98 protein-coding genes (1 of these 98 only partly in view) are annotated in these 112,454 nt (G+C 65.7%); 48 read left to right on the top strand and 50 right to left on the bottom strand.

Annotated features, from left to right (window positions below; translation table 11 throughout):
* The first annotated feature begins 38 nt into the window (after nucleotides 1-38).
* Nucleotides 39-695 carry a TetR/AcrR family transcriptional regulator gene (locus L1F06_RS22675; protein WP_129482493.1) on the top strand — a complete coding sequence of 219 codons (657 nt, stop codon included), beginning with the start codon at nucleotides 39-41 and terminating at the stop codon, nucleotides 693-695.
* A gap of 140 nt (nucleotides 696-835) precedes the next feature.
* On the opposite strand, the gene L1F06_RS22670 is transcribed toward L1F06_RS22675, so the two are convergent.
* From L1F06_RS22670 to L1F06_RS22655, 4 genes are read right to left on the bottom strand one after another with little or no spacing between them, the layout of a single operon-like run.
* Nucleotides 836-1,312, bottom strand: coding sequence for a response regulator (locus L1F06_RS22670; RefSeq protein ID WP_129482494.1), 477 nt, complete (start codon nucleotides 1,310-1,312; stop codon nucleotides 836-838).
* 2 nt (nucleotides 1,313-1,314) lie between these two features.
* Nucleotides 1,315-3,666: an ATP-binding protein gene (locus L1F06_RS22665; RefSeq protein ID WP_129482495.1), complete on the bottom strand. Its 2,352-nt coding sequence runs from the start codon at nucleotides 3,664-3,666 to the stop codon at nucleotides 1,315-1,317.
* A complete protein-coding gene (locus L1F06_RS22660) occupies nucleotides 3,663-4,325 on the bottom strand; it encodes a response regulator (protein WP_129482496.1) in 663 nt (220 codons plus the stop codon). Before L1F06_RS22660 ends, L1F06_RS22665 begins: the two co-directional genes overlap by 4 nt.
* The gene (locus L1F06_RS22655) at nucleotides 4,322-5,491 is read right to left on the bottom strand and encodes a sensor histidine kinase (RefSeq protein ID WP_129482497.1); all 1,170 of its coding nucleotides are present in this window, start codon (nucleotides 5,489-5,491) and stop codon (nucleotides 4,322-4,324) included. Before L1F06_RS22655 ends, L1F06_RS22660 begins: the two co-directional genes overlap by 4 nt.
* Nucleotides 5,492-5,654: 163 nt before the next feature.
* Between L1F06_RS22655 and L1F06_RS22650 the strand changes: the two genes are divergently transcribed.
* Entirely contained in the window at nucleotides 5,655-6,161 is a 507-nt protein-coding gene (locus L1F06_RS22650) for an SgcJ/EcaC family oxidoreductase (protein ID WP_129482498.1), read from the top strand.
* Between the two features lies 1 nt (nucleotide 6,162).
* On the opposite strand, the gene L1F06_RS22645 is transcribed toward L1F06_RS22650, so the two are convergent.
* From L1F06_RS22645 to L1F06_RS22625, 5 genes are all read right to left on the bottom strand, one after another.
* On the bottom strand, nucleotides 6,163-7,146 hold the full coding sequence (locus tag L1F06_RS22645) for a hydrolase (RefSeq protein ID WP_129482499.1): 984 nt from the start codon (nucleotides 7,144-7,146) through the stop codon (nucleotides 6,163-6,165).
* An 85-nt stretch (nucleotides 7,147-7,231) separates the two neighbouring features.
* Complete coding sequence (locus L1F06_RS22640) at nucleotides 7,232-7,450, bottom strand: hypothetical protein (protein WP_004373840.1); 219 nt, start codon at nucleotides 7,448-7,450, stop codon at nucleotides 7,232-7,234.
* Entirely contained in the window at nucleotides 7,447-8,049 is a 603-nt protein-coding gene (gene rsmD / locus L1F06_RS22635; protein WP_129482500.1) for a 16S rRNA (guanine(966)-N(2))-methyltransferase RsmD, read from the bottom strand. Before rsmD ends, L1F06_RS22640 begins: the two co-directional genes overlap by 4 nt.
* Nucleotides 8,049-9,509, bottom strand: coding sequence for a M16 family metallopeptidase (locus L1F06_RS22630; protein ID WP_129482501.1), 1,461 nt, complete (start codon nucleotides 9,507-9,509; stop codon nucleotides 8,049-8,051). The genes rsmD and L1F06_RS22630 overlap by 1 nt, the downstream gene beginning before the upstream one ends.
* Nucleotides 9,506-10,873, bottom strand: a complete 1,368-nt coding sequence (locus tag L1F06_RS22625) for a M16 family metallopeptidase (protein WP_129482502.1) — start codon at nucleotides 10,871-10,873, stop codon at nucleotides 9,506-9,508. Before L1F06_RS22625 ends, L1F06_RS22630 begins: the two co-directional genes overlap by 4 nt.
* Nucleotides 10,874-11,015: 142 nt before the next feature.
* On the opposite strand from L1F06_RS22625, the gene ftsY reads away from it, so the two are divergent.
* The 5 genes from ftsY to L1F06_RS22600 all read left to right on the top strand — a co-directional run bounded on the left by ftsY (nucleotide 11,016) and on the right by L1F06_RS22600 (nucleotide 15,765).
* Nucleotides 11,016-12,443 carry a signal recognition particle-docking protein FtsY gene (gene ftsY / locus L1F06_RS22620; RefSeq protein WP_129482503.1) on the top strand — a complete coding sequence of 476 codons (1,428 nt, stop codon included), beginning with the start codon at nucleotides 11,016-11,018 and terminating at the stop codon, nucleotides 12,441-12,443.
* A complete protein-coding gene (ftsE, locus tag L1F06_RS22615) occupies nucleotides 12,440-13,108 on the top strand; it encodes a cell division ATP-binding protein FtsE (RefSeq protein WP_004373830.1) in 669 nt (222 codons plus the stop codon). The genes ftsY and ftsE overlap by 4 nt, the downstream gene beginning before the upstream one ends.
* Nucleotides 13,108-14,124 (top strand): permease-like cell division protein FtsX, encoded by a 1,017-nt coding sequence (gene ftsX / locus L1F06_RS22610; RefSeq protein WP_129482504.1) that lies wholly within the window; start codon nucleotides 13,108-13,110, stop codon nucleotides 14,122-14,124. Before ftsE ends, ftsX begins: the two co-directional genes overlap by 1 nt.
* Nucleotides 14,125-14,236: 112 nt before the next feature.
* On the top strand, nucleotides 14,237-15,091 hold the full coding sequence (gene rpoH, locus L1F06_RS22605) for an RNA polymerase sigma factor RpoH (protein ID WP_004373819.1): 855 nt from the start codon (nucleotides 14,237-14,239) through the stop codon (nucleotides 15,089-15,091).
* A gap of 62 nt (nucleotides 15,092-15,153) precedes the next feature.
* A complete protein-coding gene (locus tag L1F06_RS22600; protein WP_129482505.1) occupies nucleotides 15,154-15,765 on the top strand; it encodes a hypothetical protein in 612 nt (203 codons plus the stop codon).
* Between the two features lie 117 nt (nucleotides 15,766-15,882).
* Here L1F06_RS22600 and mtgA read toward each other — a convergent pair whose 3' ends face one another.
* On the bottom strand, nucleotides 15,883-16,611 hold the full coding sequence (gene mtgA / locus L1F06_RS22595) for a monofunctional biosynthetic peptidoglycan transglycosylase (RefSeq protein ID WP_004373817.1): 729 nt from the start codon (nucleotides 16,609-16,611) through the stop codon (nucleotides 15,883-15,885).
* 175 nt (nucleotides 16,612-16,786) lie between these two features.
* Between mtgA and L1F06_RS22590 the strand changes: the two genes are divergently transcribed.
* The 5 genes from L1F06_RS22590 to L1F06_RS22570 all read left to right on the top strand — a co-directional run bounded on the left by L1F06_RS22590 (nucleotide 16,787) and on the right by L1F06_RS22570 (nucleotide 20,652).
* Nucleotides 16,787-17,158: a DUF423 domain-containing protein gene (locus L1F06_RS22590; protein WP_129482506.1), complete on the top strand. Its 372-nt coding sequence runs from the start codon at nucleotides 16,787-16,789 to the stop codon at nucleotides 17,156-17,158.
* A 169-nt stretch (nucleotides 17,159-17,327) separates the two neighbouring features.
* The gene (thiS, locus tag L1F06_RS22585; RefSeq protein ID WP_004373815.1) at nucleotides 17,328-17,528 is read left to right on the top strand and encodes a sulfur carrier protein ThiS; all 201 of its coding nucleotides are present in this window, start codon (nucleotides 17,328-17,330) and stop codon (nucleotides 17,526-17,528) included.
* Between the two features lie 19 nt (nucleotides 17,529-17,547).
* Nucleotides 17,548-18,342 carry a thiazole synthase gene (locus tag L1F06_RS22580; protein WP_012019979.1) on the top strand — a complete coding sequence of 265 codons (795 nt, stop codon included), beginning with the start codon at nucleotides 17,548-17,550 and terminating at the stop codon, nucleotides 18,340-18,342.
* Between the two features lie 68 nt (nucleotides 18,343-18,410).
* Nucleotides 18,411-19,127 carry a tRNA (guanosine(46)-N7)-methyltransferase TrmB gene (gene trmB / locus L1F06_RS22575; protein WP_012019978.1) on the top strand — a complete coding sequence of 239 codons (717 nt, stop codon included), beginning with the start codon at nucleotides 18,411-18,413 and terminating at the stop codon, nucleotides 19,125-19,127.
* A 181-nt stretch (nucleotides 19,128-19,308) separates the two neighbouring features.
* Nucleotides 19,309-20,652, top strand: a complete 1,344-nt coding sequence (locus L1F06_RS22570; RefSeq protein WP_012019977.1) for a DUF1329 domain-containing protein — start codon at nucleotides 19,309-19,311, stop codon at nucleotides 20,650-20,652.
* 160 nt (nucleotides 20,653-20,812) lie between these two features.
* On the opposite strand, the gene L1F06_RS22565 is transcribed toward L1F06_RS22570, so the two are convergent.
* From L1F06_RS22565 to L1F06_RS22495, 15 genes are all read right to left on the bottom strand, one after another.
* Nucleotides 20,813-21,136: a DUF3392 domain-containing protein gene (locus tag L1F06_RS22565; RefSeq protein ID WP_004373808.1), complete on the bottom strand. Its 324-nt coding sequence runs from the start codon at nucleotides 21,134-21,136 to the stop codon at nucleotides 20,813-20,815.
* A gap of 253 nt (nucleotides 21,137-21,389) precedes the next feature.
* Complete coding sequence (locus L1F06_RS22560; RefSeq protein ID WP_012019976.1) at nucleotides 21,390-21,923, bottom strand: type II secretion system protein N; 534 nt, start codon at nucleotides 21,921-21,923, stop codon at nucleotides 21,390-21,392.
* 52 nt (nucleotides 21,924-21,975) lie between these two features.
* A complete protein-coding gene (gene mep72 / locus L1F06_RS22555) occupies nucleotides 21,976-23,766 on the bottom strand; it encodes a biofilm-associated metzincin protease Mep72 (RefSeq protein ID WP_012019975.1) in 1,791 nt (596 codons plus the stop codon).
* A gap of 37 nt (nucleotides 23,767-23,803) precedes the next feature.
* Nucleotides 23,804-24,472, bottom strand: coding sequence for a biofilm-associated metzincin protease inhibitor BamI (gene bamI / locus L1F06_RS22550; RefSeq protein ID WP_129482507.1), 669 nt, complete (start codon nucleotides 24,470-24,472; stop codon nucleotides 23,804-23,806).
* Nucleotides 24,473-24,715: 243 nt separating this feature from the next.
* Entirely contained in the window at nucleotides 24,716-26,956 is a 2,241-nt protein-coding gene (gene gspD / locus L1F06_RS22545) for a type II secretion system secretin GspD (RefSeq protein WP_177491115.1), read from the bottom strand.
* 262 nt (nucleotides 26,957-27,218) lie between these two features.
* Complete coding sequence (gene hemW / locus L1F06_RS22540; protein WP_129482508.1) at nucleotides 27,219-28,379, bottom strand: radical SAM family heme chaperone HemW; 1,161 nt, start codon at nucleotides 28,377-28,379, stop codon at nucleotides 27,219-27,221.
* Nucleotides 28,376-28,972 (bottom strand): RdgB/HAM1 family non-canonical purine NTP pyrophosphatase, encoded by a 597-nt coding sequence (gene rdgB, locus L1F06_RS22535; protein ID WP_129482509.1) that lies wholly within the window; start codon nucleotides 28,970-28,972, stop codon nucleotides 28,376-28,378. The genes hemW and rdgB overlap by 4 nt, the downstream gene beginning before the upstream one ends.
* A complete protein-coding gene (locus L1F06_RS22530; RefSeq protein ID WP_004373780.1) occupies nucleotides 28,965-29,381 on the bottom strand; it encodes a DUF4426 domain-containing protein in 417 nt (138 codons plus the stop codon). Before L1F06_RS22530 ends, rdgB begins: the two co-directional genes overlap by 8 nt.
* 21 nt (nucleotides 29,382-29,402) lie before the next feature.
* Nucleotides 29,403-30,023: a methionine biosynthesis protein MetW gene (gene metW, locus L1F06_RS22525; protein WP_012019970.1), complete on the bottom strand. Its 621-nt coding sequence runs from the start codon at nucleotides 30,021-30,023 to the stop codon at nucleotides 29,403-29,405.
* Between the two features lie 2 nt (nucleotides 30,024-30,025).
* The gene (gene metX / locus L1F06_RS22520; RefSeq protein ID WP_004373776.1) at nucleotides 30,026-31,165 is read right to left on the bottom strand and encodes a homoserine O-succinyltransferase MetX; all 1,140 of its coding nucleotides are present in this window, start codon (nucleotides 31,163-31,165) and stop codon (nucleotides 30,026-30,028) included.
* Between the two features lie 131 nt (nucleotides 31,166-31,296).
* Nucleotides 31,297-33,279, bottom strand: a complete 1,983-nt coding sequence (locus L1F06_RS22515) for a dynamin family protein (RefSeq protein ID WP_004373774.1) — start codon at nucleotides 33,277-33,279, stop codon at nucleotides 31,297-31,299.
* A gap of 236 nt (nucleotides 33,280-33,515) precedes the next feature.
* The gene (locus L1F06_RS22510; RefSeq protein ID WP_129482510.1) at nucleotides 33,516-33,812 is read right to left on the bottom strand and encodes a DUF167 domain-containing protein; all 297 of its coding nucleotides are present in this window, start codon (nucleotides 33,810-33,812) and stop codon (nucleotides 33,516-33,518) included.
* A 4-nt stretch (nucleotides 33,813-33,816) separates the two neighbouring features.
* Nucleotides 33,817-34,410: a YggT family protein gene (locus L1F06_RS22505; RefSeq protein WP_129482511.1), complete on the bottom strand. Its 594-nt coding sequence runs from the start codon at nucleotides 34,408-34,410 to the stop codon at nucleotides 33,817-33,819.
* A gap of 9 nt (nucleotides 34,411-34,419) precedes the next feature.
* Nucleotides 34,420-35,241, bottom strand: coding sequence for a pyrroline-5-carboxylate reductase (proC, locus tag L1F06_RS22500; protein WP_129482512.1), 822 nt, complete (start codon nucleotides 35,239-35,241; stop codon nucleotides 34,420-34,422).
* Between the two features lie 17 nt (nucleotides 35,242-35,258).
* Complete coding sequence (locus L1F06_RS22495; RefSeq protein WP_129482513.1) at nucleotides 35,259-35,951, bottom strand: YggS family pyridoxal phosphate-dependent enzyme; 693 nt, start codon at nucleotides 35,949-35,951, stop codon at nucleotides 35,259-35,261.
* Nucleotides 35,952-36,026: 75 nt separating this feature from the next.
* Here L1F06_RS22495 and L1F06_RS22490 point away from each other — a divergent pair, with 75 nt between their 5' ends.
* Nucleotides 36,027-37,061, top strand: coding sequence for a type IV pilus twitching motility protein PilT (locus L1F06_RS22490; protein WP_004373763.1), 1,035 nt, complete (start codon nucleotides 36,027-36,029; stop codon nucleotides 37,059-37,061).
* Nucleotides 37,062-37,148: 87 nt separating this feature from the next.
* Nucleotides 37,149-38,294: a PilT/PilU family type 4a pilus ATPase gene (locus tag L1F06_RS22485; protein WP_012019966.1), complete on the top strand. Its 1,146-nt coding sequence runs from the start codon at nucleotides 37,149-37,151 to the stop codon at nucleotides 38,292-38,294.
* On the opposite strand, the gene L1F06_RS22480 is transcribed toward L1F06_RS22485, so the two are convergent.
* Together L1F06_RS22480 and L1F06_RS22475 are read right to left on the bottom strand one after the other, a co-directional pair.
* Complete coding sequence (locus tag L1F06_RS22480) at nucleotides 38,260-39,147, bottom strand: TIGR03915 family putative DNA repair protein (RefSeq protein ID WP_129482514.1); 888 nt, start codon at nucleotides 39,145-39,147, stop codon at nucleotides 38,260-38,262. The genes L1F06_RS22485 and L1F06_RS22480 overlap by 35 nt on opposite strands.
* Nucleotides 39,147-40,358, bottom strand: a complete 1,212-nt coding sequence (locus tag L1F06_RS22475; RefSeq protein WP_004373756.1) for a putative DNA modification/repair radical SAM protein — start codon at nucleotides 40,356-40,358, stop codon at nucleotides 39,147-39,149. The genes L1F06_RS22480 and L1F06_RS22475 overlap by 1 nt, the downstream gene beginning before the upstream one ends.
* A 147-nt stretch (nucleotides 40,359-40,505) precedes the next feature.
* Here L1F06_RS22475 and L1F06_RS22470 point away from each other — a divergent pair, with 147 nt between their 5' ends.
* Nucleotides 40,506-40,904: an NINE protein gene (locus L1F06_RS22470; protein WP_012019964.1), complete on the top strand. Its 399-nt coding sequence runs from the start codon at nucleotides 40,506-40,508 to the stop codon at nucleotides 40,902-40,904.
* A 124-nt stretch (nucleotides 40,905-41,028) separates the two neighbouring features.
* Here L1F06_RS22470 and ntrC read toward each other — a convergent pair whose 3' ends face one another.
* The 6 genes from ntrC to L1F06_RS22440 form a co-directional block, all read right to left on the bottom strand.
* A complete protein-coding gene (gene ntrC / locus L1F06_RS22465; RefSeq protein WP_004373752.1) occupies nucleotides 41,029-42,462 on the bottom strand; it encodes a nitrogen regulation protein NR(I) in 1,434 nt (477 codons plus the stop codon).
* A complete protein-coding gene (gene glnL, locus L1F06_RS22460) occupies nucleotides 42,459-43,547 on the bottom strand; it encodes a nitrogen regulation protein NR(II) (RefSeq protein WP_129482515.1) in 1,089 nt (362 codons plus the stop codon). The genes ntrC and glnL overlap by 4 nt, the downstream gene beginning before the upstream one ends.
* Nucleotides 43,548-43,810: 263 nt before the next feature.
* Nucleotides 43,811-44,431 carry a DUF4124 domain-containing protein gene (locus tag L1F06_RS22455; RefSeq protein ID WP_129482516.1) on the bottom strand — a complete coding sequence of 207 codons (621 nt, stop codon included), beginning with the start codon at nucleotides 44,429-44,431 and terminating at the stop codon, nucleotides 43,811-43,813.
* A 2-nt stretch (nucleotides 44,432-44,433) separates the two neighbouring features.
* Nucleotides 44,434-45,000, bottom strand: coding sequence for a DUF4124 domain-containing protein (locus tag L1F06_RS22450; RefSeq protein ID WP_096825403.1), 567 nt, complete (start codon nucleotides 44,998-45,000; stop codon nucleotides 44,434-44,436).
* Between the two features lie 265 nt (nucleotides 45,001-45,265).
* Nucleotides 45,266-46,672 carry a glutamate--ammonia ligase gene (glnA, locus tag L1F06_RS22445; protein WP_004373746.1) on the bottom strand — a complete coding sequence of 469 codons (1,407 nt, stop codon included), beginning with the start codon at nucleotides 46,670-46,672 and terminating at the stop codon, nucleotides 45,266-45,268.
* A gap of 143 nt (nucleotides 46,673-46,815) precedes the next feature.
* Entirely contained in the window at nucleotides 46,816-47,004 is a 189-nt protein-coding gene (locus L1F06_RS22440) for a hypothetical protein (protein WP_129482517.1), read from the bottom strand.
* Between L1F06_RS22440 and thiI the strand changes: the two genes are divergently transcribed.
* The 3 genes from thiI to L1F06_RS22425 all read left to right on the top strand — a co-directional run bounded on the left by thiI (nucleotide 47,003) and on the right by L1F06_RS22425 (nucleotide 51,367).
* On the top strand, nucleotides 47,003-48,457 hold the full coding sequence (gene thiI / locus L1F06_RS22435; RefSeq protein WP_129482518.1) for a tRNA uracil 4-sulfurtransferase ThiI: 1,455 nt from the start codon (nucleotides 47,003-47,005) through the stop codon (nucleotides 48,455-48,457). The two genes, L1F06_RS22440 and thiI, sit on opposite strands and share 2 nt — an antisense overlap.
* Nucleotides 48,458-48,607: 150 nt before the next feature.
* Entirely contained in the window at nucleotides 48,608-50,428 is a 1,821-nt protein-coding gene (typA, locus tag L1F06_RS22430) for a translational GTPase TypA (RefSeq protein WP_004373743.1), read from the top strand.
* A gap of 177 nt (nucleotides 50,429-50,605) precedes the next feature.
* Nucleotides 50,606-51,367, top strand: a complete 762-nt coding sequence (locus L1F06_RS22425; protein WP_129482519.1) for a hypothetical protein — start codon at nucleotides 50,606-50,608, stop codon at nucleotides 51,365-51,367.
* A gap of 209 nt (nucleotides 51,368-51,576) precedes the next feature.
* On the opposite strand, the gene gbca is transcribed toward L1F06_RS22425, so the two are convergent.
* Nucleotides 51,577-52,869, bottom strand: coding sequence for a glycine betaine monooxygenase oxygenase subunit (gene gbca, locus L1F06_RS22420; protein ID WP_129482520.1), 1,293 nt, complete (start codon nucleotides 52,867-52,869; stop codon nucleotides 51,577-51,579).
* A 336-nt stretch (nucleotides 52,870-53,205) separates the two neighbouring features.
* Between gbca and gbcB the strand changes: the two genes are divergently transcribed.
* Together gbcB and L1F06_RS22410 are read left to right on the top strand one after the other, a co-directional pair.
* Entirely contained in the window at nucleotides 53,206-54,309 is a 1,104-nt protein-coding gene (gene gbcB / locus L1F06_RS22415) for a glycine betaine monooxygenase reductase subunit (RefSeq protein WP_004373736.1), read from the top strand.
* A gap of 299 nt (nucleotides 54,310-54,608) precedes the next feature.
* Nucleotides 54,609-57,239, top strand: a complete 2,631-nt coding sequence (locus L1F06_RS22410) for an autotransporter family protein (protein WP_177491118.1) — start codon at nucleotides 54,609-54,611, stop codon at nucleotides 57,237-57,239.
* A 29-nt stretch (nucleotides 57,240-57,268) separates the two neighbouring features.
* Here the strand turns inward: L1F06_RS22410 and L1F06_RS22405 are convergent, their stop codons facing one another.
* Nucleotides 57,269-58,309: a threonine aldolase family protein gene (locus L1F06_RS22405; RefSeq protein ID WP_004373730.1), complete on the bottom strand. Its 1,041-nt coding sequence runs from the start codon at nucleotides 58,307-58,309 to the stop codon at nucleotides 57,269-57,271.
* Nucleotides 58,310-58,544: 235 nt separating this feature from the next.
* Here L1F06_RS22405 and L1F06_RS22400 point away from each other — a divergent pair, with 235 nt between their 5' ends.
* The 8 genes from L1F06_RS22400 (at nucleotide 58,545) to fdhA (ending at nucleotide 68,713) form a co-directional block, all read left to right on the top strand.
* Complete coding sequence (locus L1F06_RS22400; RefSeq protein ID WP_004373726.1) at nucleotides 58,545-58,844, top strand: hypothetical protein; 300 nt, start codon at nucleotides 58,545-58,547, stop codon at nucleotides 58,842-58,844.
* Between the two features lie 670 nt (nucleotides 58,845-59,514).
* Nucleotides 59,515-60,768, top strand: coding sequence for a serine hydroxymethyltransferase (gene glyA, locus L1F06_RS22395; RefSeq protein WP_004373724.1), 1,254 nt, complete (start codon nucleotides 59,515-59,517; stop codon nucleotides 60,766-60,768).
* 66 nt (nucleotides 60,769-60,834) lie between these two features.
* A complete protein-coding gene (locus tag L1F06_RS22390) occupies nucleotides 60,835-62,085 on the top strand; it encodes a sarcosine oxidase subunit beta family protein (RefSeq protein WP_004373722.1) in 1,251 nt (416 codons plus the stop codon).
* Nucleotides 62,086-62,276: 191 nt separating this feature from the next.
* The gene (locus tag L1F06_RS22385) at nucleotides 62,277-62,603 is read left to right on the top strand and encodes a sarcosine oxidase subunit delta (RefSeq protein ID WP_012019958.1); all 327 of its coding nucleotides are present in this window, start codon (nucleotides 62,277-62,279) and stop codon (nucleotides 62,601-62,603) included.
* The gene (locus L1F06_RS22380; protein WP_129482522.1) at nucleotides 62,600-65,617 is read left to right on the top strand and encodes a sarcosine oxidase subunit alpha; all 3,018 of its coding nucleotides are present in this window, start codon (nucleotides 62,600-62,602) and stop codon (nucleotides 65,615-65,617) included. Before L1F06_RS22385 ends, L1F06_RS22380 begins: the two co-directional genes overlap by 4 nt.
* Entirely contained in the window at nucleotides 65,610-66,239 is a 630-nt protein-coding gene (locus L1F06_RS22375) for a sarcosine oxidase subunit gamma (protein ID WP_004373715.1), read from the top strand. Before L1F06_RS22380 ends, L1F06_RS22375 begins: the two co-directional genes overlap by 8 nt.
* A 139-nt stretch (nucleotides 66,240-66,378) precedes the next feature.
* Complete coding sequence (gene purU / locus L1F06_RS22370; protein ID WP_004373713.1) at nucleotides 66,379-67,242, top strand: formyltetrahydrofolate deformylase; 864 nt, start codon at nucleotides 66,379-66,381, stop codon at nucleotides 67,240-67,242.
* Nucleotides 67,243-67,513: 271 nt separating this feature from the next.
* The gene (gene fdhA, locus L1F06_RS22365; protein ID WP_129482523.1) at nucleotides 67,514-68,713 is read left to right on the top strand and encodes a formaldehyde dehydrogenase, glutathione-independent; all 1,200 of its coding nucleotides are present in this window, start codon (nucleotides 67,514-67,516) and stop codon (nucleotides 68,711-68,713) included.
* A 130-nt stretch (nucleotides 68,714-68,843) separates the two neighbouring features.
* Here fdhA and yihG read toward each other — a convergent pair whose 3' ends face one another.
* The gene (gene yihG / locus L1F06_RS22360; protein WP_129482524.1) at nucleotides 68,844-69,734 is read right to left on the bottom strand and encodes a 1-acylglycerol-3-phosphate O-acyltransferase, YihG family; all 891 of its coding nucleotides are present in this window, start codon (nucleotides 69,732-69,734) and stop codon (nucleotides 68,844-68,846) included.
* A gap of 177 nt (nucleotides 69,735-69,911) precedes the next feature.
* Here yihG and L1F06_RS22355 point away from each other — a divergent pair, with 177 nt between their 5' ends.
* The 7 genes from L1F06_RS22355 (at nucleotide 69,912) to L1F06_RS22325 (ending at nucleotide 77,527) form a co-directional block, all read left to right on the top strand.
* Nucleotides 69,912-71,150 (top strand): HD-GYP domain-containing protein, encoded by a 1,239-nt coding sequence (locus L1F06_RS22355; protein WP_129482525.1) that lies wholly within the window; start codon nucleotides 69,912-69,914, stop codon nucleotides 71,148-71,150.
* Nucleotides 71,151-71,232: 82 nt separating this feature from the next.
* Nucleotides 71,233-71,745, top strand: a complete 513-nt coding sequence (gene rloA2 / locus L1F06_RS22350) for a retropepsin-like aspartic peptidase RloA2 (protein WP_129482526.1) — start codon at nucleotides 71,233-71,235, stop codon at nucleotides 71,743-71,745.
* A 160-nt stretch (nucleotides 71,746-71,905) separates the two neighbouring features.
* Complete coding sequence (locus tag L1F06_RS22345; protein ID WP_012019953.1) at nucleotides 71,906-73,936, top strand: methyl-accepting chemotaxis protein; 2,031 nt, start codon at nucleotides 71,906-71,908, stop codon at nucleotides 73,934-73,936.
* 57 nt (nucleotides 73,937-73,993) lie between these two features.
* Entirely contained in the window at nucleotides 73,994-74,434 is a 441-nt protein-coding gene (locus L1F06_RS22340; protein WP_004373701.1) for a CBS domain-containing protein, read from the top strand.
* Nucleotides 74,435-74,576: 142 nt separating this feature from the next.
* Nucleotides 74,577-75,257, top strand: coding sequence for a two-component system response regulator CreB (creB, locus tag L1F06_RS22335; RefSeq protein ID WP_129482527.1), 681 nt, complete (start codon nucleotides 74,577-74,579; stop codon nucleotides 75,255-75,257).
* Between the two features lie 144 nt (nucleotides 75,258-75,401).
* Nucleotides 75,402-76,823: a two-component system sensor histidine kinase CreC gene (gene creC, locus L1F06_RS22330; RefSeq protein ID WP_129482528.1), complete on the top strand. Its 1,422-nt coding sequence runs from the start codon at nucleotides 75,402-75,404 to the stop codon at nucleotides 76,821-76,823.
* 323 nt (nucleotides 76,824-77,146) lie between these two features.
* Nucleotides 77,147-77,527 (top strand): phage infection protein, encoded by a 381-nt coding sequence (locus L1F06_RS22325; RefSeq protein WP_252576697.1) that lies wholly within the window; start codon nucleotides 77,147-77,149, stop codon nucleotides 77,525-77,527.
* Nucleotides 77,528-77,538: 11 nt separating this feature from the next.
* Here L1F06_RS22325 and L1F06_RS22320 read toward each other — a convergent pair whose 3' ends face one another.
* From L1F06_RS22320 to gbpA, 4 genes are all read right to left on the bottom strand, one after another.
* Nucleotides 77,539-79,848 (bottom strand): ATP-dependent DNA helicase, encoded by a 2,310-nt coding sequence (locus L1F06_RS22320; RefSeq protein ID WP_129482530.1) that lies wholly within the window; start codon nucleotides 79,846-79,848, stop codon nucleotides 77,539-77,541.
* On the bottom strand, nucleotides 79,845-81,476 hold the full coding sequence (locus L1F06_RS22315; protein WP_129482531.1) for a VRR-NUC domain-containing protein: 1,632 nt from the start codon (nucleotides 81,474-81,476) through the stop codon (nucleotides 79,845-79,847). The genes L1F06_RS22320 and L1F06_RS22315 overlap by 4 nt, the downstream gene beginning before the upstream one ends.
* Before the next feature lie 167 nt (nucleotides 81,477-81,643).
* The gene (locus L1F06_RS22310) at nucleotides 81,644-83,206 is read right to left on the bottom strand and encodes a S8 family serine peptidase (protein WP_129482532.1); all 1,563 of its coding nucleotides are present in this window, start codon (nucleotides 83,204-83,206) and stop codon (nucleotides 81,644-81,646) included.
* A 392-nt stretch (nucleotides 83,207-83,598) separates the two neighbouring features.
* Nucleotides 83,599-85,020, bottom strand: coding sequence for an N-acetylglucosamine-binding protein GbpA (gene gbpA, locus L1F06_RS22305; protein WP_129482533.1), 1,422 nt, complete (start codon nucleotides 85,018-85,020; stop codon nucleotides 83,599-83,601).
* A gap of 273 nt (nucleotides 85,021-85,293) precedes the next feature.
* Between gbpA and creD the strand changes: the two genes are divergently transcribed.
* Complete coding sequence (creD, locus tag L1F06_RS22300) at nucleotides 85,294-86,637, top strand: cell envelope integrity protein CreD (protein ID WP_129482534.1); 1,344 nt, start codon at nucleotides 85,294-85,296, stop codon at nucleotides 86,635-86,637.
* 48 nt (nucleotides 86,638-86,685) lie between these two features.
* Entirely contained in the window at nucleotides 86,686-86,988 is a 303-nt protein-coding gene (locus tag L1F06_RS22295) for a hypothetical protein (protein ID WP_012019939.1), read from the top strand.
* Between the two features lie 370 nt (nucleotides 86,989-87,358).
* On the opposite strand, the gene pulA is transcribed toward L1F06_RS22295, so the two are convergent.
* A complete protein-coding gene (pulA, locus tag L1F06_RS22290; protein WP_129482535.1) occupies nucleotides 87,359-90,466 on the bottom strand; it encodes a pullulanase-type alpha-1,6-glucosidase in 3,108 nt (1,035 codons plus the stop codon).
* 211 nt (nucleotides 90,467-90,677) lie between these two features.
* Here pulA and L1F06_RS22285 point away from each other — a divergent pair, with 211 nt between their 5' ends.
* Nucleotides 90,678-91,352, top strand: a complete 675-nt coding sequence (locus L1F06_RS22285; RefSeq protein WP_252576696.1) for a PA3715 family protein — start codon at nucleotides 90,678-90,680, stop codon at nucleotides 91,350-91,352.
* Nucleotides 91,353-91,578: 226 nt separating this feature from the next.
* Here L1F06_RS22285 and L1F06_RS22280 read toward each other — a convergent pair whose 3' ends face one another.
* On the bottom strand, nucleotides 91,579-93,711 hold the full coding sequence (locus tag L1F06_RS22280) for a TonB-dependent siderophore receptor (protein WP_129482536.1): 2,133 nt from the start codon (nucleotides 93,709-93,711) through the stop codon (nucleotides 91,579-91,581).
* Between the two features lie 245 nt (nucleotides 93,712-93,956).
* On the opposite strand from L1F06_RS22280, the gene L1F06_RS22275 reads away from it, so the two are divergent.
* The 4 genes from L1F06_RS22275 (at nucleotide 93,957) to trhP (ending at nucleotide 98,101) form a co-directional block, all read left to right on the top strand.
* Nucleotides 93,957-94,217 (top strand): DUF4212 domain-containing protein, encoded by a 261-nt coding sequence (locus L1F06_RS22275; RefSeq protein ID WP_004373678.1) that lies wholly within the window; start codon nucleotides 93,957-93,959, stop codon nucleotides 94,215-94,217.
* A 6-nt stretch (nucleotides 94,218-94,223) separates the two neighbouring features.
* Nucleotides 94,224-95,993, top strand: a complete 1,770-nt coding sequence (locus L1F06_RS22270) for a sodium:solute symporter family protein (protein WP_004373676.1) — start codon at nucleotides 94,224-94,226, stop codon at nucleotides 95,991-95,993.
* A 91-nt stretch (nucleotides 95,994-96,084) separates the two neighbouring features.
* Nucleotides 96,085-96,591: a hypothetical protein gene (locus L1F06_RS22265; RefSeq protein WP_096825416.1), complete on the top strand. Its 507-nt coding sequence runs from the start codon at nucleotides 96,085-96,087 to the stop codon at nucleotides 96,589-96,591.
* 202 nt (nucleotides 96,592-96,793) lie between these two features.
* A complete protein-coding gene (gene trhP, locus L1F06_RS22260; RefSeq protein ID WP_129482537.1) occupies nucleotides 96,794-98,101 on the top strand; it encodes a prephenate-dependent tRNA uridine(34) hydroxylase TrhP in 1,308 nt (435 codons plus the stop codon).
* Between the two features lie 131 nt (nucleotides 98,102-98,232).
* On the opposite strand, the gene L1F06_RS22255 is transcribed toward trhP, so the two are convergent.
* From L1F06_RS22255 to L1F06_RS22245, 3 genes are all read right to left on the bottom strand, one after another.
* The gene (locus L1F06_RS22255) at nucleotides 98,233-98,934 is read right to left on the bottom strand and encodes a 3'-5' exonuclease (protein WP_129482538.1); all 702 of its coding nucleotides are present in this window, start codon (nucleotides 98,932-98,934) and stop codon (nucleotides 98,233-98,235) included.
* Nucleotides 98,931-100,862, bottom strand: a complete 1,932-nt coding sequence (locus L1F06_RS22250) for a putative nucleotidyltransferase substrate binding domain-containing protein (RefSeq protein ID WP_012019933.1) — start codon at nucleotides 100,860-100,862, stop codon at nucleotides 98,931-98,933. The genes L1F06_RS22255 and L1F06_RS22250 overlap by 4 nt, the downstream gene beginning before the upstream one ends.
* Before the next feature lie 139 nt (nucleotides 100,863-101,001).
* On the bottom strand, nucleotides 101,002-103,179 hold the full coding sequence (locus L1F06_RS22245) for a malate synthase G (RefSeq protein ID WP_129482539.1): 2,178 nt from the start codon (nucleotides 103,177-103,179) through the stop codon (nucleotides 101,002-101,004).
* A 356-nt stretch (nucleotides 103,180-103,535) separates the two neighbouring features.
* On the opposite strand from L1F06_RS22245, the gene L1F06_RS22240 reads away from it, so the two are divergent.
* Both L1F06_RS22240 and L1F06_RS22235 read left to right on the top strand, forming a co-directional pair.
* Nucleotides 103,536-103,985: a GNAT family N-acetyltransferase gene (locus tag L1F06_RS22240; protein ID WP_004373663.1), complete on the top strand. Its 450-nt coding sequence runs from the start codon at nucleotides 103,536-103,538 to the stop codon at nucleotides 103,983-103,985.
* 34 nt (nucleotides 103,986-104,019) lie between these two features.
* Nucleotides 104,020-104,538: a glycine cleavage system transcriptional repressor gene (locus L1F06_RS22235; RefSeq protein WP_004373661.1), complete on the top strand. Its 519-nt coding sequence runs from the start codon at nucleotides 104,020-104,022 to the stop codon at nucleotides 104,536-104,538.
* A gap of 293 nt (nucleotides 104,539-104,831) precedes the next feature.
* On the opposite strand, the gene rarD is transcribed toward L1F06_RS22235, so the two are convergent.
* The 5 genes from rarD to L1F06_RS22210 form a co-directional block, all read right to left on the bottom strand.
* Complete coding sequence (gene rarD, locus L1F06_RS22230) at nucleotides 104,832-105,725, bottom strand: EamA family transporter RarD (RefSeq protein ID WP_004373659.1); 894 nt, start codon at nucleotides 105,723-105,725, stop codon at nucleotides 104,832-104,834.
* 347 nt (nucleotides 105,726-106,072) lie between these two features.
* Entirely contained in the window at nucleotides 106,073-107,047 is a 975-nt protein-coding gene (locus tag L1F06_RS22225) for a serine/threonine protein kinase (RefSeq protein WP_129482540.1), read from the bottom strand.
* Nucleotides 107,048-107,124: 77 nt separating this feature from the next.
* A complete protein-coding gene (locus L1F06_RS22220; protein ID WP_129482541.1) occupies nucleotides 107,125-107,889 on the bottom strand; it encodes a TOBE domain-containing protein in 765 nt (254 codons plus the stop codon).
* A gap of 60 nt (nucleotides 107,890-107,949) precedes the next feature.
* Complete coding sequence (locus L1F06_RS22215; RefSeq protein WP_129482542.1) at nucleotides 107,950-108,690, bottom strand: ComFC family protein; 741 nt, start codon at nucleotides 108,688-108,690, stop codon at nucleotides 107,950-107,952.
* 42 nt (nucleotides 108,691-108,732) lie between these two features.
* Nucleotides 108,733-109,026, bottom strand: coding sequence for a hypothetical protein (locus L1F06_RS22210; RefSeq protein WP_004373651.1), 294 nt, complete (start codon nucleotides 109,024-109,026; stop codon nucleotides 108,733-108,735).
* A gap of 194 nt (nucleotides 109,027-109,220) precedes the next feature.
* On the opposite strand from L1F06_RS22210, the gene bioB reads away from it, so the two are divergent.
* The 4 genes from bioB to bioC all read left to right on the top strand — a co-directional run.
* Nucleotides 109,221-110,279 carry a biotin synthase BioB gene (gene bioB / locus L1F06_RS22205; protein ID WP_012019927.1) on the top strand — a complete coding sequence of 353 codons (1,059 nt, stop codon included), beginning with the start codon at nucleotides 109,221-109,223 and terminating at the stop codon, nucleotides 110,277-110,279.
* 48 nt (nucleotides 110,280-110,327) lie between these two features.
* Nucleotides 110,328-111,497 carry an 8-amino-7-oxononanoate synthase gene (gene bioF / locus L1F06_RS22200; RefSeq protein ID WP_012019926.1) on the top strand — a complete coding sequence of 390 codons (1,170 nt, stop codon included), beginning with the start codon at nucleotides 110,328-110,330 and terminating at the stop codon, nucleotides 111,495-111,497.
* Nucleotides 111,490-112,215 carry an alpha/beta fold hydrolase gene (locus L1F06_RS22195; RefSeq protein ID WP_012019925.1) on the top strand — a complete coding sequence of 242 codons (726 nt, stop codon included), beginning with the start codon at nucleotides 111,490-111,492 and terminating at the stop codon, nucleotides 112,213-112,215. The genes bioF and L1F06_RS22195 overlap by 8 nt, the downstream gene beginning before the upstream one ends.
* 162 nt (nucleotides 112,216-112,377) lie before the next feature.
* A protein-coding gene (gene bioC, locus L1F06_RS22190; RefSeq protein ID WP_129482543.1) for a malonyl-ACP O-methyltransferase BioC crosses the window boundary here: on the top strand, nucleotides 112,378-112,454 show its 5' portion. The gene runs 727 nt beyond the window's last position; only the first 77 of its 804 coding nucleotides appear in the window; it begins with the start codon at nucleotides 112,378-112,380; its stop codon lies beyond the right edge, outside the window.

Below are 112,454 nucleotides of genomic sequence, written 5' to 3'. Positions count from 1 at the left end.
TACCTTTGCCACTTCTGAAGTCGAGATCGAGCTGCGTCATGGCGCCACCCAAGACCCGCGACCGCATCGTTGCCGAGAGCCTGGCCCTGTTCAACGGCCAGGGCGAGCGCAACGTCACCACCAACCACATCGCCGCGCACCTGGGCATTTCGCCGGGCAATCTGTATTACCACTTCCGCAACAAGCAGATGATCATCGCCGAGCTGTTCGCCCAGTACGAAGCGCAGGTCGACAGCTTTCTGCGCCTGCCCGAAGGCCGCGCGCTGACGGTGGAGGACAAGACCTTCTATCTGGAGGCGCTGCTGGCGGCGATGTGGCACTACCGCTTCCTGCACCGCGACCTGGAGCACCTGCTGGAATCCGACGCCGAGCTGGCCGCGCGTTACCGCGCCTTTGCCCAGCGCTGCCTGGTGGGGGCGCAGTCGATCTACCAGGGCTTCGTCGAGGCCGGCATCCTGTTGATGACGCCGGCGCAGATCGAGGCGCTGACGCTCAACGCCTGGATCATCATGACCTCCTGGGTGCGCTTTCTCTGCACGGCGGGCGCCAGCCCGGACAACCTCAGCCAGGACATGCTGCGCCGCGGCATCTACCAGGTGCTGGCGCTGGAGGGCGGCTATATCGCGCCTTCGGCGCGCGCGGCGGTCGAGGCGCTGTACGATCGCCTGCACGTGCCGCTGGAGCAGGTGCTCTGAGGCGCGCTTTTACAGGCTGTTTAAAAACGTAGGCGAGGCAGCCAGTGCAAGGCGAAAACAGGCGAAAAAGCGGAGTTTACGTGCTGTAAATGAGCATTTTGAGCCTGTTTTTAACGCAGCAATGGCAACGCAGGTAGTTTTTAACTGTTGCCCAGCGCCATGGGTCTGGCCCGCAAGGGCTGCTGATCGGGTTGCAGGCGCCGTAACTGGCGGTACAGCGCGCGGGTTTCCAGCAGGTTCCACACCCGCAGCAGGGTCTCGATGGCATCCAGCGGCTTGCTGATGAAGTCGCGCGCGCCCAGCGCCAGGGCGCGCAGCCGGGCCTCGCGCGTGGCATCGGCGGTGAGCACCAGAATCGGCAGGTAATCGTCGGCGGGAATGCGCCGCTGCAGCTGTTCGAGCACGGCGAAGCCGTCCAGGCCGGGCATGTGCAGATCGAGAATCAGCAGGTCCGGCTCGAAGCTGCTGAACAGGGCCAGCGCCTGGGCCGGGTCGGTGCAGCTGAGCACGTTGTGCAGGCCCTCGCGGGCCAGCAGTTGTTCCACCAGTTCGAGGTTGGCGGGCTGATCGTCGATCACCAGGATACGAAAATCGTCGGCGGGCGCTGGGTGGTTCATGGTCAGGCTCCGAGAGGCGGGGTGGGCGTGGCGGCATCCAGATGCTGGCGCAGGGCGGCGAGAAAGGTCGGCACGTGCAGGGGTTTGCTCAGCACCGCGGTGGCGCCGGCCTGCTGCAGGTCGCGCCGGGTGCCGGCGCTGACGTCGGCGGTGATCAGCAGCACGGGTGTAGCGCTGCTGCTGGGGTTCAGGCGCAGGCGCTTGAGCACTTCCTGGCCCGAGAGGTCGGGCAGGTCGAGATCCAGCAGAATCACCTCGGGGCGGTGCTGCCAGGCCAGGTCGAGACCGAGCTGGCCCTGCATGGCCGAAATCACCTGCACCTGCGGCCAGCGCGCCAGCAGGGTCTCGATCAGCGCCAGGCTGGACAGGTTGTCTTCGATGCACAGCACGCGCAGCGGCCGCTCCGGCGGGGCGATGTCGCTGGCCGCGGGCGGTGGTGCCGCGGCCGGCGCCGGCAGCAGGCCGTCATGCACCTGCGCCCGTGGCAGCGTCAGGCTGAAGGTGCTGCCCTCGCCGGGCGTGCTGTGCACGCCGAGGCTGCCATCCATCTGCTCCAGCAGGCTCTTGCTCAGGGCCAGGCCCAGGCCGGTGCCCTCCACCTCGCTGGCCGCGGCGCCGAGGCGCTCGAAGGGAATGAACAGGCGCTCCAGATCCTCGGCGGCGATGCCGGGGCCGTTGTCGATCACGCTCAGCGTGATGGTGTCGCTGTCGGCCTGCACCCGCACTTCGACATGGCCGCCAGGGTGGTTGTACTTGATCGCGTTGGAGAGCAGGTTGAGCAGCACCTGCACCAGGCGCTGGCGGTCGGCCTGCACGCAGAGTTCGGCGGGCAGCTCCTCCGGCAGGCGCAGGCGGATATCGGCGCTGTCGGCCTGGGGCGACAGCAGCAGGCTGACCTCCTGCAGCAGCGGGCGCAACGCCAACGGCTCGGGGCTCAGCGCCAGCCGCCCGGATTCGATGCGGGCAATGTCCAGCACCTCGTTGATCAGCCCCAGCAGGTGTCGTCCGGCGCGCAGGATATGACGCACCTGGGCCTGCTGCGCCGGTGTGCCGCGGTCCATTTCCAGCAGCTGGGCGAAGCCGAGGATCGAATTGAGCGGCGTGCGCAGCTCGTGGCTCATGCGCGAGAGAAATTCGCTTTTCGCCCGGCTGGCGTTCTCTGCCTCTTCGCGCGCCGTGCGCAGGGCGGCCTCGGCATTGCGCCGGTCGGTGATGTCGCGGGTGATCTTGGAGAAGCCGCGCAAGGTGCCGCTGGCGTCACGCTGCGCGGTGATCACCACGTTGGCCCAGAACAGCGAGCCATCGCGGCGCTGGCGCCAGGCCTCTTCCTCGTAGCGCCCTTCGCGGGTGGCTGCCTGCAGGGCCAGGTAGGGGGCGGTGTCGCGGGCCTGCGGCGGGTAGAACAGGGAGAAGTGGCGGCCGAGGATGTCCGCCTCGCTGTAGCCCTTGATGCGCTCGGCGCCGGTGTTCCAGGAGGTGACGTGGCCGCTGGGGTCGAGGCCGAAGATGCCGTATTCCTTGACCCCGTCGATGATCAGGCGCAGGCGCTCCTCGTTGTCGCGCAGGGCGCGCTCGCGTTCGGCCAGCAGCTGCCCGGCCTCTTCCAGGCTGGCGGCGAGCTGGCCGATCTCGTCGGCCGCCAGGCCTTGGGGGATCAGCGGCTGACCCAGAGCCAGGCGCCGCGCGTTGCGCTCGACCTGCTGCACCCGATGGACGATGCCGGTGGACAGCAGCACCACGGCAAACAGCGCACCGAGCACGCCGAACATGGCGGCCAGGCCGGTGGCCAGGAGCATGCGCGAGCGCATGGCACTGGCTTCGGCGTTGCGCTCGTCGAGCAGGGTCTGCTCACGCTCGAGCATCTGCTGAATCTCCTGGCGCAGCGCGTCGAGCACGTGCTTGTTGTCCACCAGGATGCGCGTCATCGCCGCACGGTCGTCGCTGCTGGCCAGCGCCTTGAGCTGCTCCAGGCCTTCCAGCTTGATCACGATCAGCGGGCGCAGGCGTTCCAGGCTGCCGCGCATCTGCGGGTCGCGGATGTCCGTATCGAGGCGCCGCAGCGTGCTGTCGATACGCTCCAGCGCGCTGCGGTAGGAGGGCAGGAAGTCGCTGCGCTGGACCAGCAGGTAACCGCGCACGCTGGCCGCCGCCTCGGCCAGCAGGCTGTGTACCGCCTGCACGTCGCCCTGCACGCGCAGTGCTCGGCGCACGTCGTCCTCGACCCGCGAGGTCTGGCGTTCGGTGATGTACACCAGCACCAGGGAGATCAGCAGCACCGACAGCGGCAGGGCGATGATCACCAGGCTCTTGCTGCGCAGCGGGCGGTCGGTCCAGCGCGTGACCAGGCCCTTCATGCCCTGTGCTCCTGCGGCGCCACCAGGCCCAGGGCAATGCCCTGTACGGCGGCCTGGGTGCGGTCGGCGACCCCCAGCTTGCCGATCACCCGTTCGACGTGCGCCTTGGCCGTGCCGGTGGCGATGCCCAGCTCTTCGCCGATCTCGCGATTGGTGAACCCGGCGGCGATCAGCTCGAGCACCTGATGCTCGCGCGGCGTCAGCGCACTGCCCGGGGCGCCGCCCTGGTTGCGCTGGACCACGCGGCGCAGCAGCTGCGCGCTGACCATGCCGTTGAGCGCGCACTGGCCGGCCGCCACCTGGCGCAGGCCGTCGATAACTTCCTGGCGACTGGCGTCCTTGAGCAGATAGCCGACGGCGCCGGCGTTGACCGCCGCTTCCAGGTGGTCGGGGCTGTCGTACATGGTGAACAGCAGCACCTTGATCGACGGCTGCTGTTCGCGCAGCAGGCGCGCGGTCGCCAGGCCGTTGAGCTGCGGCATGCGGATATCGAGGATGGCGATGTCCGGATTCAGGCGCTGGCAGAGCTCCAGCGCCTGGCGGCCGTCCACCGCCTGGCCGACGATGCTGAATTCCGGGCAGTCGGCGAGCATCGCGGCGAAACCGGCGCGGGTCACCTCGTGGTCGTCGGCCAGCAGCAGGCGAATGGGTTCGTTCATGGGGTTTTCTCATCCGGCAGGACGCGTGGAATGCTGGCCAGCACGCGGGTGCCCTGGCCGGGTTGGCTGTGGCAGGCGAACTGACCGCCGAGCAGCCGGCAGCGTTCGCGCATGGCCACCAGGCCCATGCCGTATGCGGCGGTTGGCGTTTTCTGCGTGGCGGCGAAGCCGGGGCCGCGATCCTCTATCTGCAGGTGGGCGGTCTCGCCGTCGAGGTGCAGGTCCAGGCTGACCGCGCCCTCGGCGGTGTGCTTGCAGATGTTGTTGATGGCCTCCTGGCCGATGCGAAACAGGGCGATCTCCACCGCCGGGCGCAGGCGCTGGGTATCGCGGCGCAGCCATTGCACCTGGCGACCCTGGCCGCGCAGGCGGTCGAGTTCGCGGTCCAGTGCCGGTGCCAGACCGAAGTCGTCCAGCAGGGTCGGGCGCAGGCCGCTGATGGCCTGGCGTGTCTCGCCCATGCTGCGTTGCGCCAGCTGCAGGATGGGCGCCAGAGCGGCGCGCAGCTCGTCATTGAGCTGGCGATGCTGGGCGAAGCCCTGCAGACGCTGGTGCAGCCCGGCCAGGGTCTGCGCCAGGCCGTCGTGCAGGTCATAGGCAACCCGTGCGCGTTCCTCTTCCTGGGCGCTCATCTGCCGGTGCACCAGCTCGGACATGGTCCGCTCGCGCAGGCTGAGCGCCTCCAGCAGCTGACTGTTGTGCAGGTGGGCGGCGAGCAGGGTGGCGAGCAGCTGCAGGGCTTCGAGGTCTTCCTCGTCCGGGCGGCGCATGGCGCTGGCGTTGCCCAGCAGCAGGGCGCCGAATACCTCACCCGAGGCCGCGTGCAATGGCAGAAGAAGCGCCAGGGCAACCTGCGCCAGCGGCGCTTCCAGCACCTGGGCAGCGTCCGGCCAGGGCAGTGTGGCGAGCTGCTGCTGCAAGGCGGCCGGGCCGAAGCCGGCACTCAGGCTCGGGCTGCCATCGGCTTGCCTGAGCAGCAGCACGCCGCCGTCCATGGCGCAGAAGCTGCAGGCCCGTTGCAGGGCCAGTGCGCCGCTTTCGGTGGCCGGCAAGGCGCTGAGGGCGCGGCCGCTCTCCACCAGCAGGCGCAGGCGCGCGGCGCGGCTTTCCGCCTGGCGGTAATCGGCGCGCAGGGCCAGCACGCTGTCGGGTGGGGTGTGCTGCATCTACGCCTCCACGAAGTGCGCGTCATCGGACGGCGCAGGCTAATGGCTCCAAGCGCGTCGGGCATCTGCCACCTGGCATAGGCCGCAGGTGCCATTCGGCCGATGTGCCGGCGCCGGGCCGATTGCATGCTGACGGCGTCATTCAATAGCCGGAGATTCGACCATGTTGAAACCCTTGTTCAGCGGCTGCGCCCTGGTGTTCGTCCTGTCCGTGCCGCTGGTTCAGGCGGCCGATGCGCCTTATGTCTATACGGAAACCGCAGCCGCTCCGAGCGATGCGCAGGAGCAGCAGATCGCCAGCCTGTTCGAGCGCTGGAACGCCGCCCTGCAGACGGGCGATTCGGCCAAGGTGGCTGCGCTCTATGCCGACAACGGCGTGCTGCAGCCCACGGTATCGAATCGGGTGCGCATAGGCCACGAGGCGATCCAGGACTATTTCGACCATTTTTTACAGGCCAAGCCGGTGGGCACGATCAACATGCGTGAAATTCGCCAGATCGGCCCGGACGCGGCGGTGGACTCGGGGGTCTACACCTTCGCCCTGACCCAGGGCGATGCGGTACGCCAGGTGCAGGCGCGCTACACCTTCGTGTACCAGAAGGTCGATGGCGAGTGGAAAATCCTCAAGCACCACTCCTCGGCGATGCCGGAGCAGCCTGCGGCCGGCTGATTCAGGTGAGTGCGCCTAGCCACTCGGGAATGCGCCGCTCCAGATAGTAGACGGGGCGGCGCGGGCTGCCTTCGACGAAGCCGACATGGCCGCCCTTGGCATGCAGCTCGAACTCGGTGCCGGGGGCCAGCTCGCTGGCCTCGGGCAGGCTGTGACGGAAGATGAAGGGATCGTCCTCGGCCTGGATGATCAGCGTGCGCGTGCGAATGTCGCCCAAGTAGAAGCGGCTGGAGGCGCGCCGGTAGTAATCGTGGGCATCGGCGAAGCCGTGCAGGGGCGCGGTGATGCGCCCGTCGAAGTCCCAGAAGGTGCGCATGCCGTCCAGCGGGCCGAGGCGCTCCAGCACCGACAGGCGCTCGCTGTGGCCCTGCTCGGTGAACAGGCGCTGCTTGTTGCTGACATAGGCGACCATCTCGCGCATGAAATGCGCCTGGTACACCCGCGAGAAGCCCAGGCCGATACGGTCGGCGCACTGATCCAGACGAAACGGCACCGACACCGCCACCGCGGCCTGCAGCTGGCTCTGCGCGCCGCTTTCGCCCAGGTACTTGAGCAGCACGTTGCCGCCCAGCGAATAGCCGACGGCGTACAGCGGCGCCATCGGCCGTTGCGCACGCAGGTGGGCGACTGCCGAAGCCAGATCCTCGCTGGCGCCGGAGTGATAGCCGCGCGGCAGCAGGTTCGGTTCACCGGAGCAGCCGCGCCAGTTCAGCGCCACGCTGGCCCAGCCGCGTGCGGCCAGGGCCTGTTGCAGGCCGAGCACGTAGAGCGAATTGGAACTGCCGGTCAGGCCATGCAGCACCAGCACCAGCGGCGCATGGGCGTCATGCGGGCCGTACCAGTCGAGGTCGAGAAAGTCGCCATCGTCCAGCCACAGCCGTTCGCGCGGCCGCTGCAGTTGCGGCGGCTTGCGGCAGAAGGGGTTCCACAGCGTCTGTAGATGCGGGCCGGGGAGCCACCAGGCGGGGCGAAATTCAGTGTTCATGGTGCAGTCGGTCGTCGGCAGTAGACGTAGCCCGGATGCAATCCGGGAGTGGTGGCCCTGGATTTCATCCAGGCTACAGAGCTATTCAGCGTCGGCGCTTGCGGAGTATGCGCCAAGCGCACCAGGCCAATACCAGCAACGCGACGATACGCTGATTGGTAAGCCCGATGACGATACCGGCATTGGGATTGTGCGGTATCGCGCGTTGAAGGTTCAGTGCAATTTCCTGCTGGCTGAGCAGCACCGGCAGCGCCAGTGCGATCAGCAGCAGGTAGGGCAGGTGGGCGTAGATAAAGTCCTTCATCCACGCTGCCACAGTGCGTAATGCACCTGACCAGTGTGCTTCTCCCGATGCAGGCGCCAGTTACCGGGCAGGCCCAGCGTCGAGGGCGCGGTTTCGCTTTCGGTGTAGATCCAGGCGTCGTCAGCCAGCCAGCCCTGGGTTTCCAGCAGGTTGCAGGCGCCTTGCAGCAGATCCTTGTGAAACGGCGGGTCGAGCAGGACGATATCGAAGCGCCGCGGCGCCGGCCGGGCCAGCAGCTGCAGGGCGTCGCCCTGCTGGATTTCGCCGGCGCTGCACTGCAGCGTCGTCAGATGCCCGCGCAGCGCGGCCACCGACGCCGGGTTGAGGTCGCAGGCCAGGCCGCTGGCAGCACCACGCGACAGCGCTTCGAGCAGCAGCGCGCCGCTGCCGGCGAAGGGGTCGAGCACATGGGCGCCCTCGACATAAGGCGCCAGCCAGTTGAACAGCGTCTCGCGCACCCGGTCCGGGGTCGGGCGCAGGCCCGGGCCGTCGGGGAAGGCGAGGCGCCGCGAGCGCCACTGCCCACCGATGATGCGCAACTGGCCCTGGCCGCCGTGGGCCTTGCCCGCGGCGGGTTTCTGCGAAGCGCGACCGCGCATCAGTGCGGCACCGTGCTGGGCTGCTCGACCGGATCCTCGTTGGGCGGCGGCAGCTCCTTCTGGGCCACGGTCGGGCCGGCCGTGACCACCACCAGCGCCTCGGGGTCGAGGTGCTTGGCCATGGCGGTCTTGACCTGTTCGATGCTCAGCGCCTGGACGTCACGCATGAAGTCGTCCAGATAGCTCAGCGGCAGGTCGTAGAAGCCCATCGACGCCAGCTGGCCGACGATATCGGCGTTGCTCGCGGTGGACAGCGGGAAGCTGCCGGCCAGCTGACGCTTGGCGTTGTCCAGCTCCTGTTGGGTTGGGCCTTCGCGCAGATAGTCGGCGAGCAGCTGCTTGACCAGTGCCAGGGTGCCCTCGCTCAGGTCCGCACGGGTCTGCAGGTTGATCATGAACGGGCCGCGCGCCTGCATGGCGCTGAAGCCTGAGTAGACGCCGTAGGTCAGGCCGCGCTTCTCGCGCACTTCGGTCATCAGGCGGGTGCCGAAGCCGCTGCCGCCGAGAATCTGGTTGCCCAGATAGAGCGCGGCGTAGTCCGGGTCGCGACGGTCGATGCCGAGCTGGGCGATCAGCAGGTGGGTCTGGTTGGAGGGGAATTCGATGTGGCTGGCGCCCGGCTTGGGCGCTTGCGGCTGGGCGATGCGCGGCAGTGCCGGCCCCTGTGGCAGGGCCGCGGACACCTGGTTGGCGATGGCCTCGGCTTCGCTGCGCGAGAGGTCGCCGACCAGGGCGATCACCGCGTTGCCGGCCGCGTAGGCGCGAGCGTGGAAGGCCTGCAGCTGCTGACGGCCGATGGCCGGGATCGACTGCGCGGTACCGTCGCTCGGATGCGCATAGGGGTGCTGGCCGTACAGGCGCTCGAACAGCTTCAGGCTGGCCAGCTTGCCGGGGTTCTGCTTCTGGAACTCGAAACCGGCCAGCAGCTGGTTCTTGATCCGCGCCAGCGAATCCTCGGGGAAGGTCGGCTTGCCCAGGACCTCGGCGAACAGTGCCAGTGCCGGGTCGCGCTGCTCCTTGGCGCTCAGGCTGCGCAGGCTGGCCACGGCCATGTCGCGGTAGGCACCGTTGCCGAATTCGGCGCCTAGGCCCTCGAAGCCGGCGGCGATGGCGCCGACATCCTTGCCCGGTACGCCCTCGTTGAGCATGGCGTTGGTCAGGGTGGCCAGGCCCGGCACGCCGTTGTCCTGGCTGCTGCCGGCGGCGAAGGTCAGGCGCAGGTCGAACATCGGCAGCTCACGGGCCGGGGCGAACAGCACCTTGGCGCCTTGTGGCGTGGTCCAGGTCTGGATTTCCAGGGTGCGGCGGGTCGGTGCCTGGCCATCGAGCTCGGCCAACGACTGCAGTTTCGCGGCATCGCCGCTCAGCGTCGGAGCGGACAGGCTGGCGCAGGCGCCCAGCGCCAGGGCAGCGGACAGGATCAGGCCGAGCAGGCCCAGGCGGCGGTGCTCAGTCTTCATGGGCGGGACTCCTCATTGCGGGACTCTTCGGGCAGAACATGGGCGACGCTCAGGCGGTCGCGAACGAAGAAGGTGCGGGCGGCCTGCTGGATGTCGGCCGGGGTCACGGCTTCCAGCTCGGCCAGTTCCTGGTCGATCAGTTGCCAGGACAGGCCGACGGTTTCCAGTTGGCCGATGCTGGTGGCCTGGCTGGTGATCGAATCGCGCTCGAACACCAGGCCGGCGATGACCTGGGCGCGCACCCGGGCCAGCTCGGCGGCCGAGGGCGGCGTCTTCTTCAGGTTCTCCAGTTCGCGCCACAGGCCGGCTTCGGCCTGCTCCAGGGTCTTGCCCTTCTGCACGTTGGGCGTGGCGGTGAGAACGAACAGGCTGTCGCCACGGGTGAAGGCGTTGTACCAGGCGCTGGCGCTGGAAACGAGCTCCTCGCCGCGTTCCAGGCGGGTCGACAGGCGTGCGCTGTAGCCGCCGTCGAGCAGGGCGGCGGCCAGGCGCAGGGCATAGACCTGGCGCGGCTGTTCGCTGGTGGCGAGGCCCGGCACGTTGAAGCCCATCAGCAGGCTCGGCAGCTGGGTTCTGAGATACAGGGTGGTGCGGCGCTCGCCCGCTGCGCCCAGTTCCAGCGGCAGCTTGGCGGTCGGCACCTCGCGGCGCGGGATGTCGCCGAAGTAACGCTGCACCTGGCTCTTGACTTCATCCACGCTGACGTCGCCCACCACCACCAGGGTGGCGTTGTTCGGCGCGTACCACTTCTGGTACCAGGCGCGCAGCTCGTCGATGTGCATGCGGTCGAGATCCGCCATCCAGCCGATGGTGGGAATGCCGTAGCCGCTGGCCGGGTAGGCCATGGCCTTGAAGCGTTCGAAGGCCAGGGACGAGGGGCGGTCGTCGGTGCGCAGGCGCCGCTCTTCCTTGATCACCTCGATTTCCTTGGCGAATTCGGCCGCCGGCAGCTGCAGGCTGGCCAGGCGGTCGGCCTCCAGCTCCAGCGCCACGCCCAGGCGGTCGCGCGCCAGCACCTGGTAGTAGGCGGTGTAATCGTCGCTGGTGAAGGCGTTCTCTTCGGCGCCCAGCTCGCGCAGGATGCGCGAGGCCTCGCCGGCGCCGAGCTTGCGGCTGCCCTTGAACATCATGTGTTCCAGGGCGTGGGACAGGCCGGTGGAGCCGGGCGTCTCGTAGCTGGAACCGACCTTGTACCAGAGCTGACTGACCACCACGGGGGCGCGGTGATCCTCGCGGACTATGACCTTCAGGCCATTGTCCAGTTTGAATTCGTGGGTGGGTTGAGCAGGAGAAGCGAAGGCCGCGAGTGGCACGCAAAGGGCGCCGAACAGCAGGCCGAGGGAACGGCGGGCAATGGCATTCATCGAAAGTCTGACCTGTCGGATGGCCTGGGCGGTCGTACCGCCGGCAGGCGAAGAGGTGCTAGGATACCCCATCCTTTTCCGGGGCGGCGCAGCCAGGCGTATCAGGCTGTTAGCGACCGCCCCCCTGAGATGCAAGCGACCCATGTTTGGTTCCAATGACGACAAGAAGTCGCCGGCCGATGTCGGCGCGCAGAATCCGCCTGTGACCGAAGAAAAGAAATCCCTGTTCGGCTGGCTGCGCAAGAAGCCGGCGGAACCCGCTGCGCCCGCCGAGGCGCCCGCGAGCGAGCCGCAAGTCGTGCCCGCGCCCGAGGTGGAATCGGTCGCCAATCAGGCGCCGCTGCCCGCCGCGGCGCCCGAAGAGCCCGTGGCGGCGGTGCCGGTCGAGCGCCACGAGCCGCCCGCGCCGGCCGCGCCTGGCGTAGAAACGCCGACAGCAGCCGTGGCGGATGCCGAGCCGGTGCAACCGCTGCAACCGGCGCAGCCGCCCGAGGCCGAGGGCAAGTCCGGTTTCTTCTCGCGTCTGCTCGGCGGCGACAATGCGCCCGTGCCAGCCGCTGCCCCGCCGGCCGAAACGCCTGCCCCGGTTGCGCCGAGCGAGGCCGCGCCGCCTGCTGCGCTGCCGGCCACCCAGGACAAGCCGAGCTTCTTCGCCCGCCTCAAGCAGGGCCTGTCCAAGACCAGCGCCAGTCTGGGCGAAGGCATGGCCAGCCTGTTCCTCGGCAAGAAGGCCATCGACGACGACCTGCTCGACGATCTGGAAACCCGCCTGCTCACCGCCGATGTCGGCGTCGAGGCGACCACCACCATCATCGGCAACCTGACCAAACGTGTGGCGCGCAAGGAGCTGGCCGACAGCGGCGCACTGTACAAGGCGCTGCAGGAAGAATTGGTGACCCTGCTCAAGCCGGTCGAGCAGCCCCTGGTCATCGACAGTGCCAAGCAGCCCTACGTGATCCTCGTGGTCGGGGTGAACGGTGTGGGCAAGACCACCACCATCGGCAAGCTGGCCAAGAAGCTGCAACTGGACGGCAAGAAGGTCATGCTCGCCGCCGGCGATACCTTCCGTGCCGCCGCGGTGGAGCAGCTGCAGGTCTGGGGTGAGCGCAACAACATCGCGGTGATCGCCCAGCACACTGGCGCCGACTCGGCCTCGGTGATCTTCGATGCGGTGCAGGCCGCCAAGTCGCGCGGCATCGACGTGCTGATCGCCGATACCGCCGGGCGCCTGCACACCAAGGACAACCTGATGGAAGAGCTGAAGAAGGTCCGTCGGGTGATCGGCAAGCTGGACGAGACCGCGCCGCACGAAGTGCTGCTGGTGCTCGATGCCGGCACCGGCCAGAACGCCATCAGCCAGGCCAAGCAGTTCGACCAGACGGTGAACCTCACCGGCCTGGCGCTGACCAAACTCGACGGCACTGCCAAGGGCGGCGTCATCTTCGCCCTGGCCAAGCAGTTTGGCCTGCCGATTCGCTACATCGGCGTGGGCGAGGGCATCGATGACCTGCGTCCGTTCGAGGCGCAGGCCTTCGTCCAGGCACTCTTCGAGGAGCGCGAGCGCGGATGATCCGATTCGAGCAGGTCGCCAAGCGGTATCCCAATGGCCATGTCGGGCTGCACGAGCTGAGCTTCCGCGTTCGCCCCGGCGAATTTCTCTTCGTCACCGGCCACTCCGGTGCCGGCAAGAGCACCCTGTTGCGCCTGCTGCTGGCGATGGAGCGGCCCACCAGCGGCAAGCTGCTGCTGGCCGGGCAGGACCTGTCGACCATCACCAACGCGCAGATTCCCTTCCTGCGCCGGCAGATCGGCGTGGTGTTTCAGAATCACCAGCTGCTGTTCGACCGCAGCGTGTATGACAACGTCGCCCTGCCGCTGCAGATTCTCGGCCTGTCCAAGCCGGAGATCGCCAAGCGCGTCGGCGCCGCGCTGGAGCGGGTCAGCCTCAGCGACAAGGCCGCGCAAGCGCCGGGTGATCTGTCCACCGGTCAGCAGCAGCGCGTTGGCATTGCCCGCGCCATCGTCCACCGCCCGGCCCTGCTGCTGGCGGACGAGCCGACCGGTAACCTCGACCCGCGCCTGGCCGCCGAGATCATGGGCGTGTTCGAGGACATCAACCAGCTCGGCACCACGGTGCTGATCGCCAGCCACGACCTGGCGCTGATCGCCCGCATGCGCCACCGCATGCTCACTCTGCAACGTGGCCGTCTGATCGGTGACGGGGAGGCTGCCTGATGAGCGCGTCGAAGATGCCCACACCGCAGCCGGCCGAACGGGTCGGCGCCGCGCCGCGCAACAAGGTGGTCGATCGTCCGGCCGACGAGCCGGATTTTCGCACCCTGTTCCACGCCTGGCTGGAAAGCCATCGTGCCAGTCTGGTCGACAGCCTGCAGCGCCTGGCCCGTCAGCCCATCGGCAGCTTCTTCACCTGCCTGGTGATGGCCGTGGCGCTGAGCCTGCCCATGGGCCTTTCCCTGCTGCTGGACAACGTCGAGAGGCTCGGCGGCTCCTGGCAGCGTGCCGCGCAGATTTCCCTGTTCCTGGAGATGTCCGCCGGCGAGCGTGACGGCCAGGCGCTGCGCGAGCAGATCGCCGCGATGGACGATGTCGCCGAGGCCGAATGGATCAGCCGCGAGCAGGCGCTGGAAGAATTCCAGCAGCTGTCGGGCCTGGGCCAGGCGCTCAAGGAGTTGCCGGAGAACCCGCTGCCTGGCGTGGTGCTGGTGACGCCCAAGGAAGTCGACAAGGCCAAGCTCGAGGCCCTGCGCCAGCGCCTGGCGGAACTGCCGCGGGTGGAACAGGCGCAGCTGGATCTGGTCTGGGTCGAGCGTCTGACCGCCATTCTCAAGCTGGGTGATCGTTTCGTCTTCGGCCTCAGCCTGCTGCTGATCCTGGCGCTGCTGCTGGTGATCGGCAATACCATCCGCCTGCACATCGAGAACCGCCGCGCCGAGATCGAGGTGATCAAGCTGGTCGGCGGCACCGACGGTTACGTGCGCCGGCCCTTCCTCTATATGGGCGCGCTGTACGGCTTTGGTGCTGGGGTGTTCGCCTGGCTGCTGCTGGCTTTCGGGCTGGATTGGCTGAACCACGCAGTGGTACGGTTGTCAGGTTTATATGGCAGCGATTTCGCTCTGGGCGGGGTGCCGTCGTCCGATGGTCTATCCCTGCTGCTTGGCGCCGTGCTGTTGGGCTATATTGGCGCCTGGCTGGCGGTGGCGAGACACCTCAACGAGCTCGCGCCGCGCTGATAAGCCATTGTTTTTCAATGTTGTCGACTATCTGTAACGGAACTTATCCACAGGCACCGCGTCTGATTGCGCAGTGCTACACTGCGCGAGTTTCGTGAATCGGAGGATTCGAATGTCCACTTCCTTGCAACCTGTTCATGCTTTGGTTCCGGGCGCCAACCTGGAAGCATACGTGCATGCCGTCAACAGCATCCCGTTGCTGACGCCCGAGCAGGAGCGTGAACTGGCCGAGAGTCTCTACTATCAGCAGGATCTCGAGGCCGCCCGCCAGATGGTGCTGGCCCACCTGCGTTTCGTGGTGCATATCGCCCGCAGCTACTCCGGTTATGGTCTGGCCCAGGCCGACCTGATCCAGGAAGGCAACGTCGGCCTGATGAAGGCGGTCAAGCGCTTCAACCCGGAAATGGGCGTGCGTCTGGTGTCCTTCGCCGTGCACTGGATCCGTGCCGAGATCCATGAGTTCATCCTGAAGAACTGGCGCATCGTCAAGGTGGCCACCACCAAGGCGCAGCGCAAGCTGTTCTTCAACCTGCGCAGCCAGAAGAAGCGTCTGGCCTGGCTGAACAACGACGAAGTCACCGCCGTGGCCGAGAGCCTGGGCGTCGAGCCGCACGAAGTGCGCGAGATGGAAAGTCGTCTGACCGGCCAGGACATGGCCTTCGACCCGGCCAGCGATGCCGACGACGACAGCGCCTTCCAGTCGCCGGCGCACTACCTGGAAGACCACCGCTACGATCCGGCCCGCCAACTCGAGGATGCCGACTGGAGCGACAGTTCCAGCAGCAACCTGCACGAAGCGCTGGAAAGCCTGGACGAGCGCAGCCGCGACATCCTCTACCAGCGCTGGCTGGCCGAGGAGAAGGCGACGCTGCACGACCTGGCCGCCAAGTACAACGTGTCGGCCGAGCGTATCCGCCAGCTCGAGAAGAACGCGATGAACAAGCTCAAGGGCTCGATTGCCGCCTGAGCCTGCCGTTACACCGAAAAGCCGCACCCTGGTGCGGCTTTTTTCTGTCTGGAGCAATTGCCGTGAACAAAGCCCCACTGAAAGCGCAGCACTGGCTGATATTCGCGATCGTCGCTGTGCTGTTCTTCGCCTGGGGCGCCTGGCTGATGCGCAGCGCTGAGGTGCATCCGCTGGCCAATCTGCAGCAGTGGCGCGAGGTGCTGTTGCAGCCACTGGCCGAAGACGAGCTGAGGCTGCGTGATGTGCAGGCGCTGGCTGCGGGCGAGCTGTGGCTGGAGCCGCGCCTGGACGGCGCCCGACTGTTCCATCGGGCGAAGCTCGGAGGGGAAGAGGGCGAGTGGTCACTGCAGGCTGAACTGGCCTTGAGCAAGAATCAGCGCGACAGCCTGATGGCCGCACAAGGCCTGAAGCCAGGCGATGCCGAAGTGGTGCTGGATGAGTCGTTGGGCGAGCAGATGGCCGGTTTTGCCATTGCCAGCCTGAATCTGCAAGCGCCTGATGCTTTGGCCAGTGAACGCCTGGCCGCCAGTCTCGGGCAGTCACGGCTGACCTTGGAGCTGGCCGACGGTCGGGCCTGGGTCTATCCGCAATGGGGGCTGACCGTGCACCTGCAGGGCGATGATGTCGCGCTGCTGCATGCGGTGCCCAAGCGCGCGTTCGCCCCTCGCCGCTAGTGGCCTGGATCGCGCCGATCGATATCCCCGGCGCGCACGGCGCAGCCTACGCTGTCCGGCGTTTCGGCCGTAGGGTGCGCCGCGTGCACCGACCGCAGCAGCGTCATCCGGCGGGTTCTACAGCCAGCGTGGCCACCATTCCGGGTACCTGGGTTTGAGCTGGTTGAGGTAGTGACTGCCGCCGAGCTGCGTCATCTGCTGGCGAATCCAGGCGGCGCGGCGATTGACGTAGGCGTCCGGGCGGCCGGCGCTCCAGCGCCGCGGGTTGGGCAGGACGGCGGCGAGCTGGCTGGCCTGCTGGCGGTTCAGGTAGGGCGCGCCGACGCCGAAATGATGCTGGGCGGCCGCTTCGGCACCAAAGATGCCGTCGCCCCATTCCACGCTGTTGAGGTAGACCTCGAGAATCCGCTCCTTGGGCCAGAACAGCTCGATCAGCGCGGTGAACCAGGCCTCCAGCGCCTTGCGCGGCCAGCTGCGGCCGGACCAGAGGAACAGGTTCTTGGCCACCTGCTGGCTCAGGGTGCTGGCGCCGCGCAGCGAGCCGCCGCTCTGATTGTGTGCCAGCGCCGCCTGGATGGCGCCGACGTCGAAGCCCCAGTGCTCGGCGAACTTCTGGTCTTCGGCGGCGATCACCGCCATCTTCAGATGGTCCGGCAACTCGTTCCAGGGGCGCCACTGACGTTTCAGCTGCAAAGGTTGCTCGCTGCCCCAGGACTCGATCTTGCGCTCGAGCATCAGCGCCGTGCCGGGTGGCGGCAGCCAGCGCAGGGCGAGCACCAGCAGTGCGCTGGCGAGCATCAGCCAGAACAGGAGTTTCAGCAGGCGGCGGGTCAGGGAACGAAGCATGGCGGCTATTAAAACAGAACGGTGGCTCAGGCGCGGGCGCCAGAAGCGAATTTGTTCGCGATCCTGATCGACATATTCGCCAATCAATACCGGCGTGGTGTGACAACGCCGCTCATTTCCCGCGACGCGGCAAGGGTTACACTGCGCCGCATCGTCAATCATTTCCGGAGGTTGCATGGCTCGTCTGTGGCTGCTGCTGTCCGCCTTCGCCGGGTTTACCGGCGTTGCCCTCGGTGCCTTTGCCGCCCATGGTCTGAAGCATCGGCTGACGCCTGAGTACCTGGCGGTGTTCCAGACCGGCACGCATTACCAGCTGATCCACGCGCTGGCCCTGTTCGGCGTCGGCCTGCTGGCGCTGCACGCGCCGGGTCGGCTGGTCAATCTGGCCGGTGGCGCCTTCGCGCTGGGCATCGTGCTGTTTTCCGGCAGCCTCTACCTGCTGACTCTCAGCGGTGTCGGCAAGCTGGGCATGATCACCCCGTTCGGCGGTGTTGCCTTCCTGATCGGCTGGCTGTGCCTGGGCCTGGCGGCCTGGAAGCTGGCCTAGGCTGCGCGCCGTTCAGGCGCTGGGACGACCGGCGGTGCGTATGGCGCCCCTGTCGTGCCAGACCTGACCCTGGCGTCAGAAATGAGGACGAATGGCGCCTTTTAGCCTTGGTCGCGGCTGGCTATCGGGCTAGAATGCCGGCCCTCTTCCTAGTTGTGACCGAGCCGTCATGCGCATTCAATTGAATGGAGAACCCTTCGAGCTGCCCGACAACCAGAGCGTCGCGGACCTGCTGGCCCGTCTCGATCTGACCGGGCGCCGCGTGGCGGTCGAGCTCAATCTGGACATCGTTCCACGCAGCCAGCACGACAGCACCCGTCTCGCCGAGGGCGATCAGGTGGAAGTGGTGCACGCCATCGGCGGCGGTTGATCCCTCTGAGGAATTTCCCATGAGCCAAGTTCGCAGCGACAAGCCCTTCACCCTGGCCGGTCGTACTTACCAGTCGCGCCTGCTGGTGGGTACCGGCAAGTACAAGGATATGGACGAGACCCGCGACGCCATCGCCGCCTCTGGCGCCGAGATCGTCACCGTGGCGGTGCGCCGCACCAATATCGGCCAGAACCCGGGCGAGCCGAACCTGCTCGACGTGATCAGCCCCGAGCAGTACACCATCCTGCCCAACACCGCCGGCTGCTACGACGCTGCAGAAGCGGTGCGCACCTGCCGCCTGGCCCGTGAGCTGCTCGACGGGCACAAGCTGGTCAAGCTGGAAGTGCTGGCCGACCAGAAGACCCTGTTCCCCAACGTGATCGAGACCATCAAGGCCGCCGAGATCCTGGTCAAGGACGGTTTCGACGTGATGGTGTACACCAGCGACGATCCGATCATCGCCCGCCAGCTGGCCGAGATCGGCTGTATCGCGGTGATGCCGCTGGCCGGCCTGATCGGCTCGGGCCTGGGCATCTGCAACCCCTACAACCTGCGCATCATCCTCGAAGAAGCCAAGGTGCCGGTGCTGGTCGATGCCGGCGTGGGCACGGCCTCCGACGCCACCATCGCCATGGAGTTGGGCTGCGAGGCGGTGCTGCTCAACAGCGCCATCGCCCATGCGCAGGACCCGATTCTCATGGCGCGCGCGATGAAGCACGCGGTCGAGGCCGGACGTCTGGCCTACCTGGCCGGCCGCATGCCGAAGAAACTCTATGCCAGCGCCTCGTCGCCGCTGGATGGCCTGATCAAATAACGATGACGATCTGCTGCGCGTCGGGCCGCCGGCGCGCCAAGTCGTAACGCAATCTACAAGAGCACAGCATGACCGACACCCAACAGCCCGAACTGACCGAAGACGGCCGCCAGCGCCGCACCATCAAGAGCTTCGTGATGCGTGCCGGACGCATGACCGAGGGCCAGCAGCGTGGCCTGGACAAGGGCTGGCCGCTGTTCGGCCTGGAGCTGGAAGACGGCCTGCGCGACTTCGACCAGGTATTCGGGCGCAGCGCGCCGCGCACCTTCGAGATCGGCTTCGGCATGGGCCATTCCACCCTGGAGATGGCCGCTGCCGCGCCCGAGCAGGACTTCATCGGTGTCGAGGTGCACAAGCCCGGTGTCGGCGCGCTGCTCAATGGCGTGATGGCGCACAACCTGAGCAACGTGCGTGTCTACAGCTGCGACGCCCTGGAAGTGCTGCAGGGTTGCGTGGCCGATGCCAGCCTCGATCGCGTGCTGCTGTTCTTCCCCGATCCCTGGCACAAGTCGCGTCATCACAAGCGCCGCATCGTCCAGCCGGCCTTCGCCGAGCTGGTGCGCCGCAAGCTGAAGATCGGCGGCGTGCTGCACATGGCCACCGACTGGGAGAACTACGCCGAGCACATGCTCGAGGTGATGAACGCTGCACCGGGCTACCGCAACCTGGCTGCCGACGGCACCTACGTGCCGCGCCCCGAGGAGCGTCCGGTGACCAAGTTCGAGCGCCGTGGCGAACGCCTCGGTCACGGCGTATGGGACCTGAAGTTCCAGCGCCAGGAGTGAACCGAACCGGCTTCGCGCCGGGAACTGGAGCCCTTATCAAAACCGGCAGGACGCATCACTAGATCGGGACCACCCGACGGCCAGGACGGCACCTCACCGCAGAACACAACAAAGACAAGCGCACCCATCAGGGGCGCGGACAATAGCGGCGCCGCTGCCATGGCGTCGCGAGGAGAGCATTGTGTTGAGATCGGTATCCATCGTCCTGCTGACTGCCCTGGCCTTCCAGGCCCAGGCCAAGGTCGACGCCAGCCAGGCCGCGCGCCTGGGCCAGGACCTGACGCCACTCGGCGGCGAGCGCGCCGGTAATGCCAGTGGCACCATTCCCGCCTGGACCGGAGGCCTGGCCACGCCGCCTGCCAGTTACCAGCCCGGCATGCATCACCCGGATCCCTATGCCGATGATCGGCCGTTGTATCGCGTCGACGGGCAGAACCTGGCGCAGTACGAACAGCAGCTGCCGCTTGGCCTCAAGGCCCTGCTGCAGCAGAACCCCAGCTACTACCTGCGCGTGTTCCCCACCCGCCGCAGCGCCGCGGCGCCGCAGCGCATCTACGACGCTACCCGCTTCAATGCGCTGAATGCCGAGCTGATCTCCGGCGGCAATGGCGTTCAGGGCGCGGCTTCCGGCATACCCTTCCCGCTGCCGGCGGACGGTCAGGAAGCGATCTGGAACCATGTCATGCGTTACCGCGGCGACCAGATCAGCATGGCCACCAATCAGGCGGCGGTGCTCAGCAACGGCAGCTACAACCTGCTCAAGCTCGAGCGCGACATCTACTTCGTCTACGGCCGCGAAGGCATAGCCCCGCAGGATCTGGACAACACCCTGTTCCACTACAAGTACAAGGTGGTGGCGCCGGCCAAGCTGGCCGGCTCGGCCCTGGTGGTGCAGGAAACCCTCGATCAGGTGCTGGCGATCCGCAAGGCCTGGCGCTTCAACCGCGGCGAGCGTCGCGTGCGCCGCCTGCCGATGCTCGCCTACGACACCCTGCAGCCCGATACCAACGGCATGGCCACCGCCGACCAGGTGGACTCCTACAACGGCGCGCCGGATCGCTACGAATGGAAGCTTCTGGGCAAGCGCGAGATGCTGGTGCCGTACAACAGCTACGCCGTGCACCAGAAGGGCATCCCCTATGCCGACATCCTGCAGGCCAAGCACATCAACCCCGAGTTGCTGCGCTACGAGCTGCACCGCGTCTGGGTCGTGGAGGCGGACCTGCGTACCGGCTTCAGCCACCCGTACGCCAAGCGCCGCTTCTACCTGGACGAGGACAGCTGGCAGATCCTCGCCGTCGACCTGTATGACCGCAGCGGTGCGCTGATCGGCCTGCAGGAGGCCCACCCGATCAGCTACTACGAGGTGCCGATGTTCGGCTCGACCCTGGAGACCATCTACGACCTCAAGGGCGGCCGCTACTTCGCCGATGGCCTGGACAACAACGAGAAGATGTACGACTTCGACGCCAGGCTGAGCCCTCGCGACTTCACGCCGCAGGCGCTGCGCCGCGAAGGCAACTGAGTCACGCGGCCAATGGCCGCTGGTACAAGCGAAACGCCGCGCCTCCTTTACCGGAGCGCGGCGTTTTTTATGGCGGTGTTGGACATGGTTGGCACCACCACTTGCGCTCCCCGGCAACTCGGTAGGTGGTGCGCACGGCGCACCCCATGGAGCGCACTTCTTAGTTGCGGTCGGCCATGATGCCGATCACCACGAAGATCAGGATCAGCACCGGTGCCAGGGTGAAGTTGTTGAAGTGCGCCAGGCCCTTGGCCAGCCAGGGGGTGAGAAAGACGATCGCCAGACCGTAGCCGACTGCGCAGAACACCACGAACAGCAGGGTGCGCAGGACGAAGTTGAGATTGCCAATGGTGCGCTGGACCCAGGCGTTGATGGCCGGCCCGAACAGCACCAGCAGAGTGGCCATGATGGCCAGAGAGATGTCGCTGAGGTGGCTGCGGCTCCAGCGCGACAGGGTGACGATCAGGTCCAGTAGCAAATCCATTGAGGCTCCTTGTTGACGCCGGGCAGAACCGGCCGCGCGGCAGGTTGGCCGGTTGCACGACCTTGGCCGTCTCTTCGCAGTAAGCCGCTGCCGGGACACGACGTGGCTGGCAGGCAACGGCGGGCAGCGAGACGCCAGCGCGCGCTTCGCGCGGGGCCGCGAACCCTGACGGCGCAGGTTTCGGCGCCATAGACTACCGGATTCGCACCGGCCTGTGTGCGGCGTCGCGGGACGCTATCGGGCGGGTTGGACATCAACGGCCCGCCAGGCTTGTCACGGGCTCAGGTTGCGGCGCCAGCGCCTGGCCGCGTGCGTCTGCGGCGGGCATCAGCGGCCGATGGTTGTTCACCGGAAAATGCAGACTCTCCCGACGGCCGTGGCGGTCGAGGGTGATGTAGTGCGAGCCGACGCTGTGCAGCTTGATGCCGGGCGCAATCTCGGCGCCGACCGCAACGCGCCGCGCGGTCTGCCCGTGCGGGCGGATGATGGCGCTGGAGCGCTGCTGCTCGGGGTTGCCGAACACGGCGACCAGGGTCAGCTGCAGGGAAGTGGCCGGCGCGGGGCCGGCATGACCGGGCAGCGGGGCGGGAAACAGCATGGCCAGCCGTTGCCGATCCGCCACGCGCGGCGGCGTTGGCGGTGGCGCCTGGGTGTAGGCGGGCGGTTCCTGCAGCAACCGCCACAGCTGCGCGGCCTGGTAGCTCAGGCTGAGGCTGCAGGCCAGGAGTGCCAGCAGGCAGAGGCCGGCCGGCAGGTGGCGCACTGCGCCGGAGTTGGCGGGTGCCATGACCGTTCCTCGTTGGCGCGCCCATGGCCGCTGGGGCCATGGGCGCGCTGGCTTACAGCCGGGTTACGCTGACGTTGTCGATGAACAGCGACTGACTGCGTTGCGTGCCAAGCAGCAACAGCTCGGCACGGCGCAGGGGACCGGCGGGCAGCTGCACTTCATGCTGCAGCTTGCTCCAGCTGCCGCCGCGGGTGTTGCGCTGACCGAGCGGCAGATACTGACCGCGACCGTTGCTGTCCTCGACATACAGATAGGCGTAGGCGACGGCGCTGACCGAGGTGCTGCGACCGATGCTCAGGTCCGCCTCGATGCGATAGCGCTTGCCGGCCTCCAGGTTGCCGAGCAGGCTGACGCTGGCGCCGGAACCTTCGTACTCGCGCTGATAGGCTTCCAGCGCCTGACGACCGCTGCTGGCGTAGGTGCTGACGCGCGCGCTGCCGTGGTAGCCGGACCAGCCGCCGATGCCGCTTTCGAAGTTCCAGCCGAACTGCGCGGGCGCCGCTGGCGGCGTGCTGCTCTGGATCTCCTGCAGCTCCACCTCATCGATCAGCAGGCTGCTGCCGCTGTCGCTCCACACCGCCACATAGAGATTGCGTGCGTTGGCCGGCGTCCGGTAGGTGAAGGTCTTTTCCAGGCGGCTGAATTCGTTGCCGCTGACGGACAGGCTGGCCGACTGCTCCGAGCTGTAGGTCAGGCGGCCGTCGAGACCCTCCTGCAGGATCGCCAGTCGCACGTTCTCGCGGCTGTTGCGGGCCTTGAGCATGCTGTTGGCCCTGAGCCGGTACTGCACGCCGTCACGCAGGCCGCTGACCGGGGTGGCCAGGATGTCGAAGCCGCGCGCGTCCATCTGCAGGGCGTTGTCGCGGCAGTTCAGGGCCACGTTGACCAGACTCAGGTCGGATTGGCCGAAAAGCGCGCGCCAGTCGTCGCTGGTGGTGAACTCGCCATTGCGCACCAGCCCCTTCAGCGCCGGCTTGCTGCACCAGGGCAGTTCGGTCGGTGGCGTACCGGGGTTGGTGGTTCCCGGGTTGCCGGTGACGGGCACCAGTGTCGGGCGGAATGCCGCGATCTGGCCGGCCATGGCGTTCAGGGCACGTACCGCATCGGCATGCTCGTTCTGGCCGCAGGCCTGGTTGGCACATTCGCTGTCGCGCAGGCGCGGGTTGGAGAACACCGGTGCCTGGCGGCGTGCGCCGAACACCTGGGGGTAGGCCATGATGGTGCTGAACTGGCCCTGCACGCCGTAGCCACGGCTCCATTCATGCGTACCGTTGTGGCCGTTGGTGTTGTAGTAGCCTTCCTGCATGTCCTGTTCGTAGGAGTGGCGCAGGCCCATGTTGTGGCCGGCCTCGTGAGCGAAGGTGCTGAGGCTGCAGTCGACCCCGGTCAGGCCGTAGGCCATCTCCTTGGCGCCGCTGTTGAAGCGGTCGCTGTTCTTCGGCCCGGTTCCCATCCAGGCGATGCCGCAGACGCCGTAGCCCTGCCCCTGGGTGGTGCGGTTGATCAGTTGCACCAGGTCCGCGCCGTACTGCTCGCGCAGACGCTGCACGCGGGTATCGTAGGTGAACTTGTTGAGGTTGGCCGAGGACACGTCGTAGTAGTCGGCCCAGTCCAGCAGCTGCTTGTGAACCAGACGCAGGCGCAGGTTGACCCCGCTCTTGGCGTAGGCGTTGTTGGTGTACTCGATGTAGCTGGCGATGCGTGCGTCGATGTCGCGGCCGTTGGGCAGCGCCTGGGCGTCCTTGGTGTAGAGCACCATGATATCGACGGTCTCGGGGTTGGCCTGGGCGTGGTGGGCGGCCAGCGCCAGTGCCAGGGCGGATAACCATTGCACGTTCTTCATGTCTGCAGTCCTTGTGCTGGGGGGTAAGAGAGGTGCATCAGCCCTGGGCGGGCGGCGGCAGCGGGGGCAGCTCTTTATGGTCGTAATGCAGGTGATCGTTGGGATCGGCGCGCAGGACCAGCTGGTTTTCGTCGGTGATCACGGTCTTGCCGGTGGCGTTGTCGACGATGATCGACAGGCTGCCGTCCACGGTGGCCAGGGTGATGTGGGTTTCCAGCTTGCCGCGCACCAGGGTCATGCTTTCCATGGCCTCGCCGTCGAGCAGGGCGCCATGCCAGACGGCGCTGCCGGCGGTATTGCGGGTATCGCTGAGGCTCGCGCGCACGGGGTGCTGCCGCCCCGGCAGGGCCAGGGACACGACCTGGCCGGTATGCAGGGTTGCGAGCTGCTGCGGATCGACATGGGTGAGGTGGCGGGTAATGCCGTCCGTTTCCTCTTCCTGCAGCGATCCGGCGTCCCACAGCGTCATCTGCGCCGCCGCCGGTTCGCTGGCGATCGGTTGCGCCTGCAGCGTGCGCTCAGCGGCCGGCGGCGTGACAGGCGCAGCGGCGGCTGCGATGGCGGGGGCCGCGGGAGCAGCCGGCGAGCCGGCCGGTTTCTGCTGCGCCGTATCGCCTTTCGGCTGCGCGGTCTCCGACAGTACGAATCCCAGGGTGCCGCCCACGATTGCCGTGGCGACCACGGCGGTTATCCAGCGTTTTGACATGCCACTTCTCCTTCCTCTGGTAAGGCGAAAGGGGGCAGTCTAGGTACGCGGGTGCCAGAAATTCGCTATGCACTTCACAGCCAGGCCGAGCGGCGCGAGGCGTGGGCGCTAACTTGGACGCTTGTCTCACCCGCAGGGTGTATTGCGTCTCGTTTGTGAGTTGGGCGGGCGGCTTGGCACGGCCGAGGCAAGTCTGCTTGGCAGCCAGGCGGAGCTTCACCGCGCCTGCCGTGCACCTTGTGCCTACTCGGGGATTGCCGCAGCCGTGCGGCTGGGCAGTTGCTCGGGCAGGTGAGCCAGCGCCTTGAGGGCCAGCTCGCGGTTCGGATAGCTGCCATAGAGCAGGGCGTAGCGAGTGCCGCTTTCGTGCTGCTGCAGGCGCAGCGGCTGGTCGGGATGACGGCCGAGCAGGGCCTGCATGAACGCCTGGCTTTCGCCTTCGATCAGGCGAATGGTATAGCGCTCGTGGGCCCGCGCCGTCGCGACGTCGCCGCCCTGACCATCGCCCAGACTGGCCGGATCGACCGGCCTGGGCGTCTCGATCAGGCTGCGTTGTGGCTGTGGCTGTGGTTGCGCAGGCTGGAGCTGGGGCTGGCGCAGATCGGTGACGGGCGTGGCCGCGTCCTGGCTGAACAGATCGTGGGCCTGCGGCGGCAGGTGGTGGTAGCCGCTGGCCTGGCCGAGCAGGCGCAGGTCGCGGTACTTGCCGAGGCTCAGGTTGGCCAGGCCTACGCCGTCGCGCGCCACACTCGGACGCAGGAAGACCATCAGGTTGCGTTTCTGCCGTGCGTCGCGGGTCGAGCGGAACAGCCGGCCGACGCCCGGGATGTCGCCCAGCAGGGGAACCTTGCTCGCGCTGGCCGAGGTGTCGTCCTGAATCAGGCCGCCGAGCACGATCACCTGGCCGTCATCGGCCAGCACGGTGCTCTTGATCGAGCGCTTGTTGGTGACCAGATCCACCGCCTGGGCATTGAGGCCGGTGCTGGGAGCGATGGAGGAGATTTCCTGCTCGATCACCAGGCGCAGCGTGGCGCCGTCGTTGATATGCGGCGTGACCTTGAGGGTGACGCCGATGTCCTTGCGCTCGATGGTGGTGAAGGGATTGCCCGCGCCCGACGCGTCGGTGGTGTAGGAGCCGGTCTGGAACGGCACGTTCTGCCCGACCAGAATCTCCGCCGGCTGATTGTCCAGGGTCAGCAGTGTCGGCGTGGACAGCAGATTGCTCTTGCCGGTGGCTGACAGGGCGGTGATCAGCATGCCGAAGTTGTCATTGCCCAGGCCGAAGATCGCTCCGTTGGGCAGCGTCTTGGCCAGCTCGGCGGTCTCGTCGCGGGCGATGGCGCCGAGCAGGGTGCCGATGGACAGTCCGGTGTTGCTGAAATTGACCCCGCCCAGGGCGTTGTGGCGGCCGTCGATGGCCCACTGCACGCCCAGCGCGTCGTTGATGTCGCCGGACATCTCGACGATGGCGGCTTCCACCAGTACCTGCGCGCGCGGCGCATCCAGCTGGCGCACCAGATCCTCGAACAGGCTGACCATGTCGGCTTCGGCCATGATGACGATGGCGTTGAGGCTCTGGTCGGCGCGGATCATCAGTTTCAGGGGCGTCGAACTCTGGTTGCCCTGGCTCTGGCTCAGGTTGTCGCCGAAATCGCCCAGGGTCTCGGCCAGCTGCTTGGCGTCGGCATGGCGCAGGCGTATCACCCGCGTGTTGGCCGAGCGCGAGCTGGGCGTGTCGAGGCTTTGCGCCAGCTTCAGCAGGCGCAGTCGCGCTTCGCGAGGGCCGAGCAGCAGCAGGCGGTTGCTGCGCGGGTCGGCGATGACCTGGGCGCCACCGGCCTGGGCGTTCTGCAGCGAGGCGCCGAGCAGGTTCGCCAGATCGCTGACCCAGGCGTGCTTGAGCTCGTAGACGCTGAAGTTGTCCTGGCTGCGGTCGTCCAGCTGGCGAATCAGGTCGCCGATGCGTTCGATGTTGGCGGGCGCGTCGCTGATGATCAGGCTGTTGGACGAGGGCACCGCGGCCAGGTGGCCGTGGTTGGCCACCAGCGGGCGGATCATCGGCAGCAGGTCATTGGCGGCGCCGTGCTGTACCTGCAGCACGCGGGTTTCCAGGTTGCCCTGGCTGCCGGCGCTGCTTCTGGCCTCGGCATTGGGCATGATGCTGAGCTGGTCGCCTTGCGGCATGACGGCAAAGCCGTGGGTGGTCATCACCGAGAGAAACAGCTTGTACAGCTCGGCCAGGCCCATGGGCTCCTGGGCGATCACCGTGACCTGGCCCTTGACCCGCGGGTCGATGATGAAGGTCTGGCCGCTGATGCTGGAGATCTGCTCGATGAAATCGCGGATGTCCGCGCTCTGCATGTTGACGGTCCAGCTCTCTTCGCTCCGGCCGGGCTGCACCGCTGTGGCGTGGGCCTGGCCTGCGAGCACCAGCAGCAGGGCGGCGCAGCACAGCGTCCTGAGTAGTCGGGAGAGGATCGGCATGGTGGTATGGCAGTTCCATGGCAAATGCGCAGCGGCATCCGATGCAAGGCGAAAGCGCTACGGCTGGAGGGCGGTCGGCAAGGAGGGCGGTAGGCTAATCAAAAAGACGTCGCCGTGTTGCGGGCAGATGGCAATCTGCGATGACGGTCACAGGGGTTTTCGCAAGGCTGCGGCCGGGTGCGCGTTTCGGCGGGATCATCGCCGAACGGGCGAGATGTTCGAGGCAAAGGGTGGGGTCTGGCCACCCTTCGCCCATGGCATGTCAGGGCAGGAAGTGTTGCAGCAGATCGTTGAGAAACAGCTGGCCTTCGGCGGTGGCGCATAGCCGTTCGGGCTCGGCGCGCAGCAGCTTGCGTCCCTCGGCCTCGGCGCGGGCAGCGTCCAGGCTGGCCAGCGGCAGGCCGGTGCGCTCGCTGAACAGGCGGGCCGGCACGCCGTCTGTGAGGCGCAGCACGTTCATCAGGAACTCGAAGGGCAGTTCGTCGGCGCCGAGTACGCGCTCGCCGGCCTGGAAGACCTTGGCCGGGTCCAGATAGTCCTTGGGCAGGCGCGTCTTCCAGCTGCGCAGGATGCGCCCGTCGGGGGCGCTGAGCTTGGCATGGGCGCCGGCACCGATGCCGAGAAAATCGCCGAAGGTCCAGTAGTTGAGGTTGTGCCGCGCCTGCTTGCCCGTCTGGGCATAGGCAGACACCTCGTACTGGGCGTAACCCTCGGCGGCCAGCAGGGCCTGGCCGGCCTCCTGGATGTCCCATAGCAGATCGTCTTCCGGCAGCACCGGCGGCTGGCTCCAGAACACCGTGTTCGGCTCCATGGTCAGCTGGTACCAGGACAGGTGCGTCGGGCCCTGGCTGATGGCGGTGCGCAGGTCGAACAGCGCGTCCTCGATGCTCTGCTCGGGCAGGCCGTGCATCAGGTCGAGGTTGAAGTTGTCGAAGCCGGCGGCGCGCGCCATATCGGCGGCCCGCACGGCCTCGTTGCCGTCGTGGATGCGCCCCAGCGCCTTGAGCTTGGCTTCCTGAAAACTCTGCACGCCGATGGACAGGCGATTGATGCCCAGCGCCCGGTAACCCTTGAACTTGGCCTGTTCGAAGGTGCCGGGGTTGGCTTCCAGGGTGATTTCGATATCCGGGGCGAAGGCCACGCGCCGTTCGACGCCTTCCAGCAGACGGCCCAGGGCGCGGTCGGAGAACAGGCTGGGGGTGCCGCCGCCGAAGAAGATCGACGTCAGCGTCCGGCCGTGCACGTGCCGCAGGTCGGCATCGAGGTCGGCGAGCAGGGCGTCGACGTATTCCTCTTCAGGCAGCGTCGGCCCAGCGGCGTGGGAGTTGAAGTCGCAGTAGGGGCATTTGCGCACGCACCAGGGGATATGGATATAGAGCGCGAGGGGCGGGAGCAGGAAACGCCCGCCAGCGGTATCGCTCATGCCAGCCCCAGGCGCTGTTTGAGCAGCGCCATGGCGCGGGCGCGGTGGCTCAGGCGGTTCTTCTGCTCGGCCGGCAGTTCGGCGCTGGAGCAGCCGGTTTCCGGCACCCAGAACAGCGGGTCGTAGCCGAAGCCGTGCTCGCCACGGGCCTCGTGCAGGATGCTGCCGTGCCACAGACCTTCGCAGAGGATCGGCAGCGGATCGTCGGCGTGGCGCACCAGCGCCAGGGCGCAGACGAACTGCGCGCCGCGCTCGGTATCCGGTACGTCTTTCAGGGCCGCGAGCAGCTTGGCGTTGTTCGCCGCATCGCCCTGACCATCGGCGTAGCGCGCCGAGTAGATGCCGGGTGCGCCGCCGAGGGCATCCACCGCCAGGCCGGAGTCGTCGGCCAGCGCCGGCAGCCCGGAGATGCGTGCGGCATTGCGCGCCTTGAGGATGGCGTTTTCGACGAACGACAGGCCGGTTTCCTCCGGCTCGACGCTGGAGAATTCGCCGATCGAACGCACGCGCACGGCGTCGCCGAGCATGGCCTGCAGTTCCTTGAGCTTGCCGCCGTTATGGCTGGCCAGCACCAGTTCCTTGAAGTCAGTCATCCGGGAACATTTCCTGATTGAAGGTGATGCGGTGCGTGTTGTCGCCCTGGCGCACGTCGAGAGTGAAGCTGAGTATCTCGCGGCTGGAGAAGGGGAACTGCGCCAGGTAGTAGATGGCGCCGCTCTCGGTGACCTGCCTGAAGGTCAGTGCGGTGCTCTGCCCCAGCAGGTTCTTCACCTGGCCGCTGACCTGCGCGGTGCTGGCCTTGCCGGCCTTGAGCACGGCGACGTTGACCACGCCCTGGGTCTTGCTGCGCACCAGGCCGGCGGCGCTGGCGATGTCCGGTTGCAGGAAGCTGGAATTGAACACGCTGTAGTGCACATCGAGGTCGCCGAAGCTCTGCTTGCGTTCGGCGGCGGCCGGCAGGGCCAGGCACAGGGCGATCAGAAAGGGGATGATGCGACGCATGATGGTTCTCCTCGGTCAGGTTCAGACCGCGACGCGGTGGGCTGCGAGATCCGCTCCGCTGATGCGATAGATGCCGATCTCACCCAATAGATTAGGCCAGGCGCGGCTGGCCCAGCCATGGCGGTGATCGCGGTCCACCGCCAGGCGCTCCTCGATCCGTGCGCCCTGGGCGTGGCACAGGCGCTCGAAGTCCTCGAAGGTGCAGAAGTGGATGTTCGGCGTGTTGTACCAGGTGTAGGGCAGGAAGTCCGACACCGGCATGCGACCCTTGGTGGTCAGGTACCAGCGGCAGCGCCAGTGGCCGAAGTTGGGGAAGGTGATGATGCAGGTCTTGCCGACCCGCAGCATCTCGGCCAGCACCTTGTCCGGGTAGTGCAGCGCCTGCAGCGACTGGGTCATGACCACCACGTCGAAACTGTTGCTGGCGAAGTTGCCCAGGCCCAGGTCGAGGTTCTGCTCGATGACGTTGACGCCGCGCTCGATGCACAGGGCGATCTTGTCCGGGTCGATTTCCAGGCCGTAGCCGGAAACCTGCTTGTTGTCGCGCAGCCAGGCGAGCAGTTCGCCGTCGCCGCAGCCCAGGTCGAGCACACGGCTGCCCGGGGCGATCCATTCCTGGATGATGTCCAGATCCGCTCGCATGCTCATACCTCGATTCGCTTCATGTAGCTGCCGAATGCCTGCAGGTAGCGCGGGATCGGCATGAGGAAGGCGTCGTGGCCCTGGGGGGCGTCGATCTCCAGGTAGCAGACGTTCTTCTTCGCCGCCGTCAGGGCATCGACGATCTCCCGCGAGCGGGCGGGGGAGAAGCGCCAGTCGGTGGTGAAGGACATCAGGCAGAAGTCCGCCTTGGCCACGGCCAGGGTCCTGGCCAGGTCGCCGTCGTGGGCGGCGGCCGGGTCGAAGTAGTCCAGCGCCTTGGTCATCAGCAGGTAGGTGTTGGCGTCGAAGCGCCCGGAGAACTCCTCGCCCTGGTAGCGCAGGTAACTCTCCACCTGGAACTCGACGCTGTGGAAGTCGTAGTTGAGCTTCTCGCTCTTCAGGCCGCGGCCGAATTTCTCGCCCATGGCATCGTCGGACAGGTAGGTGATATGGCCGACCATGCGCGCCAGCATCAGCCCGCGCTTGGGGATCACGCCGCGTTCCTGGAAGTGTCCGCCGTGGAACTCCGGGTCGGTGAGAATCGCCTGGCGCGCCACTTCGTTGAAGGCGATGTTCTGCGCCGACAGCTTGGGCGCCGAGGCGATGGCCAGGCAGTGACGCACGCGCTCGGGGTAGCTGATGCTCCATTGCAGGGCCTGCATGCCGCCCAGGCTGCCGCCGATCACCGCGGCCCACTGCTCGATGCCGAGCACATCGGCCAGGCGCGCCTGGCTGTGCACCCAGTCTTCCACGGTCATCACCGGGAAATCCGCGCCATAAGGCTTGCCGGTAGCCGGGTTGGCGCTGCTCGGGCCGGTGGAGCCGTTGCAGCCGCCGAGGTTGTTGAGGCTGACGACGAAGAACTTGTTGGTGTCGATGGGCTTGCCGGGGCCGATGCAGCTGTCCCACCAGCCGGGCTTGCGATCATCCGGGCTGTGGTAGCCGGCGGCATGATGATGGCCGGACAGGGCGTGGCAGATCAGCACGGCATTGCTGCGCGCGGCATTCAGCTCGCCGTAGGTTTCGACGACCAGTTCGTACTCGGCCAGGCTGCGCCCGCAGGCCAGCGCCAGCGGTTCGCTGAAACGAAATACCTGGGGGCTGACCAGGCCGACGGAATCTTCGGGAAAGGCAGTGGGCATGGACGTGGCTAACGAATCGGAGGAGGGCGCCAGTCTAAAGAGCACCGCAGGTAGCGGCAAGCGAGCTGGCAACTGCGCAGCTCATGGCGAGCGCAAGGGCGGGTTGGACCCGCCCCTCGCGCCAGGGTGGGCTATTCGCCGCCGACCTGGGCGCCGATCGCCGAGGGCAGGCTGACCACCTTGCCCTGGCGCTGTACCGGCGCCGGCCGGCGCAGGATGCGCAGCATGTCGGCGGCCTGGGCCAGCTGCAGCTCCAGCTCTTCCTTGTAGCGCGCCAGTTGCTGGCTGCGCTTGCGTGTCTGCTGGGTCTCCTGGGCCAGGGCCTTGAGGCGTAGCATGTGGCTTTCCAGCATCTGCTTGTGTTCCAGGGTGTGCTGCATCAGCGGCATCAGCGCATCCGCGGCCCATTGCTCGGCATCCTGGCGCAGGCGCCGGTGCAGACCGATCACTTCCTGGGCCAGGGTGGCGAAGAAGCGCCGGGTCAGGCTGCGCTGTTCGGTGAGCAGGGTCTTCACGTGCAGGCGGAACTGATCGCCCTTGACCTGCAGCTTCTTCAGCTCACGCTGGTAGCGCTGGATCTTGAACTGCGGCGCGTCGATGCCACCCAGCGGGTTGTCTTCGTTATGTCGGCGGTAGATGGCGGCGACCATGCGGTTGGCCATCTCGGCTTCATGCTCGAGGCTGTGCAGGTCATGCTCCACGGCGCGGAAGAAGTGCAGGATGGCCTGATTGATGCCAAGGGTAGTCCAGCTGCCGGTGAGATTGCGCCGTACATTGGCCAGGTGCTCGTCCAGGCGCTCGGGGCGTGCGGCATGGCGCAGCAGCTGGCCCTGGCGCTGCAGCAGGCGCTGGTTGGTCTTCAGGCCGAGCAGGCGTTTGTGGTGCCGGCTGTGGTCTTCCTTGGTCTTGGCGGTCAGTTCGAACAGCAGCTGGCCATTGTCCTGCTGGTGGTTGCCGAGCAGGGTGAGCTGTTCGCTGACCTTCTCCAGGCGCAGGCCCAGCACGTGCTGGCTGTTGTTGAGCAGGGCCAGGACCTGGCGCACCACCTGATCTTCGATCAGGCGCTCCTTCTGGGTGACGATGCGGTCGCACAGCAGGGTTTCCAGGTTTGCCATCTGACTGCGGGCCAGCAGCTCCTCGTCCTTGCGCACCTTGGCCAGCAAGGCCTGCTTGGCCGACAGCGGCAGCACGTCCTGCTTGGCGATACCCAACTGCTTGGCGGTGGCGCTCTGGATCTGGCCGATGGCGTTCTGCACGAAGGTCTCGCCGGCCAGGTCGTCCCACAGCACGTCGATCTTGTTCAGTACGGCGAACAGGCTGGTCTGGGTGTCTTCGTCGAGCTGGCGGATGTGCTGCTGCCAGATGCTCATGTCACTGGCGGTGACGCCGGTATCGGCGGCCAACAGGAAGATGATCGCCTGAGCATTGGGCAGCATCGACAGGGTCAGCTCCGGCTCGCTGCCCAGCGCGTTGAGGCCGGGCGTGTCGAGAATGCGCAGACCCTGACGCAGCAGCGGGTGATCGAAGTTGACCATGGCGTGACGCCAGGCCGGCACCAGCACCTGGCCACGCTTGCCGGTGCCTTCGAGCATGTCCGGGTGGAAGCCGAGCTGGATCGCCTGCTCCACCGGCATGGGCTTGGTCTTGGCCACCTGGCTGAAGGCCAGGGCCATGTTGGCCGGGTCGCTGGTGTCCAGGGGAATGTTCACCCAGTGCCGGGGAATGCGCTTGAACTGGGCGACGCTGGCCGAGGCGGTGCGCGTCTCGATGGGCAGCAGGCGGATGTAGGAGCGCTCCGAGCGCGGATCGAAGAACAGCTCGGTGGGGCACATGGTGGTGCGCCCGGCGTGCGACGGCAGCATGCGCTGGCCGTACTCGGAGAAGAACAGGCTGTTGATCAGCTCGGTCTTGCCGCGGGAGAACTCGCCAACGAAGGCCAGGGTGATGTGGTCAGTGCGCAGGATCTTCAGCGCGCGCTCGAGCTTGGCCTGCACCGCTTCGGAATTGAGCCGGTTGTGCTCCAGCCAGCTGCGGTAGCGGGTGATCTCGCGCATCAGCTCGCGCTTCCAGGCGACGTAGGCGTCCACTTGCTGGCTGAGACGTTCCATGCTCATCCTGGCTCTCCTCTCGGCAATGCGTGCAGCGGATCGTATCAGGGCGTTCGCTGGCGGCACCGTCGCGGTGCCGACACGCCCTGTACGGTTCGCGCCATTTTGCCGTCAGAACGCACGGCGTTCGTGTGAATAATCCGCATTATGCGGCGCCGCCTGCGGCCGTCAATCTCCCCGCCCGTTTGTCCCGCCTTAAGGCCGGGGGTGCCCGCCGAGCGGTCGTTGCGCGCGCCGAACGGTCATTTCCCGGGAAAGGTCAGCCCAGGCAGCGTCGGCAGACGCTGCGGCGCGTGGATGCGCAAGCGCTTGTGGCGGTTGAGCTCGCCGCTTTCCAGGTTCACCTGGGCCTTGGCGACGCCGAAGGCCTTGGCCAGAAAAGCCAGCAGATGGGCATTGGCCTTGCCCTCGACCGGCGGGGCGGTGAGGCGGATCTTCAGCCTTTCGCCATGCAGCCCGGCGAACTCGTCCTTGCTCGCCTTGGGCTGCAGGTGACAGTCGAGGATCAGGTCCTCGCCGTCCCAGCGAAAGTAGCTCACGCTATCAAAGGAAGGGGCTGAGCATCGGCGGCAGGCCGGTGGAGGCGGCCAGGCTGCCGATGACGAAGCGGTCGATCAGATTGATGGTGATGAAGGCGAAGATCGGCGAGATATCCAGGCCGCCCAGGTTCGGCAGCAGCTTGCGGAACGGTACCAGCAGCGGTTCGCAGATCTGATTGACCAGCTGCGCGCCCGGGTTGTAGCTGCCCGGAGCGACCCACGACAGGATCACGCTGATGATCAGAGCGAAGAAGAACACCTTGAGAAACAGCGAGGTCACGCCGATCACCGACCACACCAGCAACTGCAGGATGAAGCCGCCGACGTTGTAGCCCATCAGGGTCAGGGTCACCACCATCAGCAGCAGCTGCACCAGGATGGCCAGTACCAGCGAGGCCAGGTCCAGCCCGGCGAAGCCCGGAATGATGCGGCGCAGCGGCGTCAGCAGTGGCTGCGTGGCCTTGACGATGAACTGGCTCAGCGGGTTGTAGAAGTCCGCGCGCACCAGTTGCAGGATGAAGCGCAGCAGCACGATCAGCAGGTACAGGCTGCCGAGGGTCTGGATGATGTAGATCAGGGCTTCTATGAGGCCGGACATGCTGTCTCCTTATTGACCCAGTTGTTCGGCCAACTCGGCCGAGCGGTTGGCGGCGGCATTCAGCGCCTGTTGTACCAGGGTTTCGAAGCCGCCGGCCTGGAAGGTTTTGATCGCCGCTTCGGTGGTGCCGTTCGGCGAGGTCACGCGGCGGCGCAGTTCGGCGGCGTCCACATCGCTCTCGCTGGCCATGCGCGCGGCGCCCAGGGCGGTGTGGATGCTCAGGCGGGCGGCGGTTTCGCGCGGCAGGCCGAGCTGTTCGCCGGCCGCGGTCATGGCCTCGATCAGCAGGAAGAAGTAGGCCGGGCCGCTGCCGGAGACGGCGGTCACCGCATCGAGCTGCGCTTCGTCGTCCAGCCACAGGGCCAGGCCCACGGCGCTCAGCACCTGCTCGGCCTGGGCCTTCTGCGCGGCGCTGACGCGCGGATTGGCGAACAGGCCGGATACGCCCTGGCGCAGCAGCGCCGGGGTGTTGGGCATGCAGCGCACCACCGGGCGTTGACCCAGCCAGTTTTCCAGGCTGGCGCAACTGATGCCGGCAGCGATGGAGATGATCACCTGATCGGCGGTCAGGTGCGGCGCCAGGTCCAGGCACACCGCCTTCATCACCTGAGGCTTGACCGCCAGCAAGATCAGCTCGGCGCCTTTGATGGCCTCACTGTTGTCGGCGAAGGTGGCGATGCCGTGCTCCTGCTGCAGGCGCGCGCGCTGTTCGCTGCCGGGCTCGCTGGCGCGGATGGCGCTGGCCGCCACGCCCTGGGCGCGCAGGCCGCCAATCAGGCTGGCGGCCATGTTGCCGGCGCCGACGAAGGCGATGATCGGGTTGCTGCTCATTGCGGGAGTTCCTTCATTCAATGGGAGGGCTGGCCGTAGTCGCGGGCGCCGAACAGGGCGGTGCCGATGCGCACCCAGGTGGCGCCTTCGGCGATGGCGGCCTCCAGGTCATGGCTCATGCCCATGGACAGGGTGTCGAGTTGCAGGCCGAGATCATCGCGCAACTGGCGCAGGCGAGCGAAAGCGGCGTGTTGCGCGGCGATGTCGTCGGTGGGTTCAGGGATCGCCATCAGCCCGCGCAGCTTGAGGTTGGGCATGGTGCTAACGGCTCTGGCCAGCTCCGGCAGTTCCTCCGGGCTGCAGCCGGATTTGCTGTCTTCACCGCTGACGTTGACCTGCAGGCAGATGTTCAGCGGCGCCAGGTGCGCAGGGCGTTGGTCGGACAGGCGTTGGGCGATTTTCAGGCGATCCACCGAATGTACCCAGTCGAAATGCTCGGCGATGGGCCGGGTCTTGTTCGACTGAATGGGGCCGATGAAGTGCCAGATCAAGGGCAGGTCGCTCAGCGCGGCCTGCTTTTCCAGCGCCTCCTGCAGGTAGTTCTCGCCGAAATCGCGCAGGCCGGCGGCATGGGCCTCACGAATGGCGTCGGCCGGTTTGGTCTTGCTCACCGCCAGCAGGCCGATATCGGCAAAATTGCGCTGCGAGGCTTGCGCCGCCTCACGGATGCGCGCTCCGACCTTTGCAATATTCTCTGCTATCGTGGACATTACCTGCGCTCTACAAAGCCCGACCTTTAGAGGGTTCGCGGCATTCTACCTGCTTGCTTGTAATTGGGGAGTCCCATGGATATCACTGAGCTGCTCGCCTTCAGCGCCAAGCAAGGTGCGTCGGATTTGCACCTCTCGGCGGGTCTGCCGCCGATGATCCGCGTCGACGGCGATGTGCGCCGCATCAACCTGCCACCGCTGGATCACAAGCAGGTACACGCGCTGATCTACGACATCATGAACGACAAGCAGCGCAAGGATTACGAAGAGTTCCTCGAGACCGACTTCTCCTTCGAGGTGCCGGGCGTGGCGCGCTTCCGGGTCAACGCCTTCAACCAGAACCGCGGTGCCGGTGCGGTGTTCCGTACCATTCCCTCGAAGGTGCTGACCATGGAGGACCTCGGCATGGGCGAGGTGTTCCGCAAGATCACCGACGTGCCGCGCGGCCTGGTGCTGGTCACCGGCCCTACCGGTTCGGGCAAGTCGACCACCCTGGCGGCGATGCTCGACTACCTCAACAGCAACAAGTACCACCATATCCTCACCATCGAGGACCCCATCGAATTCGTTCACGAGTCGAAGAAGTGCCTGGTCAACCAGCGTGAGGTGCACCGCGACACCCACGGCTTCTCCGAAGCGCTGCGCTCGGCCCTGCGTGAAGACCCGGACATCATCCTGGTGGGCGAGATGCGCGACCTGGAAACCATCCGCCTGGCGCTGACCGCCGCGGAAACCGGTCACCTGGTATTCGGCACCCTGCACACCACCTCGGCGGCCAAGACCATCGACCGTGTGGTCGACGTGTTCCCCGCCGAAGAGAAATCCATGGTCCGTTCGATGCTCTCCGAATCGCTGCAGGCGGTGATCTCGCAGACCCTGCTGAAGAAGATCGGCGGCGGTCGTGTCGCCGCTCACGAAATCATGATCGGCACCCCGGCCATCCGTAACCTGATCCGCGAGGACAAGGTGGCGCAGATGTATTCGGCGATCCAGACCGGCGGCGCCCTGGGCATGCAGACCCTCGATGCCTGCCTGAAGACGCTGGTGTCCAAAGGCCTGGTCAGCCGCGACAGCGCGCGCGAGAAGGCCAAGAGCCCGGAAAACTTCTAACAGCCGTAGCGACTGTGCCGCACGCCGCCAGTCGCCAGGTCCGCTCAGGGCCATAATCGGGCGTGCAGTTGATTGGCGAGACCCAAGATGGAATTCGAAAAACTACTGCGCCTGATGGTCGAAAAAGGCGGCTCCGATCTGTTCATCACCGCTGGCGTGCCGCCGTCGATGAAGGTCAATGGCCGGATCATGCCGGTGACCAAGAACGCCATGTCGCCGGAGCAGACCCGCGAGACCGTGCTGGGTGTGATGAACGAAGCGCAGCGCCGCGATTTTGCCGAGAATCACGAGTGCAACTTCGCCATCAGCGCCCGTGGCATCGGTCGTTTCCGCGTCAGTGCCTTCTACCAGCGCAACCTGGTGGGCATGGTGCTGCGCCGCATCGAGACCAACATCCCCACCATCGATGACCTCAAGCTGCCGGAGATTCTCAAGAAGCTGGCGCTGACCAAGCGTGGCCTGGTGTTGTTCGTCGGTGCCACCGGTACCGGTAAGTCCACCTCGCTGGCGGCGATGATCGGCTACCGCAACAAGAACAGCAGCGGCCACATCATCTCCATCGAAGACCCGATCGAATACATCCACCAGCACCAGAACTGCATCGTCACCCAGCGCGAGGTGGGCATCGACACCGAGTCCTTCGAGGTGGCGCTGAAGAACACCCTGCGTCAGGCACCGGACGTGATCCTCATCGGTGAGGTGCGTACTCGCGAGACCATGGACCACGCCGTGGCCTTCGCCGAAACCGGCCACCTGTGCCTGGCCACCCTGCACGCCAACAACGCCAACCAGGCGCTGGACCGCATCATCAACTTCTTCCCGGCCGACCGGCAGAACCAGGTGTGGATGGACCTGTCGCTCAACCTCAAGGCCATCGTCGCCCAGCAGCTGGTGCCGACCCCGGACGGCAAGGGCCGTCGCGCGGTGATCGAGGTGCTGATCAACACCCCGCTGGCTGCCGACCTGATCCGCAAGGGCGAGGTGCACGAGCTCAAGGGTCTGATGAAGCGCTCCACCGAGCAGGGCATGCAGACCTTCGATCAGGCGCTGTACAACCTCTACACCCAGGGCGAGATCACCTACGAAGATGCGCTGCTCTACGCCGACTCGGCCAACGACCTGCGCTTGATGATCAAGCTCGGTTCGGAAACCGACGGCGATCACCTGACCAGCATGGCCCAGGGCCTGGCGCTGGAGGTCAGCGAGGAAGATCCGGGGCGTCGCTTCCGCTGACGCTGCCTGACGGGGGACGCGCTGCGTCCCCTTCGTTTATCTGGGCGATGCGTTTGCCCTTTCTGCCGGCCAGCACCAGTGCCTGGCCATCGCGCTGCGCACCGGCGCGCGCTTCGCTCATCAGTTGCGGAATCAGCGGGCCTTCCGGCAGGTGCTTCCAGAATCTCAGTGGCAGATGCTGCTGCATTGCCGTGCGGTTGAGCCGCGCCGGATTGAAGGTGCTGCCGTAATAGGCGCGCCAAAGGGCCTGGCCATCATCCTCGGGCTGCTGTGCCCAGGCTTGCCACTGCGCCGGGCAGTGGCGCTCGTGCTGTAGACGCTGGCCGTCCCAGAACACGCCATCGCGCGGCGTGGCGATCAACCAGCTGTGCTTGCCCAGGCGCTCGGCGAAATGGCCGCTGGCCGAGGCCAGGATGTCGTGCGCCGGCTCGAACCAGGCGACGAAATCCGGCGCGCCTTGCGCCTTGCTCGGCTGAAAGCGCACGAAGGCATGCAGGTGATGGGCCTCGCGGCGCACCGCCTTGAGCCTCCGATGCAACTCGCTACCGTCGGGATCGCCGGCCAGCACCGCGCTGCGCTCGCCCTGCACGAAGCGCCAGAGCACGCGGTAGAGCAGGCTCCAGCGCTCCTCGCCGCGGTACTGCGCGGCGCTTTCCAGCAGCTCCAGCAGTTCGGGCGATACGCGCAGGCGACCATTGGGCTCCGGCGCGCGTTCGGCGGGTTGATCGAACAGGCCGGGCGCCGCTTCTTCGTCCAGCCACTGCAGCTGATGCGGCGCCAGGCCCTGCAGCAGGGCGCGGCGCGCGGCCTGGCGCCAGGTGGCGAAGGTGCCGTCGAAGCGCAGGCTGTGCATCACCACAACGCCATCTGCGCCGGGGTGTCGCGCAATTGCTGGCGCAGCACCAGGGATTCGTGTTCGGCCCGCGGTGGCCGGTAATCCTGAGTGACGATGAAGGGCTTGGCCTTTTCCAGCACGCAGCGCAGGCGGGTCAGGTCCTCATAGCGGATGCGCCGTTCACGGCGCAGCGCGCCCAGGCGCCTGGCACTGAGCACGCCGATACCGGGCACGCGGGCGATCAGCGACTCATCGGCGCGGTTCAGGTCCACCGGAAACTGCTCGCGATTGGCCAGCGCCCAGGCCAGCTTGGGGTCGATATCCAGCGCCAGGTTGCCGGGGCCGGCCAGCAGCTCCGTGGCGCTGAAGCCATAGCCGCGCATAAGGAAATCGGCCTGGTACAGGCGATGCTCGCGCAGCAGGGGCGGCGCCTCGAACGGCACGGTTTTCGGGCTCTGCGGGATGGGGCTGAAGGCCGAGTAGTAGACGCGGCGCAGGCGATAGTCCTGATACAGGCTCTGCGCGTTGTGCAGGATGGTGCTGTCGTCGGTGGCGTCGGCGCCGATGATCATCTGCGTGCTTTGCCCGGCCGGGGCGAAGCGCGGCGCGCGGCGCTCCTCCTGGGCCTCGCGCTCGCCCTGGTGGATGCTGTGCATGGCCTGGTGAATGCTGCCGACGTTCTTTTCCGGCGCCAGGCGCACCAGGCTGGTTTCGGTGGGCAGTTCGATATTGACGCTGAGGCGGTCGGCATACAGGCCGGCCTCGGCGATCAGTTCCGGCGCGGCATCGGGGATGGTCTTCAGATGAATGTAACCGCGGAACTGATGTTCCTGACGCAGCAGCTTGGCGACGCGGATCAGCTGTTCCATGGTGTAGTCGGCCGAGCGGATGATGCCGGAGCTGAGGAACAGGCCGCTGATGCAGTTGCGTTTGTAGAAGTCCAGGGTCAGGGTGACCACTTCCTCGGGGGTGAAGCGCGCACGCGGCACGTCGCTGGAGCGGCGGTTGATGCAGTACTGGCAGTCGTACAGGCAGAAGTTGGTCAGCAGGATTTTCAGCAGCGCCACGCAGCGTCCGTCCGGCGTGTAGCTGTGGCAGATGCCCATGCCGTTGGTCGAGCCGATGCCGTCCTTGCCTTTGGAGCTGCGCTTGGGCGCGCCGCTGCTGGCGCAGGAGGCATCGTACTTGGCGGCGTCGGCGAGGATGGTGAGCTTGTCGATCAGTTGCATGGCAGGCGATATCGATACTGTTTTTTTATACAGTATATGGGCATCGTACAGCTATCAAGCCATTCGTTGAGTTGCACCGCCTCGCCGCAAATGAAACCTTCATTCCGCGCGCAGCGTCATAGCTGCATCTCGCACAAGGAGTTCGCCATGCAACGACAGGACACCCATAGCAAGCTGATCGGCTACCTGCTGTGGATTTTCGGTTTTCTCGGTTCGCACCGTTTCTATTATGGCAAGCCGGTGACCGGCACCATCTGGTTCTTCACCCTCGGTCTGCTGTTCATCGGCTGGATCATCGACCTGTTTCTGATCCCCTCGATGGATCGCGAGGCGGACCTGCGCTTCACCGCCGGCGATACCGACTACAACGTCGCCTGGATCCTGCTGACCTTTCTCGGCGTGTTCGGCGTGCACCGCATGTACCAGGGCAAGTGGATCACCGGGATCATCTACCTGCTGACCGGCGGCCTGTTCCTGATTGGCGTGCTCTACGACTTCTGGACGCTCAATTCGCAGATCTCGATCAAAAACGCGCAGCGCGGTTGATCGGGCGGCGACAATTGGCGGTGCGCGCAGCGCACCCTAGGGTCGTCGCGTCGTAGCCCGGATGCAATCCGGGGAAATGAAAAGGGCATCCCGCGGGATGCCCTTTTCGTTGTTGCTGGCCGGATCAGTCGTCGCTGTCGTCGTCGTCCGCGCCGTCGACCTTCATGCCCAGCTCCTTGATCTTGCGCGTCAGGGTGTTGCGCCCCCAACCCAGCAGCAGGGCGGCGTCGCGGCGGCGGCCGGCGGTGTGCTTGAGCGCGGTCTCGATCATGATGCGTTCGAAGGCCGGCACGGCTGTGTCGAGCAGGTTGGACTGGCCGCGTGCCAGGGCCTGGTCGGCCCACAGGCGCAGCGCCTGTTCCCAGTTGGTCACCGGTGCGGCGTCCTGCGGCTGAGTGAGCAGCTCCGGCGGCAGGTCGTCGACATGCACCTCACGCCCCGAGGCCATGACGGTGATCCAGCGGCAGGTGTTCTCCAGCTGGCGCACGTTGCCCGGCCAGGGCAGGTGCTTGAGGTAGTCCTCGGTCTCGCTCTTGAGCAGCTTCGGTTCCACCGCCAGTTCCTGCGCGGCGCGGGCGAGGAAGTGGTTGGCCAGGGTGGGGATGTCTTCGCGGCGGTCGGCCAGGCGCGGAATGTGGATGCGGATGACGTTGAGGCGGTGGAACAGGTCTTCGCGGAACTTGCCGGCCTGCACCAGGGTTTCCAGGTTCTGGTGGGTGGCGGCGATGATGCGCACGTCCACCTTCACCGGGGTATGGCCGCCGACACGATAGAACTCGCCGTCGGCCAGCACGCGCAGCAGGCGCGTCTGGGTGTCGGCCGGCATGTCGCCGATCTCGTCGAGGAACAGCGTGCCGCCATCGGCCTGCTCGAAGCGGCCACGGCGCTGGTTGGCCGCGCCGGTGAAGGCGCCTTTCTCGTGGCCGAACAGCTCGGATTCCATCAGATCCTTGGGGATGGCCGCCATGTTCAGGGCAATGAACGGAGCCGCGGCGCGCGGGCTGTGGCGGTGCAGGGCATGGGCCACCAGCTCCTTGCCGGTGCCGGATTCGCCGTTGATCAGCACGGTGATATTAGAGTGGGACAGGCGGCCGATGGCGCGGAACACCTCCTGCATCGCCGGCGCCTCGCCGATGATTTCCGGGGTGCGCGCCTGCGCGGCGGGCGCGGCCAGGCTCTGCTGTTCCTGGGCATGCTGGAAGGCGCGCTTGACCAGCGAGACCGCCTCGTCGACGTCGAATGGCTTGGGCAGGTATTCGAAGGCGCCGCCCTGGTAGCTGGCCACCGCGCTGTCCAGGTCCGAATGCGCGGTCATGATGATCACCGGCAGGCGCGGGTACAGCTCGCGGATGCGTGCCAGCAGGTCGAGGCCGCTGGCGCCGGGCATGCGGATGTCGGAGATGATCACGTCCGGCTGCTGGCGAGTCAGGCGGGCGAGTACACCGTCGGCACTGTCGAAACTCTGGGTGGTCATGCCTTCCTGTTGCAGGGCCTTTTCCAGTACCCAGCGGATGGAACGATCGTCGTCGACAATCCAGACGGTTTCACTGCGGCTCATGGCGTGGTCGCTCCTTGTTCCAGTGGCAGGAAGATCGAGAACACGGTGTGGCCGGGGTGGCTCTCGCACTCGATCAGGCCCTGGTGCTGACTGATGATGTTCTGGGTAATCGCCAGGCCCAGGCCGGTGCCGTCGGCACGCCCGCTGACCATGGGATAGAAGATGGTTTCCTGCAGCTCCGGCGGAATGCCGGGGCCGTTGTCGATGATCTCGACCTTGACCACCAGGCGGTGGCGCGTGTGGCCGATGGTGAACTGGCGCAGGGTGCGGGTGCGCAGGCTGATGCGCCCCAGGCCCATGTCGTGCTTCTGCCCGGCGATGGCCTGCATGGCGTTGCGCACGATATTGAGTACGGCCTGGATCATCTGCTCGCGGTCGATCAGCAGGTCCGGGATGCTCGGGTCATAGTCGCGCACCAACGTGATGCTGCCTTGCGCTTCCGCCTCGATCAGGTTGGCGACGCGCTCGAGCACCTCGTGCACATTGGTCATCGCCAGCGACGGCAGCTTGTTCGAGCCGAGCATGCGGTCGACCAGATTTCTCAGGCGGTCGGCCTCCTCGATGATGACGTTGGTATAGTCCTTGAGCTCTTCATTGGGCAGTTCGCGCGACAGCAGCTGGGCGGCGCCACGAATCCCGCCGAGCGGGTTCTTGATCTCGTGGGCCAGGCCGCGCACCAGCAGTTTGGTGGTTTCCTGCTTGGACAGCTGCGCCTCTTCCTTGGTGATGCGCAGCAGGCGGTCGCGCGGGTGCACTTCCAGCAGCAGCAGGGTCTCGCCCTTGCTGAACAGCGGCGTCACCGCGTAGTCCACGGTCAGCGTCTGGCCGGTGACCGAGGTCAGCACGGCTTCACGCTTGTTGAACGGATGCGCCTGCTCCACCGCCTGGCGCAAGGATGACAGCGCTTCGGGCGATTCGGTGAACAGGTCGCTGATGAACTGACCGTGGCTGCGCTGGCCGCTGACGGCCAGGAGCATTTCCGCCGCCGGGTTCATGTACTCGAGGCACAGCTGGCTGTCGAGCAGCAGGGTGGCGGTGGTCAGGTTGTCGAGTAGCAGGCGGTGCAGCGCGTCGTTGATGGTCATAGGCAGTGCGTTCCGGCAATGGGCAGGAAAATGCAAGAAGCAAACCAAGGCCCCGAAAAGACGCATTTTTTTGTCGCCCGCCAGTGCTGGCGGCCCGTCTTTGGGCGCTTGCCAGCCGGCTCAGGCGTCGCTCCCGGCTGCTTTTGGGGCGTTTTGCCGGGAGGCGCAGCCGAGACGGCGAGGCTGGGTAGGAAGAAGCGACCCAAAACAGGGAGAGCTTAGGAGGTGGTGCGGATGATTGCACCATAAAGGTGCGTAGCGGCTCAGAAGAAGGGCAGGATGCTGACCTCTTCCTTGGGCTTGTCTTTTAGGGGGCATTCGGGACGAACGCCGTAGTCGTCCTTCTTGCAGGGGTTGACCTTGCGCTTTTGCGCCAGCGTCATGCGATGCATGTGGAAGGGCTGCGCCGGGGTGCGCTCGACGATCAGGCCGGCGGCGTCGATGATCTCGGCCACCAATTGGTGCGTGCCGCGGTCGACATGGCGCAGGGAGAACACCGGGCTGCGGCTCGCCTCGCCCTGCACTTCGCCGTCCAGCAGCAGACGGTAGCTGTGCCCCGGCAGCAGGGCGGGCTCGCTGGTCAGGGTGACGATCATGTCGCCCGAGCCATTGTGGATCGAGGCGTCCGGCTCGGGCAGCAGGACGCGTAGCAGCTGGTAGTGCACGGTGGCCTTGGTCACCGGCTGCTGCGTCGGCGCCAGTTTGACCGTGGGCGTCGCCTGGTTCAGCTGCACGCTGTTGGATGGCGGCAGGGTCACCCGTTCGGCGTTGCCGCTGCGCGGCTTGTCGGTAAAGACACGGTTACCCTCAGCATCGATATAGGTGTAGACCTGGGCCAATGCGGCCGGCGCGATGAGCAGAAGGAGGACTAACGGCAGACGCATATTCAATTGGCGGGCTTCGGTGTTGGACGGGGGGGCGGCGGTGTCTGGCGCGCCGGGCTGTTCAGGCTGATGCGCTGCACGGTAAAGGTTTCGGTCGCGCTCTGCTGGATGATGCGCTCACCTGCAACGACCGCCACCGCCAGGCTGTGCTCGCCGCGGTCGACATTGGTCAGTTGCAGGCTGGGTACGTTACTCGCCTGGCCGTAGGGCTCGCCATCGAGGATCAGGCGCAGGCGATGGCCCGGCTGCAGGCGGGGCTCGATATTGACGCTGACGATAAAGGTGCCGTTGTTGGCGCGCATGGCTTCGTCGTCCGGAATGCCGGTCAGGCGCAGCACCGAATAGGGTGCCTCGGACTGCGGCGAGCTGGCGCCGGTGCTCTCGGCCGGCGCCTTGGGAACCTGCATTTCCACGGTGTTGGTCGGCGGCAGGTCGACGCTCTCGGCCGCCGTGCCGTCAGGCGGCTGGTTGGTATACACGGTATTGCCGTTGGCGTCGGTGTACTTGTAGATCTGCGCGCTGGCCGGCAGAGCCAGGGCGAGCAGCAGGCAGGCGAGTAATGGGCGCATGGGCCGGTCCTTCCTCGGGTGGTGCCCTAAGCCTTGCACTGCTATGGGTTCCTGGCAAGCGCGGGGCGCTGTGGCTGTGATGTTTGGCTACAAATCGGTTCGGGCCATGGGGCCGCCCAGGCTGTGCGCAGCCTATTCTGCAGATTCTCTGGCGCTGTGGCTTTCGGTGCGCGCGGCGCACCCTACAGGTGGGAAATGAAAAAAGCCCCGCCAGGCAGAGCCGGGCGGGGCTTTCAAGCGCGCCGTCAGACGGCGCGAGTCTGGCTTAGACGCTGTAGTACAGGTCGTATTCCAGCGGGTGCACGAAGGTGCGCACCTTGATTTCTTCTTCGCTCTTCAGCTCGATGTAGGCATCGATGAAGTCGTCGGAGAACACGCCGCCCTTGGTCAGGAACGCGCGGCCCTTGTCCAGCTCTTCCAGGGCTTCCTTCAGGCTGCCGCACACCTGCGGGATCAGCTTGCCTTCTTCCGGCGGCAGGTCGTACAGGTTCTTGTCGGCTGCATCGCCCGGGTGGATCTTGTTCTGGATACCGTCGATACCGGCCATCAGCAGGGCAGCGAAGGCCAGGTAGGGGTTGGCAGCCGGGTCCGGGAAGCGCGCTTCGATACGGCGGGCTTTCGGGCTGGCAACGTAGGGGATACGGATCGAGGCGGAACGGTTGCGAGCCGAGTAGGCCAGCATCACCGGTGCTTCGAAGCCCGGAACCAGACGCTTGTAGGAGTTGGTCGACGGGTTGGTGAAGCCGTTCAGGGCCTTACCGTGCTTGATGATGCCGCCGATGAAGTACAGGGCGGTCTCGGACAGACCGGCATAGCCTTCGCCGGCGAAGGTGTTCTTGCCGTCCTTGGAGATCGACATGTGCACGTGCATGCCCGAGCCGTTGTCGCCGTACAGCGGCTTCGGCATGAAAGTGGCGGTCTTGCCGTAGGCATCGGCCACGTTGTGCACGCAGTACTTCAGGGTCTGAACTTCGTCAGCCTTGGCCACCAGGGTGTTGAACTTCACGCCGATTTCGTTCTGACCGGCAGTGGCCACTTCGTGGTGGTGCACTTCGACGACCAGGCCCATTTCTTCCATGGCGTTGCACATGGCGGTACGGATTTCGTGGTCGTGGTCGCACGGCGGAACCGGGAAGTAACCGCCCTTGACGGCCGGACGGTGGCCCTTGTTGCCGCCTTCGACGTCGCCGTCGGTCATCCAGGAGCCTTGCTCGGAGTAGATCTTGAACATCGAGCCGGAGATGTCGGACTTGAACTTCACTTCGTCGAAGATGAAGAACTCGGGCTCGGGACCAACGAATACGGTGTCGCCGATGCCGGTGGTCTTGAGGAACTCTTCGGCGCGCTTGGCGATGGAGCGCGGGTCGCGGTCGTAGCCTTGCATGGTGCTCGGCTCGATGATGTCGCAGACCAGGATCAGGGTCGGCTCTTCGGTGAACGGGTCCAGCACGGCGGTGTCGTCCACCGGCATCAGGATCATGTCGGAGGCTTCGATGCCTTTCCAGCCATGGATGGACGAGCCGTCGAACATCTTGCCGTGCTCGAAGAAGTCTTCGTCCAGGGCGTCACGGGCCGGCATGGTCACGTGGTGCTGCTTGCCCTTGGTATCGGTGAAGCGCAGGTCTACCCACTTCACGTCGTGTTCTTTGATCAGTTGAACAGCCTTAGACATGTTGTCCTCCAGGTGGAAAAGGCTCGTATCGATGAGCCCCGATATGTGCGGTGAAGCCCGGCGGGATAGTCCGTCAGGGCGACCTGCCTCACAAGGGAGCAAATTGCATGCCAGTGCCCTTTATTGGGCAGAGGCCGCGAAACTCAGGCGCTGCGCCGCCTGCGCGGCAAATCCGCATGGATATTTGCACCATTTAAGGGCTGCAAAATATTGGAAAGACCTATTTTGGTGCGCTCTCTCGATGCTGCAGTATTTTTGGTCAAAGCTTGAGCAATTTCCGCTATAATCCGCGCCCCTGTTTTTTCGTCGCCTCGAGCGGGCGCTTTATTCATGAAGCTGATCGTCAAAGTTTTCCCGGAAATCACCATCAAGAGTCGCCCGGTGCGCAAGCAGTTCATCCGCCAGTTGGGGAAGAACATCCGCGCTGTGCTGCGCGATCTCGACCCTGAGCTGCGGGTCACCGGTGTCTGGGACAACCTCGAGGTGGAAACCGACCTGGACGATCCCAAGCTGCTCGCCGAGATGACCGAGCGCCTGCGCAACACACCGGGCATCGGTCTGTTCCTCGAGGTCAACGAATATCCGCTGGGCGATCTGGATGCGATCACCGAGCACTGCAAGCGCCACTACGCCGATCAGCTGCCGGGCAAGATCTTCGCCGTGCGCTGCAAGCGCGGCGGCAAACATCCCTTCAGCTCCATCGACGTCGAGCGCCATGTCGGCTCGCGCCTGCGCCAGGAGTGCAATGCCGTCGGCATCGATCTGAAGAAGCCGGAAGTCGAAGTGCGCATGGAGATCCGCGATCAGCGCCTGTTCGTGGTGCACAACCGTCACGAAGGCCTGGGCGGCTACCCGCTCGGTTCGCTGGAGCAGACCCTGGTGCTGATGAGCGGCGGCTTCGACTCCACCGTGGCGGCCTATCAGATGATGCGCCGCGGCCTGGTCAGCCACTTCTGCTTCTTCAATCTCGGTGGTCGTGCCCATGAACTGGGCGTAATGGAAGTGGCGCACTATATCTGGCAGAAGTTCGGCCGCTCGCAGCGCGTGCTGTTCATCAGCGTGCCGTTCGAGGAAGTGGTCGGCGAGATTCTCGGCAAGGTCGACAACAGCCAGATGGGCGTGATCCTCAAGCGTATGATGCTGCGCGCCGCCACCCGGGTGGCCGAACGCCTGGAGATCGAGGCGCTGGTCACCGGCGAGGCGATCAGCCAGGTGTCCAGCCAGACCCTGACCAACCTGGCGGTGATCGACTCGGCCACCGACATGCTGGTGATGCGCCCGCTGATCGCCAGCCACAAGCAGGACATCATCGACACCGCCACGCAGATCGGCACCGCCGAGTTCGCCAAGAACATGCCCGAGTACTGCGGCGTGATCTCGGTCAACCCGACCACCAAGGCGCGCGGTTATCGCATCGAGCGCGAGGAAGCGCAGTTCGACATGGCCATCCTCGAGCGCGCCCTGGAGCGCGCCACCCAGCTGCCGATCGATCGGGTGATCGACGAGCTGGGCAAGGACGTGCAGGTCGAGGAAGTGCGCGAGGCCCTGGCCGGGCAGATCGTCATCGACATCCGTCACCCCGATGCCGCCGAAGACGAGCCGCTGGACGTGCCGGGTGTCGAGGTGCAGACGCTGCCGTTCTACGCGCTGAACAACAAATTCAAGGAACTGGATGAGAACCGCCAGTACCTGCTGTATTGCGACAAGGGCGTCATGAGTCGCCTGCATGCCCATCACCTGCTGAGCGAGGGGCATGCCAATGTGCGCGTTTATCGTCCGGCATAGGACGCCGGGGCTCAATGGCGGCAGTATCCGCCATCGCCCTCCCGACCCTTGGCTTTCAGGCGCACCCGTTCAGGTTCGCTGAACCCGTTTTCTTCATATTCGTCGTCCAGGCTGGACGGCACACCGAATCCTCTGATCGAGATACACACAGTGATCGAAAAACTGCGCAACATCGCCATCATCGCCCACGTCGACCATGGCAAAACCACCCTCGTCGACAAACTCCTGCGTCTGTCCGGCACCCTCGACCGCAAAGAAGCGGAAAACGAGCGCGTCATGGACTCCAACGACCAGGAAAAAGAGCGCGGCATCACCATTCTGGCCAAGAACACCGCGCTGAAGTGGAACGACTACAACATCAACATCGTCGACACCCCCGGGCACGCCGACTTCGGCGGTGAAGTAGAGCGCGTGATGAGCATGGTCGACTCCGTGCTGCTGGTGGTCGACGCCCAGGACGGCCCCATGCCGCAAACCCGCTTCGTGACCCAGAAGGCGTTCAAGGCCGGTCTGCGTCCGATCGTCGTGGTCAACAAGATCGACCGTCCGGGCGCGCGCCCTGACTGGGTCATCGACCAGATCTTCGACCTGTTCGACAACCTCGGCGCCACCGACGAGCAGCTGGACTTCCCGATCGTCTACGCCTCGGCCCTGAACGGCATCGCCGGCATGGACCACGAGAAGATGGACGACAACATGGATGCTCTGTTCCAGGCCATCGTCGATCACGTCCCGGCGCCGGTCGTCGACGTCAACGGTCCGTTCCAGATGCAGATCTCGCAGCTGGACTACAACAGCTTCCTCGGCGTGATCGGCATCGGCCGCATTGCCCGCGGCACCATCAAGGCCAACAGCCCGGTGACCGCCATCGGCGCCGACGGCAAGAAGCGCAACGGCCGTATCCTGAAAATCATGGGTCACTCCGGCCTGCAGCGCGTCGAGGTTCAGGAAGCCCAGGCTGGCGACATCGTCTGCGTATCGGGTATGGACGAGCTGTACATCTCCGACACCCTGTGCGACCAGAACAACGTCGAGGCTCTGCCGCCGCTGACCGTTGACCAGCCGACCGTGAGTATGACCTTCCAGGTCAACGACTCGCCGTTCGCCGGCAAGGAAGGCAAGTTCGTCACCAGCCGCAACATCAAGGACCGCCTGGAGAAGGAACTGCTGCACAACGTCGCCCTGCGCGTCGAGCCGGGCGAGACCCCTGAGAAGTTCAAGGTCTCCGGCCGTGGTGAACTGCACCTGTCGGTACTGATCGAAACCATGCGCCGTGAAGGCTTCGAGCTGGCCGTAGGTCGTCCGGAAGTGGTGATCATCGAGAACGAGGCCGGCGAGAAGCAGGAGCCGTACGAGAACGTCACCATCGACATCGAAGAACAGCACCAGGGTTCGGTGATGGAGCAGATGGGCCTGCGCAAGGGCGATCTGACCAACATGGTTCCCGACGGCAAGGGTCGTATCCGCCTGGAGTACACCATCCCGGCACGCGGTCTGATCGGCTTCCGTAACAACTTCCTGACCCTGACTTCGGGCAGCGGCATCCTGACCTCGACCTTCAGCCACTATGGCGCGATCAAGGCCGGTGAAGTCACCAACCGTCAGAACGGCGTACTGGTCTCCATGGCCACCGGCACCGCGCTGACCTACTCGCTGGAAACCCTGCAGGCGCGCGGCAAGCTGTTCCTCGAGCCGGGTCAGGACATCTACGAAGGCCAGCTGTGCGGCATCAACAGCCGTGACAACGACCTGGTGATCAACCCCACCAAGGGCAAGAAGCTCGACAACATGCGCGCTTCCGGCAAGGACGAAGTCATCGCCCTGGTTCCGCCGATCAAGTTCACCCTCGAGCAGGCGCTGGAATTCATTGCCGATGACGAGCTGGTGGAAGTGACGCCGAAGTCGATCCGTCTGCGTAAGAAGTACCTGAACGAGAACGACCGCAAGCGCTTCGAACGCGCCAAGGTCTGAGTCTCCCCAGGCTGAAATGAAAAGCCCCGCCAGAGCGATCTGGCGGGGCTTTTTGATGCCCTTTAGATGCGCTTGCGCCGATGGTTCCGTGCAGCTGATAGGGGCAAAGTGATATTATTTTCGCATTAACCCACTTGTGTCGTGTGGGGAAGTACCTTCTTTTCAGATGTCGAATCTATGCCAACCAATGGCCTGACCATTCTCATTCTTGCCGCTGAAAGCGGTATCAAACAGGAGCGCTGGACGGCCACGTCAGCGCCCAAACAATTGATTTCAGTAAGGGGGGAAACCCTGCTCGGGCGTACGCTGCGATTGCTTGAAGCCCAAGGTGCGAAGGAGCCGCTTCTATTGACCGCCAACGAGGTGTTGGCATCGTACCCTGTGCCGAGCTGGTGTCCGTTGCAGCGAGAAACCAAGGCGCACAGCCTGCTCTCGGCTGATGCGGTGATCCGGGAGGGCGATCTCCTGGTCCTCTACAGCGATGTTTACTATTCCGAGGCCGCTCTCGCTACGGTCCTGGCCTGTGAGGGCACTCGATTCTATGGGCGCGATGGTCGAAGCGCTTACACCTTCAAGAACTACGGTGAACTGTTCGCTGTGCGTATTGCTGCCTGCGATCGCGAGCGAGCCCGCCTGGCCTTGGCAGATGCCATCGCGTTCTATGATCGCACCGGTAATCAGAGTTTCTGGACGTTCTACAGGCTGATGGCAGGCTTGCCGCTGCACGACCACAAGGCTATCGAGCGTCGTTTCTTCGTGAACATCCATGATGAAACGGACGATATCGATTTTGCCGATGAAGTCCCGTCGTTGCTTGAGGCCATCGAGAAGCCATTGCGCTGGCGGGTGCGTCATCTGCTGCGGCGTTTAAGTCTTGCCAACAAGAAGCGCCGTGAGCGCGCGCGCCGCGTGGCTGCAGATTCCAGAGCGCTGGTCTGAAAGGTATCGATATCCCAAGGTTCATTGCTGGCTCTGGATTCTGCAGATCGGGATGCCTCAGCTCTGCTGAAGGCTCTTGGGGGCGTATCGCTTGAAAGAGGGCCCCGACATTCATGCCGGGGCTCTCTGCTTTCACCGGTCGCTGCGCGGCCTGCAGGCCAGCAATCCGTAGATCGCCAGGCCGATCACCAGCAGCAAGCTGAGCGACATCACTCGCCCGAGGCCTGGCGCAGCGACTGCGCCGGGGTGTCGCCGAGGTTGTTGAGCATGCGCTCGCTGTACCAGTCGAGGAAGTTGACCACGCCGAACTCGTAGGTCTTGGAGTACGGGCCGGGCTGGTAGGCGGTGGAGTTGATGCCGCGCTGGTTTTCCTCGCCGAGGCGACGGTCCTGGTCGTTGGTGGCGTCCCACACCTGGCGCAGACGCTCCACGTCGTAATCGACGCCTTCCACCGCATCCTTGTGCACCAGCCACTTGGTGATCACCACCGTCTCCTGGGCGCTGATCGGCCACACGGTGAAGTTGATCAGGTGGTCACCCATGCAGTGGTTCCACGAGTGCGGCAGGTGGAGGATGCGCATGGAGCCCAGGTCCGGGTTCTGGATACGCCCCATCAGCTTCTTGCAGCCCGGCTTGCCGTCCATGGTCATGGACACGGTGCCCTTGAGCAGCGGCATGCGCACGATGCGGTTACGCAGGCCGAAGCCGGCATGGGCGTAAGGAATCTTCTCCGCGTCCCAGGCGGCGGCGCATTCGGCGACGTGATCCTTGAATTCCTGGGTTGCGCGCGGGTCGTTGGTGTCGTCCCACTCCAGCAGGGTGTTGAGCAGCTCCGGGTGCGAACCGTTGCAGTGGTAGCACTCGCGGTTGTTCTCGATCACCAGCTTCCAGTTGGCCTTCTCCGGCATCACGCTCTGCACCGCGACCTTGGTGTTCTCCATGTCGTACGGCTCCATGTAGTGAGCCAGGCCGGCGAGAAATTCGTCGATCGCCGGCGGGTTCTCCGCCAGGCTGATGAAGATGAAACCGCCGGCGCTCTTGCAGTGAACCGGCTTGAGGTTGTAGTCGCTGAGCTTGAAGTCCGCGCCCATCTCGGTGCCGGCGAACAGCAGGCGGCCGTCCAGCTCGTAGGTCCACTGGTGGTAGGGGCAGACCAGCTTGGCCACCTTGCCCTTGTCGCTCACGCACAGACGCGAGCCGCGGTGACGGCAGACGTTGTGGAAGGCGTGGATCTGTCCCTCGGCGCCGCGGACGACGAGGATCGGGTTGTCGCCCAGCTGCAGGGTGATGAAGTTGCCCTTGGTCGGGATCTCGCAGGTCATGCCGGCGATCAGCCATTCCTTGTGGAAGATCTCCTGCATGTCGATCTGGAACAGGCGCTCGTCGTTGTAGAAGGGCTGTGGCAGCGAGAAGGTGCGTTCGCGCTCGTGCAGCATGCGGGCGGTGGCCTTGCGTGCGGGCTCCAGCGGGTCGCCCAGGCTCAGGGTATGGGTGCAGTCCATCGGTGACTCCTCATGGCTGGCGCGGGTGCGGCAGCCGTACATGTGGCTGATACGGTGTATGACGCAAGACGTTCGTCGGCCGCTGCGTCGCCTGGAATCGGCGCGATGCGTGGCGCGATCTGTTGTGGTCCATCTGGTGAGGAGTGTGGATCCGGCAAGTGGGGAAACCTTATCCATGGGCGACACGGCCGAATGCGTTTCCGACGCGGCAGGCCCCGTGCCATCGGGCAGGTCGCGATAAGCATGCGGATGTCGCAGTTAGATAAATGATCCTCGGTGGCCTTTCGCACAATCGCTGCCATATAGGCCGATGTCCGGCCGCGTGGAGAGCCGTTCATGACCACCAACGCCTTCCTCAACCCGGTTACGACGCAAACCTGGACCAACGGCCGCCATCTGGTGCGTTGCGTCAAGGTGATCCAGGAAACCTGGGATGTGCGCACCTTTTGCTTCATGGCCGATCAGCCGGTGCTGTTCTTCTTCAAGCCGGGGCAGTTCGTCACCCTGGAGCTGGAGATCGACGGACAGCCGATCATGCGTTCCTACACCATCTCCAGCTCGCCGTCGGTGCCCTACAGCTTCTCCATCACCATCAAGCGGGTGCCGGGCGGCAAGGTCTCGAACTGGCTGCACGACAACCTCAAGGAGGGTGACGAGCTGCCGGTGCATGGTCCGGTGGGGCTGTTCAATGCCATCGATTTCCCGGCCGACAAGGTACTGTTCCTTTCCGGTGGCGTGGGCATCACCCCGGTGATGTCGATGGCGCGCTGGTTCTTCGATACCAACGCCAACGTCGACATGGTCTTCGTGCACAGCGCACGTTCGCCCAAGGACATCATCTACCACCGCGAGCTGGAACACATGGCCTCGCGCATCACCAACTTCAGCCTGCACCTGATCTGCGAGAAGCACGGCCTGGGCGAGGCCTGGGCCGGCTACCGCGGCTACCTCAACCAGAGGATGCTGGAGCTGATCGCCCCGGACTTCATGGAACGCGAGATCTTCTGCTGCGGGCCGACGCCTTACATGAGCGCGATCAAGCACCTGCTGCAGGGTAACGGCTACGACATGAGCCGCTACCATGAGGAAGCCTTCGGCCCGACGCCGCCGGAGATTCGCGCCGAGGTCAAGGAACTGGCCGCCGAAGCGGCCGAGGCGCCGGAGGTGCCCGTTGCCGATCTGCACCAGGTGGAGTTCATCAGCACCGGCAAGAGCATCCGCGTCGCCCCCGGCGAAACCGTGCACGCCGCCGCCGCCAAGCTCGGCTTGCACATTCCCAAGGCCTGCGGCATGGGCATCTGCGGCACCTGCAAGGTCATGAAGACCGCCGGCGAGGTGGACATGGAGCACAACGGTGGCATCACCGACGAGGACGTCGCCGAGGGCTACATCCTGTCTTGCTGCAGCGTGCCGAAGGGGGATGTGGCGATCGATTATTGAGTGGCAGGCGACGCTGGCGGCTGACGGGGATTTGACTAGTCTTCACAGGGCTCCCGGCGCGTGCTCTTCATCCCGCAGTAGAAGTGTTCCCAGGGGCATGGGTGGGAACGGACGGTGTCCGTTCTCTTTGCTGGGGATGCTGCCACGCCTAGGGCGCACGGCTGTTCCCCATATTGCGTGCAGGGGGCCTCGGGATGGGGTGCAACAACGGGCGCGGGCGAGGGGCGGTGCGGGCCGGTGGCCGTCTTCCCTTTGCGGTACTGGTATGTGGCGGGGTGGCCTTGAATGCGATGGCGCCAGTGGCAGCCATCGATTTCAACGGCAGCGAATCGGCCGGCGATGCCGTCATCGACAACACCATCGATGGCGTCAATTTCAACGACCAGAGCACGGCCGGCAATGCCACTATCAACAACAGCTTCAGTGGCCTGACCTTCTTCAACGATCAGAGCACGGCCGGTAATGCGACGATACGCAGCGAGAACGGTGGCGCGACGATCTTCACCGGGCAGAGCAGCGCCGGCAACGCGCTGATCGTCAGCGGTGAGGAGGGTGGTACGTTCTTCACCGGCAGCAGCAACGGGGGCACGGCCCGGCTGGTGGCGGAGGATAGTGGCTTCGTCGACTTCACCGAAGTCCAGGGGCCTGCTGGTGGGGGGCGCTTCACCGTCGGCTCGATCGAGGGCAACGGTAGCTTCGAGTTCGGCTCGGCGGTGGTGGCCGTCGGCAGCAACAACCTGGATACGCAGGTAATCGGCTCCCTCAGTGGCGATGTGGACGGCACCCTGATCAAGATCGGCAGTGGCACGCTGACGGTGCGCGGCGAGAACGCCAACAGTTTCGCCAGCGCCATTCGCATCGAGGGCGGGCTGATCAACTTCGATGAAGGGGACAGCCTGGGCAGCGGCGGTATCGTGCTCGACGGCGGCGGACTGCAGTGGGCTGATAATTCCTCATTCGATATCTCCCCGCGGATCGATGCGCTGGGGGCGGCAGGCGGCACCTTCGATACCAACGGCAACGATGTGCTGCTCTCGGGCGCCATTGGTGGTAGCGGCTCGCTGACCAAAGTTGGCGCCGGCGTACTCGTCCTGCAGGGGGCGGCCAGCTACAGCGGTGCCACTATTGTCCAGGCCGGTACCCTGCGTCAGGGCAGCGCCGGCGGCTTTGTACAGAACGGCGCTTATGTGATCAATGGCGGTGCGCTCGACCTCAACAGCGTCGGTCTAAGTATGGGATCGCTGTCCGGCAGCGGCGGTCAAGTGTTGCTCGGCAGCGCCGATCTGGTGGTCAACCAGGCGAGCAATACCAGCTTCGCCGGCTCCATCCTCGGTTCGGGCGCCTTCATCAAGGACGGTGCCGGTACGCTCGATCTGGGCGGTAGCCACGGCATCGCGGGTATCACCGAAGTCCGCGGCGGAACCCTGGCGGTCAACGGCTCACTGCTTTCCGCTATCCAGGTACAGAGCGGCGCCACGCTGAGTGGCACCGGTAGCGTCGGCAATGTACTGATAAACGCTGGCGGCACCCTGGCACCTGGCAACTCCATTGGCACGTTGAATGTCGATGGCGACCTGGTCTTCGGTCCGAACTCGGTCTATCAGGTGGAGACGGATGCGGCGGGCAACGCCGACCGGGTGGTGGTCAGTGGCCTGGCCAGTCTCGCCGGAGCCGTGCAGGTACTGGCGGAGAATGGCAGCTATGCGCCGAGCACCAGCTACAACATCCTCAGTGCGGGACAATTGAGCGGCCAGTTCGACAGCGTCAGTTCCAATCTGGCCTTCCTGACACCCAGCCTTAGCTATGAGGGCAATGCCGTCACTCTGACGCTGGCACGCAACGACACCAGCTTTACCAGCCTGGCGCGTACGCCCAACCAGCGCGCATTTGCCGAAGCCGCCGAGCGCCTCGACGAGGATAACGAGGTCTATCGCACCCTGCTCGACCTGGGCGAGGACGAGGTCGCCGACACCTTCAACAAGCTGTCCGGCGATGCCCATGCCAGCATCGCCTCGTCGGTGCTGTTCGACGATCTCAATCTGTCGCGGGCGCCGCTGGGCAACCTGCGGCGCAACCTTGCTTCTCCGGAGCGTGTGCTGCCCTACTGGGTACAGGTGGGCGGTGGGCGTCAGCGCATCGACGACGACGGCAACGCTGGCGAGATCATTCAGGATCACGAGAGCATGCTGCTGGGCGGAGACTGGCCGGCATATGGCGACTGGCGTCTGGGTGGCGCCTTCGGGTTCGGTCAGGAGCGTCTCGACGTCAACTCGCGTGACGCCAAGGCCGATTCCGACAGCTATCGCTACGCTCTCTACGGTGGGCGCGACGTGGCGCTGACGCAGGGCACGCTGAAGATCTTCGGCGGCGGCGGCTATAGCCAGCACCAGATCGACAGCCGTCGCGACGTACGCCTGATCGACGGCCCCGAACGCCTGACTCGTCAGTACGACGTCAATACCGCGCAGGGCTTCGGCGAGCTGGCCTGGCACCTGAAATTCAGTGAGCCGGCCTATGTCGAGCCCTTCGTCGGCTTGTTGCTGATCGACCAGCGCAGCGACAGCTTCAGCGAGAAGGGTGGGGCGGCGGCGCTGTCTGCGAGCAGCCAGCGCAACGAGTTGCTCAGTACCAGTCTCGGTGTACGCGGCCAGCAGTTGTTCCAGGTCGCCGAGCGCGACCTGCTGCTAAACGGCTCGTTCACCTGGCGGCAGATCAACGGTGACCTGCGCCCGGAGCTGGACCTGCAGTTGGAGGGGGGCGACAGGTTCCGCGTGTTGGGCACCGAGCTGCCGCGCAACAGCTTCCTGGTCGAGCTCAATGCCGATTACTCGATCACCCCGAACATCGTCCTCGACATCGATTACAACGGCGTATTCAGCGACCGCAGCAACGCCAACAACATCGCCTTCAACCTGCGCTGGAAGATGTAGGCAGCGGCCCGGCGCCAGCCGGGCCGGCTTCAGGCGCTCATCACCTCACGGATATCGGCCGCCAGCTGGCGCACGCGCGCCTCGTCGGTGTCCCAGCTGCACATGAAGCGCGCGCCGCCGGCGCCGATGAAGGTGTAGAAGCGCCAGCCGCGGGCGGTGAGGGCGGCGATGGCCGGTTCCGACAGCTGCAGGAACACGCCGTTGGCTTCGACCGGGAACATCAGACTTACGCCGGGGACATCGGCCACCAGTTCGGCGAGCAGTTGCGCGCAGCGGTTGGCATGGTTGGCGTACTTGAGCCAGGCGTCGTCCTGCAGGATGCCCACCCAGGGCGCGGACAGGTAGCGCATCTTCGAGGCCAGCTGGCCGGCCTGCTTGCAGCGGTAGTCGAAGTCCTCGGCCAGCGCCTTGTTGAAGAAGATGATCGCCTCGCCCACGGCCATGCCGTTCTTGGTGCCGCCGAAGCACAGGACGTCGACGCCGGCCTTCCAGGTCAGATCGGCCGGGCTGCAGCCGAGGAAGGCGCAGGCGTTGGAGAAGCGCGCGCCGTCCATGTGCAGGTTGAGATTGAGCTCCTTGCAGGTCTGGCTGATGGCGCGGACTTCTTCCGGGCGGTACACAGTGCCGACCTCGGTGGTCTGGGTCAGGGTGACCACGCGCGGTTTCGGGTAGTGGATGTCCTGGCGCTTGAGGGCGATTTCGCGGATGGCCTGCGGCGTCAGCTTGCCGTTCTCGGTCCTGGCCAGCAGCAGTTTGGAGCCGTTGGAGAAGAACTCCGGCGCGCCGCATTCGTCGGTCTCGACGTGGGCGGTCTCCGAGCAGATCACGCTGTGGTAGCTCTGGCACAGGGAGGCCAGGGCCAGGGAGTTGGCGGCAGTGCCGTTGAAGGCGAAGAACACTTCGCAGTCGGTCTCGAACAGGCGGCGGAAGTGATCGGCGGCACGCGCCGTCCATTCGTCGTCGCCGTAGGCGCGCTGGTGGCCCTGGTTGGCCTCGGCCATGGCGGCCCAGGCTTCGGGACAGATGCCGGAGTAGTTGTCGCTGGCAAATTGCTGGGCATTGTCGGGCATTGGCGCGTTCCTTCTGAAAAGCCGGCCGGCGAATCTGCCGGCAAAGGGGTCACTTTACTCCGTGGCCGCAGTGGCAGACGTCCGCTGCGGCGACGACTTGTTGTGTCGATGCGTACTGGCCGGTCCGGTCGTGAACAACCGTTCGGCCAGGGAATGGAACTCGGCGGGTCCTGCCGGGCTCACACTTCTAGGGTCGGCAATCGGCCCTCTTTCGCAATCAGAGAAGGAGTTTCATATGACTTATCGTCACCTGCTCGCCGTTGCCCTGCCGCTGGCCGTGGCGCTTCCCGTCAGCGCTGCCGAGTGGTCGGCGCAGGCCAAGAACGAGTTCGTTCAGCAGTGCGTGGCCGGCGCCCCGGCAGGCTACGAGGAGCCACAGCTGCGTGCCTATTGCGACTGCGCGGCCACCAAGGTCAGTCAGGAATTCACCGAGGCCGAGTTGCAGGAAATGAGCCGTCAGTCGCCGCCGGATCCCGCCATGCAGCAACGCATGATGAACGCATCCAGCAGCTGTGGCGACAAGCTCAAGCCGTGACAGTCGGTTGAGCAGAACGCATGCATCTGCGCCGGGGCCCCGTGGGCCCTGGCGTGGCGCCGGATGTCCACAGGCAATGCACAGCAATGCCCCCAAGATTTGTGCACAAGCCTGACGCAACCCTCTGATTCTGTTCGTTTTTTGTTCGCTCCCCGGAAAGCCTCGGTGCTTCTGGGCTGTGGCCTGCGCCGAACAGTCTATGCACAGTTTCGTCCACACCTTCTGTGCATATCCCCAGCGCCTTCTGCCCCGTCCGTCGTTTCACGAGTGGATAAGTCCCGTGCAGCGAGCCTGGACAATTATCGAGCAATCGACGCAAGCCCCCGCCGCTTCCTGGCTGCAGCCATGTGCTGACAGCTTATGCACAGCTTGATGCACCTCTTCTGTGCATGATCCTTCTTGTTAACTGTTTGATAAATATACGAAAACCGCCTTGTATCGGACTTCCCGGCGCGCCCGACGGGGGGCCTCGGCTTCCCCCCGTTATCCGGCGCCAAGGCAGGCCCCGGAAGCCAGGCGCCTATTTGCGACAAGGCCATGTCGCAAACGAATGCTCTCGCGGCGTTGGCAGGCATTTGAGGGGGCAGGGGCGGCCCTACCATCGCTGCACAGGGCCTTGCCGGCCCGTCCGTCCAAGACCGCCGCCCACAGGCGCCGCAGGAGAACCGAGATGTTCAGCAAGCAAGATCAGATTCAGGGTTACGACGACGAGTTGCTCGCGGCGATCGATCAGGAAGAACGCCGTCAGGAAGAGCACATCGAGCTGATCGCCTCGGAAAACTACTGCAGCCAGCGCGTGATGGAAGCGCAGGGCAGCGGCCTGACCAACAAGTACGCCGAGGGCTACCCGGGCAAGCGCTACTACGGTGGCTGCGAGTATGTCGACAAGGTCGAGCAGCTCGCCATCGATCGTGCCAAGCAGCTGTTCGGCGCCGACTTCGCCAACGTTCAGCCGCACTCCGGCTCGTCCGCCAACAGCGCCGTCTACCTGGCCTTGCTCAATGCCGGCGACACCATCCTCGGCATGAGCCTGGCCCACGGCGGCCACCTGACCCACGGCGCCAAGGTGTCGTCTTCGGGCAAGCTGTACAACGCCGTGCAGTACGGGCTGAACCCCGCCACCGGCCTGATCGACTACGACGAGGTCGAGCGCCTGGCCGTGGAGCACAAGCCGAAGATGATCGTGGCCGGCTTCTCCGCCTATTCCAAGACCCTGGATTTCCCGCGTTTTCGCGCCATCGCCGACAAGGTCGGTGCACTCCTGTTCGTCGACATGGCGCACGTCGCCGGTCTGGTTGCCGCTGGCCTGTATCCGAACCCGATTCCCTTCGCCGATGTGGTCACCACCACCACCCACAAGACCCTGCGCGGTCCGCGTGGCGGCCTGATCCTGGCCAAGGCCAACGAGGAGATCGAGAAGAAACTTAACTCCGCCGTGTTCCCCGGCGCTCAGGGCGGCCCGCTGATGCACGTGATCGCGGCCAAGGCGGTGTGCTTCAAGGAAGCCATGGAGCCCGAGTTCAAGGCTTACCAGCAGCAGGTCATCGACAACGCCCAGGCCATGGCCAAGGTCTTCATCGAGCGTGGCTACGAGGTGGTGTCCGGCGGTACCGACAACCACCTGTTCCTGCTCAGCCTGATCAAGCAGGGCCTGACCGGCAAGGAGGCCGACGCCGCGCTCGGTCGTGCCGGCATCACCGTGAACAAGAACGCCGTGCCGAACGACCCGCAGTCGCCGTTCGTGACCTCGGGCATCCGCATCGGTACCCCGGCGGTGACCACCCGCGGCTTCAAGGTCGCCCAGTGCCAGGCGCTGGCCGGTTGGATCTGCGACATCCTCGACCACCTCGGCGATGCCGATGTCGAGGCGCAGGTGGCCAAGCTGGTGGCCGGGTTGTGCGCGGACTACCCGGTGTATCGCTAAGCCAACCTTCTCCCCCGGCCCCTCTCCCGCAAGCGGGAGAGGGGAGTAGAACCCTGGAGCATGCCCATGCAACGTTATTCCGGCTTCGGCCTGTTCAAGCACTCGTTCAGTCACCATGAGAACTGGCAGCGCATGTGGCGTAATCCAACGCCCAAGCCGGTTTACGACGTGATCATCGTCGGCGGTGGCGGCCACGGCCTGGCCACCGCCTATTACCTGGCCAAGGAGTTCGGCGTGAAGAACGTCGCCGTGGTCGAGAAGGGCTGGCTGGGCGGCGGCAATACCGCGCGCAACACCACCATCGTGCGTTCCAACTACCTGTGGGACGAGTCCGCGCACCTGTACGAGCACGCGATGAAGCTGTGGGAAGGCCTGTCGCAGGACCTGAACTACAACGTCATGTTCTCCCAGCGCGGCGTGTTCAACCTCGGCCACACCCTGCAGGACATGCGTGACATCGAGCGCCGCGTCAGCGCCAACCGCCTCAACGGCATCGATGGCGAGGTGGTGGACGCCAAGCAGGTGGCGGAGATGATCCCCTACCTGGATTGCTCGAAGAACACCCGTTACCCGATTCTCGGCGCCTCGCTGCAGCGCCGTGGCGGCGTGGCCCGTCACGACGCCGTGGCCTGGGGCTTCGCCCGTGCCGCCGACGCCCTGGGCGTCGACCTGATCCAGCAGACCGAAGTGATCGGCTTCCGCAAGGAAAACGGTGCGGTGATCGGCGTGGAAACCAGCAAGGGCTTCATCGGCGCCAAGCGCGTCGGCGTGGTCGCTGCCGGTAACTCCGGGCACCTGGCCAAGCTCGCCGGCTTCCGCCTACCGCTGGAGTCGCACCCGCTGCAGGCGCTGGTCTCCGAGCCGATCAAGCCGATCATCGACACCGTGATCATGTCCAACGCCGTACACGGCTACATTAGCCAGTCGGACAAGGGCGACCTGGTCATCGGCGCCGGCATCGACGGCTACAACGGCTACGGCCAGCGCGGCTCCTACCCGACCATCGAGCACACCCTGCAGGCCATCGTCGAGATGTTCCCGGTGCTCTCGCGCGTGCGCATGAACCGCCAGTGGGGCGGCATCGTCGACACCACGCCGGACGCCTGCCCGATCATCGCCAAGACGCCGGTGAAGAACCTGTACTTCAACTGCGGTTGGGGCACCGGTGGCTTCAAGGCCACCCCGGGTTCGGGCCACGTGTTCGCCGCCAGCCTGGCCAAGGGCGAGATGCACCCGCTGGCCAAGGCCTTCTCCATCGAGCGCTTCCACAACGGTGCGCTGATCGACGAGCACGGCGCAGCCGGTGTGGCCCACTAAAGGTCGCGCGTAGCGCGACGGCTGATGACCCTCTCCCGCTTGCCGGAGAGGGTGGCCCGAAGGGCCGGGAGAGGGTAGAGCGGTGGACACCGCACCCCTCTCCCACAACCCCTCTCCCGCGGGAGAGGGGAGACAAGCTTGCCCCGCGCGGTCATCCGAGCGGGTTTGAAGATTCACCGGAGGTAGCAACCATGCTGCACATCTTCTGCCCTCACTGTGGCGAACTGCGTTCCGAAGAAGAATTCCATGTCGGCGGCCAGGCGCACATCGCCCGCCCGCTGGACCCGAACGCCTGCACCGACGAGGAGTGGGGCGAGTACCTGTTCTTCCGCGACAACCCGCGCGGCATCCACCACGAGTTGTGGATCCACGCCGCCGGCTGCCGCCAGTACTTCAACGTCACTCGCCACACGGTGAGCTACGAGATTCTCGAAACCTACAAGATCGGCGAGCGCCCCAGCGTGACTGAGGCGTCGCTTGCCGCGAAGAAGACCGTCGACCAAGGAGTAACGGCATGAGCCAGGTCAATCGTCTTGCCCAGGGTGGCCGCATCGACCGCAGCCAGCCCCTGACCTTCAGCTTCAACGGCCAGACCTATCAGGGCTATGCCGGCGATACCCTGGCCGCCGCGCTGCTGGCCAACGGCGTCGACGTGATCGGCCGCAGCTTCAAGTACTCGCGTCCGCGCGGCATCGTTGCCGCCGGTGCCGAAGAGCCCAATGCCGTGCTGCAGATCGGCTCCACCGAGGCGGCGCAGATCCCCAACGTGCGTGCCACCCAGCAGGCGCTGTACGCGAACCTGACCGCCACCAGCACCAACGGCTGGCCGAGCGTCAACACCGACCTGATGGGCATTCTCGGCAAGGTCGGCGGCGGCATGATGCCGCCCGGTTTCTACTACAAGACCTTCATGTATCCGCAGAACCTCTGGCTGACCTACGAGAAGTACATCCGTAAGGCCGCAGGTCTGGGGCGCTCGCCGAAGGAAAACGACCCGGACATCTACGACTACATGAACCAGCACTGCGACGTGCTGGTGGTCGGTGCCGGCCCTGCCGGTCTGGCTGCGGCCCTGGCCGCCGGACGCAGCGGTGCGCGGGTGATCCTCGCCGACGAGCAGGAAGAGTTCGGCGGCAGCCTGCTGTCCACCCGCGAGATGCTCGATGACAAGCCGGCCGCCGACTGGGCCGCCAAGGCCATCGCCGAGCTGCAGAAGATGCCGGAAGTGACTCTGCTGCCGCGTGCCACGGTCAACGGCTACCACGACCACAACTTCCTCACCATTCACCAGCGCCTGACCGATCACCTCGGTGAAGTCGCGCCGATGGGCCAGCCGCGTCAGCGCATGCACCGTGTGCGTGCCGGTCGCGTGGTGCTGGCCACCGGTGCCCACGAGCGCCCGCTGGTGTACGCCAACAACGACGTGCCCGGCAACATGCTGGCCGATGCCGTGTCGACCTACGTGCGTCGTTACGGCGTGGCCCCCGGGCAGAAGCTGGTGCTGTCGACCAACAACGATTACGCCTACCGCGTGGTGCTCGACTGGCTCGACGCCGGTCGCCAGGTGGTGGCCGTGGCCGACGCGCGCAGCAACCCGCGTGGCAGCTGGGTCGAAGAAGCGCGCCGGCGTGGCGTGCGCGTACTCACCGGCAGTGCCGTGGTCGAGGCGCGCGGTAGCAAGCGCGTTACTGGTGCGCGCATCTGCGCCATCGACCTGGTCTCGCACAAGGTCACCAGCCCGGGCGAGACCGTCGACTGCGACCTGATCGTCAGCTCCGGCGGCTACAGCCCGGTGGTGCACTTGGCCTCGCACCTGGGCGGGCGTCCGATCTGGCGTGAAGACATCCTCGCCTTCGTCCCGGGTGAAGGTTTCCAGAAGCGTCACTGCGCCGGTGCCGTGAACGGTGTGTTCGGTCTCGGCGACGCCCTGGCCGATGGTTTCGAAGCCGGTGCCAAGGCTGCAGCCGAAGTCGGCTTCAAGGCCGTGACCGGCAGCCTGCCGAAGGCCGAGAAGCGCATCGAGGAAGCCTCGGTCGCGCTGTTCCAGGTGCCGCACGACAAGGGCACTTCCCGTGCGCCGAAGCAGTTCGTCGATCAACAGAACGACGTCACCGCCGCGGGCATCGAGCTGGCCACCCGTGAGGGCTTTGAGTCGGTCGAGCACGTCAAGCGCTACACCGCGCTGGGCTTCGGCACCGACCAGGGCAAGCTGGGCAACATCAACGGCCTGGCCATCGCCGCCAAGTCGCTGGGCATCAGCATCAGTGAGATGGGCACCACCATGTTCCGCCCGAACTACACTCCGGTGACCTTCGGCGCCATCGCCGGCCGTCACTGCGGCGAGCTGTTCGAGCCCAAACGCTACACCGCCCTGCAGAAATGGCACCTGGAAAACGGCGCCGAGTTCGAGGACGTCGGCCAGTGGAAGCGTCCCTGGTACTTCCCGAAAAACGGTGAAGACCTGCATGCCGCCGTGGCCCGCGAGTGCCTGGCCGTGCGTAACGCGGTGGGCATCCTCGACGCCTCGACCCTGGGCAAGATCGACATCCAGGGCCCGGATGCGCGCGAGTTCCTCAACCGCGTCTACACCAACGCCTGGACCAAGCTGGACGTGGGCAAGGCCCGCTACGGCCTGATGTGCAAGGAAGACGGCATGGTCTTCGACGACGGCGTCACCGCCTGTCTGGCCGACAACCATTTCGTCATGACCACCACCACCGGCGGCGCCGGCCGCGTGATGGAGTGGCTGGAGATCTACCACCAGACCGAATGGCCGGAGCTGAAGGTGTACTTCACCTCGGTCACCGACCACTGGGCAACCATGACCCTGTCCGGCCCCAACAGCCGCAAGCTGCTGGCCGAGGTCACCGACATCGATCTGGACAAGGACGCCTTCCCCTTCATGAGCTGGAAGGAAGGCAAGGTCGGTGGCGTACCGGCCCGCGTGTTCCGCATCTCCTTCACCGGTGAGCTCTCCTACGAAGTCAACGTGCAGGCCGACTACGCCCTGGGCGTGTGGGAGCAGATCATCGAGGCGGGCAAGAAGCACGGCCTGACCCCGTACGGCACCGAGACCATGCACGTGCTGCGCGCCGAGAAGGGTTTCATCATCGTCGGCCAGGACACCGACGGTTCGGTCACCCCGGACGATCTGGGCATGGGCTGGTGCGTCGGTCGCACCAAGCCGTTCTCCTGGATCGGCTGGCGCGGCATGAACCGCGAGGACTGCCTGAAGGAAAACCGCAAGCAGCTGATCGGCCTCAAGCCGCTGGATCCGAACAAGGTCCTGCCGGAAGGCGCGCAGTTGGTGTTCGATCCCAAGCAGCCGATTCCGATGACCATGGTCGGTCACGTCACCTCCAGCTACATGAGCGCGGCCATGGGTTACAGCTTCGCCATGGCCCTGGTCAGGGGTGGCCTGTCGCGTATCGGCGAGCGCGTGTTCGCGCCGCTGGCCGATGGCAGCGTGATCGAAGCCGAAATCGTCAGCCCCGTGTTCTATGACCCGAAAGGGGATCGCCAGAATGTCTAACGTCAATGTCTACAAGCAACGCCCCGACGACATCGCCGGGCAATCGCCGCTGCACCACGCCGGCCTGCACGAGCTGGCCGGCAAGGGCCGCAAGGGCGCCGGAGTGACGCTGCGCGAGAAGAAGCTGCTGGGCCATCTGGTCCTGCGTGGCGACGCCGACGATGCCGACTTCGCCGGCGGCGTGCACAAGGCCCTGGGCCTGGAGCTGCCGGTGGCGCTGACCCTGGTGGCCAACGGCGACACCTCGCTGCAGTGGCTGGGCCCGGACGAGTGGCTGCTGATCGTGCCCGGCGGCAGCGAATTCGAGGTCGAGCGCAAGCTGCGCGAGGCCCTGGCCGGCCAGCACATCTCGGTGGTCAACGTCAGCGGCGGGCAGACCCTGCTGGAGCTGTCCGGGCCCAAGGTGCGCGAGCTGCTGATGAAGTCCACCAGCTATGACGTGCACCCGAGCAACTTTCCGGTGGGCAAGGCGGTGGGTACGGTGTTCGCCAAGTCGCAGCTGGTGATTCGCCACACGGGCGAGGAAACCTGGGAACTGCTGGTCCGCCGCAGCTTCTCCGACTACTTCTGGCTGTGGCTGCAGGATGCCAGCGCGGAGTATGGGTTGGCGGTCGAGGCCTGAAGCTGACACGAACGGCTCCCTCTCCCCTTTGGGGAGAGGGTTGGGGAGAGGGGAAGAGCGGATTGCGTTGTTCCGGCGGCCCTCTCCCCAGGCCCCTCTCCCGCAGGCGGGAGAGGGGTGAAAATCATCGGAGTCTATTATGAGCCGCACCCCCGACACCTGGATCCTCACCGCCCACTGCCCGAGCGTGCTCGGCACGGTGGACGCGGTGACGCGCTTTCTGTTCGAGCAGCGCTGCTACGTCACCGAGCACCATTCGTTCGATGACCGCCTGTCCTCGCGCTTCTTCATCCGCGTCGAGTTCCGCCAGCCGGAGGGGTTCGACGAGGCCGCGTTCCGCGCCGGGGTGGCCGAGCGTCTGGCGCCCTTCGCCATGCAGGTCGAGCTGACCCCGCCGGGTTACCGGGCCAAGGTGGTGCTGATGGTGTCCAAGGCCGACCACTGCCTGAACGATCTGCTCTATCGCCAGCGCATTGGTCAGCTGGCCATGGACGTGGTGGCGGTGGTGTCCAATCACCCGGATCTCGAGCCGCTGGCGCGCTGGCACGGCATTCCCTATCACCACTTCCCGCTCGACCCGGCCGACAAGCCGGCGCAGGAGCGCAAGGTGTTGCAGGTGATCGAAGAGACCGGCGCGGAGCTGGTGGTGCTCGCCCGCTACATGCAGGTGCTGTCGCCCGAGCTGTGCCGCAGGCTGGACGGCTGGGCGATCAATATCCACCACTCGCTGCTGCCCGGCTTCAAGGGCGCCAAGCCCTACCACCAGGCCTATCAGAAGGGCGTCAAGCTGGTCGGCGCCACCGCGCACTACGTCAACGACCACCTCGACGAGGGCCCGATCATCGCCCAGGGCGTGGAGGCGGTGGACCACGCCCACTACCCCGAAGACCTGATCGCCAAGGGCCGCGACATCGAGTGCCTGACCCTGGCGCGCGCAGTCGGTTATCACATCGACCGCCGTGTATTCCTCAACGCCAACCGTACGGTGGTGCTCAACGCCTGAGGGGCAATCGCAGTCGCGTGGGGTGGGCTTCAGCCCACATGCTTTTTCGATGGGCAGAAGCGGAACGTCGCTAGGCCCACCCTATGGTCGCCATTCGGTGCGCGCACCGGCAGTCAACACAGGAACATCGGTGCGCATGGCGCACCCTACGGAACCCGCCCTGCCAGGTTTTACCGGCGGTGTCCGGCAACAGACGAAAGAAGCTCCAGTGCAAGGCCGCGCGGCCGCCGGTCGCGTCTTGTGTCCACAACAAGAAAGAGGAGAGTTACGCATGTCTGATAATCGTGGTGTGGTTTACCTCGGCGCGGGCAAGGTCGAAGTGCAGAAGATCGACTACCCGAAAATGCAGGACCCGCGTGGTAAGAAGATCGAGCACGGGGTCATCCTGAAAGTCGTTTCCACCAATATCTGCGGCTCCGACCAGCACATGGTGCGCGGTCGTACCACCGCTCAGGTCGGCCTGGTTCTGGGCCACGAGATCACCGGCGAGGTGATCGAGAAGGGCCGCGACGTCGAGCGTCTGCAGATCGGCGATCTGGTTTCGGTGCCCTTCAACGTCGCCTGCGGTCGCTGCCGCAGCTGCAAGGAACAGCACACCGGCGTCTGCCTGACCGTCAACCCGGCGCGTGCCGGCGGTGCCTACGGCTACGTCGACATGGGCGACTGGACCGGTGGCCAGGCCGAATACGTGCTGGTGCCCTACGCCGACTTCAACCTGCTCAAGCTGCCGGATCGCGACAAGGCCATGGAGAAGATCCGTGACCTGACCTGCCTGTCCGACATTCTGCCTACCGGTTACCACGGCGCGGTCACCGCTGGCGTCGGCCCGGGCTCCACCGTCTACGTCGCCGGTGCTGGCCCGGTCGGTCTGGCTGCCGCCGCCTCGGCGCGTCTGCTCGGCGCTGCCGTGGTCATCGTTGGTGACCTCAACCCGGCCCGTCTGGCCCATGCCAAGGCGCAGGGCTTCGAGATCGCCGACCTGTCGCTGGACACCCCGCTGCATGAGCAGATCGCTGCGCTGCTGGGCGAGCCGGAAGTCGATTGCGCCATCGACTGTGTGGGCTTCGAGGCCCGTGGTCATGGTCACGAAGGTGTCAAGCACGAGGCCCCGGCCACCGTACTCAACTCGCTGATGCAGGTCACCCGCGTCGCCGGCAAGATCGGCATCCCCGGTCTGTACGTCACCGAAGACCCGGGCGCGGTGGACGCCGCGGCGAAGATGGGCAGCCTGAGCATCCGCTTCGGCCTCGGCTGGGCCAAGTCGCACAGCTTCCACACCGGCCAGACCCCGGTGATGAAGTACAACCGCGCACTGATGCAGGCCATCATGTGGGATCGCCTCAACATCGCGGAGATCGTCGGCGTACAGGTCATCAGCCTGGACGACGCACCGCGCGGTTACGGCGAGTTCGACGCAGGCGTGCCGAAGAAATTCGTCATCGACCCGCACAAGATGTTCAGCGCTGCCTGATGCCTTGGCCGGATGAGAGTCGCGGGGAGCGTCCCCCTGGCTCCATCCGGGCAACGCCAGTTTCACGGCCTAGGCGCATTGGTCCGCGCCTTCTTTCGGGAGCCTGCGGGCTCCCTTTTTCTGTCTGGCCTCAATCAGCCTCGGCGCGCAGTTGCGCGATACGGGAATCCTTGTCCTGCCAAAGCTGCGTCACCCAGCCCTGCAGGTACTGACGAAACTCGCCGTCCTGCTCGTAATCGCCCTGCCACAGCGCCGGGTCCAGCTCGCGTGTCTGAATATCGACGATCACCCGCGGTACCTGGCCGCTGAGCAGCGCCCAGAAGCCCGGCACCTGCTTGCCGGGGTAGACCAGGGTGACGTCCAGCACGGCATCGATCTGCTCGCCCAGGGCGGCGAGCACGAAGGCCACGCCGCCGGCCTTGGGCTTGAGCAGGTACTGGTAGGGCGAGCCCTGCTGCGCCTGCTTGACCGGGGTGAAACGAGTGCCTTCGAGGTAGTTGACCACGGTCACGGGCAGGCGCTTGAACTTCTCGCAGGCGGCCTTGGTGATCTGCAGATCCTTGCCCTGCATGTGCGGATTCTTCGCCAGGAAGGCCTTCGAATAGCGCTTCATGAAGGGGTAGTCCAGCGCCCAGAAGGCCAGGCCGAGAAAGGGCACCCAGATCAGTTGCTGCTTGAGGAAGAACTTGAAGTAGGGCGTCTTGCGGTTGAACGCCTGCACCAGCGCGGGAATGTCGACCCAGGACTGGTGGTTGCTGATTACCAGGTAGGAGCGGTCGCTGCGCAGCTCGGCGTTGCCGCGGATGTCCCAGTGGGTCGGGGTGGTCAGGGCGAAGATGCGCTTGCAGTTTTCTGCCCAGAACTCGGCCACCCACATCACGCCGCGCGAACAGGCGTCGCGTGCGCCCTGGCCGGGAAGCACGAACTTGGCCAGGGCGATCAGCAGCAGCGGGCCGATCAGCAGCAGGGTATTGGTCAGCAGCAGGGCTATATTGAACAGGCCGGTCAGCAGGGGACGCATATCAACTCCTTGGCGGGCGCGAAGGGGCCATCATAAGCACCGGAAGATTTTGTCTCAAAATCGCGACTACTGGCCTATGGCCATTTCTCTTGGGAGTGTCGATGCTGTAACCGCTCTCTCCGGCCCTGTTGCGCCGTCGGGGCGGAGCGCTTCGGCAACTCTGGGTGGACAGTTTCGATGTTAAAACGCATCGCCGTGGCCGATCTGCGAGTCGGTATGTATATCCAGGAATTCTGCGGTTCATGGATGGACCATCCGTTCTGGAAATCCAAGTTTCTGCTCGAGACGCAGCAGGACCTGCAGCGCATTCAGGCCAGCAGCATCGGCGAGCTGTGGATCGACGTCAGCAAGGGCCTGGACGTCGCAGCCGGGGCCCAGGCCAGCAGCGAGGCCGAGGCGCAGCAGGAGATCGAGGCCACGCTGATGGCCGCGGTAGAGCGCCGGCGCAGTCCGCCCGTGGTCGCCATGGATGTCGAACTGGAACGCGCAGCCAAGGTCTGCGCGCGCTCCAAGGAGGCCGTGCTGAGCATGTTCAGCGATGCACGCATGGGGCGTGCGCTGGACTTCGGCCAGGCAGAGTCGCTGGTCACGGAGATTTCCGAGTCGGTGCTGCGCCACCCCAGCGCCCTGATCAGCCTGGCGCGCCTCAAGCATGCCGATGAATACACCTACATGCATTCGGTGGCGGTCTGTGCGCTGATGATCGCCCTGGCGCGCCAGCTCGGTCTCGGTGAGGGCGCGGTACGCGAGGCCGGACTGGCCGGGCTGTTGCACGATGTGGGCAAGATGGCGATCGATCAGGACGTGCTGAACAAGCCCGGCAAGCTCAACGATGCCGAGTTCTCGGCGGTGCGCCGCCATCCCGAAGCCGGCGGCGAGATCCTTATCTCCGGCAAGCAGGTCAGCGCACTGGTGCTGGATGTCTGCCTGCACCACCATGAAAAGGTCGATGGCAGCGGTTACCCGCATGGTCTGCAGGGCGAGCAGATCAGCCTGTTCGCCAGAATGGGCGCCGTGTGCGACGTTTACGACGCCATCACCTCCAATCGTCCCTACAAGGCGGGGTGGGACCCGGCCGAATCGATCCGCAAGATGGCCGAGTGGAAGGGGCACTTCGACGAGGGCGTGTTCCAGGCCTTCGTCAAGACCGTCGGCATATACCCGGTCGGTTCGCTGGTGCGCCTGGAAAGCGGTCGCCTGGCGGTGGTGCTGGAGCAGAATGCCAAGTCGCTGCTGGTGCCCAGGGTCAAGGCGTTCTTCCTGGCCAAGTCGAAGCTGCCGATCCCGCCGGTGGTGATCGACCTGAGCAAGCCGACAGCCCAGGATCGCATCGTCGGGCGGGAATCGGCGGCGGCCTGGGGCTTCGAACACCTCGAGGAACTGTGGAGCGGCACGCCCCAGCCACGCCGGCGGTAATCCTTTGTAATCCCGCAAGGGGAACACCACGGGCCTGCTGCAGTCGGAAAACGGGACTTCCCCTGCACAGGAGTGCCCCGTTTTGAAATACGCCCTGCTTCTGCTGGCCGCCGCCGTCAGCCTGCCGACCATGGCCAATCAGCAACCCGATCTCTACGGCCGCTACGAGCTGATCAAACTGCCCGCCCTGGGCCAGACCCTCAAGGCCAAGATGGACACCGGTGCGATGACCGCGTCCCTGTCGGCCAAAGATATCGAGCCGTTCAAGCGCGACGGCGAGGATTGGGTGCGCTTTCGCCTGGCGGTGGAGGGGGCCGACGACACCCTTTACGAGCACCCCCTGATCCGCATCGCCGAGATCAAGAAACGCAGCGAGGAGTCGGATGCGCCGGCCCCGGCCGAGGTGGCCTATTCGCAGCGTCCGGTGATCGAGATGCCGATCTGCCTGGGCGACGAGAAACGCACCATCGAAGTCAATCTCACCGACCGCAGCACCTTCCGCTACCCTCTACTGATCGGTGCCAGTGCCATGCGCGATCTTGGTGCGGCAGTGGATCCGGCGGAGCGCTACACCCGCGACCGTCCACAATGCTGAGTTAATTGTCGCATTTCGGAAAAGGCTGATACTCATTGGCCAGTACACTCGACGCGAGTGCCCCGTGATGCCCTTCTGGTTGAGCGGCAGCGGGCCTGCTTTTTGCTAAGTGCAATTCTTCGCCAGGCCTGTAGGCCCTTTAGGTCGCTGAGGTGTCGCAATGACGGGAGTACTCGAGCCGGGTGTACGGCTGCTACAGCGTTTCAGTTTTGCCCACAAGTTCCAGCTGGTGTTCCTGTTGTTCGCATTGCCGCTGGGCTACGCCTTGTGGGTAATCAGCAGCGATTACCGGGCCCGCCTGCAATCGGTCGATCAGGAAGTCGAGGGCGCTCAGGCCCTGGAGCGAATGGCAACGGTGCAGCAGGAGCTGATCGCCCAGCGCACCCTGCTGGCGCGCTGGAAAGGCACCGAAAAGGCCGCCGAAGGGCTGCTGCAACAGCGTGAGGCGCAGCTCGACCAGGCCCTGCAGGCGGCAGCCGAGCCCTTGCAAAGTAGCCTGATCAGCGAGCAGGCGCGCCAGCATTTTCAGTCCCTGCAAGGTGAGCGTGACAGCCTGCGTGCGGCAGGGCTGGGCAAGGTGGCCCTGCCCGACGCGCTGGAGCGCTACCAGAGGGCGCTGCTGTACCTGATCGCCCTGCGCGAGCAGGTGGCCACCGACAGCGGCCTGATCCTCGATCCACGTCTGGATACCTACCTGATGATGGAGCAGGTCACCTACATCCTGCCGCGCCTGCTCGAACAGCTCGGCACCTTTGCCGCCCAGGGGCATGGCGCGGTGGTGTCGCAGCATTTCACCCTGCAGAGCAGGGTGCTGATCCGTGACCTGCGGCGCAGCCTGGACGAGCAGCGTGCGCAACTGGTCAAGGCGCAGACCACCCTGTCGCGCGAGGCGCCGCAGACCATGCGTCAGCTCGGCGCGCCGTTCGAAAGCGCGCTCGCGGCATTCGACGATTTCCTCCAGCAGATCGACCGCGACATGTTCGAGGCCAGCCCCATGGCCCTCACGCCCGAGCAGTTCGTGCAGCGTGTGGAGGCGCTGGAGGGGCAGCTGCACGGCCTGCAGCAGGCGGTCTACCGGCAGTTCACCGCCAGCCTCGGCGAGTATCGACAGGAGTCGCTGAGCTCGATGATCGAAGTGATCGGCGCCTTCAGCCTGCTGACCGTGCTGGCGCTCTACGTGCTGCTGTGTCTCAACGCCTCGATCCGCCTCGGCACCACCCGTATCATCGACGCGGCGCGCGGCCTGCGTGACGGCGACCTGCGCGTGCACATGCAGGTCAACGGGCGTGACGATCTGGCCGCCATCGCCCAGGCGCTGAACACCGCGGTCGAGCAGATGCGCGATTCGCTGCAGGGCGTCAACCGTGAAAGCCGGCAGCTCGACGCCACGGTGCAGCTGCTTGGCGGCCAGGCGCGCGATGCGCTGGACGCCGTCGAACAGCAGCAGGCGCAGATGAGCCAGATCGCCACGGCCGCCACGCAGATGGCCGCCACCGCACAGAGCGTGGCGCAGAGCTGCGAGCAGGCGGCCGTGGAGGCCCAGCAGACTCGCGAGGTGGCCATGAGCAGCAACCAGCGCAGCGAGCGCACCAGTGCCAGCATGCGTCAGCTGAGCAGTCGCCTCGGCGACAGCGCCGCCGCCCTGCAGCAGCTGCGCGAGCAGACCCAGCAGATCAATCGGGTAGTGGAAGTGATCAAGGGCATTGCCGAGCAGACCAACCTGCTGGCGCTCAACGCGGCCATCGAGGCGGCCCGCGCCGGTGAGGCCGGACGCGGCTTCGCCGTGGTCGCCGACGAGGTGCGCTCGCTGTCCAAGCGCACCCAGGATTCGACCCAGGAAATCGCCCAGACCGTCGACAACCTGCAGCGCGTGGTCGGCCAGTCGGTCACCCTGATGGAAGAGGCCTGCGGTCAGGCCGATGGCGACATCGGCAGCGTCCTGGCCATGGGCGACGAACTGCAGAACATCGTTGACTCGGTGCAGCGCGTCAGCGACCGCCTGGCGCAGATCGCCACCGCCGCCGAGCAGCAGGCGGCCACCGCCGACGAGGTCAGTGGCAATATCCAGCAGGTCGATCAGGCCGCCGGCCAGTTGCTCGATGGCGCTCAGGCGGTGAGCAGTGCAGCCGAGCAGTTGCGCCGCGGCAGCGAGGGCCTGGCGCAGAACACCGGTCGCTTCAGGCTCGACTGAGGCTGACCGCGGCGGCCAACTCTGTTAAAAACGATAAAAACAACAGGAGCCGCGCCGATGAAAACCGCTGCCGAAGTGCTTCGTAGCAAGCCCTACGCCTACGTTTACAGCGTCGACAGCGAAGATTCGCTGGTCGACGGCCTGCGGATCATGGCCGAGAAGGGCGTGGGCGCCCTGGTGGTCATGTCCGGCGGGCGCCTGGTCGGGATCGTCAGCGAGCGCGATTACGTGCGCAAGGTGGCGCTGGCCGACCTCTCCGTGCTCGAGACCAAGATCAGCCACATCATGACCCGCGACGTCATCAGCGTCGGCCCGCGCGACAGCGTGCAGCACTGTATGGAGCTGATGACCGAACGTCGCCTGCGCCACCTGCCGGTGCTGGCCGAAGGCGAACTGATCGGCCTGCTCTCCATCGGCGATCTGGTCAAGGACACCATTGCCGAACAGGCCAACCTGATCCGCCAGCTGGAGCAGTACATTCGCGGCGAGATTCCGTAAGAACGAGCCGCTCGCTATCCCTGGGGCGAGGGCAACCGCCGATATCTGCTGGCGGGTCATCTGCCCCACGCCCATCCCCGCTTGACGCTGGTCCCAGCCCTCGGCAGTCTGCCGCTGCCGAACTCCAGGTGCAGGACGCCCGATGCCGCAGATACTGATAGTCGAAGACGAAGCCGCGATTGCCGATACCTTGGTCTACGCCCTGCAGGCCGAAGGCTTCGTCACGCGCTGGTCAAGCCTGGGCGGCGAGGCCCTGACGCTGCTGGAAAACGGCGCCTTCGACCTGGCCATTCTCGATGTCGGCCTGCCGGATATCAGCGGCTTCGAAGTGTGCAAGCGCCTGCGCCGCTTTTCCGAGGTGCCGGTGATCTTCCTCACCGCCCGCAGCGAGGAGATCGACCGCGTGGTGGGCCTGGAAATCGGCGCCGACGACTACGTGGTCAAGCCCTTCAGCCCGCGCGAGGTGGCCGCCCGGGTCAAGGTCATCCTCAAGCGCATGGCGCCGCGTGAAACGCCGGCCGCCGGCGCCGCGAGCGCCTTTCAGATCGACGATGCGGCGTTCTGCATCCACTACCATGGCCAGGCCCTGAGTCTGACCCGTCACGAGTTCCGCCTGCTGCGTACCTTGCTCGGCCAGCCGCGTCGGGTCTATTCCCGCGAGCAGTTGCTCGACGCCCTCGGCGTGGCCAGCGAGGCCGGCTACGAGCGCAACATCGACAGCCACATCAAGAGCCTGCGCGCCAAGCTGCGTGCCATCGCCCCAGCCGAAGAGCCGATCCAGACCCATCGCGGCCTGGGCTACAGCTACCAGCCGGAGAGCTAGAGCCTCTCTAGGATCTGCTGCGCGTCGGCTAAACGGCGTTGCAAACGCCTTCGGAATGCTCATTTACCCTTGTAAACTCCGCTTCCTCAGGCGTTTGCGCCACCGTTTCCCTCTAGCCCGCGAGATCGTAGAGAGGCTCTTACCATGCCGCTGGGCGTACGCATCTTCCTCGTCTACTTCCTCTTCGTTGGCCTGGCCGGCTGGTTCGTGCTGAGCACGGTGATGGACGAGATACGCCCCGGCGTGCGCCAGAGCACCGAGGAAACCCTGGTCGATACCGCCAACCTGCTGGCCGAGATCCTGCGCGATGAGCTCAAGGCCGGCACCCTCGGCCAGGGCCGCCTGACCGAGGCGCTGGAAGCCTACGGCCGGCGCCAGCCGCAGGCGAGCATCTGGGGCCTGACCAAGGCCGAGGTCAACCACCGGATCTACGTCACCGACGACCAGGGGATGGTGCTGCTCGACTCCACCGGCCAGGCGGTGGGCCAGGATTACTCGCGCTGGAACGACGTGCTGCTCACCCTGCGCGGCCAGTACGGTGCGCGCTCGACCCGCGAGGACCCGGAAGACCCCGACTCCTCGGTGATGTACGTCGCCGCGCCGATCAAAGATGGCGAGCGGATCATCGGCGTGGTCTCGGTGGCCAAGCCCAACCGCACCCTGCAGCCCTATATCGAGCGCTCGCAAACGCGCCTGGGCTGGCTCGGCGCCGGGCTGATCGGTCTGGGCCTGCTGATCGGTGCACTGCTCTCCTGGTGGCTCGGCGCCGCCCTGGGCAAGCTCACCCGCTACGCCCAGGCGGTCAGCGAGGGCCAGCGCGCCGAGGCGCCGCAGGTACGCGGTGGCGAGCTGGGGCAACTGGCCGTGGCGGTGGAGCGCATGCGCACCGAGCTGGAGGGCAAGGCCTACGTCGAGCGCTACGTGCACACCCTGACCCACGAGCTGAAAAGCCCGCTGGCCGCCATTCGCGGCGCGGCCGAACTGCTCGACGGCGACATGCCAGCCGAGCAGCGCCAGCGCTTCGTGGCCAATATCCAGCAGGAAAGCGCGCGCCTGCAGAACCTCATCGAACGCCTGCTGCACCTGGCGCAGGTGGAGCAGCGTCAGGGCCTGGAGGAGCGCGTGGCGGTGCCGCTGGCGGCGCTGGTCGAGGAGTTGCTGCAGGCGCAGCAGGCGCGCATTGTCGCTGCCGGCCTGCGAGTCGAGCCGGCCGTGCCGGCGAACCTGAGCCTGCGCGGCGAACGCTTTCTGCTGCGTCAGGCGCTGGCCAACCTGCTGGACAACGCCCTGGACTTCACCCCGCCCGGCGGGTGCATCCGCATCGCCACCGAGCGCCAGGGCGAGCGCATCGTGCTGTGCCTGTTCAACCAGGGTGAAGCCATCCCCGAGTACGCCCTGGCGCGCCTGACCGAGCGCTTCTACTCCCTGCCGCGCCCCAACGGTGGCCGCAAGAGCACCGGGCTGGGCCTGAACTTCGTGCAGGAAGTGGCCGAGCTGCATGGCGGTGAATTGCAGATCGGCAATGTCGAAGGTGGCGTGGAGGCGCGCCTGATACTGCCGGCGTAGGGCGCCGCAGATAGCGAGCTCGTATGGTGCCTGGTGCGTCCGGCGCCCCGTACGGCCTGATCCTTTCCGTCTTGTTGGAGCCCCGTAGGGTGCGCCGCGCGCACCGCCTGTACGGGGTTGTCGATCAATAGCGCAAGCGATGGGTTGCCTGGCTAATTGGTGAATTGGTGCATTGGTCCGCACGGCGCACCCTACGGTCCGCGCCGTCGCTAAACTAATCGAAATATACGATTGTTTTGTTTGTTTATTTGCGATTTTTAATCAAATTTATATGGGTAGCATAGGGTCCGTGGCCACTTTCCAGCCCGCTCAGGAGCCTGACCATGAAAAAGCAAATCCTCGCCAGCTTCGTTATCGCCGCCCTGTCCGCCAGCGCTTTCGCCCTGCCGCAGGTTTCCGTTGAACAACTCGCTGCCCCGGTGGTTGCCGAAGATGGTGCGGACCGCGTCGGCGTCAATCGCATCGCTGCCGACGGTGCGGACCGTGTCGGCGTCAATCGCATCGCTGCCGACGGTGCGGACCGTGTCGGCGTCAATCGCATCGCTGCCGACGGTGCGGACCGTGTCGGCGTCAATCGCATCGCTGCCGACGGTGCGGACCGTGTCGGCGTCAATCGCATCGCTGCCGATGGCGCGGACCGTGTCGGCGTCAATCGTATCGCCGCCGATGGTGCAGACCGCGTCGGCGCCAGCCGTATCGGCTGATGCCGCCTCGCTCAGATTTCGACTGAAGGCGCCCGCTCGGGCGCCTTTGTCGTTTCTGCGGGCAGGCGGATGGCCTCGACCTGCCACCAGCTCGGCAGCAGACGGCGTACTTCCGGGCGGGCGAAACGGTCGTCGATCAGGTAGAGCACGCCTTCGTCCTCGGTGGTGCGGATCACCCGGCCGGCGGCCTGCACCACCTTCTGCAGGCCGGGGTAGAGGTAGGTGTAGTCGTAGCCGTCGCCGAACAGCGCGTGCATGCGCTGGCGGATTTCCTCGTTGATCGGGTTGACCTGGGCCAGGCCGAGGGTGGCGACGAAGGCGCCGATCAGGCGTTCGCCGGGCAGGTCGACGCCTTCGCCGAACACCCCGCCGAGCACAGCGAAGCCGATGCCGCGCCCGCCGACCTGAAAGCGTTCGAGAAAGCCCTGGCGCGCCGCCTCGTCCATCTGCCGCGACTGCACCCAGACGGGAATCTCGGGGTACTCGCGGGCCAGCAGGTCCAGCACCTGTTGCAGGTACTGGTAGCTGCTGAAGAAGGCCAGGTAGTTGCCCGGCCGTTCGCCGTACTGACCGGCGATCAGCCGGCAGATCGGCGCCAGCGAGGCGTCGCGGTCGCGGTAGCGGGTCGACAGGTTGCGCACCGCGCGCACCTGCAGCTGCTCGGCGTGGAATGGCGAGTCGACGTCCAGGCACTGCGTCTCCTGCGGCAGGCCGAGCAGGTCGAGGTAGTAGTGGCTGGGGCTGAGGGTGGCGGAGAACAGCGTGGCGCTGTGCGCCTGCTCGAAGCGCGGGCCGAGAAAGGGCGCCGGCAGGACGTTGCGGATGCACAGGGTGGAGTAGCTGCGGCCCTTGTCGCCCTCGACGCGGCTGATGTCGAACAGCGAGTGTGGGCCGAAGCTCTCGGCCAGGCGACAGAACAACATGGCGTCGAGGTAGAAACGCAGCAGTTCGCCGGCGTTGCCTTCGGGCTGGTCGGTCAGATGATCGGTGATGGCGCTGACCGCCTTGCCCAGGGCGGCGAGCAGCAGGTCCGGTGCCAGCGGATGGACCTGGTAAGGCACCTGCTGCTCGCGGTGCAGCTGGTTCCAGTGGCGGTCGACCCGCTCCAGCACGCCTTTGAGCTTGGCCGGGGCGTCGCGGCGCATGGCCTTGAAGCGCGCCTGGTCCAGCTCGGCGCTGTACATGCTGCGGCCGCGTTCGACCAGGTTGTGCGCCTCGTCCACCAGCAGGCAGACGCGCCACTGGTTGACCAGGGTCAGGCTGTGCAGCAGGGCGCCGAGGTCGAAGTAGTAGTTGTAGTCGCCCACCACCACGTCGCTCCAGCGGCACAGCTCCTGGCTCAGGTAGTAGGGGCAGATGCCGTGGGCGATGGCGATCTCGCGCACGGCCTGCTGATCCAGCCAGCGCTCCTTCAGCGCCGCGCTGCGCGCCGCCGGCAGGCGATCGTAGAAGCCCCTGGCCAGTGGGCAGGATTCGCCGTGGCAGGCCTTGTCCGGATGCTCGCAGGCCTTGTCGCGGGCCACGTGCTCCAGCACCCGCAGCGGCGTCTCGGGCTGGCGCAGGCGCTGCAGCGCGTCCAGCGCCAGGCGCCGGCCTGGGGTCTTGGCGCTGAGGAAGAACAGGCGATCGATCTGCTGGCCGGGCATGGCCTTGAGCTGCGGGAACAGGGTGCCGAGGGTCTTGCCGATGCCGGTGGTGGCCTGCGCCAACAGGTAATGGCCGTCGCGCGCGGCGCGGTACACGGCCTCGGCCAGTTGCCGCTGGCCATGGCGAAATTCGGCGTAGGGAAAGCGCAGCGTGGTCAGCGCTGCGTCGCGCGCCAGGCGATGGGCCTGCTCCTGGCGCGCCCAGTGGATATAGCGGCGGCATTGCAGCTCGAAGAACTGGCGCAATGCCTCAGCGCTATGGCGCTCGCGAAACCCCGTTTCCTTCTGGCTGATGACGTTGAAGTACACCACCGCCAGGTCCAGCTCATCGAGTTCCAGCGCCTGGCACAGCAGCCAGCCGTAGACCTTGACCTGCGCCCAGTGCAGCAGGCGATGGTTGGCCGGGATGCGCGCGACGTCGCCGCGGTGGGTCTTGATCTCTTCCAGCAGGCGAAACTCGGGGTCGAAGCCGTCGATGCGGCCGCTGACCGTCAGTTCCTCGAACTCGCCACTTACGGCCAGCTCGGACATATAGTCGGGGCCGCGCCTGGCGACCACCGTGGCATGCCCCGCGATACCCTCTTGAGCGGTGGGCGAGGGGGTGAAGCGCAGGTCGAGGTCGCCCTCCTTGGCGGTGAACTCGCACAGCTCGCGCACGGCGATGCGCAGGCTCACTCAGCCCACTCCACATAGCAGACGCTGACCGGCATGCCGTGCTCGGCGCAGAACGCCAGCCAGCGTTTCTGGTTGTCCTGCAGGCGGTCGCCCGGGCCTTTCACCTCGATCATCCGGTAGCGCCGCTCGGCCGGCCAGAACTGGATCAGGTCGGGCATGCCGGCGCGGTTCTCGCGGATATCGGCGAGCAGGCGGCGGAACCAGGCGCCCAGGTGTGCCGGCGGCAGGCAGGCCAGCGCCTGCTCCAGGCGCTCGGCGTCGAGCAGCTCCCAGAACACGAAGGGTGACTGGATGCCGAACTTCTCGGCATGGGTGCGGCGCATGGCCTCGATGTAGCTGCCATCGTCCAGGCGCGCCAGGCAGGCGGCGAACAGCTCGCTGCGCCGGGCGTGGAAGTCGGCGCGGTGCAGGTCCACCGGGCCGGCGTGGAAGGGGTGGAAGAAGGCGCCGGGCAGCGGGGCGAAGATCGCCTCCCAGCAGAGCAGGCCGAACAGCCCGCAGATCAGCGTGTTCTCCACGTAATGCACCGGGGCATCGGGTCCGGCCAGATACGCGGCCACGGCCAGCTCGACGCTGGCGGCGCGTGGCAGGCGCAGGTCGATTCGATCCTCCACCAGCTTCGCCGCCCTGGCCGGAGTCGGCAGGGCGAGGCGTCTGCACAGACGGGTGCGCGCCCGTTCGGCCAGCTGCGCCTCCTCGCCGTTATATGGCGAATCGATGACCTGTTCGGCCAGGGCCAGCGCCTCGGCATCGCGGCCCAGGCGCTCCAGCACGCGGATCTGCCGCTGCCGTGAGCCGACCGCGCTGGTGTCGCGGTACAGCGTCAGCGCCGACTCCAGCTCGCCGGCGCGTTCCAGTTGCTGGGCCAGGCGCAGCAGCAGGCGCTGGTGGCGCTCGCCGATATGCGGGTTGTCGGTGGCGAAATCACCGAGCAGTTGCAGCACCTCGGTTACCGCCATGCCGGCGTCGAAGGCGTCGCGGCAGAGGCGCAGGTGCAGGTAGTCGTCGACGTCCTGGCGGCTGCGGAAGCCGCGCGAGCCCGGGGTGATCGGCACCTGCTCGTAGCGAAAGATGCCCAGATCGGCCAGGACGAATTCCGACCAGGCCTGCGCCAGGTTGCCGAAGAACATCAGCCGCAGGCGGTCGCACAGCGGCCCGATGGCCAGGCTCAGCAGACGGTCTTCCAGGTGCGGGCACCAGTCGGTCAGGCTGCGCGGCTCGACATGCAGCTCGCGCAGATGCGCCAGCAGTTCGCTCTTTTTCAGCGCGCCGCGCGGCAGGTCGGCGGCGAAATGCGCAGCCAGTTCGTCCTTGAGCAGCAGCGCGCCGAGTTCGTCGAAGGTCAGCGCGGCGTCGTCGATCAGCCAGTCCAGTTCCAATAGAGGCGCGGCGGCGTTGTCGATGGCGCCGATCTCGGCGTAGCTGAGTTTGCTCGCGCGAAAGTGCACGCCCTTGCGCATCACCAGCCTCACCAGCAGCGCCTGGGCCGGCAGCGGCAGCTGGATGAAGCTGGCGATAAAGGCCTGCTCGGCCGCGTCCATCAGCTCGCGATGATGGGTATCGAGCCAGTCTAGGGCCTTGCGGAAGTTGGCCAGGTAATAAAGTTCGGGGGCGTCGAGGGCGGGCATGAGGGGAAGCATGGTACTGGTTTTTTATACAGATACCAGTGCCCGCACTGCCGCGCAATGGCGACGGGACGGATGGCCTGCAGGCTTGCCCGCGCGTTTGGTCCGGGAATGCATAGCTGTGCAGGGCAAAAGGCCCCGGGCAGTTGCCTGCCTCGGGGCCAGGCGAGCTACTCGTAGCGCCAGTAGAGGGTCACGCCGGAGAAGCTGGAATAGCCCCTAACGCCAATATGCCAGGTGCCGGCGGCAGGATTTTCCTGAATGCAGGTTTCCTGATTGCCTTCGAGGTAGGGACGGCAGGTCCATTGGCTGGTCGTGGGCTGGCTGCCCAGGTGGGTGTAAAGGTCGGCATCACCGCTGCCACCACTGATCCGCACAGTCAGACGCCGGGCACCGCTGGGTACGGCCACGCTGTGCCGTACCCAGGCTCCCCGCGCGCCGGAGAGGTTGGGGTAGGTCTGCTCTTCACCATTGCCACCATCACTGGCATCGCAGCCGCGCTGGGCAATCAGGTCGCTGGCCCGCTTGGCTTTGACAATGCCGTAGCCGTAATAGGGGTCGCGACCTGGCGTGCCACGGTCTTCGGCGGTGATGTTGACCACCCTGCGAATCTGCGCAGGGGTGCACTGGCGGTGCTGGCTCCACACCAGGGCGTAAAGCGCCGATACATGCGGTGTGGCCATTGAGGTGCCGTTATAGCTCGCGTAGCGGTTGCCAGGCAGGGTGGAACGCACGCCAACGCCGGGGGCGGCGACTTCGACCTGGCTGTTGTACTGCGAGAAGGAGGCATGATTACCGCTGCTGTCGACCGCTGCGACCGACACGACCGAGTCATAGGACGCTGGGTAGGAGAGGCTGCTGGTGCCACTGTTGCCGGCAGCTGCAACGACCAGCACCCCGTTCTGGTAGGCCGCATCCATGGCATTGCGTTCGGTTATCGAAGAGGCGCCACCGCCCAGGCTCATGTTGATCACCGTCGAGCCTGCCGCGCGGCACTGCTGGATGGCCATCACCAGATCCGAACCATAGGCCCAGTTGCCGCTGTTGTTGAACACCTTGACGATATGTAGCCCCAGATTGCCCGAGGGGCTGACGCCGACTACGCCGAGGTTGTTGCCGCCCAGCGCGGCGATGGTTCCGGCCACGTGGGTGCCGTGGCCATCGCCATCCTCGTACCAGTTGCCGCTGTTGACGCTGCCAAAGCCGTCATTGCCAGTGATGCCCGCCGAGGGCAGATCCTGATGGCCGAGGTCGTAGCCGGAGTCGACGATGCACACCTTCATGTTGGAAATGGCGCTGTCCGGTAGCAGGTCGGCCTGCACCATGGGGATGCCGTAGGGCACCTGTTCGGCCATCAGGTAGCGGCGTGGGTCGAGCTCGATATAGTCGATCGCCGGGTTGGCCTGCAGCTGCTTGAGTTGCGCCGGGCTCAGGTGCGCCACGCTGGCAGCCTGGCTGTCCAGATGCATCAGCGGCTGCACCTGGGCCTGGCTGAGCAGGCGCTGGGCGGCGCGGCTTTCGAATCGGCCGGCACTCAGGGGTTGCGGCTGATTGGCCTGGTTCATCGGTGAGGGGGCCAGCTCCTTGTATTTGATGATGTAGCGCGGTGATTGCTGATCGTCCACAGCGATCTGCGCTTGGGCCGCGAAGCTGGGTTTCTCGTCGGCTTGGACCGGGGTCCAGCCTGCGCTGAGCAATAGCAGTAAGACGGTGGTGCGTTGAAATCCTTGCATGGTTATCTCCCAATTGATTGCCGCGTAATGCAGCTGTCAGAACCCTAGGAGACTGTGCCGAAATGCCAAGGCCGTTCGTCGTTTTTATGGCGTTAAAAAATCAATAAAATCAAATATTTATGGCAAAGCTGAGGCGGCCTTTGGGCGCCCGAAAGGAGAGGGGAAACACTGCTGCTGATACCTGGCCCAGATCTGCGGTTACACCGGAAAAGGGAGGGGGTGATCCACGCAACGCTGGCGGTCAGGGGGTATGGGTCAGTGCCTGGGCATGCCTGTGGCTCCACATAGAGGTACGCCAAGGCGCAGCGGATGCGCCTGTGCCGTAGGTGTTTTTCAGGGGGGTATTGGGGGGGGCGCGCCAGCCAAACAGTTCGGCTGGCGCGGTGCTTGTCTCAGTCTGCTATCCAGGCGTCCTGCCAATGGCTGCCGATGCCGGGCTCGAACTGGGTCGAGGCGGCTGACCACTGCGTGCAATAGCCACTCTGCGGAAAGGGACGACACTGATACAGCTTTCCCGTCTTGGGTTGCAGTACCCGGGTGCCGGCGGTGTAACTGCGCAGGCCGTCAGGGAAGGTGAAGTCGTAGTTGGCGCTGTCGTCGTCTGCGACGAACATCATGTCGAAGGTTTTCTGAAACAGTTCCTCGCCGCCGGCCACTCTGGCGCTGACCACCAGTTGGTGATGACCAGGCGCAGGGTTGTCGACCTCTATGCTCAAGGGCTGGCTACTGTTGGTCAGCTCGGCGGCGGCAAAGCCTTTGGCATTGCCGTCGTGGTCGTAGAGGTAGCTGCTGATCTGCAGCGCCCCCACGGCGGTGACGTTGAAGTCAAGCCGCAGCTGGCTGCCGCGGATGCGATAGCTGGGCTGCAGGCCATCGACCAACAGTTCGTGGTCAGGGGCAGCGGCCTTGTCGATCTGCACTTCGATGCGCTGGATGCCGCTGTCGGCGCGAGCAAACAGGCTGTTCTGGCCGTACACCGGCTCGATTGCGCCGTTGCTGCCGCGCTGACCGGCTTTGAGCTGGCTCTGTTGCTGGTTGATCCGGCTGGCCAGCAGGTAGGTCCACTGGTTGCGCTGGCCTTGCTCGCTGGTTTCAATCTGCAGGCGCGTCTGCAAGTCACTGCGCTCACCGCCGGCATCGAATATACGGGTCAGCGCCTGGTCGCCGACTTGCAGATCCACCGAGGGGTAGAGCATGCCCTTGACGTGCCAGGCGGACGGATCGGGCGGTGTCATCACATCGCCGAACATCACGTCGATCACGTTGTAGAAGCTCATCGGCGTATCGCCCACTTCCCAGACGCCCAGAATCACCTGATAGCCTTCGCGCGGCGGTACATCGCAGTTGTGGGTGGCTTCCTGCGGCGGCTGGCGCATGCCGCCATCGACCACGCAGAACGGTACCAGCTCGAACGCGGCGCGGTTCAACGGCTGATTGGCCAACCAGTCGGGGCGGGTGATGTAGTAGCGCCAGTTGCGCGTGACATGGTTGGCGGTGAAGCGCCAGGTGAAGTTCGTCGGTCCCGCCTGAATGGGGCGTTTGGCCCAGCGGCTGACGGTCTGTTCGTTGAGGGGGGCGAATTGTGCCAGCCCGGCGCTGGCGATCTGGCCATCGGCGGGGCCACTTTGCGGGAAGCCGGAGTAGCCTTCCAGGCTTTGCGGTTCCCATTGCACTGCACCGCATCCGCTGTTTTCACCCAGCTTGCACAGGTAGCCGCGTGCTTCAGGTTGCTTGATATAGCCGTGGGCGAACAGGTTGGTGCTGGCCAGCAGCAAGCAGGCGCTGGCCACGCAAATCCATTGGCGCTCGTTCATGTCTGTCCCTTAATCAGATTGGATAAATCGTGATGAAACCGGTTACCGGTCGCCTTGTGAGCAACAAGTGAGTTAGTACCTTAGTGCAGAAATCTCTGTCTTCCAGTGGAATTGACGAACGGTCGCGCTGCCGCTGTAAGCGTGCAATCACGCGTGTTTGCGGCGTCTAGAACTCCACGCATTCTCCATCTGCCCTCCATCCGCGCTCCATAAAGCGACCATCCGCGCCGCCCAGACTCTGCCGTACCTTCACTCGCTACGGAGAGCCGTGCCATGAGCCGTACCCTGGGTTTCAAGCTGGGCGCCATCGCCCTGTTGATGCTGCTGTTGATGATTCCCCTGCTGATGATCGACGGGCTGGTCGATGAGCGACAGGGCCTGCGCCACGAGGTGCTGCAGGACATTGCGCGCAGTTCCAGCTATCGCCAGCAGATCACCGGGCCGATCCTGGTGCTGCCTTACGTCAAGACCATCCACGAATGGAAAACCCATGAGAAGACCGGCGAGCGCTATCTGGAGGAGCGTCAGCGCAGCGGGCGCCTGTACTTCCTGCCCGATCGCTTCGTGCTCGATGGCGCGGTGAACACCGAACTGCGTGCGCGTGGCATCTACGAGGCGCGCCTGTACCGGGCCGATACCCGCATCAGCGGCCAGTTCCGTCTGCCGTCACGCTTCGGCCTGGGCGACGAGCTGGGTTTCTATCGCTTCGAGGCGCCCTTTCTCGCCGTCGGCATCAGCGATATCCGCGGCATCAGCAACGACCTGCAACTGCAGCTCAACGGCCAGACCCTGAGTTTCGCCCCCGGCACCGGCGACAGCCGTTTCGGGGCCGGCGTGCATGCACCGCTGCCGGCGCTCGACGCACAGGGTGGGCAGACCCTGGCGTTTGCCTTCGACCTCAAGTTGCAGGGCACCGAGCAGCTCGCCGTGGTGCCGGTAGGCCGCGACAGCCGGGTCAGCCTCAACTCGCCCTGGCTACACCCGAGCTTCGTCGGTGAGTACCTGCCGAGCCAGCGTGAAGTCAGCGAGCAGGGCTTCAACGCGCAGTGGCAGACCAGCTTCTTCGCCACCAACCTGGAGGAGGCGCTGGACAACTGCGTGCGCCGTGAGCAGTGCCAGGGCCTGTTCGGGCGCAACTTCGGGGTGAGCTTCGTCGACCCGGTGGACCAGTACCTGAAGACCGACCGCGCGATCAAATACGCGCTGCTGTTCATCGCCCTGACCTTCGCCGCCTTCTTCCTCTTCGAGGTGCTCAAGCGTCTGGCCGTGCACCCGGTGCAGTACACCCTGGTGGGCCTGTCGCTGGCGCTGTTCTACCTGCTGCTGCTGTCGCTGTCGGAGCATCTGCACTTCGCCCTGGCCTATGTCCTGTCCGCCAGCGCCTGCGTCGGCCTGATCGGCTTCTACGTCAGTTTCGTGTTGCACAGCTGGCAGCGCGGCGCGGGTTTCGCCGGCCTGCTGGCAGCGCTGTACGCGATGCTCTACGGCCTGCTCAGCGCCGAGGACTACGCCCTGCTGATGGGCTCGCTGCTGGTGTTCGGCGTGCTCGGCAGCATCATGGTGCTGACCCGCAAGCTGGACTGGTATGGCGTCGGCCGCGCCGCCCCGCAAGCCTGAATCCAACCGGCGCGGCGCAGGCCGCGCCCCCAATCTGGAGCTGACCCCATGCGTGCATTGATGCAGTTTTCCGCCTGCCTGGCCCTGGGCCTGGTGGTGGCGGTGATGATCCTGATCGGCCTGATGTTCTTCGGCTGGTTCAACCTGATCGACGGTCTGCTGCTGACCGGCAAGCCGCTGGCTCACCTGAGCCTGGTGCTGCTGCCGGAAGGTTTCTGGAGCACCCTGAGCGGCCTGCCGGATGCCGCCAGCAACAGCAGCCTGCGCTCCTTCCTGGCGCTGTGCGCCGCGCTCGGCCAGCTCGGGCTGCTGCTGGCGCTGGGCTTTATGCGCCTGTGGTACCGGGCATGAGCGGGCATATCGGCTTGCGCGAGGATGCGCGCGTCGGACGCCGCCTGGCACGGCGGATCGCGGCGCTATTTGCGCCGCGCGAAGCGGCAGGAAATCCGGCGGGTTGCACCCGCCCTACGCGGTCGTAGGGTGCGCCGTGCGCACCGCTAGCAACCGGGGTTTTTGCCCTTGCATGGGCCACCGAAGCCCCGCTTGACCACCATACCCACCGTCGGCAAGCGGAGGCCTGGTGCGCACAGCGCACCCTACTCGAATGCCCAGACCATGGGCTCTGCCGCAGGGTGCGCCGCGCGCACCAACGTTTCCGTCTCCATGGCCGGTGCGCACAGCGCACCCTACGAAGCGAATGCCGAGCCAGCGGCGCCAGGGTTTAGCGCCGCTTTTCCTGCGGCAGAACGAACACCGCCACACTCAGCCCGGGCACCTGGAACTGGCCGTTCTCCACCTTGGCCTGGCGGATGCGGGCGTCGCTGGAGTCGCGTTGCACCGGGTGCAGACGATGGCCGGGTTGGGCGCCGGGCAGGCTGATCGGCTCGGCGCCGGCGTTGAACACCACCATCAGCGCCTCGTGCCGCGGATCGAGATCGCGGCCTGTGCCGCGGCCGTCGTCCAGGCTGAAGGCGATCACGCCGGGCAGCTGGTCGGGGCCGGTGTTGTGAAAGCGCAGGCGCCGGTCGATCTCGGCGGCGCTGTCGAGCTGGAACAGCGGGCTGCCGCTGCGGATGCGCAGCAGTTCGAGGAACTGCCGCCTGGCCGCGAGGATATCGGCACTGCTCGGCTTGGCGTTGGCGTCGGCGATGATCTGGCGGATCAGCGGCCAGTTCTCGCCGTCCTTGTCTTCACGTGGCAATCCTCTATTCCAGCTGTTGTCCTGGTAGGTGAAGTCCACCGCGTTGAACCAGTCGCCGGAGTCGTAGCTGTCACGCTCCATCGACTTGGAGCGGAGGATGTCCGAGCCCATGTGGATGAAGGGCACACCCTGACTCAATAGCGGTACGGCCAGGCCGAGCAGCTGCAGGCGCACCCGTTCGGCGCTGGAGAGGGAGGCGGGCAGCTTGTACTGGTTGATGTCCCACAGGGTCTGGTTGTCGTGCTTGGAGACGTAGTTGACGGTTTCCTGCGGATCGAGGGTGTAGCCGGCCGGCTGGCCGTTGTAGTCGATCTCGGCGCCGCGCCGGCGGCTGCCATCGGCGCTCTCGAAGCGGTAGTCGCGCAGACCGCCGGCGATGCCGACGCGGATCAGATCCTTCAGCCTGAGCAGCTCGGCCTGTTCCCCGGCGCTGCCACTATTGAGCTCGTTGGGCAGCAGGTAGAGACCGTTGGCGAAGCCCTGGAAGCGCCGCAGGCTGTCGCCGCCGTCGAACGGGCTGCCGCCACGCACGGCGTCGCGCTGGCGGTCGTTGAAGGTGCCGATACCGGTGCCGGCCATGTTGGCCTGGATGGCGTTGACGCCGCGGGCGCCATCGGCCACCTCGCCGAAGTTCCAGCCCTCGCCGTAGAGGTAGGTCTGCGGGTCGATCTGGCGCACCGCCTTGTGGGCCCTGGTCAGGTTGCTGCGCATATGGTGGCCCATCAGGTCGAAGCGAAAGCCGCCGATCTTGTAGTCGCGCGCCCAGACGCGCAGCGAGTCGATCATCAGCTTTTCCATCATCAGGTGCTCGGACGCGGTGTTGTCGCAGCAGGTGGAGCGTTCCACCGCGCCGGTTACCGGGTGGCGCCTGTGGTAGTAGCCGGGCACCAGCTTGTCGAGCACCGATTGCTCGCCCAGGCCCGAGGCGTGGGTGTGGTTGTAGACCACGTCCATCACCGTGGTCAGGCCCATCTCCGCCAGCGCCTGGACCATGCGTCGGAACTCGCGGATGCGCGCCACGCCCTCGGCATCGCTGGCGTAGCTGCCCTCCGGCACCGTGTAGTGGAAGGGGTCGTAGCCCCAGTTGAAGGAGTCCAGCGCACGCAGGTCGGCGTATAGCGCCTGGGCGTCGCTGCTGGCCGGGTCGAAGCCCTGCAGCACCTCGCGGATGCTCCCGGCGTTGCAGTAGCCGGCCCAGTTGCGCCGGGCGCTGGCCGACAGCGCGCAGAGCTTGGCGAAGGGCTCGTCCAGGTCGACGCGCTTGGCCGGGTCTTCGTCCACCGTGGCGATATCGAATACCGGCAGCAGCTGTACGTCGGTCAGCCCGGCCTTGCGCAGCTCCTGCAGGTGTTGCACGCCGCGGCTGGTGGGCTGGGTGAAGGCCAGGTAGGTGCCGCGCTGGGCGGCCGGCAGCGCGCTGTCGCTGGCGCTGAAGTCGCGCACGTGGGTCTCGTAGATCACCCGCGCCTCGGGCTTGGCCGCGCGCGGCGGGCGCAGGCTGTCCCAGCCGGCCGGCTTGAGGTCGGCGGCGTCCAGATCCACCACCTGGGCGTACTGACTGTTGCGCGACAGGCTGAGGGCGTAAGGGTCGCTGGTCAGGCTGGTTTCGATGCGGCCGCTGACGGGGTGATAGACGCTCACCTCGTACTGGTAGTAGGCGCGGTCCAGCTGCTTCGGCCCGCTGTAGGTCCACACGCCGTGATGCTCGCGCATCTCTTTGGGGAAGCCGGGCAGCAGGCGTTTCTTGCGGTCGAAGGCATGCAAGCGCACACGCTGGGCGCTGGGGGCCCAGAGGCGAAAACGCACGTCATGCCTGGTGACTTCGGCGCCCAGCGGGCCGGAGTAGGCATAGAGCGCATCGAGCACGCCGGGCGTCTGCACCTGGGTGGCGCTGAGCAGGCGTTCGTCCTGGTCGTAGGCGAGCACCAGCAGCTGGCTCTTCAGCGCGCTGCGCAGGGTCTTGGCGCCGACCTCCAGGCGGTAGGCCGGCTGTTCGGCCAGATGCGGGAACCTGGCCTTGAGCGTTGCGTTGAGTCTGCCGGGGCGCAGGGCGATGGCGCGGCCACCGCTGACGCTGCGCTGCTCGCCGTCGATGCGGATATCGGCCTGCGGCGCGTAGCGCAGCTCCAGCCGCGCCGCCGCACTGTCACCGTGCAGCACCAGGGTGAAGGGATCGAGCCAGTGCGCGCGGGCGCCGTCGATGGCCAGCGGTGTGCCGACGATGGGGGTGGCCGACAGCTGTGCGCTGCCGCTCTGGCTGAAGGCGCGTCGGCCCAGCTCGTCGAGGCGCCAGATCAGGTCGCCGCCGCCCAGGTCCTTGTCGTCGCCGCGGTGCATGATCAGGTTCAGGCAGCTGGCGTCGGCCGTCAGCGCAATGCTGAACCAGGCGCCATGCTCGGCATCGACGCCGGCCGGCGCCAGCGGTCGGTCCCAGCTGGTGCCGTCACGCACACCGCTGCATTGCGGGGTGTTCCACAGGTGCAGGCCCCAGCCGGCGTAGTCGCCGTCGCTACGCTGGTAGTACAGCAGCGCCTCGTCGGGGCCGGGCTGCAGCGGCTCGGCGCCGGCCAGGGTGGAGCCTGCGAGCAGCAGGCCGAGTAGATACCGCGGCAATCTCGAATCGTGCATGGTGTGCGTCCCTGGTTGTTGTTGTGGGTACTTCTTCCAGCGAGGCGATACTGGCCAGGGCGGCCGGGTGGCACATCCTCTGTGCGGCGTTTTGCGAGGGCGTAGGGCGGGGAAGGAGCGGGGATTAATGGCGTTTCGCTGGCGTCCGGTGGGCAGCGGCCAAGGCCCGGCTTAGACTGTCGCGTCCGGATGAATAGCAAGGAGCTCAGGGATGAACCGTATGGTTTTCGCCGCGTGCTGCGGCCTGCTGCTGGTCGCTGCAGCGCAGGCCGACGATTGCCGGCAGCAACTGCCTGCCTGGATCGAACAGGCCCACCCGGGCCATGCAACGGGCCAGGTGCTGCAGGACGAGCGTGGACGTTACCGGGTGGATGTCGAACAAAGCATCTGCAAGGTCTGGCCGGCGCGGCCTGGGCTGACCTTGATCGCGATGCCGCTGGTGCGCGCGGAGCACGACAGTCATGGCGAGGCGGATCTTGAAGTGCTGGTGCTGGATAACGCCAGACAAACCTTCTTGGCACGCCTGATCGAGCCAAACCAGCTGGATTGGGATGCGATCTATGTAGACAGGCTGGCCCTGGACACCGCGCCTTATCGCCTGCGTGGGGATGACCTCGCCTTTGGCGTTCGCATCAGTCGTCGCAACGGGTCGCGCATGAATCCCTTCGCGGAAGCCGAGCTCACACTCTACGAGTTGCAAGAGCAAGGGTTGCGCTCATTGATGGGGGCGCTGGTAGTGGAGAGCTTTGGCGGTGAACGAGACGACGATTGCATTGCCTCGTTTGGCGAGGCCAAGGGCGTGCTTATCGTCACGGGCAAGGTTGGCCGAGATGGTTACCGCGACCTGCTTTTCAAACGTACTCATACTGGCAGGCGCATGGGGTGACGGTCGATGCCGAATGCCGGACGCTCGAGGACGAACCCCGCTCCGATCAGTTTCGTCTTGAATACGGCGACGAACGCTATCTGCTGCCAATCGAGCTGGTCTCCGACCCGCTCTGAAGGCACGTAGCCCGGATGCAATCCGGGCACGGCACAACAGGCCATCCCTGGATTGCATCCGGGCTACGAGGTGGCAAGCCAGGTGAACCGCGTTCACCTGGCGCTTGGCTTTACAGGCTGACCGAAATCCCCGCCTGCAGCGTGCGTGGTTCACCCGGGTAGGCCCAGGCGTTCCACGCACGTTCCTCGTAGTGCTTGTCGAACACATTGTTCAGATTGAGGTTCAGCCGCACGTTCTCGGTCAGCGGGTAGTAGGCCAGCAGGTCGACCAGGCCGTAGCCGTCCATGTCGAAGGTGTTGTTGCTGGTCTGGCCCTGGCGCTCGCTGACGTACTTCAGGCCGATGCCCAGGCCCAGGCCGGCCAGCGGGCCGCCGTCGAACTCGTAGGTATCGAGCAGGTTGAAGCTGTGTCGCGGCACGTTGGCCAGGCGCGACCCCACCGGCATGGTGGCGCTGGTGCTTTCGGTGACTTCGGCGTCAACGTAGGCATAGCCGCCGATCACCCGCCACTGCGGGGTGATGTTGCCGGCCAGATTGATATCGAAGCCACGGCTGCGCACTTCGCCGGCGGCAATGCTGCGGGTGGCATCCAGCGGGTCGCTGGTCAGCACGTTTTCCTTGACGATATGGAACATCGCCGCGGTCAGGCTCAGGTCGCGGTCGGCCATGTCGTACTTGATGCCGAGTTCATGGGCGATGCCCTTTTCCGGGTCGAAGGCATTGCCGAGGCGATCGGCGCCGCGGTTGGGCTTGAACGAGCGCGAGGTGTTGGCGAACACCGCCAGTTCGTCGGTGAGGTCGTAGATCAGGCCGAAGCGCGGCGAGACGGCGTTATGCGCCTGATCCCAGTTGCCGCTGGGATTGAGCTTGTCGTTATAGCTCTGCTCGAAACGCTCGATACGTGCACCCAGTTGCGCCTTGAGGCGTTCGGTCAGGGCGATCTGGTCCTGGACGAAGAAGGCGTAGGACTCGAGGTTCTCGCTGTCGTGGGTGGTGGTGCGGGTCAACGCCGGCAGCGGCTGGCCGTGTACCGGGTTGTACAGGTCGATAGGATAGGCGCCGCCGCCCGGCGAACGGATGATCAGCGAGTTGTAGTTGAACTTGTCGTACTCCACGCCCACCAGCAGGGTATGGGCGAAGCCGCCAAGGTCGAAGTTGCCTTCGGCGTTGGCCTGGGCATTGACGTCGTTCCAGTTCAGCCAGCGCTCGTTGTAGTTGCGCCCGATGCTGCTGGCGCCTGCAGGCAAGCCGGTGTAGGCGTTGCTGTTGTTCTCCACGGCGCCGCCATGGATCTCGCCATCGAGGTACTGCACGCCGCCGCGCAGGGTCCAGCTATCGCTCAGCAGGTGTTCGATGCGCAGCTGGGTAGTGGCGTTCTCGTTGGTCAGCTTGCCGGCGGATTCCTCGCCGAGGAAGCGGTCGCGCGGCAGCTTGCCGTTCTGGTTGGAGTAGCGGGTGACGCCACGGTCGAGCGGGTGGCGGTTGTGCAGGTAGTCGCCTTCGAGGGTGACGGCGGTGTCTTCGTTGAGCTGCCAGCGCAGCACCGGGGCGACGTTGTAGCGCTCGCTCTCGACGTCATCGCGGAAGCTGTCGCCGCCCTCGGCCACCAGGTTCAGGCGGTAGGTGAAGGCGGCCTGTTCGTCCAGCGCACCGGTGGTGTCCAGCGTGCCGCGGCGCAGACCTTCGCTGTTGACCTGGCTGCCCAGCACGGTGCGGCGCTCGGCCTGCGGCTGCTTGCTGACGATGTTGAAGGTGCCGCCCGGATCGCTACGGCCGTAGAGCATGGCCGCCGGGCCGCGCAGCACTTCGATGCGCTCGATGGTGCTGGCGTCGGGCATGTTCGGGTAGCCACGGTTGACGGCGAAACCGTTGCGGTAGAACTCCTGGCTGGTGAAGCCGCGAATCAGAAATTCGGTCAGACCCTGGCCACCGAAGTTGTTGCCGCGCTCCACGCCGCCGGCGTAATCCAGCGCATCTTCCAGGCGCACCGCGCCGACGTCCTGCACCACCTGCGCCGGCACCACGCTGATCGACTGCGGGATTTCATGGATCGGCGTATCGGTGCGCGTCGCGCTGGCCGAGCGGGTGGCGCGATAGCCGTCGACCGGCCCATCGGCTTGCTCCGTAGGGGCGGTGATCTGCATTTCCTCCAGTGCCAGCGGCGTGTCGCTGTCCGTGCTGGCGAAGGCGGTGTGGCAGGCGAAGGCGGGTAGGGCGAGAAGCGGTACGACCAGGCGTCGCATGAGTGAATCCTTGGGGCGGAAGACAGGGGAGGGCCCGGGATTCTAGTTTTTCAGAGAATCATTATCAAATGCACATTTGTCGCAGTAGGCGGCTTGGAAGATGCGTTTTTTCTTCTACAGTTTCAGCGTTTGCCCTGAGTGCCCGAAACCTCGCGATGCGGCTAATACCAATGTCTATCTGTCGGTCTTGGCTGGCCTGCTGCTAGCTTGAAGCTGCATCAGAATAACAATAACCGGAGGCGTCTATGACTTCTGAACAAGCAAATGCCGCGGCCTACTGGAAGGCCAACGTGCGGCTCATCACCTGGAGCCTAGTTATCTGGGCGCTGGTTTCCTACGGGTTCGCCATGATTCTCCGGCCGATGCTGGCGGGAATCTCGGTTGGCGGTTCCGACCTCGGATTCTGGTTCGCACAGCAGGGTTCCATCCTCTTTTTCATCGGGCTCATTTTTCACTACGCGTGGAGACTGAACAAACTCGATAAAGAATTTGGCGTCGAGGAGTAAGTGGTCATGAGCCAATTCGTCATCAACATGTTGTTCGTAGGCGCGTCCTTCGCGCTCTACATCGGCATCGCCATCTGGGCGCGTGCCGGCTCCACCAAAGAGTTCTACGTCGCCGGCGGTGGTGTGCATCCCGTCACCAACGGTATGGCGACCGCTGCCGACTGGATGTCCGCTGCATCCTTCATTTCCATGGCGGGCCTGATCGCCGCCGGTGGTTATGCCAACTCCACCTTCCTCATGGGCTGGACCGGCGGCTACGTGCTGCTGGCGATGCTGCTGGCACCCTACCTGCGCAAGTTCGGCAAGTTCACCGTGCCGGATTTCATCGGCGACCGCTTCTACAGCCGTGGTGCGCGTCTGACGGCGGTGATCTGCCTGGTGATCATCTCCGTGACCTACGTGATCGGTCAGATGGCCGGTGCTGGCGTGGCCTTCTCGCGCTTCCTCGAGGTGAGCAACTCCACCGGTATCTGGATCGCGGCCGGCGTGGTATTCGCCTATGCCGTATTCGGCGGCATGAAGGGCATCACCTACACCCAGGTCGCTCAGTACGTGGTACTGATCGTGGCCTACACCATCCCGGCGATCTTCATCTCCCTGCAGCTGACCGGTAACCCGATTCCGCCGCTGGGCCTGTTCGGTGATCATGTCGAGTCCGGCGTGCCGCTGCTGCAGAAGCTCGATGAAGTGGTACGCGAGCTGGGCTTCTCCGCCTACACCGCCGATGTCAGCAACAAGCTGAACATGGTGCTGTTCACCCTGTCGCTGATGATCGGTACTGCCGGTCTGCCGCACGTGATCATCCGCTTCTTCACCGTGCCGAAGGTTTCCGACGCACGCTGGTCGGCTGGCTGGACCCTGGTGTTCATCGCCCTGCTGTACCTCACCGCTCCGGCAGTCGCCTCGATGGCGCGTCTGAACCTGGTCACCACCATTTATCCGCAGGGCGCTTCTGCCCCGGCGCTGGCCTACGAAGAACGTCCTGAGTGGGTCAAGACCTGGGAACAGACCGGCCTGATCAAGTGGGAAGACAAGAACGGCGACGGCCGTATCCAGATGTACAACGATGCCGCTCCGGCCTTCACCGCTACCGCTCAGGAGCGCGGCTGGAATGGCAACGAGCTGACCGTGAACAACGACATCCTGGTTCTGGCCAACCCGGAGATCGCCAACCTGCCCGGCTGGGTGGTGGGTCTGATCGCTGCCGGTGCCATCGCTGCGGCACTGTCGACGGCGGCGGGTCTGTTGCTGGCGATTTCTTCGGCCATCAGTCATGACCTGATCAAGACCTTGATCAATCCGAAGATCAGCGAGAAGGGGGAAATGCGCGCAGCGCGGATCTCCATGGCGTGTGCGATCCTGCTGGCAACCTACCTGGGTCTGAATCCGCCAGGGTTCGCCGCGCAGGTGGTGGCGCTGGCCTTCGGTATCGCGGCTGCAACCCTGTTCCCGGTGCTGATGATGGGGATCTTCTCCAAGCGCATGAACGACAAGGGCGCGATCTGCGGCATGGTCGCCGGCCTGGTGGTCACCCTGCTGTACATCTTCACCTACCTGGGCTGGTTCTTCATTCCGGAGACCAACATGCTGCCCAATACCCCGGACCAGTGGTTCATGGGTATCTCCCCGGCTTCCTTCGGTTCCGTCGGTGCCCTGATCAACTTCGCCGTGGCTTACGCCGTGTCGATGGTCACTGCCGAACCGCCGCAGGAAATCCAGGATCTGGTGGAAAGCGTACGTACTCCCAAAGGTGCTGGTGCCGCTCTGAGCCACTAAGCATAATCCTGGCCTGACGCCATCGGTCGATGGTCCAGGGTCTTACAGACGGGCCTCCAGTGGAGGCCCGTCTTTTTTCGGGAACACTCATATGTTGTGGACTTTGCTTGCCATCGTGGTGGCGGGGCTCGGCGCCGCCGGTATTGCCCTGCTGCTGCGCAAACTGACGCGCAACAAACTGCCGAAGTGGATCGTGCCGCTGTTCGGCGGTCTGGGGATGCTGGGTTATCAGGTGTTCTACGAGTACTCCTGGTTCGAGCATCAGCAGGCGCGTCAACCCGCGGAATCGGTGGTGGTGGCGACGGAGGCGGGGCATGTGTTCTGGCGTCCGTGGAGCTACTTCGTGCCGATGATCACCGCCTTCACCGTGCTCGACAGCAAGAGCCTGGTCAAACGCGAGCTCGACGGCAACACGGTGGCCGAATTCATGCTCTATCGCTTCGAGAAGCAGCATGTCGATCATGTCGCGCACCAGGCGCATCTGCTCAACTGCGAGAGCGCCGAGCTGCTGCCGCTCGATGCGCAGAAGCAGCCGCAGCTGGCCCAGCTCAAGCGCATCGGCAAGGACGATCCGCTCTACCTGCAGGTGTGCCGCTAGCGCACGCTGAGCGTGGCGGTATCGGTGCGCACGGCGCACCCTACGCAAGATCCGGCGCGTAGGGTGTCGCGGGGCCGTCTAGGCCGCGCGCACCACCTCCCGTCTCGCCCGGGCGCTTTTTTGCGTCCGATAGATCCAGATCAATATCCACTCCTGCCTCCTGCATAGAATCGCCAGCCCCTGATTTTTCGAGCTTGCGGTCATGCCCCGTTTTCCCGAACTGCTGTCGCCTGCCGGCACCCTGAAGAACATGCGCTATGCCTTCGCCTACGGCGCCGATGCGGTGTACGCCGGGCAGCCGCGTTACAGCCTGCGGGTGCGCAACAACGAGTTCGACCACGCCAATCTGGCCCTCGGCATCAAGGAGGCGCACGCGCAGGGCAAGCAGTTCTACGTGGTGGTCAACATCGCCCCGCACAACGCCAAGCTCAGGACCTTCCTCAAGGACCTGGCGCCGGTGATCGAGATGCGTCCCGATGCGCTGATCATGTCCGACCCCGGCTTGATCATGCTGGTGCGCGAGCACTACCCGCAGATGCCGATCCACCTGTCGGTGCAGGCCAATGCGGTGAACTGGGCGAGCGTGCGGTTCTGGCAGCAGCAGGGGCTGAGTCGGGTGATCCTGTCGCGCGAGCTGGCGCTGGAGGAGATCGAGGAGATCCGCCGCGAGGTGCCCGGCATGGAGCTGGAGGTGTTCGTCCACGGCGCCCTGTGCATGGCCTACTCCGGGCGCTGTCTGCTGTCGGGTTACATCAACCGCCGCGACCCCAACCAGGGCACCTGCACCAACGCCTGCCGCTGGCAGTACCAGGCCACCCCGGCCGCCGAGAACGAGCTGGGCGAGATCGTCCGCGTGGTCGAGCCGACCCTGGGTCAGGGTGCGCCGACCGCCCAGGCCTTCGTGCTCGAAGAGGCGGGCCGGCCGGGCGAGGAAATGGCCGCCTTCGAAGACGAGCACGGCACCTACATCATGAACTCCAAGGACCTGCGCGCGGTGCAGCACGTCGAGCGTCTGGTGCGCATGGGCGTGCACTCGCTGAAGATCGAGGGGCGTACCAAGAGCCACTTCTACGTGGCGCGCACGGCGCAGGTCTATCGCCGAGCCATCGACGATGCGCTGGCCGGCAAGCCGTTCGACAGAGGTCTGCTGGACAGTCTCGAGTCATTGGCGCATCGCGGCTACACCGAGGGTTTTCTGCGCCGCCATGTGCATGACGAGTACCAGAACTACCAGCGCGGCAGCTCGGTGTCGGAGCGTCAGCAGTTCGTCGGCGAGCTGACCGGCGAGCGCCGCGGCGAGCTGGCCGAGGTGCGGGTGAAGAACCGCTTCGCTGTCGGTGACGGGCTGGAGCTGATGACGCCGCGGGGCAATCTGCGTTTCAGCCTGGAGCACCTGCAGAATGCACAGGGGCAGGCACAGTCGGTGGCGCCTGGCGATGGCCACGTTCTGTATCTGCCGTTGCCGGCCGATGTGCAGCTGGAATACGGCCTGCTGATGCGCGACCTATAGGTTTTCGCAGGGTGGGCGCCGATCCGTAGGGTGTCGCGGGGCCGCCGAGGCTGTGCGCACCTAGAAGCTGTGAAGAGATCAGGGCCCAGGAGGCGTTGCGCTTGCGCCGTGGCGGTCGAGAGGTGCGCCGGTCACATGGCGTGATGGCGGCGGCGCCGACTGGACAGCTGGCGCTCCAGCTCGCAGAGGCTGTCGATGCCCTGACGACGCGCCTTGCTGAACAGCATCAGCGCCAATTCGGCGGTGACCAGCGCGTCGGCGCTGGCGTTGTGCCGCTGGTGCACCTGCAGGCCGAATTCGGCGACCCACTCGTCCAGCCCGCCCTGGCGAATGCGCGACTGCGGGCACAGCAGCGGAGCGATCTCGGCGACGTCGAAGAAGCTGTGCTGCAGGCGATAGCCCAGGTGCTGCTTGAGCGCGCGGGCCAGCATGCGCTGATCGAACTCGGCATGGAAGGCCAGTACCGGGCTGCTGCCGACGAACTCCATGAAGTCCAGCAGCGCTTCGACGGGCTCCACGCCGCGCGCCACCTCGCTGGGGGCGATGCCGTGAATCAGGGTGCTGGCGCTGGCCTGGTGATCCGGCAGGTGCAGGGTGCGCTCGAACTGCTGAGCCAGGTCGATGGCGCCGTTGTCGATCACCACCGCACCGATCGCCAGCACCTGGTCGCGGCGCATGTTGAGGCCGGTGGTTTCCAGATCGAGCACGACGAAACGCTGCTGATGCAGCGGGCGCTCGTCCATTTCCGCCGGTGTGGCGAGGGTCTGGCGGCGTTCCAGTTGTCGTTGCGTCAGGGCCGGCCCGCGGCCGGTGAACCAGGTGAACTTGCTCATAGCTGATACCTCACGGCCAGGCTGCTTTGCAGTCGCTGGGCCTGGCGGAAGGATTCGCGAAGGATGCGCCGATCCAGCAGGTTCAGACTGTCAGGATCGAGACGATTGGAGTAGGGCTGCTCGTCGCGTGCCTGCAATTGGTGCTGCTGCATGCGGGTCTGCTGGATGAAGTGGTAGGCCTCTTCGTAGGCCGCGCCGTCCTGGGCCTCAATCACGCCCTTGGCGACCAGGGCGCGCAGGCGTTCCAGCGTGCCCACCGCAGAGATGTGATTGGCCAGGGCCAGCAGGCGGGCGCCATCGACGAAGGGGGTCAGGCCCTGCACCTTGAGGTCCAGGGTGTCCTTGTCGGCGCCCGAGCGCGCCACCACGAAGTCGCGGAAACGTCCCACCGGCGGGCGATGGCGCAGGGCGTTCTCGGCCATCATGTGCTGGAACAGGCTGTTGTTGCCGATGCGCCCGAGCAGTTCCTCGCGCAGCTGCTCGCAACCTTCGTCCGGGCCCCAGATCGCGCGCAGATCGAAATAGATGGTGGAGCCCAGCAGGTTCTCCGGCGTGGCCTCGAGCACGAAGCCGGCAAAGCGCCGCGACCATTCCTGGCGCGACAGGCACAGCTCGGGGTTGCTGGCCATGATGTTGCCCTTGCACAGGGTGAAACCGCACTGCGCCAGGCGCTGGTTGATCTCGGCGGCCAGCGGCAGCAGGCGCCCGCGAATGGCAGCGGCCTCGGCAGCATCGGCGGCCTCGAAGAGAATGCCGTTGTCCTGATCGGTATGCAGGGTCTGCTCGCGGCGGCCCTCGCTGCCGAAGCACAGCCAGGTGAAGGGCACCCCGGGGTCGCCCATCTCCTCGATGGTCAGCTCGATCACCCGGCTGACCGTGTGGTCGTTGAGCAGGGTGACGATATGGGTGATCTGCGTCGAGCTGGCGCCGTGGGCCAGCATGCGGTCGACCAGCAGGCGGATGTCGCTGCGCAGCCCGGCCAGGGTCTCCACCTTGCCGGCATGGCGAATGGTGCGCGCCAGGTGCACCAGGTCGACGCGCTGCAGGCTGAACAGGTCGCGCTCGGAGATCACCCCGCAGAGCTTCTCGTGGTCCACCAGGCAGACGTGGGCGATATGCCGCTCGGTCATGGCGATGGCGGCGTCGAAGGCGCTGGCGTCCGGGGGCAGGTGGAAGGGCCTGGGGGTCATCAGGTTGCTGATCGGCTGCGCCAGGTCGGCGCCGTCGGCGACCACGCGGCGCAGGTCGCGCAAGGTGAAGATGCCCAATGGGCGGTTGTCCGGATCGACCACCACGATGCTGCCTACGTGCTGCTCGTGCATCAGTCGCACGGCCTCGCGCAGCGGGGTCTGCGGGGCGCAGCCGATGGGCTGACGCATGGCCAGTTCGCCCAGGCGGGTGTCCAGCGAGTATTGCGCGCCGAGGGTTTCCACCGCGCGCAGCTGCACCTGCTGGTTGACCTGATCGAGCAGGCTGCTGACCCCGCGCAGGGCGAAGTCGCGCAGCGGGTTGGACACGGCGAACAGCTTGACGAAGGCGAGCTTGGTCAGCAGCAGGCAGAAGGTGTCTTCGGCGGCCAGGTGTTCGGTGCGGGTGGCGCGTTCGCCAATCAGCGCGGCCAGCGGGAAGCACTCGCCAACGGTGATCTCGAAGGTGGTTTCGGTGCCGCGCCGCGCGCTGTGCGGGCGCTCGCCGTGCACGCGACCCTGTTTGACGATATAGAAGTGTTCGACCGGGCCGTCGCTCGGCTTGATGATCGAGTCGCCCTCGGCGTAGAAGCGCAGCTGGCAATGCTCGACGAGGAACGCCAGATGGGCGGTGTCCATCTGGTTGAAGGGGGGAAACTTCTGCAGGAACTCCATGGTGCCGTGAATGTTCTGCAGCACCGCGGTCTTGCCCGCATCGGCCATGGCATCGGCCTTGCTCATGGGCTTGCGCCTCGCAGCTTCGGAATGCTTGCAGTGTGGCGCGGATCGGCCACCTTGCCCATTGCACCTAAGTAGGGGGCCCCGCGGAGGGGCAATGAAAAACCGCCCCGTAGGGCGGTTTTCTTGCGGCGGCTGCGAATCAGAGGCCGTTCTTGGCCTTGAACTCGCGACGACGGCGATGCAGCACCGGCTCGGTGTAGCCGTTGGGCTGCTTGGTGCCTTCGACCACCAGCTCCAGCGCGGCCTGGAAGGCGACGTTGTTGTCGAAGTCCGGGGCCAGCGGGCGGTACAGCGGGTCATTGGCGTTCTGACGATCCACCACCGGCGCCATGCGCTTGAGGCTTTCGACCACCTGCGCCTCGCTGACGATGCCGTGGCGCAGCCAGTTGGCCAGCAGCTGGCTGGAGATGCGCAGGGTGGCGCGGTCTTCCATCAGGCCGACGTCGTTGATGTCCGGCACCTTGGAGCAGCCGACGCCCTGGTCGATCCAGCGCACCACGTAGCCGAGGATGCCTTGCGAGTTGTTGTCCAGCTCGTTGCGGATTTCCTCCTCGCTCCAGTTGGTGTCCTTGGCCAGCGGGATGGTCAGGATGTCGTCCACCGAAGCCGGGGTGCGCTTGGCCAGTTCGGCCTGACGGGCGAACACGTCGACCTTGTGGTAGTGCAGGGCGTGCAGGGTGGCGGCGGTCGGCGAGGGGACCCAGGCGGTGTTGGCGCCGGACAGCGGGTGAGCGATCTTCTGCTCGACCATCGCCGCCATCAGGTCCGGCATGGCCCACATGCCCTTGCCGATCTGCGCGCGGCCCTGCAGGCCGGTGGCCAGGCCGACGTCGACGTTGTTGTTCTCGTAGGCGCCGATCCAGGTCTCGCTCTTCATGGCGGCCTTGCGCACCACGGCGCCGGCTTCCATGGAGGTGTGGATCTCGTCACCGGTACGGTCGAGGAAGCCGGTGTTGATAAATACCACGCGCTCGCTGGCGGCCTTGATGCACGCTTTGAGGTTGACGGTGGTGCGGCGCTCTTCGTCCATGATGCCGACCTTCAGGGTGTTGCGGGCCAGGCCCAGCACATCCTCGACGCGGGCGAAGATTTCGCTGGCGAAGGCGACTTCTTCCGGGCCGTGCATCTTCGGCTTGACGATGTACACGCTGCCGGTGCGAGTGTTCTTGCGCGTGGTGTTGCCGATCAGGTTGTGCACCGCGATCAGGCTGGTGAACAGCGCGTCCTGGATGCCTTCGGGAATCTCGTTGCCTTCGGCGTCGAGAATGGCCGGGTTGGTCATCAGGTGACCGACGTTGCGCACGAACAGCAGCGAGCGGCCATGCAGGGTCAGCTCGGAGCCGTCCGGCTGGGTGTAGACGCGGTCCGGGTTCATGGTGCGGGTGAAGGTCTGGCCGCCCTTGGACACTTCCTCGGCCAGGTCGCCCTTCATCAAGCCCAGCCAGTTCTTGTAAACCACCACCTTGTCGTCGGCATCGACCGCCGCGACGGAGTCTTCGCAGTCCATGATGGTGGTCAGCGCCGCTTCCATCAGCACGTCTTTCACGCCGGCGGCGTCGGTGCTGCCGATGGGGCTGGAGGCGTCGATCTGGATTTCGAAGTGCAGGCCGTTGTGCTTGAGCAGCACGGCGATCGGCGCACTGGCCTCGCCCTGGAAGCCGACCAGTTGCGCGTCGTCACGCAGGCCGCTGTTGCTGCCGCCCTTGAGGGCGACGACCAGCTTGCCGCCGACGATGGCATAGCCGGTGGCATCGACGTGCGAGCCGGCCGCCAGCGGCGCGGCCTCGTCGAGGAAGGCGCGGGCGAAGGCGATGACCTTGTCGCCACGCACCTTGTTGTAGCCCTTGCCCTTCTCGGCGCCGCCTTCTTCGCTGATCACGTCAGTGCCGTACAGCGCGTCGTACAGCGAGCCCCAGCGGGCGTTGGAAGCGTTCAGGGCGAAGCGCGCGTTCATCACCGGCACCACCAGCTGCGGGCCGGCCAGGCGGGCGATCTCTTCGTCGACATTGGCAGTGGTGGCCTGGAAGTCTTCCGGCTCCGGCAGCAGGTAGCCGATTTCCTGGAGGAAGGCCTTGTAGGCAGCGGCGTCATGGGCCTGACCCTTGCGCGCCTGGTGCCAGGCATCGATCTGTGCCTGCAGCTCGTCGCGCTTGGCCAGCAGGGCACGGTTCTTCGGTGCCAGGTCCTTGATGACCGCAGCGGCACCGGCCCAGAACTGGTCGGCAGCGATGCCGGTACCGGGAATGGCTTCGTTGTTCACGAAGTCGTACAGGGCTTTGGCGACCTGCAGGCCACCGACTTGAACGCGTTCAGTCATCACTTGCCTCACTATCTGAGCTTTACTCAATCGCCGCTTCGGGCACCTCTGAAAACGACCTGCGGGTCAACGCCTGCGCTTTCAGAGAGGCTCGTCGGAGACGGTCTGGCCGTCTTGTAGTCCGTGGCGCGGCATACTACATCAAGATTCCGGGGAAATGCAGTGGGTGTGCGTCAGACCGCGACCAAAAGACTGATTACGGTCACGAGCAGTACGCGTTGTGTTCAAAAAAGGTCGCTATTGTTTCATAAAAAAAGCAAAAACGTACACGATTAATTGTGCGGGCTACTGACAACGGGCCGAATATGGCCTACGCCACCTTCACCTATACTGCGGCCAAGCCGTTGGAGCCTGTCATGCTGGTATCTGTCGCCGCTACTGCCGATCTTGAAGACCTCACCCGCCTGTTCGCCGGGTACCTGCGTTTCTACGAGGTGCCCAAGGCTGAGACGCAGATCGCCGCCTTTCTCGGCGAGCGCCTGAAACGCGGCGACTCGCAGCTGTTCATCGCGCGTGATGCGCAGGGCGTCGCCCTGGGCTTCGTCCAGCTCTACCCCTTCCAGTCATCGCTGGCCCTTGAACCGGCCTGGCTGCTCAGCGATCTGTATGTGCACGAGTCCGCCCGCCGCCTGGGCGTCGGCGAGGCCCTGATGAACGCGGCGCGCGCCCATGCCGAGGCCAGCGGGGCCTGCGGCCTGCAACTGGAGACGGCGAAAACCAACCTGGCCGGACAGCGCCTGTACGAACGCCTGGGCTATGTGCGCGACGAGCAGTTTCTGACTTACTGGCTGGCACTACAGAATTGAACCCCTAGCACTACATGAATGAGAGAGGCCGTACATGGATCATCTGGTATTGACAGTGATTGCCGCGGATCAGCCCGGCCTGGTGGAGCGTCTGGCCGGCTGCGTCGCCGCGCACGGCGGCAACTGGCTGGAGAGCCGCATGGCGCGCATGGCCGGGCAGTTCGCCGGGATCGTGCGGGTAGACGTGCCGGCCGAGGCGCACGGCGGTCTGATCAAGGATCTGGAAGCGCTGAGTGCCCAGGGCATCCGCGTGCAGCTGGCGGCCAGCGGTAGCGAGCCGGGTGGGCGTTTCACCTCGATTCGTCTGGAGCTGGTGGGCAACGACCGCCCCGGTATCGTGCGCGACATCACCCGCGTGCTGGCCGAGCAGGGCGTCAATCTGGAGAACCTGCTGACCGAAGTGGCCCCGGCGCCGATGAGCGGCGAGCTGCTATTCACCGCCGAAGCGCTGTTGGCCGTGCCGGAGACGCTGCCCCTGGAGCAGCTGCAGACGCGCCTGGAAACCCTGGCCGACGATCTGATGGTGGAGCTGAATCTGCGCGCCGAGGATTGATATCCACGGCAGGCGTGGATCAGCCTGTGGGTAAACTGGGGAGCCCCGGCGCACTGCCTAGTGCCCCGGGGCTTTTCATTGGCTGGCCAAAAATGCAGCAGGATCAAGGGCTTGTGCACAAATGCCGGGGATGGATCTGTGGATAAGCCGGGGGTGACAGGCGCAGCGCCAGGGTTGGCGAGGCCTGGCGCCGGATGGGTGTTTTTTGTTCAGTGAAAGAGAGCCGGTGCGCGCGGCGCACCTACGAGGATGCTCGGCGCGGAATCGTAGGGTGCGCCGTGCGCACCGCCGAGTTAAGCGTTCGAGCGCTTGCGCAGGCTCAGCCAGATATCCAGGCTGTATACAAACAGCCCGGCCCAGATGCAGGCGAAGGCCAGCAGGGTGCTCGGCGAGAAATGTTCGTCGAACAGCAGGATGGCCTGCAGCAGCACCAGGGTCGGGGCCAGGTACTGCAGAAAGCCCAGCGTGGTGTAGGGCAGATGCCGCGCCGCGGCGTTGAAGCACACCAGCGGCACCAGGGTGATGGGGCCGGCCGCCGCCAGCCAGAGCGCCTCGCTGCTGGTCCAGAAGCTCGCCTGGCTGCTCATCGCCGCGGGGTGCAGCACCAGCCAGGCCAGTGCCACCGGCAGCAGCAGCCAGGTTTCCACCACCAGCCCGGGCAGTGCTGCCACCGGCGCCTGCTTGCGGATCAGCCCGTAGAAGCCGAAGGTCAGCGCCAGTACCAGCGACACCCAGGGCAGGCTGCCCACCTGCCAAAGCTGCTGCAGCACGCCCAGCGCGGCCAGGCCGACCGCCAGCCACTGCAGGCGGCGCAGGCGCTCGCCGAGGATCAGCAGGCCGAGCAGCACGTTGATCAGCGGGTTGATGTAGTAGCCCAGGCTGGCCTCGATCATCCGTTCGCTGTTCACCGCCCACACGTACACCAGCCAGTTGGTGGCGATCAGCAGGCCGCAGCCGGCCAGCACCGCCAGGCGTTTGGGGTTGTCGCGCAGCTCGCGCCACCAGCCCGGGTGTTTCCAGACGAGCAGCAGCAGGCCGCCGAACAGCGCCGACCAGAGCACCCGGTGGACGATGATCTCCATCGCCGGGACGCTTTGCAGAGCTTTGAAGTAGAGCGGGAACAGACCCCAGATGATGTAGGCGGTAAGGCCCAGAATGTACCCGCGTTGCGGGTTGGCGGTGGCCATCGGAAATCCTTGGTTAGGCAGCTAACGGTTGCCGCAAGATTCTAGTCCTCTGGCCCCGGCCTTGTCTGTTCGTTCAGGTTTTTCCGCATGCCGAGCGGCCGGCAAAGTCGTAAGGCAAAGTTTACGCAGCGCGCGCAACTGTATCAGTCGACCCAGTACGTAGCCCGGTGCCATCCGGGAACGGCGCCCCGGGTTGCATCCGGGTTACTCCACTGTCGGCGTTGCGGGTCGCCGTCCAGGTAGGGTGCGCCGTGCGCACCAGCCGTTCCGGATACACCTGCTCACCGTTCGGCATCGCCCGCATCGGTGCGCACGGCGCACCCTACATGAGGGATCTAAACGACGCCTCAGAACAGCCGCAGCGGCTCCTCGTCCAGCGCCGCCAGTTGTTCGCGCAGAGAGAGAATCTGGTCGCCCCAGTAGCGTTCGCCGGCGAACCAGGGGAAGGCCAGGGGGAAGGCCGGATCGTCCCAGCGCTTGGCGATCCAGGCGCTGTGGTGCATCAGGCGCAGGGCGCGCAGGCCCTCGATCAGCGGCAGTTCGCGGGCGGCGAAGTCGTGGAATTCCTGATAGCCGTCGACCAGCTCGGCGAGCTGGCCGAGGCGTTCGTGGCGCTCGCCGGCCAGCATCATCCACAGGTCCTGCACCGCCGGGCCCATGCGGCAGTCGTCGAGATCGACCATATGGAAGGCGTCGTCGCGGTGCAGCAGGTTGCCGGGGTGGCAGTCGCCGTGCAGGCGGATCGGCGTGTAGCGCACGCGGGCGAACAGCTCGTCGAGACGGGCGAGCAGGTCGCGCGCCACCGACTCGTAGGCGGGCAGCAGGCTGCGCGGTACGAAGCCGCCGTCGAGCAGGGCGGCCAGCGAGGCGTGGCCGAAGCCGCTGACCGTCAGACTTTCGCGATGCGCGAAGGGGCGGCTGGCGGCGATGGCATGCATGCGCCCGAGCAACTGGCCGAGGCGATACAGCTGGTCGAGATTGCCCGGCTCAGGCGCACGTCCGCCGCGGCGGGGAAACAACGCGAAGCGAAAGCCGCCATGCTCGAACAGCGTTTCGCCATCGCGCAGCAGTGGCGCCACCACCGGCACTTCGTGTTCGGCCAGCTCGAGGCTGAAGGTGTGCTCTTCACGGATCGCCGCATCGCTCCAGCGGTCCGGGCGATAGAACTTGGCGATCAGCGGCGTTTCGTCCTCGATGCCCACCTGATAGACGCGGTTCTCGTAGCTGTTGAGTGCCAATACGCGGGCGTCGCTGAGATAGCCGAGGCTCTCCACGGCATCGAGCACCAGATCCGGGGTGAGGGTGGAGAAGGGGTGGCTCATGAGCGGCTCCGCATAGGTGGAGGCACAGTGTACCTGGCCGATGGTCTGGCCGTCGGGCGGATGCAGCATCACCCGCCCTACAGTTGCGTACCCAGCAGCACCTGGCTGGCGGCGAATTGCGCGCGCACCGGGTCGCCGACGACCAGGCCCAGCGTCGCAAGGTGTTGCGGCTCGACCGAGGCGCACAGGGTCTGGCCGTTGCTCAGGCTCATGCGTACTTCGCTGGGGCCATCGCTGGCCGGCAGGATCTGCTCGATACGGCCTTCCAGTGCATTGCGTTCGGCGTCTGCCGCCTGGCTCAGCGGCTGCAGCTCCAGCCAGCCGGCCTTGATCAGAGCGACCACGCTGCTGCCAGCGCTGAGCTGCAGGTTTTCCGTGCTGTCGTGGGTGATCTGCGCCTGCAGGTGCGCACCGCCAGGCAGTTCGATATCGATGAGGTCGTTGTGGCCGTGGGACTGAATCTGGCGCACGCGTCCGGCGAGCTGGTTGCGCGCGCTGGTGCGCAGCATCAGGCGACCGAGCAGTTCCAGGTCGGCCTCGTCGCCGGCGGCCTGCAGCAGTTGTGTCTGCAGCGCCTGCAGCCGGCGCTGCAATGCCAGCAGGCGCTCGCCGGCAGGCGTCAGGCGCGCGCCGCCGCCGCCCTTGCCGCCGACGCTGCGGCTGACCAGCGGCTGCTCGGACAGGTTGTTCAGCTCGTCGATGGCATCCCAGGCCGCCTTGTAGCTGAGCCCGGCTGCCTTGGCCGCGCGGGTGATGGACCCCTGCTCGGCGATCTGCTCGAGCAGGGCCAGGCGCTTCGGGCGGCGGTTGAGCAGTTGGGCGAGGGGATCGAGTGGCGACATGGCTCTTGGGCGGCTGGAGAACTGCACGGCACGGTGCGGGACTGCGCCATGTGCGTCAAGTCAGCCATCGCCCGGGCGCGGCGTGCGGGCCAGGCAGTAGACATCGACCCGCTGGGCACCGGCGTGGCGCAGCAAACGGGCGAGCGTACCGGCGGTCGCACCGGTGGTGAGTACGTCGTCGACCAGCGCCAGATGGCAGCCGGCAACCTGCGCTTTGGCATCCAGGGTGAAGGCCTGGCGCAGGTTGCGCTTGCGCGTGGCGGCGTCCAGACCTTGCTGCGCGGGCGTGTCGATGCGGCGCTGCAGCCAGTCATGCTGCACCGGCAAACCCAGGCTGGCGCCCAGCCAGGTGGCGAGCATCTGCGCCTGGTTGAAGCCGCGCAGTCGCTGGCGCTTGCGTGCCAGAGGCACTGGTAGAAGCACTTGCGGTCGCGCCAGCCCTTCGTCGTAGGCGTGGCTCAGGTGCTCGGCCAGCAATTCGCCGAGCAGGCGGCCGTGAGGCCATTGGCCCTGGTGCTTGAAGCGGGTGATCAGGTTGTCCACCGGAAAGGCGTAGCGCCACGGCGCTTCCACGCGGGCGAAGCTCGGCGGCTTGTTCTGGCAGGCGCCGCAGATCATGCCTTGGGCCGGTAGCGGCACTGCGCAGACCTGGCAGTGTGCGCCGAGCCAGGGCAAGTCGGTCTGGCAGGCGCTGCAGATGCTCAGTTCGGCGTGATCGCTGGCTTCATCGCACAGCTGGCAGTGGCGCCTGGGGCGCAGCCAGGCAAGGCGATGCGCGAGCGAAGCTGGAAAGAGCGGCATGCGGGCTCGTCCGTGAGCGAAAACTCTGAGGCTAGTCTGCCCTCAGCGAATCAGCCAACCCATCACCACCAGACCGAGGAACAGCCAGATGACGCCGCCGACGATGGAGCGGCGCAGCAGCGCGCGTATGCCGCTGTAGAGAAACAGCAGGCCGATGATCAGCAGGATGATGCTGAAGATCGACACATCCATGCCGATGGCGCTGGCCAGACCGTGGAGAAAATCGTCGATGGCATCGGCCACGGCGCCCAGCGCGCCGGAGAGCATGTCGACGACGAAGCGGATGGCGCGGCCCAGAGCATGGCCCAACCCTTCGAAAAAACCTTCTACCAGCATGCAAGCGTCCTGTTGTGGGAGTAGGTATTTGGCAAGATGCCATGATGGAAGTTCGATTGTTCAATTATTGATCTATCGTCAACCTGTGCCTTTCTTGCGGTTGACAGCATCCAACTGCCACATATGATGGCCTGAGCCTGAATGCCCCTGTGGGCCCGACAACAGATGCCGCCAAGCGTCGAAGGACTTCTCAAATGAGCGCAACCGCCGCAATCACCACCCGCCACGACTGGACTCTCGCCGAGGTTCGCGCACTGTTCGAGCAGCCGTTCAACGACCTGCTGTTCCAGGCGCAGAGCGTCCATCGTCAGCACTTCGACCCCAACCGTGTGCAGGTTTCCACGCTGCTGTCGATCAAGACCGGCGCGTGTCCGGAGGATTGCAAGTACTGCCCGCAGTCCGGCCACTACAACACCGGCCTGGACAAGGAAAAGCTGATGGAGGTGGAGAAGGTGCTCCAGGCCGCCGCCGAGGCCAAGGCCATCGGCTCCACCCGCTTCTGCATGGGCGCGGCCTGGAAGCATCCGTCGGCCAAGGACATGCCCTACGTGCTGAAGATGGTCGAGGGCGTGAAGAAGCTCGGCCTGGAAACCTGCATGACCCTGGGCAAGCTGACTCAGGAGCAGACCCAGGCGCTGGCCGAGGCGGGGCTGGACTACTACAACCACAACCTCGATACCTCGCCGGAGTTCTACGGCAACATCATCACCACCCGCACCTATTCCGAGCGTCTGCAGACCCTGGCCTACGTGCGTGAGGCGGGGATGAAGATCTGCTCCGGCGGCATCCTCGGCATGGGCGAGTCGGTGGACGACCGCGCAGGGCTGTTGATCCAGCTGGCCAACCTGCCGGAGCACCCGGAGAGCGTGCCGATCAACATGCTGGTCAAGGTCAAGGGCACGCCGCTGGCCGAGGAGAAGGACGTCGACCCGTTCGATTTCATCCGCACCCTGGCCGTGGCGCGCATCATGATGCCAAAATCCCACGTGCGCCTGTCCGCCGGCCGCGAGCAGATGAACGAGCAGATGCAGGCCCTGGCCTTCATGGCCGGCGCCAACTCAATCTTCTACGGCGAGAAGCTGCTGACCACCGCCAACCCCCAGGCGGACAAGGACATGGCGCTGTTCAAGCGCCTCGGCATCAAGCCGGAAGAGCGCGAGGAACATGCCGACGAGGTGCACCAGGCCGCCATCGAGCAGGCGCTGGTCGAGCAGCGCGATTCCAAGCTGTTCTACAACGCCGCCTCGGCCTGATTCCTCTTGTGTGGGAGCGAGCGCTGCTCGCTCTTACGGAAACCGTGCATGAGCTTCGATCTCGCTGCCCGCCTGGCCGAGCGCCAGGCCGCCGATCTGTTCCGCCAGCGCCCGCTGTTGCAGACCCCACAGGGGCCACAGGTGCGCGCCGACGATCAGGAGCTGCTGGCCTTCTGTTCCAACGACTACCTGGGCCTGGCCAATCACCCCGAGGTGATCCGTGCCCTGCAGCTGGGTGCGGAAAAATGGGGCGTCGGCGGCGGCGCCTCGCATCTGGTGATCGGCCACAGCACGCCGCACCATGAGCTGGAAGAGGCGCTGGCGGAATTCACCGGGCGCCCGCGGGCGCTGCTGTTCTCCACCGGCTACATGGCCAACCTGGCGGTCGTCACCGCGCTGCTCGGTCAGGGCGACAGCGTGCTGCAGGACCGTCTCAACCACGCCTCGCTGCTCGATGCCGGCCTGCTTTGCGGCGCGCGTTTCTCGCGCTACCTGCACAACGATGCGGTGAGCCTGGCCAATCGCCTGCGCAAGGCCAGCGGCAACTGCCTGGTGGTCACCGATGGCGTGTTCAGCATGGACGGTGACCTCGCCGATCTGCCGGTGCTGTGCGCCGAAGCGCGCGCCCGGGACGCCTGGGTAATGGTTGACGACGCCCATGGCTTCGGCCCGCTGGGCGCCACCGGCGGCGGCATCGTCGAGCACTTCGGTCTGGGCCTGGATGAGGTGCAGGTGCTGGTCGGCACGCTGGGCAAGGCCTTCGGTACCGCCGGCGCCTTCGTCGCCGGCAGCGAGGAACTGATCGAGACCCTGATCCAGTTCGCCCGCCCCTACATCTACACCACCAGCCAGCCGCCGGCGGTGGCCTGCGCCACCTTGAAAAGCCTGGAGCTGCTGCGCAGAGAAGGCTGGCGCCGCGAGCACCTGCAGCGGCTGATCGCGCGCTTTCGTCAGGGCGCGGCCGAGATCGGCCTGAGCCTGATGGACAGCCCGACGCCGATCCAGCCGATCCTGGTCGGCGACAGCGCCCGGGCGCTGAAACTCTCGGCCCTGCTCAAGGACCGCGGCCTGCTGGTCGGGGCTATCCGTCCGCCCACCGTACCGGCGGGCAGCGCGCGGCTGCGCGTGACCCTGTCCGCCGCGCACAGCGAGGCGCAGCTCGAGCTGCTGCTCGAAGCCCTGGCCGAGTGCTGGCCGCAGGTGCAGGCCGATGCGTGAGACGCTGATTCTGTTGCCGGGCTGGGGCCTGGATGGTGCCGTGCTGCAGCCGCTGGCCGAGGCGCTGGGTGACGAACTGCAGGTGCACGTTGCCGATCTGCCGGCGCTGACCTCGGTCAGCGTGCCGGATTGGCTGGACGAGCTGGACGCGCGTCTGCCGGGCGATTGCTGGCTGGCCGGCTGGTCGCTCGGCGGCATGCTCGCCGCCGCCCTGGCCGCGCGCCGCGGCGAGCGTTGCCGTGGCCTGATCGGCCTGGCCAGCAACGCACGCTTCGTTTCCAGCGACGCCTGGCCGCAGGCGATGCCGGCTGATACCTATGCCACCTTCTATGAGGGTTGCGCGCACAACGCCGGCGCCACCCTCAGGCGTTTCGCTATGCTCTGCGCCCAGGGCAGCGGCGACGCCCGAGGCCTGGCGCGCTTGCTGCAGGCCAATGTGTTGGCCAACGAGCCTTCGCTGCTGGCCGGATTGCAGGTACTGGCGACGCTGGATAACTGTACCGCGCTCGCGACCTTCGCCGGACCGCAGCTGCACCTGCTGGCCGAACAGGACGCCCTGGTGCCGGCCGCCGTCGCCGATGAGCTGCTGGCGCTGCTGTCAGCCGGCGAGGTGGACGTGCTGGAGGGCTGCGGCCACGCCTTCGTTGTGGAACAACCGCAGGCCCTGGCGGGGCTGCTGCTCGAGTTTATCCGCGAGGCCAGCGATGGCGACGCGTAGGAGGCCGACTTGCTGCCGCGAAGTGCCGCAATCCCTTGGTGCGCATGGCGCACCCTACGTGCAGGCGCCGCACCCTCGCTTTCCCGGTATGCCGAGCACTCGTAGGGTGCGCCGCGCGCACCAGCTGCAGACGTCCCATGGCATCTCCTGCAGGGGCGGTCCATGAGCGAGTACGCCCAGCCCGGCGGCCTGCCGGACAAGCGCCAGGTCGCCGCCTCCTTTTCCCGCGCGGCCGAAAG

Origin of the sequence: Pseudomonas hydrolytica, assembly GCF_021495345.1 — a bacterium.
GTDB classification, from domain to species: domain Bacteria; phylum Pseudomonadota; class Gammaproteobacteria; order Pseudomonadales; family Pseudomonadaceae; genus Aquipseudomonas; species Aquipseudomonas hydrolytica.
This window is presented reverse-complemented; position numbering and strand designations above follow the sequence as displayed.

What these genes read in the sequence shown, in the direction of transcription:
- L1F06_RS22340 (WP_004373701.1), top strand. Translation starts at nt 73,994, where the DNA reads ATGAAAACCGCTGCCGAAGTGCTTCGTAGCAAGCCCTACGCCTACGTT.
- L1F06_RS22425 (WP_129482519.1), top strand. Translation starts at nt 50,606, where the DNA reads ATGCCAACCAATGGCCTGACCATTCTCATTCTTGCCGCTGAAAGCGGT.
- L1F06_RS22380 (WP_129482522.1), top strand. Translation starts at nt 62,600, where the DNA reads ATGAGCCAGGTCAATCGTCTTGCCCAGGGTGGCCGCATCGACCGCAGC.
- ftsE (WP_004373830.1), top strand. Translation starts at nt 12,440, where the DNA reads ATGATCCGATTCGAGCAGGTCGCCAAGCGGTATCCCAATGGCCATGTC.
- L1F06_RS22530 (WP_004373780.1), bottom strand. Translation starts at nt 29,381, where the DNA reads ATGCGTCGCATCATCCCCTTTCTGATCGCCCTGTGCCTGGCCCTGCCG.
- purU (WP_004373713.1), top strand. Translation starts at nt 66,379, where the DNA reads ATGAGCCGCACCCCCGACACCTGGATCCTCACCGCCCACTGCCCGAGC.
- L1F06_RS22275 (WP_004373678.1), top strand. Translation starts at nt 93,957, where the DNA reads ATGACTTCTGAACAAGCAAATGCCGCGGCCTACTGGAAGGCCAACGTG.
- L1F06_RS22295 (WP_012019939.1), top strand. Translation starts at nt 86,686, where the DNA reads ATGCGTGCATTGATGCAGTTTTCCGCCTGCCTGGCCCTGGGCCTGGTG.
- L1F06_RS22590 (WP_129482506.1), top strand. Translation starts at nt 16,787, where the DNA reads ATGGCTCGTCTGTGGCTGCTGCTGTCCGCCTTCGCCGGGTTTACCGGC.
- L1F06_RS22480 (WP_129482514.1), bottom strand. Translation starts at nt 39,147, where the DNA reads ATGCACAGCCTGCGCTTCGACGGCACCTTCGCCACCTGGCGCCAGGCC.
- gspD (WP_177491115.1), bottom strand. Translation starts at nt 26,956, where the DNA reads ATGCCGATCCTCTCCCGACTACTCAGGACGCTGTGCTGCGCCGCCCTG.
- L1F06_RS22195 (WP_012019925.1), top strand. Translation starts at nt 111,490, where the DNA reads ATGCGTGAGACGCTGATTCTGTTGCCGGGCTGGGGCCTGGATGGTGCC.
- L1F06_RS22315 (WP_129482531.1), bottom strand. Translation starts at nt 81,476, where the DNA reads ATGCCCGCCCTCGACGCCCCCGAACTTTATTACCTGGCCAACTTCCGC.
- glyA (WP_004373724.1), top strand. Translation starts at nt 59,515, where the DNA reads ATGTTCAGCAAGCAAGATCAGATTCAGGGTTACGACGACGAGTTGCTC.
- trmB (WP_012019978.1), top strand. Translation starts at nt 18,411, where the DNA reads ATGACCGACACCCAACAGCCCGAACTGACCGAAGACGGCCGCCAGCGC.
- L1F06_RS22390 (WP_004373722.1), top strand. Translation starts at nt 60,835, where the DNA reads ATGCAACGTTATTCCGGCTTCGGCCTGTTCAAGCACTCGTTCAGTCAC.
- L1F06_RS22495 (WP_129482513.1), bottom strand. Translation starts at nt 35,951, where the DNA reads ATGTCCACGATAGCAGAGAATATTGCAAAGGTCGGAGCGCGCATCCGT.
- L1F06_RS22280 (WP_129482536.1), bottom strand. Translation starts at nt 93,711, where the DNA reads ATGCGACGCCTGGTCGTACCGCTTCTCGCCCTACCCGCCTTCGCCTGC.
- proC (WP_129482512.1), bottom strand. Translation starts at nt 35,241, where the DNA reads ATGAGCAGCAACCCGATCATCGCCTTCGTCGGCGCCGGCAACATGGCC.
- rpoH (WP_004373819.1), top strand. Translation starts at nt 14,237, where the DNA reads ATGTCCACTTCCTTGCAACCTGTTCATGCTTTGGTTCCGGGCGCCAAC.
- L1F06_RS22440 (WP_129482517.1), bottom strand. Translation starts at nt 47,004, where the DNA reads ATGAATAAAGCGCCCGCTCGAGGCGACGAAAAAACAGGGGCGCGGATT.
- creB (WP_129482527.1), top strand. Translation starts at nt 74,577, where the DNA reads ATGCCGCAGATACTGATAGTCGAAGACGAAGCCGCGATTGCCGATACC.
- L1F06_RS22640 (WP_004373840.1), bottom strand. Translation starts at nt 7,450, where the DNA reads ATGAAGGACTTTATCTACGCCCACCTGCCCTACCTGCTGCTGATCGCA.
- gbca (WP_129482520.1), bottom strand. Translation starts at nt 52,869, where the DNA reads ATGGACTGCACCCATACCCTGAGCCTGGGCGACCCGCTGGAGCCCGCA.
- L1F06_RS22450 (WP_096825403.1), bottom strand. Translation starts at nt 45,000, where the DNA reads ATGCGCCCATTACTCGCCTGCCTGCTGCTCGCCCTGGCTCTGCCGGCC.
- L1F06_RS22325 (WP_252576697.1), top strand. Translation starts at nt 77,147, where the DNA reads ATGAAAAAGCAAATCCTCGCCAGCTTCGTTATCGCCGCCCTGTCCGCC.
- L1F06_RS22310 (WP_129482532.1), bottom strand. Translation starts at nt 83,206, where the DNA reads ATGCAAGGATTTCAACGCACCACCGTCTTACTGCTATTGCTCAGCGCA.
- bioB (WP_012019927.1), top strand. Translation starts at nt 109,221, where the DNA reads ATGAGCGCAACCGCCGCAATCACCACCCGCCACGACTGGACTCTCGCC.
- L1F06_RS22345 (WP_012019953.1), top strand. Translation starts at nt 71,906, where the DNA reads ATGACGGGAGTACTCGAGCCGGGTGTACGGCTGCTACAGCGTTTCAGT.
- rsmD (WP_129482500.1), bottom strand. Translation starts at nt 8,049, where the DNA reads ATGCGCGGTCGCGCTTCGCAGAAACCCGCCGCGGGCAAGGCCCACGGC.
- creD (WP_129482534.1), top strand. Translation starts at nt 85,294, where the DNA reads ATGAGCCGTACCCTGGGTTTCAAGCTGGGCGCCATCGCCCTGTTGATG.
- L1F06_RS22250 (WP_012019933.1), bottom strand. Translation starts at nt 100,862, where the DNA reads ATGAGCAAGGCCGATGCCATGGCCGATGCGGGCAAGACCGCGGTGCTG.
- L1F06_RS22265 (WP_096825416.1), top strand. Translation starts at nt 96,085, where the DNA reads ATGTTGTGGACTTTGCTTGCCATCGTGGTGGCGGGGCTCGGCGCCGCC.
- L1F06_RS22655 (WP_129482497.1), bottom strand. Translation starts at nt 5,491, where the DNA reads ATGCAGCACACCCCACCCGACAGCGTGCTGGCCCTGCGCGCCGATTAC.
- bioF (WP_012019926.1), top strand. Translation starts at nt 110,328, where the DNA reads ATGAGCTTCGATCTCGCTGCCCGCCTGGCCGAGCGCCAGGCCGCCGAT.
- L1F06_RS22580 (WP_012019979.1), top strand. Translation starts at nt 17,548, where the DNA reads ATGAGCCAAGTTCGCAGCGACAAGCCCTTCACCCTGGCCGGTCGTACT.
- L1F06_RS22660 (WP_129482496.1), bottom strand. Translation starts at nt 4,325, where the DNA reads ATGAACGAACCCATTCGCCTGCTGCTGGCCGACGACCACGAGGTGACC.
- L1F06_RS22505 (WP_129482511.1), bottom strand. Translation starts at nt 34,410, where the DNA reads ATGTCCGGCCTCATAGAAGCCCTGATCTACATCATCCAGACCCTCGGC.
- L1F06_RS22670 (WP_129482494.1), bottom strand. Translation starts at nt 1,312, where the DNA reads ATGAACCACCCAGCGCCCGCCGACGATTTTCGTATCCTGGTGATCGAC.
- L1F06_RS22215 (WP_129482542.1), bottom strand. Translation starts at nt 108,690, where the DNA reads ATGCCGCTCTTTCCAGCTTCGCTCGCGCATCGCCTTGCCTGGCTGCGC.
- ftsY (WP_129482503.1), top strand. Translation starts at nt 11,016, where the DNA reads ATGTTTGGTTCCAATGACGACAAGAAGTCGCCGGCCGATGTCGGCGCG.
- ntrC (WP_004373752.1), bottom strand. Translation starts at nt 42,462, where the DNA reads ATGAGCCGCAGTGAAACCGTCTGGATTGTCGACGACGATCGTTCCATC.
- rdgB (WP_129482509.1), bottom strand. Translation starts at nt 28,972, where the DNA reads ATGACTGACTTCAAGGAACTGGTGCTGGCCAGCCATAACGGCGGCAAG.
- glnL (WP_129482515.1), bottom strand. Translation starts at nt 43,547, where the DNA reads ATGACCATCAACGACGCGCTGCACCGCCTGCTACTCGACAACCTGACC.
- L1F06_RS22630 (WP_129482501.1), bottom strand. Translation starts at nt 9,509, where the DNA reads ATGAAGACTGAGCACCGCCGCCTGGGCCTGCTCGGCCTGATCCTGTCC.
- L1F06_RS22560 (WP_012019976.1), bottom strand. Translation starts at nt 21,923, where the DNA reads ATGGCACCCGCCAACTCCGGCGCAGTGCGCCACCTGCCGGCCGGCCTC.
- metX (WP_004373776.1), bottom strand. Translation starts at nt 31,165, where the DNA reads ATGCCCACTGCCTTTCCCGAAGATTCCGTCGGCCTGGTCAGCCCCCAG.
- L1F06_RS22405 (WP_004373730.1), bottom strand. Translation starts at nt 58,309, where the DNA reads ATGCCCGACAATGCCCAGCAATTTGCCAGCGACAACTACTCCGGCATC.
- thiS (WP_004373815.1), top strand. Translation starts at nt 17,328, where the DNA reads ATGCGCATTCAATTGAATGGAGAACCCTTCGAGCTGCCCGACAACCAG.
- L1F06_RS22245 (WP_129482539.1), bottom strand. Translation starts at nt 103,179, where the DNA reads ATGACTGAACGCGTTCAAGTCGGTGGCCTGCAGGTCGCCAAAGCCCTG.
- L1F06_RS22225 (WP_129482540.1), bottom strand. Translation starts at nt 107,047, where the DNA reads ATGAGCCACCCCTTCTCCACCCTCACCCCGGATCTGGTGCTCGATGCC.
- L1F06_RS22375 (WP_004373715.1), top strand. Translation starts at nt 65,610, where the DNA reads ATGTCTAACGTCAATGTCTACAAGCAACGCCCCGACGACATCGCCGGG.
- bamI (WP_129482507.1), bottom strand. Translation starts at nt 24,472, where the DNA reads ATGTCAAAACGCTGGATAACCGCCGTGGTCGCCACGGCAATCGTGGGC.
- ftsX (WP_129482504.1), top strand. Translation starts at nt 13,108, where the DNA reads ATGAGCGCGTCGAAGATGCCCACACCGCAGCCGGCCGAACGGGTCGGC.
- fdhA (WP_129482523.1), top strand. Translation starts at nt 67,514, where the DNA reads ATGTCTGATAATCGTGGTGTGGTTTACCTCGGCGCGGGCAAGGTCGAA.
- L1F06_RS22565 (WP_004373808.1), bottom strand. Translation starts at nt 21,136, where the DNA reads ATGGATTTGCTACTGGACCTGATCGTCACCCTGTCGCGCTGGAGCCGC.
- L1F06_RS22650 (WP_129482498.1), top strand. Translation starts at nt 5,655, where the DNA reads ATGTTGAAACCCTTGTTCAGCGGCTGCGCCCTGGTGTTCGTCCTGTCC.
- L1F06_RS22625 (WP_129482502.1), bottom strand. Translation starts at nt 10,873, where the DNA reads ATGAATGCCATTGCCCGCCGTTCCCTCGGCCTGCTGTTCGGCGCCCTT.
- gbpA (WP_129482533.1), bottom strand. Translation starts at nt 85,020, where the DNA reads ATGAACGAGCGCCAATGGATTTGCGTGGCCAGCGCCTGCTTGCTGCTG.
- L1F06_RS22675 (WP_129482493.1), top strand. Translation starts at nt 39, where the DNA reads ATGGCGCCACCCAAGACCCGCGACCGCATCGTTGCCGAGAGCCTGGCC.
- L1F06_RS22455 (WP_129482516.1), bottom strand. Translation starts at nt 44,431, where the DNA reads ATGCGTCTGCCGTTAGTCCTCCTTCTGCTCATCGCGCCGGCCGCATTG.
- L1F06_RS22645 (WP_129482499.1), bottom strand. Translation starts at nt 7,146, where the DNA reads ATGAACACTGAATTTCGCCCCGCCTGGTGGCTCCCCGGCCCGCATCTA.
- creC (WP_129482528.1), top strand. Translation starts at nt 75,402, where the DNA reads ATGCCGCTGGGCGTACGCATCTTCCTCGTCTACTTCCTCTTCGTTGGC.
- glnA (WP_004373746.1), bottom strand. Translation starts at nt 46,672, where the DNA reads ATGTCTAAGGCTGTTCAACTGATCAAAGAACACGACGTGAAGTGGGTA.
- L1F06_RS22270 (WP_004373676.1), top strand. Translation starts at nt 94,224, where the DNA reads ATGAGCCAATTCGTCATCAACATGTTGTTCGTAGGCGCGTCCTTCGCG.
- L1F06_RS22400 (WP_004373726.1), top strand. Translation starts at nt 58,545, where the DNA reads ATGACTTATCGTCACCTGCTCGCCGTTGCCCTGCCGCTGGCCGTGGCG.
- yihG (WP_129482524.1), bottom strand. Translation starts at nt 69,734, where the DNA reads ATGCGTCCCCTGCTGACCGGCCTGTTCAATATAGCCCTGCTGCTGACC.
- L1F06_RS22470 (WP_012019964.1), top strand. Translation starts at nt 40,506, where the DNA reads ATGCAACGACAGGACACCCATAGCAAGCTGATCGGCTACCTGCTGTGG.
- L1F06_RS22665 (WP_129482495.1), bottom strand. Translation starts at nt 3,666, where the DNA reads ATGAAGGGCCTGGTCACGCGCTGGACCGACCGCCCGCTGCGCAGCAAG.
- L1F06_RS22240 (WP_004373663.1), top strand. Translation starts at nt 103,536, where the DNA reads ATGCTGGTATCTGTCGCCGCTACTGCCGATCTTGAAGACCTCACCCGC.
- mep72 (WP_012019975.1), bottom strand. Translation starts at nt 23,766, where the DNA reads ATGAAGAACGTGCAATGGTTATCCGCCCTGGCACTGGCGCTGGCCGCC.
- gbcB (WP_004373736.1), top strand. Translation starts at nt 53,206, where the DNA reads ATGACCACCAACGCCTTCCTCAACCCGGTTACGACGCAAACCTGGACC.
- L1F06_RS22220 (WP_129482541.1), bottom strand. Translation starts at nt 107,889, where the DNA reads ATGTCGCCACTCGATCCCCTCGCCCAACTGCTCAACCGCCGCCCGAAG.
- L1F06_RS22235 (WP_004373661.1), top strand. Translation starts at nt 104,020, where the DNA reads ATGGATCATCTGGTATTGACAGTGATTGCCGCGGATCAGCCCGGCCTG.
- L1F06_RS22515 (WP_004373774.1), bottom strand. Translation starts at nt 33,279, where the DNA reads ATGAGCATGGAACGTCTCAGCCAGCAAGTGGACGCCTACGTCGCCTGG.
- L1F06_RS22385 (WP_012019958.1), top strand. Translation starts at nt 62,277, where the DNA reads ATGCTGCACATCTTCTGCCCTCACTGTGGCGAACTGCGTTCCGAAGAA.
- L1F06_RS22255 (WP_129482538.1), bottom strand. Translation starts at nt 98,934, where the DNA reads ATGAGCAAGTTCACCTGGTTCACCGGCCGCGGGCCGGCCCTGACGCAA.
- mtgA (WP_004373817.1), bottom strand. Translation starts at nt 16,611, where the DNA reads ATGCTTCGTTCCCTGACCCGCCGCCTGCTGAAACTCCTGTTCTGGCTG.
- L1F06_RS22490 (WP_004373763.1), top strand. Translation starts at nt 36,027, where the DNA reads ATGGATATCACTGAGCTGCTCGCCTTCAGCGCCAAGCAAGGTGCGTCG.
- hemW (WP_129482508.1), bottom strand. Translation starts at nt 28,379, where the DNA reads ATGAGCGATACCGCTGGCGGGCGTTTCCTGCTCCCGCCCCTCGCGCTC.
- metW (WP_012019970.1), bottom strand. Translation starts at nt 30,023, where the DNA reads ATGCGAGCGGATCTGGACATCATCCAGGAATGGATCGCCCCGGGCAGC.
- L1F06_RS22210 (WP_004373651.1), bottom strand. Translation starts at nt 109,026, where the DNA reads ATGCTGGTAGAAGGTTTTTTCGAAGGGTTGGGCCATGCTCTGGGCCGC.
- rarD (WP_004373659.1), bottom strand. Translation starts at nt 105,725, where the DNA reads ATGGCCACCGCCAACCCGCAACGCGGGTACATTCTGGGCCTTACCGCC.
- L1F06_RS22485 (WP_012019966.1), top strand. Translation starts at nt 37,149, where the DNA reads ATGGAATTCGAAAAACTACTGCGCCTGATGGTCGAAAAAGGCGGCTCC.
- L1F06_RS22355 (WP_129482525.1), top strand. Translation starts at nt 69,912, where the DNA reads ATGTTAAAACGCATCGCCGTGGCCGATCTGCGAGTCGGTATGTATATC.
- trhP (WP_129482537.1), top strand. Translation starts at nt 96,794, where the DNA reads ATGCCCCGTTTTCCCGAACTGCTGTCGCCTGCCGGCACCCTGAAGAAC.
- L1F06_RS22285 (WP_252576696.1), top strand. Translation starts at nt 90,678, where the DNA reads ATGAACCGTATGGTTTTCGCCGCGTGCTGCGGCCTGCTGCTGGTCGCT.
- pulA (WP_129482535.1), bottom strand. Translation starts at nt 90,466, where the DNA reads ATGCACGATTCGAGATTGCCGCGGTATCTACTCGGCCTGCTGCTCGCA.
- L1F06_RS22475 (WP_004373756.1), bottom strand. Translation starts at nt 40,358, where the DNA reads ATGCAACTGATCGACAAGCTCACCATCCTCGCCGACGCCGCCAAGTAC.
- thiI (WP_129482518.1), top strand. Translation starts at nt 47,003, where the DNA reads ATGAAGCTGATCGTCAAAGTTTTCCCGGAAATCACCATCAAGAGTCGC.